The sequence below is a fragment of the Pseudomonas sp. BNK-7 genome (assembly GCF_048072025.1).
Classification (GTDB): domain Bacteria; phylum Pseudomonadota; class Gammaproteobacteria; order Pseudomonadales; family Pseudomonadaceae; genus Aquipseudomonas; species Aquipseudomonas danubii.
The window spans coordinates 3,926,375-4,038,591 of the sequence record NZ_CP182252.1 but is presented as its reverse complement, the minus strand read 5'-3'; the positions used below and the strand labels follow the sequence as shown (position 1 = coordinate 4,038,591).

General features: G+C 63.1%; 102 protein-coding genes and 4 pseudogenes (2 of these 106 running past the window's edge). 47 read left to right on the top strand and 59 right to left on the bottom strand.

The features are described from left to right. Positions 1–297, bottom strand: the 5' end (the start) of a protein-coding gene (locus ACMGF8_RS18830) for a PhzF family phenazine biosynthesis protein (protein WP_207168040.1). 489 nt of this gene lie to the left of the window's left edge; only the first 297 of its 786 coding nucleotides appear in the window; it begins with the start codon at positions 295–297; the stop codon falls past the left edge of the window. 5 nt (positions 298–302) lie between these two features. Further along, on the bottom strand, positions 303–998 hold the full coding sequence (locus ACMGF8_RS18825; protein WP_207167694.1) for a helix-turn-helix transcriptional regulator: 696 nt from the start codon (positions 996–998) through the stop codon (positions 303–305). Positions 999–1,178: 180 nt separating this feature from the next. Between ACMGF8_RS18825 and ACMGF8_RS18820 the strand changes: the two genes are divergently transcribed. From ACMGF8_RS18820 to ACMGF8_RS18800, 5 genes are all read left to right on the top strand, one after another. Next, a complete protein-coding gene (locus tag ACMGF8_RS18820; RefSeq protein ID WP_207167693.1) occupies positions 1,179–1,871 on the top strand; it encodes a response regulator transcription factor in 693 nt (230 codons plus the stop codon). Beyond that, complete coding sequence (locus tag ACMGF8_RS18815; RefSeq protein WP_207167692.1) at positions 1,871–3,208, top strand: sensor histidine kinase; 1,338 nt, start codon at positions 1,871–1,873, stop codon at positions 3,206–3,208. The genes ACMGF8_RS18820 and ACMGF8_RS18815 overlap by 1 nt, the downstream gene beginning before the upstream one ends. A gap of 103 nt (positions 3,209–3,311) precedes the next feature. Then, entirely contained in the window at positions 3,312–5,552 is a 2,241-nt protein-coding gene (locus ACMGF8_RS18810) for a TonB-dependent siderophore receptor (RefSeq protein ID WP_207167691.1), read from the top strand. Positions 5,553–5,584: 32 nt separating this feature from the next. After that, positions 5,585–6,487 carry an alpha/beta hydrolase gene (locus ACMGF8_RS18805; RefSeq protein WP_416756954.1) on the top strand — a complete coding sequence of 301 codons (903 nt, stop codon included), beginning with the start codon at positions 5,585–5,587 and terminating at the stop codon, positions 6,485–6,487. Between the two features lie 117 nt (positions 6,488–6,604). After that, on the top strand, positions 6,605–7,222 hold the full coding sequence (locus tag ACMGF8_RS18800) for a DNA-3-methyladenine glycosylase family protein (protein WP_207167689.1): 618 nt from the start codon (positions 6,605–6,607) through the stop codon (positions 7,220–7,222). Between the two features lie 164 nt (positions 7,223–7,386). On the opposite strand, the pseudogene ACMGF8_RS18795 reads toward ACMGF8_RS18800, so the two are convergent. Continuing rightward, positions 7,387–7,725 (bottom strand): annotated as a pseudogene (locus ACMGF8_RS18795) (TRAP transporter large permease subunit); the annotation flags it as partial. A 111-nt stretch (positions 7,726–7,836) separates the two neighbouring features. On the opposite strand from ACMGF8_RS18795, the gene ACMGF8_RS18790 reads away from it, so the two are divergent. From ACMGF8_RS18790 to ACMGF8_RS18775, 4 genes are all read left to right on the top strand, one after another. Beyond that, positions 7,837–8,868, top strand: a complete 1,032-nt coding sequence (locus ACMGF8_RS18790) for an AraC family transcriptional regulator (RefSeq protein ID WP_180988602.1) — start codon at positions 7,837–7,839, stop codon at positions 8,866–8,868. Between the two features lie 106 nt (positions 8,869–8,974). Then, the gene (locus tag ACMGF8_RS18785) at positions 8,975–10,096 is read left to right on the top strand and encodes a polyamine ABC transporter substrate-binding protein (RefSeq protein ID WP_102864494.1); all 1,122 of its coding nucleotides are present in this window, start codon (positions 8,975–8,977) and stop codon (positions 10,094–10,096) included. A gap of 105 nt (positions 10,097–10,201) precedes the next feature. Beyond that, positions 10,202–11,659: an amidase gene (locus ACMGF8_RS18780; protein ID WP_207167687.1), complete on the top strand. Its 1,458-nt coding sequence runs from the start codon at positions 10,202–10,204 to the stop codon at positions 11,657–11,659. Between the two features lie 53 nt (positions 11,660–11,712). Beyond that, complete coding sequence (locus tag ACMGF8_RS18775) at positions 11,713–12,042, top strand: hypothetical protein (RefSeq protein ID WP_102864492.1); 330 nt, start codon at positions 11,713–11,715, stop codon at positions 12,040–12,042. Positions 12,043–12,075: 33 nt separating this feature from the next. Here ACMGF8_RS18775 and ACMGF8_RS18770 read toward each other — a convergent pair whose 3' ends face one another. Beyond that, a complete protein-coding gene (locus ACMGF8_RS18770; protein WP_102864491.1) occupies positions 12,076–12,507 on the bottom strand; it encodes an HD domain-containing protein in 432 nt (143 codons plus the stop codon). Positions 12,508–12,774: 267 nt separating this feature from the next. On the opposite strand from ACMGF8_RS18770, the gene ACMGF8_RS18765 reads away from it, so the two are divergent. From ACMGF8_RS18765 to ACMGF8_RS18755, 3 genes are all read left to right on the top strand, one after another. Next, on the top strand, positions 12,775–13,341 hold the full coding sequence (locus ACMGF8_RS18765; RefSeq protein ID WP_115582292.1) for a GNAT family N-acetyltransferase: 567 nt from the start codon (positions 12,775–12,777) through the stop codon (positions 13,339–13,341). Positions 13,342–13,479: 138 nt separating this feature from the next. Further along, on the top strand, positions 13,480–15,108 hold the full coding sequence (locus ACMGF8_RS18760; protein ID WP_416756953.1) for a serine hydrolase domain-containing protein: 1,629 nt from the start codon (positions 13,480–13,482) through the stop codon (positions 15,106–15,108). Between the two features lie 383 nt (positions 15,109–15,491). Further along, complete coding sequence (locus ACMGF8_RS18755; RefSeq protein WP_416756952.1) at positions 15,492–16,292, top strand: MipA/OmpV family protein; 801 nt, start codon at positions 15,492–15,494, stop codon at positions 16,290–16,292. A gap of 63 nt (positions 16,293–16,355) precedes the next feature. Here ACMGF8_RS18755 and ACMGF8_RS18750 read toward each other — a convergent pair whose 3' ends face one another. From ACMGF8_RS18750 to ACMGF8_RS18740, 3 genes and pseudogenes are all read right to left on the bottom strand, one after another. Further along, positions 16,356–17,645, bottom strand: a complete 1,290-nt coding sequence (locus tag ACMGF8_RS18750; protein ID WP_102864488.1) for an ATP-binding protein — start codon at positions 17,643–17,645, stop codon at positions 16,356–16,358. Further along, complete coding sequence (locus tag ACMGF8_RS18745) at positions 17,646–18,356, bottom strand: winged helix-turn-helix domain-containing protein (protein ID WP_102864487.1); 711 nt, start codon at positions 18,354–18,356, stop codon at positions 17,646–17,648. A 185-nt stretch (positions 18,357–18,541) separates the two neighbouring features. Then, positions 18,542–19,039, bottom strand: a pseudogene (locus tag ACMGF8_RS18740) (tRNA-(ms[2]io[6]A)-hydroxylase); the annotation flags it as partial. Between the two features lie 197 nt (positions 19,040–19,236). Between ACMGF8_RS18740 and ACMGF8_RS18735 the strand changes: the two are divergent. Both ACMGF8_RS18735 and ACMGF8_RS18730 read left to right on the top strand, forming a co-directional pair. Then, the gene (locus ACMGF8_RS18735; RefSeq protein ID WP_416756951.1) at positions 19,237–20,838 is read left to right on the top strand and encodes a recombinase family protein; all 1,602 of its coding nucleotides are present in this window, start codon (positions 19,237–19,239) and stop codon (positions 20,836–20,838) included. Between the two features lie 354 nt (positions 20,839–21,192). Further along, positions 21,193–21,657, top strand: coding sequence for a hypothetical protein (locus ACMGF8_RS18730; RefSeq protein ID WP_416756950.1), 465 nt, complete (start codon positions 21,193–21,195; stop codon positions 21,655–21,657). A gap of 217 nt (positions 21,658–21,874) precedes the next feature. Here the strand turns inward: ACMGF8_RS18730 and ACMGF8_RS18725 are convergent. Continuing rightward, positions 21,875–22,165 (bottom strand): annotated as a pseudogene (locus ACMGF8_RS18725) (energy transducer TonB); the annotation flags it as partial. A 681-nt stretch (positions 22,166–22,846) separates the two neighbouring features. Continuing rightward, on the bottom strand, positions 22,847–23,062 hold the full coding sequence (locus ACMGF8_RS18720; RefSeq protein ID WP_416756949.1) for a hypothetical protein: 216 nt from the start codon (positions 23,060–23,062) through the stop codon (positions 22,847–22,849). Positions 23,063–23,185: 123 nt separating this feature from the next. On the opposite strand from ACMGF8_RS18720, the gene ACMGF8_RS18715 reads away from it, so the two are divergent. Continuing rightward, positions 23,186–23,434 (top strand): helix-turn-helix domain-containing protein, encoded by a 249-nt coding sequence (locus tag ACMGF8_RS18715; protein WP_416756948.1) that lies wholly within the window; start codon positions 23,186–23,188, stop codon positions 23,432–23,434. Between the two features lie 3 nt (positions 23,435–23,437). On the opposite strand, the gene ACMGF8_RS18710 is transcribed toward ACMGF8_RS18715, so the two are convergent. Then, on the bottom strand, positions 23,438–24,289 hold the full coding sequence (locus tag ACMGF8_RS18710; protein ID WP_416756947.1) for an exonuclease domain-containing protein: 852 nt from the start codon (positions 24,287–24,289) through the stop codon (positions 23,438–23,440). A gap of 135 nt (positions 24,290–24,424) precedes the next feature. On the opposite strand from ACMGF8_RS18710, the gene ACMGF8_RS18705 reads away from it, so the two are divergent. After that, on the top strand, positions 24,425–24,640 hold the full coding sequence (locus ACMGF8_RS18705) for a hypothetical protein (protein WP_416756946.1): 216 nt from the start codon (positions 24,425–24,427) through the stop codon (positions 24,638–24,640). 134 nt (positions 24,641–24,774) lie between these two features. Then, positions 24,775–25,395 (top strand): recombinase family protein, encoded by a 621-nt coding sequence (locus ACMGF8_RS18700; protein ID WP_416756945.1) that lies wholly within the window; start codon positions 24,775–24,777, stop codon positions 25,393–25,395. 291 nt (positions 25,396–25,686) lie between these two features. On the opposite strand, the gene drt3b is transcribed toward ACMGF8_RS18700, so the two are convergent. From drt3b to miaE, 4 genes are all read right to left on the bottom strand, one after another. Continuing rightward, positions 25,687–27,666 (bottom strand): antiviral reverse transcriptase Drt3b, encoded by a 1,980-nt coding sequence (drt3b, locus tag ACMGF8_RS18695; RefSeq protein ID WP_416756944.1) that lies wholly within the window; start codon positions 27,664–27,666, stop codon positions 25,687–25,689. After that, positions 27,663–28,928: an antiviral reverse transcriptase Drt3a gene (gene drt3a, locus ACMGF8_RS18690; RefSeq protein ID WP_416756943.1), complete on the bottom strand. Its 1,266-nt coding sequence runs from the start codon at positions 28,926–28,928 to the stop codon at positions 27,663–27,665. The genes drt3b and drt3a overlap by 4 nt, the downstream gene beginning before the upstream one ends. 327 nt (positions 28,929–29,255) lie before the next feature. Further along, positions 29,256–29,855, bottom strand: a complete 600-nt coding sequence (locus ACMGF8_RS18685; protein ID WP_416756942.1) for a tRNA-(ms[2]io[6]A)-hydroxylase — start codon at positions 29,853–29,855, stop codon at positions 29,256–29,258. Continuing rightward, complete coding sequence (miaE, locus tag ACMGF8_RS18680; protein ID WP_416756941.1) at positions 29,845–30,006, bottom strand: tRNA isopentenyl-2-thiomethyl-A-37 hydroxylase MiaE; 162 nt, start codon at positions 30,004–30,006, stop codon at positions 29,845–29,847. The genes ACMGF8_RS18685 and miaE overlap by 11 nt, the downstream gene beginning before the upstream one ends. Positions 30,007–30,298: 292 nt before the next feature. Here miaE and ACMGF8_RS18675 point away from each other — a divergent pair, with 292 nt between their 5' ends. Further along, the gene (locus ACMGF8_RS18675) at positions 30,299–31,162 is read left to right on the top strand and encodes a universal stress protein (protein ID WP_102864486.1); all 864 of its coding nucleotides are present in this window, start codon (positions 30,299–30,301) and stop codon (positions 31,160–31,162) included. A gap of 113 nt (positions 31,163–31,275) precedes the next feature. Here ACMGF8_RS18675 and ACMGF8_RS18670 read toward each other — a convergent pair whose 3' ends face one another. Continuing rightward, positions 31,276–31,743, bottom strand: coding sequence for a DUF1289 domain-containing protein (locus ACMGF8_RS18670; protein WP_102864485.1), 468 nt, complete (start codon positions 31,741–31,743; stop codon positions 31,276–31,278). A gap of 409 nt (positions 31,744–32,152) precedes the next feature. On the opposite strand from ACMGF8_RS18670, the gene acnB reads away from it, so the two are divergent. Next, on the top strand, positions 32,153–34,753 hold the full coding sequence (gene acnB / locus ACMGF8_RS18665) for a bifunctional aconitate hydratase 2/2-methylisocitrate dehydratase (RefSeq protein ID WP_102864484.1): 2,601 nt from the start codon (positions 32,153–32,155) through the stop codon (positions 34,751–34,753). A 147-nt stretch (positions 34,754–34,900) separates the two neighbouring features. On the opposite strand, the gene ACMGF8_RS18660 is transcribed toward acnB, so the two are convergent. Together ACMGF8_RS18660 and ACMGF8_RS18655 are read right to left on the bottom strand one after the other, a co-directional pair. After that, complete coding sequence (locus tag ACMGF8_RS18660) at positions 34,901–36,580, bottom strand: SulP family inorganic anion transporter (protein WP_416756940.1); 1,680 nt, start codon at positions 36,578–36,580, stop codon at positions 34,901–34,903. Positions 36,581–36,922: 342 nt separating this feature from the next. After that, the gene (locus ACMGF8_RS18655) at positions 36,923–38,203 is read right to left on the bottom strand and encodes a serine/threonine transporter (protein WP_102864482.1); all 1,281 of its coding nucleotides are present in this window, start codon (positions 38,201–38,203) and stop codon (positions 36,923–36,925) included. A 501-nt stretch (positions 38,204–38,704) separates the two neighbouring features. On the opposite strand from ACMGF8_RS18655, the gene ACMGF8_RS18650 reads away from it, so the two are divergent. The 5 genes from ACMGF8_RS18650 to ACMGF8_RS18630 all read left to right on the top strand — a co-directional run bounded on the left by ACMGF8_RS18650 (position 38,705) and on the right by ACMGF8_RS18630 (position 43,944). Then, positions 38,705–39,244: a cysteine hydrolase family protein gene (locus ACMGF8_RS18650; RefSeq protein WP_102879731.1), complete on the top strand. Its 540-nt coding sequence runs from the start codon at positions 38,705–38,707 to the stop codon at positions 39,242–39,244. A 213-nt stretch (positions 39,245–39,457) separates the two neighbouring features. Further along, a complete protein-coding gene (locus ACMGF8_RS18645; protein ID WP_416756939.1) occupies positions 39,458–40,408 on the top strand; it encodes a 2-hydroxyacid dehydrogenase in 951 nt (316 codons plus the stop codon). A gap of 321 nt (positions 40,409–40,729) precedes the next feature. Beyond that, the gene (locus ACMGF8_RS18640; RefSeq protein ID WP_416756938.1) at positions 40,730–41,797 is read left to right on the top strand and encodes a phosphotransferase family protein; all 1,068 of its coding nucleotides are present in this window, start codon (positions 40,730–40,732) and stop codon (positions 41,795–41,797) included. A gap of 39 nt (positions 41,798–41,836) precedes the next feature. Next, positions 41,837–42,604 (top strand): SDR family oxidoreductase, encoded by a 768-nt coding sequence (locus ACMGF8_RS18635; RefSeq protein WP_207167681.1) that lies wholly within the window; start codon positions 41,837–41,839, stop codon positions 42,602–42,604. 230 nt (positions 42,605–42,834) lie between these two features. Next, complete coding sequence (locus tag ACMGF8_RS18630) at positions 42,835–43,944, top strand: Gfo/Idh/MocA family protein (protein ID WP_102864477.1); 1,110 nt, start codon at positions 42,835–42,837, stop codon at positions 43,942–43,944. Positions 43,945–44,605: 661 nt separating this feature from the next. On the opposite strand, the gene ACMGF8_RS18625 is transcribed toward ACMGF8_RS18630, so the two are convergent. From ACMGF8_RS18625 to ACMGF8_RS18575, 11 genes are all read right to left on the bottom strand, one after another. After that, the gene (locus ACMGF8_RS18625; RefSeq protein WP_416756937.1) at positions 44,606–46,042 is read right to left on the bottom strand and encodes an FAD/NAD(P)-binding protein; all 1,437 of its coding nucleotides are present in this window, start codon (positions 46,040–46,042) and stop codon (positions 44,606–44,608) included. 13 nt (positions 46,043–46,055) lie between these two features. After that, positions 46,056–46,823 carry an ABC transporter ATP-binding protein gene (locus ACMGF8_RS18620; RefSeq protein ID WP_115582281.1) on the bottom strand — a complete coding sequence of 256 codons (768 nt, stop codon included), beginning with the start codon at positions 46,821–46,823 and terminating at the stop codon, positions 46,056–46,058. A gap of 3 nt (positions 46,824–46,826) precedes the next feature. Then, positions 46,827–48,161 (bottom strand): ABC transporter substrate-binding protein, encoded by a 1,335-nt coding sequence (locus ACMGF8_RS18615; RefSeq protein ID WP_102864475.1) that lies wholly within the window; start codon positions 48,159–48,161, stop codon positions 46,827–46,829. 28 nt (positions 48,162–48,189) lie between these two features. Next, a complete protein-coding gene (locus tag ACMGF8_RS18610) occupies positions 48,190–49,239 on the bottom strand; it encodes a branched-chain amino acid ABC transporter permease (RefSeq protein ID WP_060841929.1) in 1,050 nt (349 codons plus the stop codon). 4 nt (positions 49,240–49,243) lie between these two features. Beyond that, complete coding sequence (locus ACMGF8_RS18605; protein ID WP_060838924.1) at positions 49,244–50,125, bottom strand: branched-chain amino acid ABC transporter permease; 882 nt, start codon at positions 50,123–50,125, stop codon at positions 49,244–49,246. Beyond that, entirely contained in the window at positions 50,125–50,901 is a 777-nt protein-coding gene (locus ACMGF8_RS18600) for an ABC transporter ATP-binding protein (RefSeq protein WP_250330760.1), read from the bottom strand. Before ACMGF8_RS18600 ends, ACMGF8_RS18605 begins: the two co-directional genes overlap by 1 nt. Next, a complete protein-coding gene (locus tag ACMGF8_RS18595) occupies positions 50,898–51,887 on the bottom strand; it encodes an AMP-binding protein (protein ID WP_250330759.1) in 990 nt (329 codons plus the stop codon). Before ACMGF8_RS18595 ends, ACMGF8_RS18600 begins: the two co-directional genes overlap by 4 nt. Before the next feature lie 227 nt (positions 51,888–52,114). Continuing rightward, on the bottom strand, positions 52,115–53,518 hold the full coding sequence (locus ACMGF8_RS18590; RefSeq protein WP_250330758.1) for an LLM class flavin-dependent oxidoreductase: 1,404 nt from the start codon (positions 53,516–53,518) through the stop codon (positions 52,115–52,117). Then, positions 53,518–53,982: an acyl-CoA dehydrogenase family protein gene (locus ACMGF8_RS18585; protein WP_115582278.1), complete on the bottom strand. Its 465-nt coding sequence runs from the start codon at positions 53,980–53,982 to the stop codon at positions 53,518–53,520. Before ACMGF8_RS18585 ends, ACMGF8_RS18590 begins: the two co-directional genes overlap by 1 nt. A 12-nt stretch (positions 53,983–53,994) precedes the next feature. Further along, positions 53,995–55,197 (bottom strand): SfnB family sulfur acquisition oxidoreductase, encoded by a 1,203-nt coding sequence (locus tag ACMGF8_RS18580; RefSeq protein ID WP_416756936.1) that lies wholly within the window; start codon positions 55,195–55,197, stop codon positions 53,995–53,997. A gap of 201 nt (positions 55,198–55,398) precedes the next feature. Continuing rightward, entirely contained in the window at positions 55,399–55,962 is a 564-nt protein-coding gene (locus ACMGF8_RS18575) for a helix-turn-helix domain-containing protein (protein ID WP_102864469.1), read from the bottom strand. Between ACMGF8_RS18575 and ACMGF8_RS18570 the strand changes: the two are divergent. Then, a pseudogene (locus ACMGF8_RS18570) lies at positions 55,957–56,971 on the top strand (DMT family transporter). The gene ACMGF8_RS18575 and the pseudogene ACMGF8_RS18570 overlap by 6 nt on opposite strands. A gap of 56 nt (positions 56,972–57,027) precedes the next feature. Here the strand turns inward: ACMGF8_RS18570 and ACMGF8_RS18565 are convergent. Further along, positions 57,028–57,387 carry a hypothetical protein gene (locus ACMGF8_RS18565; RefSeq protein ID WP_250330756.1) on the bottom strand — a complete coding sequence of 120 codons (360 nt, stop codon included), beginning with the start codon at positions 57,385–57,387 and terminating at the stop codon, positions 57,028–57,030. Positions 57,388–57,592: 205 nt separating this feature from the next. Between ACMGF8_RS18565 and ACMGF8_RS18560 the strand changes: the two genes are divergently transcribed. The 6 genes from ACMGF8_RS18560 to ACMGF8_RS18535 are packed head-to-tail and all read left to right on the top strand — an operon-like array spanning position 57,593 to position 63,665. Further along, positions 57,593–60,511 carry a monovalent cation/H+ antiporter subunit A gene (locus ACMGF8_RS18560; RefSeq protein ID WP_102864466.1) on the top strand — a complete coding sequence of 973 codons (2,919 nt, stop codon included), beginning with the start codon at positions 57,593–57,595 and terminating at the stop codon, positions 60,509–60,511. Further along, positions 60,511–60,855: a Na+/H+ antiporter subunit C gene (locus ACMGF8_RS18555; protein ID WP_011060906.1), complete on the top strand. Its 345-nt coding sequence runs from the start codon at positions 60,511–60,513 to the stop codon at positions 60,853–60,855. The genes ACMGF8_RS18560 and ACMGF8_RS18555 overlap by 1 nt, the downstream gene beginning before the upstream one ends. Further along, positions 60,852–62,540, top strand: a complete 1,689-nt coding sequence (locus ACMGF8_RS18550; RefSeq protein ID WP_102864465.1) for a monovalent cation/H+ antiporter subunit D — start codon at positions 60,852–60,854, stop codon at positions 62,538–62,540. The genes ACMGF8_RS18555 and ACMGF8_RS18550 overlap by 4 nt, the downstream gene beginning before the upstream one ends. Beyond that, positions 62,537–63,025 carry a Na+/H+ antiporter subunit E gene (locus tag ACMGF8_RS18545; protein WP_102864464.1) on the top strand — a complete coding sequence of 163 codons (489 nt, stop codon included), beginning with the start codon at positions 62,537–62,539 and terminating at the stop codon, positions 63,023–63,025. Before ACMGF8_RS18550 ends, ACMGF8_RS18545 begins: the two co-directional genes overlap by 4 nt. After that, complete coding sequence (locus ACMGF8_RS18540; RefSeq protein WP_016962858.1) at positions 63,022–63,300, top strand: K+/H+ antiporter subunit F; 279 nt, start codon at positions 63,022–63,024, stop codon at positions 63,298–63,300. Before ACMGF8_RS18545 ends, ACMGF8_RS18540 begins: the two co-directional genes overlap by 4 nt. Next, positions 63,297–63,665, top strand: coding sequence for a Na+/H+ antiporter subunit G (locus ACMGF8_RS18535; protein ID WP_102864463.1), 369 nt, complete (start codon positions 63,297–63,299; stop codon positions 63,663–63,665). The genes ACMGF8_RS18540 and ACMGF8_RS18535 overlap by 4 nt, the downstream gene beginning before the upstream one ends. A 128-nt stretch (positions 63,666–63,793) precedes the next feature. Here the strand turns inward: ACMGF8_RS18535 and ACMGF8_RS18530 are convergent, their stop codons facing one another. Then, positions 63,794–64,231, bottom strand: a complete 438-nt coding sequence (locus ACMGF8_RS18530; RefSeq protein WP_102864462.1) for a DUF3995 domain-containing protein — start codon at positions 64,229–64,231, stop codon at positions 63,794–63,796. A gap of 96 nt (positions 64,232–64,327) precedes the next feature. Between ACMGF8_RS18530 and ACMGF8_RS18525 the strand changes: the two genes are divergently transcribed. Together ACMGF8_RS18525 and ACMGF8_RS18520 are read left to right on the top strand one after the other, a co-directional pair. Then, on the top strand, positions 64,328–64,714 hold the full coding sequence (locus tag ACMGF8_RS18525; RefSeq protein WP_180988600.1) for a DUF2946 domain-containing protein: 387 nt from the start codon (positions 64,328–64,330) through the stop codon (positions 64,712–64,714). An 87-nt stretch (positions 64,715–64,801) separates the two neighbouring features. Further along, positions 64,802–66,937, top strand: coding sequence for a TonB-dependent receptor (locus ACMGF8_RS18520; protein ID WP_416756935.1), 2,136 nt, complete (start codon positions 64,802–64,804; stop codon positions 66,935–66,937). A 145-nt stretch (positions 66,938–67,082) separates the two neighbouring features. Here the strand turns inward: ACMGF8_RS18520 and ACMGF8_RS18515 are convergent, their stop codons facing one another. The 3 genes from ACMGF8_RS18515 to ACMGF8_RS18505 form a co-directional block, all read right to left on the bottom strand. After that, on the bottom strand, positions 67,083–68,096 hold the full coding sequence (locus ACMGF8_RS18515; protein WP_115582271.1) for an ABC transporter substrate-binding protein: 1,014 nt from the start codon (positions 68,094–68,096) through the stop codon (positions 67,083–67,085). Positions 68,097–68,229: 133 nt separating this feature from the next. Further along, positions 68,230–68,433, bottom strand: coding sequence for a hypothetical protein (locus tag ACMGF8_RS18510; RefSeq protein WP_102864458.1), 204 nt, complete (start codon positions 68,431–68,433; stop codon positions 68,230–68,232). Next, positions 68,433–68,903, bottom strand: a complete 471-nt coding sequence (locus ACMGF8_RS18505) for a hypothetical protein (RefSeq protein ID WP_102864457.1) — start codon at positions 68,901–68,903, stop codon at positions 68,433–68,435. The genes ACMGF8_RS18510 and ACMGF8_RS18505 overlap by 1 nt, the downstream gene beginning before the upstream one ends. Before the next feature lie 673 nt (positions 68,904–69,576). Here ACMGF8_RS18505 and ACMGF8_RS18500 point away from each other — a divergent pair. Continuing rightward, a complete protein-coding gene (locus ACMGF8_RS18500; protein WP_102864456.1) occupies positions 69,577–69,807 on the top strand; it encodes a hypothetical protein in 231 nt (76 codons plus the stop codon). Between the two features lie 179 nt (positions 69,808–69,986). Here ACMGF8_RS18500 and ACMGF8_RS18495 read toward each other — a convergent pair whose 3' ends face one another. The 13 genes from ACMGF8_RS18495 to ACMGF8_RS18435 all read right to left on the bottom strand — a co-directional run bounded on the left by ACMGF8_RS18495 (position 69,987) and on the right by ACMGF8_RS18435 (position 86,392). Further along, on the bottom strand, positions 69,987–70,205 hold the full coding sequence (locus tag ACMGF8_RS18495) for a hypothetical protein (protein WP_250330754.1): 219 nt from the start codon (positions 70,203–70,205) through the stop codon (positions 69,987–69,989). 115 nt (positions 70,206–70,320) lie between these two features. Continuing rightward, positions 70,321–71,943: a methyl-accepting chemotaxis protein gene (locus tag ACMGF8_RS18490; protein WP_102864454.1), complete on the bottom strand. Its 1,623-nt coding sequence runs from the start codon at positions 71,941–71,943 to the stop codon at positions 70,321–70,323. 162 nt (positions 71,944–72,105) lie between these two features. Further along, the gene (locus ACMGF8_RS18485; RefSeq protein WP_011060892.1) at positions 72,106–72,510 is read right to left on the bottom strand and encodes a TraR/DksA family transcriptional regulator; all 405 of its coding nucleotides are present in this window, start codon (positions 72,508–72,510) and stop codon (positions 72,106–72,108) included. Positions 72,511–72,931: 421 nt separating this feature from the next. Continuing rightward, positions 72,932–73,954, bottom strand: a complete 1,023-nt coding sequence (locus ACMGF8_RS18480; RefSeq protein WP_102864453.1) for an ABC transporter permease — start codon at positions 73,952–73,954, stop codon at positions 72,932–72,934. 69 nt (positions 73,955–74,023) lie between these two features. Further along, entirely contained in the window at positions 74,024–75,589 is a 1,566-nt protein-coding gene (locus ACMGF8_RS18475; protein WP_102864594.1) for a sugar ABC transporter ATP-binding protein, read from the bottom strand. 104 nt (positions 75,590–75,693) lie between these two features. Further along, positions 75,694–76,620, bottom strand: a complete 927-nt coding sequence (locus tag ACMGF8_RS18470) for a sugar ABC transporter substrate-binding protein (protein ID WP_102864452.1) — start codon at positions 76,618–76,620, stop codon at positions 75,694–75,696. A gap of 536 nt (positions 76,621–77,156) precedes the next feature. Further along, a complete protein-coding gene (locus ACMGF8_RS18465) occupies positions 77,157–78,167 on the bottom strand; it encodes a Gfo/Idh/MocA family protein (RefSeq protein WP_250330752.1) in 1,011 nt (336 codons plus the stop codon). A 34-nt stretch (positions 78,168–78,201) separates the two neighbouring features. Next, positions 78,202–80,139 (bottom strand): 3D-(3,5/4)-trihydroxycyclohexane-1,2-dione acylhydrolase (decyclizing), encoded by a 1,938-nt coding sequence (iolD, locus tag ACMGF8_RS18460; protein WP_416756934.1) that lies wholly within the window; start codon positions 80,137–80,139, stop codon positions 78,202–78,204. A gap of 69 nt (positions 80,140–80,208) precedes the next feature. Continuing rightward, complete coding sequence (locus tag ACMGF8_RS18455) at positions 80,209–81,030, bottom strand: TIM barrel protein (RefSeq protein ID WP_102864449.1); 822 nt, start codon at positions 81,028–81,030, stop codon at positions 80,209–80,211. 36 nt (positions 81,031–81,066) lie between these two features. Beyond that, on the bottom strand, positions 81,067–82,566 hold the full coding sequence (locus tag ACMGF8_RS18450; protein WP_102864448.1) for a CoA-acylating methylmalonate-semialdehyde dehydrogenase: 1,500 nt from the start codon (positions 82,564–82,566) through the stop codon (positions 81,067–81,069). Between the two features lie 43 nt (positions 82,567–82,609). Further along, entirely contained in the window at positions 82,610–83,416 is an 807-nt protein-coding gene (gene iolB / locus ACMGF8_RS18445; RefSeq protein WP_102864447.1) for a 5-deoxy-glucuronate isomerase, read from the bottom strand. Next, positions 83,413–84,321 carry a myo-inosose-2 dehydratase gene (gene iolE, locus ACMGF8_RS18440; protein ID WP_102864446.1) on the bottom strand — a complete coding sequence of 303 codons (909 nt, stop codon included), beginning with the start codon at positions 84,319–84,321 and terminating at the stop codon, positions 83,413–83,415. The genes iolB and iolE overlap by 4 nt, the downstream gene beginning before the upstream one ends. A 130-nt stretch (positions 84,322–84,451) precedes the next feature. Then, complete coding sequence (locus ACMGF8_RS18435) at positions 84,452–86,392, bottom strand: bifunctional 5-dehydro-2-deoxygluconokinase/5-dehydro-2-deoxyphosphogluconate aldolase (protein ID WP_416756933.1); 1,941 nt, start codon at positions 86,390–86,392, stop codon at positions 84,452–84,454. A 312-nt stretch (positions 86,393–86,704) separates the two neighbouring features. On the opposite strand from ACMGF8_RS18435, the gene ACMGF8_RS18430 reads away from it, so the two are divergent. Next, positions 86,705–87,625, top strand: coding sequence for a MurR/RpiR family transcriptional regulator (locus ACMGF8_RS18430; RefSeq protein ID WP_207167655.1), 921 nt, complete (start codon positions 86,705–86,707; stop codon positions 87,623–87,625). Here ACMGF8_RS18430 and ACMGF8_RS18425 read toward each other — a convergent pair. Together ACMGF8_RS18425 and ACMGF8_RS18420 are read right to left on the bottom strand one after the other, a co-directional pair. Next, entirely contained in the window at positions 87,622–88,554 is a 933-nt protein-coding gene (locus ACMGF8_RS18425) for a DHH family protein (RefSeq protein WP_416756932.1), read from the bottom strand. The two genes, ACMGF8_RS18430 and ACMGF8_RS18425, sit on opposite strands and share 4 nt — an antisense overlap. 82 nt (positions 88,555–88,636) lie before the next feature. Next, on the bottom strand, positions 88,637–90,118 hold the full coding sequence (locus ACMGF8_RS18420; RefSeq protein WP_416756931.1) for a PLP-dependent aminotransferase family protein: 1,482 nt from the start codon (positions 90,116–90,118) through the stop codon (positions 88,637–88,639). Between the two features lie 92 nt (positions 90,119–90,210). Here ACMGF8_RS18420 and ACMGF8_RS18415 point away from each other — a divergent pair, with 92 nt between their 5' ends. Then, a complete protein-coding gene (locus ACMGF8_RS18415; RefSeq protein WP_416756930.1) occupies positions 90,211–91,434 on the top strand; it encodes a multidrug effflux MFS transporter in 1,224 nt (407 codons plus the stop codon). A 797-nt stretch (positions 91,435–92,231) separates the two neighbouring features. Beyond that, positions 92,232–92,843, top strand: coding sequence for a glutathione S-transferase (locus ACMGF8_RS18410; RefSeq protein WP_416756929.1), 612 nt, complete (start codon positions 92,232–92,234; stop codon positions 92,841–92,843). A gap of 235 nt (positions 92,844–93,078) precedes the next feature. Here ACMGF8_RS18410 and hcnC read toward each other — a convergent pair whose 3' ends face one another. From hcnC to ACMGF8_RS18380, 6 genes are all read right to left on the bottom strand, one after another. Then, positions 93,079–94,332, bottom strand: a complete 1,254-nt coding sequence (hcnC, locus tag ACMGF8_RS18405) for a cyanide-forming glycine dehydrogenase subunit HcnC (protein WP_102864439.1) — start codon at positions 94,330–94,332, stop codon at positions 93,079–93,081. Continuing rightward, positions 94,325–95,734: a cyanide-forming glycine dehydrogenase subunit HcnB gene (gene hcnB / locus ACMGF8_RS18400; RefSeq protein ID WP_102864438.1), complete on the bottom strand. Its 1,410-nt coding sequence runs from the start codon at positions 95,732–95,734 to the stop codon at positions 94,325–94,327. Before hcnB ends, hcnC begins: the two co-directional genes overlap by 8 nt. Further along, positions 95,731–96,048 carry a cyanide-forming glycine dehydrogenase subunit HcnA gene (gene hcnA, locus ACMGF8_RS18395; protein ID WP_102864437.1) on the bottom strand — a complete coding sequence of 106 codons (318 nt, stop codon included), beginning with the start codon at positions 96,046–96,048 and terminating at the stop codon, positions 95,731–95,733. Before hcnA ends, hcnB begins: the two co-directional genes overlap by 4 nt. 380 nt (positions 96,049–96,428) lie before the next feature. Continuing rightward, positions 96,429–97,370 (bottom strand): hypothetical protein, encoded by a 942-nt coding sequence (locus tag ACMGF8_RS18390; protein WP_250330745.1) that lies wholly within the window; start codon positions 97,368–97,370, stop codon positions 96,429–96,431. Positions 97,371–97,555: 185 nt separating this feature from the next. Next, positions 97,556–97,942 carry a hypothetical protein gene (locus tag ACMGF8_RS18385; RefSeq protein WP_102864435.1) on the bottom strand — a complete coding sequence of 129 codons (387 nt, stop codon included), beginning with the start codon at positions 97,940–97,942 and terminating at the stop codon, positions 97,556–97,558. Between the two features lie 38 nt (positions 97,943–97,980). Further along, positions 97,981–98,322 (bottom strand): hypothetical protein, encoded by a 342-nt coding sequence (locus ACMGF8_RS18380; protein WP_115582261.1) that lies wholly within the window; start codon positions 98,320–98,322, stop codon positions 97,981–97,983. A gap of 169 nt (positions 98,323–98,491) precedes the next feature. Between ACMGF8_RS18380 and ACMGF8_RS18375 the strand changes: the two genes are divergently transcribed. Both ACMGF8_RS18375 and ACMGF8_RS18370 read left to right on the top strand, forming a co-directional pair. Then, positions 98,492–99,175 (top strand): response regulator transcription factor, encoded by a 684-nt coding sequence (locus ACMGF8_RS18375; protein WP_060838882.1) that lies wholly within the window; start codon positions 98,492–98,494, stop codon positions 99,173–99,175. Beyond that, the gene (locus tag ACMGF8_RS18370; protein ID WP_102864433.1) at positions 99,153–100,547 is read left to right on the top strand and encodes a sensor histidine kinase; all 1,395 of its coding nucleotides are present in this window, start codon (positions 99,153–99,155) and stop codon (positions 100,545–100,547) included. Before ACMGF8_RS18375 ends, ACMGF8_RS18370 begins: the two co-directional genes overlap by 23 nt. 158 nt (positions 100,548–100,705) lie before the next feature. On the opposite strand, the gene ACMGF8_RS18365 is transcribed toward ACMGF8_RS18370, so the two are convergent. Together ACMGF8_RS18365 and ACMGF8_RS18360 are read right to left on the bottom strand one after the other, a co-directional pair. Next, positions 100,706–100,993, bottom strand: a complete 288-nt coding sequence (locus ACMGF8_RS18365) for a DUF1652 domain-containing protein (RefSeq protein WP_416756928.1) — start codon at positions 100,991–100,993, stop codon at positions 100,706–100,708. Positions 100,994–101,129: 136 nt separating this feature from the next. Then, positions 101,130–102,629 carry a helix-turn-helix transcriptional regulator gene (locus tag ACMGF8_RS18360; protein WP_207167638.1) on the bottom strand — a complete coding sequence of 500 codons (1,500 nt, stop codon included), beginning with the start codon at positions 102,627–102,629 and terminating at the stop codon, positions 101,130–101,132. Between the two features lie 181 nt (positions 102,630–102,810). Between ACMGF8_RS18360 and ACMGF8_RS18355 the strand changes: the two genes are divergently transcribed. After that, positions 102,811–103,353, top strand: coding sequence for a GNAT family N-acetyltransferase (locus ACMGF8_RS18355; RefSeq protein ID WP_416756927.1), 543 nt, complete (start codon positions 102,811–102,813; stop codon positions 103,351–103,353). A gap of 27 nt (positions 103,354–103,380) precedes the next feature. Here the strand turns inward: ACMGF8_RS18355 and ACMGF8_RS18350 are convergent, their stop codons facing one another. After that, on the bottom strand, positions 103,381–104,694 hold the full coding sequence (locus ACMGF8_RS18350) for a sigma-54 interaction domain-containing protein (protein ID WP_110597261.1): 1,314 nt from the start codon (positions 104,692–104,694) through the stop codon (positions 103,381–103,383). 252 nt (positions 104,695–104,946) lie between these two features. Between ACMGF8_RS18350 and ACMGF8_RS18345 the strand changes: the two genes are divergently transcribed. The 6 genes from ACMGF8_RS18345 (at position 104,947) to ACMGF8_RS18320 (ending at position 109,541) form a co-directional block, all read left to right on the top strand. Beyond that, positions 104,947–105,831 carry an MBL fold metallo-hydrolase gene (locus ACMGF8_RS18345; protein ID WP_207815213.1) on the top strand — a complete coding sequence of 295 codons (885 nt, stop codon included), beginning with the start codon at positions 104,947–104,949 and terminating at the stop codon, positions 105,829–105,831. A 29-nt stretch (positions 105,832–105,860) separates the two neighbouring features. Beyond that, positions 105,861–107,138 (top strand): NAD(P)/FAD-dependent oxidoreductase, encoded by a 1,278-nt coding sequence (locus tag ACMGF8_RS18340; RefSeq protein ID WP_102864428.1) that lies wholly within the window; start codon positions 105,861–105,863, stop codon positions 107,136–107,138. Next, positions 107,135–107,962: a sulfite exporter TauE/SafE family protein gene (locus ACMGF8_RS18335; RefSeq protein WP_102864427.1), complete on the top strand. Its 828-nt coding sequence runs from the start codon at positions 107,135–107,137 to the stop codon at positions 107,960–107,962. Before ACMGF8_RS18340 ends, ACMGF8_RS18335 begins: the two co-directional genes overlap by 4 nt. 164 nt (positions 107,963–108,126) lie before the next feature. After that, positions 108,127–108,567, top strand: coding sequence for a YeeE/YedE family protein (locus tag ACMGF8_RS18330; protein ID WP_102864592.1), 441 nt, complete (start codon positions 108,127–108,129; stop codon positions 108,565–108,567). Further along, entirely contained in the window at positions 108,564–108,983 is a 420-nt protein-coding gene (locus tag ACMGF8_RS18325) for a DUF6691 family protein (protein WP_102864426.1), read from the top strand. The genes ACMGF8_RS18330 and ACMGF8_RS18325 overlap by 4 nt, the downstream gene beginning before the upstream one ends. Before the next feature lie 219 nt (positions 108,984–109,202). After that, entirely contained in the window at positions 109,203–109,541 is a 339-nt protein-coding gene (locus tag ACMGF8_RS18320; protein ID WP_102864425.1) for a YkvA family protein, read from the top strand. A 75-nt stretch (positions 109,542–109,616) separates the two neighbouring features. Here the strand turns inward: ACMGF8_RS18320 and ACMGF8_RS18315 are convergent, their stop codons facing one another. Beyond that, a complete protein-coding gene (locus ACMGF8_RS18315) occupies positions 109,617–110,633 on the bottom strand; it encodes a PDDEXK nuclease domain-containing protein (protein ID WP_416756926.1) in 1,017 nt (338 codons plus the stop codon). A gap of 123 nt (positions 110,634–110,756) precedes the next feature. Beyond that, positions 110,757–111,167 (bottom strand): hypothetical protein, encoded by a 411-nt coding sequence (locus ACMGF8_RS18310; RefSeq protein ID WP_416756925.1) that lies wholly within the window; start codon positions 111,165–111,167, stop codon positions 110,757–110,759. 230 nt (positions 111,168–111,397) lie between these two features. Between ACMGF8_RS18310 and ACMGF8_RS18305 the strand changes: the two genes are divergently transcribed. After that, positions 111,398–112,217 carry the 5' portion of an efflux RND transporter permease subunit gene (locus tag ACMGF8_RS18305; RefSeq protein ID WP_102864422.1) on the top strand. It continues 2,402 nt past the right edge of the window, so the window shows 820 of its 3,222 coding nt (coding positions 1–820); its start codon is at positions 111,398–111,400; the stop codon falls past the right edge of the window.

Genomic DNA, 112,217 nt, shown 5'->3' with positions numbered 1-112,217 from the left:
GCTGCGGGTGGCAAAACGCAGCACGTCGCGGCGCTCGCCCAACTGCTCGAATAGCACCCAGGCCGCCGCCAGGGTGGCGTGCCCGCACAGGTCGACTTCCACCGTCGGGGTGAACCAGCGCAGTTCGAACACTTCGCCCCGGGGCACGAAATAGGCGGTTTCCGACAGGTTGTTCTCCAGGGCGATGCGTTGCAGGAGTTCATCCGGCAACCAGGCCTCCAGGGGGCATACCGCCGCCGGGTTGCCACCGAAGACGTGGGAGGTAAAGGCATCCACTTGAAAGATATCGAGTTGCATCGCGGTCATTCCTCGGCGCCTTCGGCGCGGATCTGTTCCAGGTAGTTGTAGATGGTGTAGCGGGTCACCCCCAGGGCCGCGGCGGCCTTCTCGATCCCGCCCTTGACGATGAACACCCCGCGCTCCTGCATCTGGCGCACGGCCTCCAGCTTGTGCGACTTGCTCATGCGCGTCGCGCTTGCCGGGCAGGCACCCTGGATGATCTGGGCCAGCAACTGCTCCATGTCGGGGGCTTCGTCGCGGCGCGGCGCAGGGGCGCTGCCCAGGCCCAGCAACTGGCCCAGGCAGGCGTGGGCGGCGGCGATGCCGCTCAGGTCGCTGTTGCTGCACAGGCTGGCGAAGGGCTGACCGCTGCGGTCGCGAAAGATCACCGTGGAGCTGCGTAGCTCGCGGCCGTCGGGGGCCAGGGTCGGGTAGTTTTCCAGCACCAGCGGGGTGCTCGCCGAGCGGTCTTGCAGGGCACTCAGCACCGCGGCAAAACCCAGGTCCTGGCGCGGCCCGCCCAACACCGGGTCGCCGACCCGGCGCCCGGTGACATGGCCGTTGGCGATGGCGACGATCGAGGATTCCGGGCGGTCCAGGTCATGCAGGACGATTTCCACATGCTGGCCAACCACGCTGGCGAGCATCTGCAAGGTGCTGCGCAGCACCTGCAGGACCAGTTGGCGCTCGGCAAGAAGGGTATCGGAAGGCACGTTCATTGGTGTTTACCAAACTGGGCGGACGGGAAAAATATCAACACACTGTTGAATATTCAACTTTTAGTTGATTGCAATGCCCTGCCCGGTCAGCCGATTGCGGCAATTGCAGCGCTCGGGACATTGCGGCAATATTCGCAAATGTAAAACATTCTCATTAAATACTTTCCTTCAAGTGCCCCCATGACCCCCACCCTGCTCCTCGTGGAAGACGACGCCCGACTGCGCGACGATCTGCACCGGCATTTCCACCAGCGCGGCTTTGCCGTGACCCCTTGCAGCGACGGCCGCCAGGGCCTGGCAGCGGTGCGCGCCGGCCGCTTCGATCTGGTGCTGCTGGACATCATGCTGCCGGGCCTGGACGGCCTGGCCCTGCTGGAAACCCTGCGCCAGGAGCAAGACACGCCGGTGATGCTGATGTCGGCCCTGGGTGCCGAGCAGGACCGGATCACCGGCTTCACCCGGGGCGCCGACGACTACCTGCCCAAGCCCTTCAGCCTGGCCGAACTGGACGCCCGCGCCGACGCCCTGCTGCGGCGCATGGTCCGGGTGCAACAACCGTCGGCCACCCATCTGGATCGGCTGCTGAGCTTCGACGAACACGCCCAGGACGTGCTGCTCCAGGGCCGCGCCGCGGGCCTGACCGGTTCCGAATACCGGCTGCTGGTGACCCTGCGCGAGCACCCCGGGGAAACCCTGAGCAAGCCCTTTCTCTATCAGCACGTACTGCACCGCCTCTATACCCGCCTGGATCGCGGCCTGGATGTGCACGTGTGCAACCTGCGGCGCAAGCTCGCCGAGCTCGGGGTGCAGCACCTGCAGATCCAGGCGGTGCGCGGCGCCGGCTACATCCTGGTGGAGGCGCAACGTCACTGATGCGCCGTCATCCCCTGCTGTGGAAACTGGCCGGGCTGCAGATCGGCTTCTGCCTGCTGCTGACCTGGATCATCTGGACCTGGGGCCTGTCGGCCGAGCGCAGCACCTACTTCCTCGACCCCGCCGATCGCCAGTACCTGGCCCGCTATGCGCAGCAGGCCGAGGCCGCCTGGCAACAGGGTGGCGCAGCGGCGGTGGATGCCTTTGAAAAACGCCTGGCGGCCGAGGAAAACACCTGGGTCGCGGTGCTCGGCGAACGCCTGCAACGCCTGGGCAGCACCCCGCTGAGCGCCGAGGACGCCAGCCACCTGACCTTCATGCGCAAGCTCGACTGGCCCATGAGCCGGCGCCTGCAGGACGAGCTGCCCTACGTCAGCATCGAATTCCCCGAGCACCCGGAACAAGGCCGGCTGGTGCTGCAACTGCCCGAGCGCCTGCTGCCCAGCGGCCTGACGCCCTGGACCCACCTCTTCAGCCATGGCGTGGTGCCGACCCTGCTCGCCGCCCTGCTCGGCCTGTTGCTCTATCGCCATCTGGTGCTGCCCCTGAACCGCCTGCGCGACCGCGCCGATGCCTTGCGCGCCGACGACCTGGAAAGCCAGGGGCTGGGCACGCCCCTGGTGAACCGCCACGACGAACTGGGAGAGCTGGCCCTGGCCTTCGAGCACATGGCCGAGCGCCTGCGCCAGAGCCTGGCCCAGCAGCGCCTGCTGCTGCGCACCTTGTCCCATGAGCTGCGTACGCCCCTGGCGCGACTGCGCATCGCCCATGACAGCCGCTTGCCGCCGGAGCAGTTGCGCCAGCGCCTGGACCGGGAAATCGCCGACATGCAGCGCCTGCTGGAAGACACCCTGGACCTGGCCTGGCTCGACACCGAGCGCCCGCAGCTGCCCACCGAAGCGGTGCAGGTGCTGTCGATCTGGGAGGCGCTGCGCGAGGACGCCTGCTTTGAAAGCGCCTGGGACGCCGAGCGCCTGCCCTGCCTGCTGGACGCCGAGTGCCGGGTCCAGGTGCACCTGGACAGCATCGCCCAGGCCCTGGAAAACCTGCTGCGCAATGCCATCCGCTACTCCCCCGCCGACGGCCGGGTGAGCCTGCGCGGCTGGCGTGAAGGCAGCTATTGGCACCTGTGCCTGGAAGACCAGGGACCGGGCGTGGCCGAGCAGGACCTGCAACGGATCTTCCAGCCCTACCAGCGCCTGGACTCGGCACAGGGCGACGGTTTCGGCCTGGGCCTGGCCATCGCCCGGCGCGCCGTGGAGCTGCACCAGGGGCGGATCTGGGCCAGCAATGGCAACCCCGGGTTGTGCCTGCACCTGCTGCTGCCCGCCGCCTAGGCCCGCGACCTGGAAGTGTTTAGAAAGTTAATGCGCTTTACTCGCAAATAGCAGTCATTATCATTCGTGATCTTCTGTTTCTGCCTCTGTCCGGAGATCACCGATGTCCATGCGCTCGCTGCGTCCTTTCGCCCCCTTCCTGCTGTCCGGCTGCTGCCTGCTCAGCCACGCGGTGCAGGCCGCCAATGCAGGCTCGACCCCGCCGGTCCTGGAGCTGGAACCCCAGAGCGTCATCGCCACCGCCAAGGAAGAAACCAAGCAGGCACCGGGGGTCTCGGTGATCACCGCCGAGGACATCCAGAAGCGCCCGCCGGCCAACGACCTGTCGCAGATCATCCGCACCATGCCTGGGGTCAACCTCACCGGTAACTCCACCAGCGGCCAGCGCGGCAATAACCGGCAGATCGACATCCGCGGCATGGGCCCGGAAAACACCCTGATCCTGGTGGACGGCAAGCCGGTGGGCAGCCGCAACTCGGTGCGCTACGGCTGGCGCGGCGAGCGCGACAGCCGCGGCGACAGCAACTGGGTGCCGGCCGATCAGGTCGAACGCATCGAAGTGATCCGCGGCCCGGCGGCGGCCCGCTACGGCAACGGTGCCGCTGGCGGGGTGATCAACATCATCACCAAGCAGGCCGGCAGCCAGACCCACGGCAACGCCACGCTCTACAGCTCGTTCCCGACCCACAAGGACGAAGGCGCCACCCAGCGCGCAAGCTTCGGCCTCAACGGCCCGCTCACCGACACCTTGAGCTTCCGGGTCTACGGTAACGTGGCCAAGACCGACTCCGACGACGCCGATATCAACGCCGGCCATGAATCCCTGCGCACCGGCAACCAGGTCGGCACCCTGCCCGCCGGCCGCGAAGGCGTACGCAACAAGGACCTCAATGGCCTGTTGAGCTGGCGCATGACTCCGGACCAGACCCTGGATTTCGAGGCCGGTTTCAGCCGTCAGGGCAATATCTACACCGGCGATACCCAGAACACCAACAGCAACAAGAATGTGCAGAACCTGCTGGGCCACGAGACCAACCGCAGCTACCGCGAAACCTACGCCCTGACCCATCGTGGCGATTGGGACTTCGGCAGCTCCATGGCCTACCTGCAATACGAGAAGACCCGCAACACGCGGATCAACGAAGGCCTGGCCGGCGGCACCGAAGGCATCTTCAGCAACAGCGAGTTCTACACTGCGGTGCTGCGCGACCTGACCGCCCATGGCGAAGTCAACCTGCCGCTGCACGCAGGCTTCGAGCAGACCCTGACCCTGGGCAGCGAATGGTCCCAGCAGAAGCTCGACGACCCCAGCGCCAACACCCAGAGCACCAGCGAAGGCGGCGCCGTGGGCGGCCTGAGCAGCAGCAACCGCAGCACCCAGTCCAGCGCGCAGATCTTCTCGCTGTTCGCCGAAGACAACATCGAACTGCGCCCGGGCACCATGCTCACCCCGGGCCTGCGTTTCGACCATCACAGCATCGTCGGCGACAACTGGAGCCCGTCCCTCAACCTGTCCCATGCCCTGAGCGACACCCTGACCCTCAAGGCTGGCATCGCCCGGGCCTACAAGGCACCGAACCTGTACCAGCTCAACGCCGACTACCTGCTCTACAGCCGCGGCCAGGGCTGCTATGGCCAGAGCACCAGCTGCTACCTGCAGGGCAACGACCGGCTCAAGGCGGAAACCAGCGTCAACAAGGAACTGGGCCTGGAATACAAGGCCGACGGCTGGGTCGCCGGCCTGACCTACTTTCGCAACGACTACAAGAACAAGGTCGAATCCGGCCTGGCCCCGGTGAGCCGGGCCAGCGGCGGCAGCGGCGCCTACCGCAACGCAGCGATCTACCAGTGGGAGAACGTGCCCAAGGCCCTGGTGGAAGGCCTGGAAGGCACCCTGACCATTCCCCTGGCCAGCCAACTGACCTGGAACAACAACTTCACCTACATGCTGCAATCGAAGAACAAGCAGACCGGCGACTACCTCTCGGTGACCCCGCGCTACACCCTCAACTCGATGCTCGACTGGCAGGCCACCCAGGACCTGTCGTTGCAGGCCAGCGTGGCCTGGTATGGCCAGCAGACGCCGAAGAAGTACGACTACCACGGCGACCGGGTCACCGGCAGCGCTACCCAGCAACTGGCGCCCTACGCCATTGCCGGGGTCAGCGGCACCTACGCCCTGACCCGCCACCTGAGCGTCACTGCCGGGGTCGACAACCTGTTCGACAAACGCCTGTTCCGTGAAGGCAATGCCCAGGGCGTGAACAACATCGCCGGGGCCGGCGCCGCCACCTACAACGAACCCGGGCGCACCCTGTACACCAGCCTGAGCGCATCGTTCTGATGTCATCACCCAGCCCCCGCCGAGAACGCCTGATGAGACGTTTTGTTCTGCCCCTGGCCCTGGCCTGGGGCCTTGCGGGAACGGCCCTGACCGCCCCCGCCCCGGACCAGCCCATGGACCGCAGCCTGCTACAGCGCCAGGACCTGCCCTACCGCTTCAGCAGCCTGCAACTGGATTCCGTCGACGGCCAGCGCCACTACCAGCTGTGGATCGGCCAGCCGTTGCAGGCGCCGCCGCCCCAGGGCTACCCCGTGCTGTGGATGCTCGATGGCAACGCCGCCCTCGGCGCTCTGGACCCCGAGCAGCTCAAGCGCCTGGACCGGAGTCCGGCGCCGCTGCTGGTGGCGGTGGGTTACCAGACCCCGCTGCGCATCGAGCGCAACGCCCGCACCTACGATTACACCCCCCAGCAGCCGGGCCTGGCGCAGCAGCAAGACCCACTGACCGGGCAGCCCAGCGGCGGCGCCGAGGCCTTCCTGCAGTTGTTGCGCGAGCGCATGCGCCCGGCCGTGGCGGCGCAGGCGCCGATCGACCCGGCGCAGCAGACCCTGTGGGGCCATTCCTATGGCGGCTTGCTGGTGCTGCAAGCGCTGTTCGCCCGGCCCCAGGAGTTTCGCCACTACGCCGCTGCGAGTCCTTCGCTGTGGTGGGGCGACGGCCTGATCCTGACTCAGGCCCAGGGCCTGGCCGGGCGCCTTCACGGCCAGCGTGCACAACTGTTGCTGATGCGTGGCGGCGCCGAGCCGGGCAACCCGCGTCAGCCAGCGGGGCCCGAGGCCGACCAGCGCGCCCGCCAGTTGCAGGCGCAACTGGCCCAGGTGCCAGGATTGGCCCTGGACTACCACAGCTTCGAAAAACTCGGCCATGGCCAAACCCTGGCGGCGTCGCTGCACTACGTGCTGCAGCGGCTCTACCTGCCGGCGGCCAAGGACTGAAAACCCTGCGCCCGGGTGCAAGGCCCGGGCGCCGAGTTCCAGCGCAAGAGACGGGGTGCAAGCCTTGGGGCGGCGGGCTAATCTGCCGCTCGCCCCGCCACATGTTCCGGATCGCCAATGCCCACCTGCCCCGCCACTCGTTTCCTTGCCGCACTGGATGCCGACTGGGCCGCACTGATCGCCGCCGTCGGCCCCTGCCTGCACCAGCCCCGCCCAGAGCGCGAGCCTTATCAGGCGCTGGTGCGCGCGGTGGCCTACCAGCAACTGCATGCCCGCGCCGGCGACGCGATACTCGGCCGCCTGCGCGCCTTGTTTCCCGGGCAAGCCTTCCCCACGCCCCGGCAACTGGCCGATGCCAGCCTGGAGCGCCTGCGCGGCTGCGGCTTCTCCGCACGCAAGGTGGCGACCCTGCACGGCATCGCTCAAGCCACCCTCGACGGCCGCGTCCCCGATGCCGCCAGCGCCCGTGGCCTGGACGATGAACAGCTGATAGAGCGCCTGACCCAACTGCCTGGCATTGGCCGCTGGACCGTGGAGATGCTGTTGATCTACAGCCTTGAGCGCGAGGACATCTTGCCGGTGGACGACTTTGGCGTACGCGAAGGCTACCGCCGTCTCAAGGGCCTGGAGCAACCGCCCAGCCCCCGCCAGCTGCGCCAGATCGGCCAGGCCTGGAGCCCCTGGCGCACCACCGCCGCCTGGTACCTGTGGCGCGTACCGCCCCACCAACCCTAACCCTGTAGCCGCTACCGCAGGCTGCGAAAAGCCCCGAAGGGGCTTCAGGGACCTCAAGAGCGGCGCCTGCTTCGCAGTCGTTCGCAGCCTGCGGCAGCGGCTACAGACAGCCAGCGCAGCCAGTTGGGCAAGGCCAGGGAGATCAGCGGCACCTAGGTCACCAGGATCAGGAACAGCAGCAGGATCGACAGTCGGCCCGACTCCAGCAACGCCTTGGCGCAGTCGCGCAGCGTCATGCCGCGGTACACCAACAGCGCGACGAAGGCCGAGTACACCACCATGACGATCGACGGCGGAATCAGGATGCCCAGGGTCCCGGCGTTGCAGTTGATCCCGGCGCCGAATTCCTTGGGGTAGCCGGAGCGCACCGTACCCGCCACGGCAATCGAGCCCACCGTCGCCACCGTGGCCGGCGACGAACCGGACAACGCGGCGAACAGCATGCAGGCCAGTACCGCGGCAAACGCCAGGCCGCCGCGGATATGGCCGACGCAGGCGTTGGCGTGGGCCAGGCCGACGCCTTCGCCGGCGTGCCAGCGCCTGCAAGTGGGCAATTGAACCGCGCGCGCGTAACCCCTAAAGTCACGCCTCCCGCTATCAATCTGAGATCGCCGATGGCCGCTCTTCGCCTGACCACCCTGCACACCACCCAAGCGGTGCTGGACGCCTTTCGCGACAGCGATGTATCGCCCGAGGTGCTGCTCGAAGGCAGTGGCATCCAGCTGGCCGACCTGGAGCTGCCCAACAGCCTGATCAACATCAGCCAGGAAATGCGCGTGTTCAGCAACGCCGTGGCCTTTCGCCAGGACCTGGGGCTGGTGCTGGGACGCAACCTGCATATCAGCGCCTACGGCATGTTCGGCCTGACCCTGCTGACCAGCGCCACCCTGCGCGAAGGCTGGTCCCTGGCGCTGCGCTACCCCTTGCTGCTGGGCACCTTCTTCCACCTCGACCTGCAGATCCGCGACGGCCTGGCCTGGCTCACCGCCGACCAGTACAGCGAAACCGAACTTGAGGTGTTCAACACCGACTTCTGCATGTCGTCCTACCGGGTCACCTGCCAGGACCTGCTGGGCTGCAAGCTGCCGCTGCGCGAGGTGCACCTCAAGCACCCGCCGCAACCCTATCTGGACAGCTACGAGCAGGCGTTCAATTGCCCGGTGCAGTTCAACGCCGGGCGCAATGCCATCGGCTTTGACCTGGAATGGCTGGACCGGCGCCTGCCCCTGGCGGACCTGGTGACCCAGAACGACATGCTGCAACGCTGCATCCGCCTCAACGAAGAGCTCAGCGCCCGGCCGACCTGGATCGATCAGGTGCGGCGCATCCTCAATGAACAGCTGCACGCGGTGCCGGACTTCGACAGCCTGGCGCGCCAGGTGCATTGCTCCCCGAGCACCCTGCGCCGACGCCTGCGGGCCCAGGACACCAGCTATCAGCAGTTGCTCGATGAGCTGCGCTATGCCCGGGCGCAACAGTTGCTGGGCCAGCACAGCCTGCCCATCTACCGCATCGCCGAAGCCCTGGGCTTCAAGGAAACCGCAAGTTTCCGCCATGCCTTCCAACGCTGGAGCGGCGTTGCTCCCGGGCGCTTCCGGCAGTTGGCCGGCCAGCTCGGCCCGCTCTCGGACTGCGCTGAAGATTGACGCTAAATATCCCCTATTGACCGTTGCCAACATTCTCTCAGGGACCTATCCGGCCAAGAATGATCCACCCGGAAGGTCCCGCTCATTTCAGACATGGAGTTGTCGCATGAAATCGCTGCATACCGCCCTCACCCGCCTGGCCCTGAGCTGCTCCCTGAGCGCCCTGGCCCTGAGCGCCAGCTTCAGCGCCCACGCCGCCCCCGAGCGCACGGTGAACATCTTCAACTGGTCGGAGTACATCGCTCCCAACACCATCAAGGACTTCCAGGCCCAGAGCGGGATCAAGGTCAAGTACGACATCTTCGAAAGCAATGAAGTGCTGGAAGCCAAACTGCTGACCGGCAACAGCGGCTACGACGTGGTGGTGCCTTCCAGCGGTTTCGTCAGCAAGCAGATCAGCGCCGGCGCCTTCCAGCCCCTGGACCGTGGCCAACTGCCGAACTGGAAGAACCTCGACCCGGCGGTGATGAAGCTGCTGGAGCAGAGCGACCCGGGCAACCGCTACGTGATCCCCTACATGTGGGGCACCAACCTGATCGGCTACAACCGCGACAAGGTCCAGGAACTGCTGGGCAGCGATGCCCCGGTCAACAGCTGGGACCTGGTGTTCAAGGAAGAGAACCTGAAGAAGCTCAGCCAGTGCGGCGTAACCTTCCTCGACTCGCCTGCCGAGATGCTGCCCCTGGCCCTGCACTACCTGGGCCTGGACCCCAACAGCCAGAACCCCGAGGACTACCGCAAGGCCGAGGCCCTGCTGCTCAAGCTGCGTCCTTATGTGCGCTACTTCCACAGCGCCAAGTGGATGGGCGATATCGCCAACGGCAACATCTGCGTGGCCGTGGGCTACTCCGGCGGCTTCCTGCAGGCGGCCAACCGCGCCAACGAAGCCAAGAACGGCGTGCACATTGAAATGCGCATTCCCAAGGAAGGCACCCTGGTGTGGATCGACACCGTGGCCGTTCCCGCCGGCGCCAAGCACGTGGACACCGCCCACGCCTTTCTCAATTACCTGATGGAACCGAAAGTCATCGCCTCCATCAGCAACTACGTCGGCTACCCCAATGGCGTGACCGACTCCAAACCGTTCATCCAGCAGACGCTGCTGGACAACCCGGACCTGTTCCCCAGCGCCGAGACCATGACCCGCCTGTACCCCCTGGCACCGCTGCCGGCCAAGGCCGAACGCACCCGGACCCGGACCTGGGTCAAGGTCACCAGTGGCCGCTGAGTTTTTGACCCTCAAGGGTTTGCGGGCCGCCACCAGCGGCGCGTCCGCAGCCCTTGCCCGTTGGCCCGCCACCGGCGCCCCACGGCCTTGATAGAAGAGCTGCCCATGTCGTTATCCCCGTCCAGCACACCGGCCCTGCACCTGCTGTCCATCGAGGCATTGCTGCACGGCTTTGCCGCCCGGCAGTTCACCCCGGTGGATCTGCTGCACGCGGTGCTGGCCCGGATCGAACGCCATGAGCCGCAACTCAACGCCCTTTGCGAGCGCCAGGACGCGGCCGCTCTCGCCGCCGCCCAGGCGGCTACCGCGCGCTGGGCCGCCGGGCAACCGCTGGGCCGGCTGGACGGCATCCCGATCCTGGTCAAGGACAACAGCGACATCCAGGGCTGGCACACCCGCAGCGGCTCCAGGGCGCTGGCCGACCGCCCGCCCATGCCCCGTGACACCAGCCTGGTGGCGCGGCTGCGCGAAGCAGGAGCCATCTTCATTGGCAAGACTACCCTGCCGGAACTGGGCAGCACGCCGCTGACCGATAGCCCGCTGACCGGCATCACCCGCAACCCCTGGAACCTGGCCCTGCATGCCGGTGGCAGCAGTGGCGGCAGCACCGCTGGCGTGGCCGCCGGTTACGCCCCGGCGGCCACCGGCAATGATGCCGCCGGATCGATCCGCACCCCGTCGAGCTTTTGCGGGGTGATCGGTTTCAAGCCCAGCCATGGCCTGGTGTCCGCCTGCCCGAGCATCGACCCGGGGGGCATGGCCGCCGAAGGACCGATTGCCCGGCATGTACGGGATATCGCCCTGCTGATGGAGCTGATGAGCGCCCATGAGCCTGATGAACCTTTCGCCTGGCCCCATGCTCCCGGCCAGTTCCTGTCCGGCATCGAGGACGGCATCAGCGGCCTGCGCATCGCCTTCAGCGCCGACCTGGGCCATGCCGCCCATGTCGATCCGCAGATTGCCGCCCGTTGCCTGGCCGCTGCCCAGTTGCTGCAGCAGGCCGGGGCAACGGTGGTCCAGGCCTCGCCGGACATCGGCCAGCCGGCCGCGAATTACCTGCGGGCCTGGCCGGTGGAAGTGGCCAGCGCCATGGCCGAGGAAATCCCGCTGGAGCGCCAGCACCTGGTCGGCGACTTCCTCCAGCAGGCCCAGGTCCGCGCACGCCAGCTCAATGCCCTGGATTACGCCTGCGCGGTGCAGGAGCGGCATCGGGTCGCGCAACAACTGCATGACTTTCTCGGCGACTACGACCTGCTGCTGACCCCCACTGCGGTGGTCGAGCCCTTCGCCGTGGAGCGCCAGATGCCGCCCGACTGGCCGGAGCAGATCAGCGCCATGTGGCAGCCCACCACCTTCCCGTTCAATTTCAGCCGCCAACCGGCGCTGAGCATGCCCTGCGGCCTGAGCGCCGCCGGCCTGCCCATAGGCCTGCAGATCGTCGCCCGCTTCGGCCGTGACGAATGGGTCCTGCGGGCCGCCCGGGCCCTGGAAAAACTGCTGCCTGCCGGGGTGTTCGCTCACCCCGCCGGCCTGCTGGACGCCCCCGGGCGTGAACTGCACTGAACAACCCGCTGACGCAGCAACAACGCGCCGCTTTACGGACAAGGAGGTGGACCATGGAGTCTTCTAGCAGTTGGTATCAAGACACTCAATTCGACCACGACATCTACGTGATGATCATTCGTGAGCCGAGTTCACCGAGTCTCTATGCACATCAATCCGGTGCCAGCTTCAGCTACGTCGGGCGGCTCACCGGCCATGGCCAGCACCCGTGCTTTTCCGTGCACTTTGCCTGCCCGCCCTACGGCAACGACTACGCCAGCACCGAAGCCGCCCTGCAAGCCGGCCTGGCCCATGGTCGCGCCCTGATCGAACACTGGCGCACCCGGGGCAGCAAGCCACCGGCGCGCAACGCCGAAGTCGCCCTTTCCAGCTACAGCAACTGAACGCCCCGGCGCCGCTGGCCCTGGGTTAGCGGCTCAAGGCCGGTCCAGGCTATCGAGGTACTCGATGGCCTGGCGGTACTTCTCCAGGCGCCGCCGGTCATCGTCACTGGGCTCAGGGATGCGTGACAGGTCACTGTTCTCCGCCAGGTCCGCCCGCTTTACCCGTCGCGCCAAAGGATTCTGTGCCGCGCGGCGGATAAACCCCGGATAGTCCTCGCCCTCGACCTTGGTCAGCGCCGCCAGGGCCTGCAGCACCTCTTCACTGAAACCTTCGCCGCGCAGTTGTTCCAGGGTCACCGGGCTGTCTTCGATGACGTCATGGAGCACCGCGACCAGCTGTTCCCGGGGCTCGGACAGCCGCAGCATGACCCGCAGGGGATGGAGGATATAGGGCGCCCCGCCCTTGTCGACTTGCCCGGCATGGGCCCGGGCGGCAATGGCGATGGCGCGTTCCAGGGTACTCATGGGCGGTGGCTCCGGATCTTGGCAACAATGCCGGGGCCATACTAACCCGACCGGTTCAGGCCAGGGCCAGCAGACGCCGGGCCTGTTGCAGCACTGGCGCGTCGACCATCTGCCCGTCCACCTGATAGGCAGCGGATGGGGCCATGACCGGTGATCGCCAGTCGCGGCGCGACAGCAGCGGACATTGATGCCGATCAAGCGCCCGGATCGCGGGCGGAGTAAAGCTTGTGGCAATCACCTGCCCTTTGCTTCCCCGGAGACTTGATCATGTCCAGCAGCGCCCTCGATGTCCTCGCCCAACCGCCCTTTCCGGCCCAGCAAGGCCAATACTGGATCGACGCCCTGAGCGACGGCAGCCATGTGCTGATCCGCCCGCTGCGCCCTGAAGACCGGGGCCGGGAAAAGGCCTTTATCGAAAACCTCTCCCCCGTCACCCGGCACCAGCGCTTTCTCGGTGAGGTCAAGGAAGTCGGCGATCAGTTGCTGGATCAACTGATGGACGTCGGCACCCCGCAACGGGTGGCCTACGTGGCCCTGGTCCACGACAACGGCGAGCTGCGGGAAGTCGGCATCAGCCGCTATGCCCAGGTCGACGACCAACCCTGGCGCTGCGAGTTTGCCGTGACCATCGCCGATCAATGGCAAGGCAAGGGCCTCGGTGCCCTGCTGATGCAGCATCTGATCGACGAAGCCCGTAGCAATGGCTTCCAGCAGCTGTATTCGGTGGACAGCGCCGCCAACTACAGCATGCGCCGCCTGGCGAAGACCCTCGGTATGCGCAGCGCCATCGACCCCGACGATGCCACCCAGGTGATCCACAGCCTGGAGCTGTAACCCGCCCAAGCCGCGCCTCGGTCCGAGGCGCGGCCGCCTTCGCTTAACACTCTTTGACAGTTTCCAGACAAAGCTGCCAAAGACTCCTCAGGCGCCCTTCCCTAGCATCCGCTCATCGAATTTCCGGTCGGGTGCTGCATGTCCCCCAAACTTCTCGGCCTGCCACTGCTGGGCATCCTGCTGAGCAGCCTCGGCTGCAATGGCCAACCACCTGCGCCGCCGGTCATAGCGCCCGGCGACTACGCCAGCATCATCAGCTACTTGAAGCAGTACATCCCCCGGGAGATGGCCGAGCACCAGGTCCCGGGGCTGTCCATCGCCCTGGTGGACGGCCAGGAGCTGATCTGGGCCCGGGGCTTCGGGTTTGCCGACCAGGCACGGGGCCTGCAGGTGACCGAGAACACCGCGTTTCGTGCCGGCGCCCTGTCGCAGTTGCTGACCGCTACGGCGGTCATGCAACTGGTGGAACAGGGACGCCTGCAGTTGGATGCGCCCCTGCAGGACAGCCTCAAGGAATTCTACGTCCGCTCGCGCTTTCACCAGGACCAGAACGCCGCCGACCAGGCCGTGACCGTGCGCCGTCTGCTCAGCCATCAGGCCGGGATGCCCGCCGAGTACCTGCGCGATTCACGTACGCCCCAGGCCCTCAACGAGCTGCCGAGAAAGGTCAGCGGGGTCTGGCTGAACAATGCCCCGGGCACCCGGACCGCCCCCTCCAACCTGGGCTACGCCCTGCTGGGCGCGGCGGTGGAACGCAGCAGCGGCCTGGATTTCGAGATGCAATTGCAAAAAAGCCTGCTGCGCCCGCTGGGCATGAGCCAGTCGAGTTTCATAGGCGGCAGCGGCGCACAACCCTACCGCACCCAAGGCTATACCGACGGCTCCCGCAGCAATGATGTCCTGGTGCGCGACCTGTCCGCCGCTGGCTTGTGGAGCAATCCACGGGACCTGAGCCACTTCGTGCGCATGCTCTTCGCCCAGGGCAGCTACAAGCACCAGGCGTTGCTCTCGCCGGCCTCGATCAAGGAGATGGTGCGTCCGCAGAACAGCGGCAACCCGCTGGATTTCGATTGTCAGGTGGGCCTGGGCTGGTTCCTCTCGCCCTGTGGCGATGAGTGGGTCAACCCGGGGGTTGGCACTTGGCAGCGCAGTGGCTCCGGCGATGATTTCCACGCCCGGATCAGCGTGCTCCCGGAGCAGCAACTGGCGGTGATCGTGATGAGCAATTCCGGCTCCGGCGCAGCCCTGGCCCAGCCGTTGGTGCCGCAGATTCTGCGCATGCTGCAGCAGGCCCATGGCGCCCCCGGAGGGATGCAAGCCGGCCCTGTTCAGCAGGGCTGCGTTCAGCACGATTCCGGCCAGGATGGCTTCGTCAAGAATGGCTCCGTCAAGAATGGCTCCGTCCCGAATGGCTCCGTACTGGATAGCTCCGTAGTGGATAGCTCCGTAGTGGATAGCCCTCTACTGAGTAGCTCCGTCCAGAGTCGCACTGACCAGAAGGGCTCAGACCAGAACGGCTCCGACCAGCCCCCCCGCGGCGCCGGGTGCCGGAAGCCGCCGACCGCCAGCATCTGGCGGGGTTCTATGCCACGACCTGGGGCGTGCTGCGCATCAAGGACCAGAACCAGCGGCTGTTTGGCGAACTGGCCGGCACGCGCTTCGAGCTGCTGCGCGACGAACACGGCTGGCTGCGGGCGCAGAAGAAAATCCTCGGCCTGTGGCAGCAGGACCTGGGCGACCTGGGGCGGGTGCAACTGGACGTCATGAACGTTCAGGGCAACCGGGTGTTTACCGCCAAGCGCCACGGCCAGCTACTGGCCATGGGGGAACGGATCGACCCGGTGCCCCTGCCCGACAACTGGCTGGCCATGGTCGGCACCTATCACGCCCTCAACGATGACGAAGCCAACGCCCCCGTGAACGGCGTCAGCATCGCCCTGGAAGACGGCTTCCTGATGATCCGCAGCCTGCAACAGGGTCGCACCCTCACCGATTACATCCTGGCTCCGGTGGACAACGCCCATGCGGTGATTGCCGGCCATGGCCCCGGGCTGGGCGACACCGTGCGCCGCCAGGTCAACGGGGTCAACGTCCTCGGCTACTCCTTCAAACGTATCTACACCCCCCACTACCTGAGGTTCTAAAACACTATGAAAAGCCTGAAACGCTGCACCACCGTCGCCCTTTGGGCGGGCCCCCTCGGCCTGGCCACAGGGTCTGCAGCGCTGCATGCCGAGGACTGGAAATATGGCGTGCGCGGCGGTGTGGCCAGCGTGCCGCGCTACAGCGGCAGTGACGAGCGCACCGTGGCGCCGATTTTCGGCGGCGAAATCATCAGCCCCTATGGCCTCTTCCTCAACACCGACCAGGGACTGGGCTGGGGCCATGAATGGGGCGACCTGTCGTTCAGCACCTGGGTCGGCCCCAGCGAAGAACGGCGCGACAAGAACCACCTGGGCCAAGGCTCCAAGCGGCTCAAGGGCATGGGCCAGATCAAGTCACGTGCACAGTTCGGCGCACACCTGGGTTACGACCTGGGCCCGTTCGAACTGGGAGCCACGGTGACCCACGCAGTGAAGAAGAATGACAACAAGGACACCGGTTCGGCTTACAGCCAGCTGCAGCTGAGCATTGGCACCAACCTGTACGAGGGACGTTTGGGCAGCCTCGATGCCAGCCTCAACAGCCTGTTCGGCAATGCCGACTATATGCAGACCTGGTACGGCGTGAGCGGCACCCAGGCCGCCAACAGCCGCTTCAGCGCCTACCGCGCCAAGGGCGGGCTGGTGAGCAATGGCCTGGACCTGGAATGGAGCCTGCCCCTCAACGAGCAGACCAAGCTTTCGACCCTGCTGTCCCTGCAGTACCTGGGCAAGGAAGCCGGCGACAGTCCGATCGTCGATCGGCGCATGCAGACGGTGCTGGGCACCCAGCTTGAGTACAGCTTTTAAGCGGTAGGCTTCGAGCGGCAAGCGGCAAGCAGCGAACTGGCGGCTTGAAGCTTGCCGCTGCCGCTAATCGACATGGGCCCAGGTCAGGCGAAACGAGGCCCCGCCCCACTCCGAATCCACCACCTCGACCTTGCCGCCATGCCACTGGGAAACCCGTCGCACCAGGGCCAGGCCCAGGCCGAAGCCACCGGTACGCCGGTCGCGGCTGGCGTCGAGCCGGGAAAAGGGTTCAAAGATTTTCTCCCGTCCGTCCACCGGCACGCCGGGCCCGTCATCATTGACCCGCACTTCGTAGCCCTGCTCCAGGCGGACCAGGGACACTTCCACCCGCCGGTCGGCGTAGCGAATGGCGTTGCGCAACAGATTGATCACCGCCCGGGCCATGAAGCGTGGCTCGATCCGCACGTACTCGACCTGGCAGGAGCGGATCAGCAACTGCACCCCCGCCGCTTCCGCCTCCAGGGCGACACTGCCGACCACGCTGTCGAGCCAGCTCTGGGCCTGGATATTCTCGCGACTGATGGTGGCCGCGCCGTGCTCCAGGCTGGCGTAGGACAACAGCTCGGAGACCATGTCCTCCAGTTCGCCAAGGTCGGCGTACATGTCGGCGATCAGTTCGCGGTTTTCCTCCGGGTCCGGTTGCTGCTGCAACTGGTCCAGCTCGAAAGACAGCCGCGCGATGGGCGTGCGCAACTCGTGGGACACCGCGTTGGTCAGCTCGCGCTGGTTGGCGATCAGGCCCTCGATGCGCGCCGCCATGCGGTTGAAGTGCTGGGCCAGGTCGCGAATGTTGGAACGCTGGGACAGTTGCAGGCGGGTGCTGAGGTCATTGCCGCCAAAACGCTCGGCGGCCAGGCGCAGGCGCTCCAGGTCGCGCCAGTGCGGGCGCACCCAGAAGTACAGGACGATGGCCAGCAGCGTGCCGAGCAAGGCATAGGCGGCGATGTTGTACAGCAGGGTCAGGGGTGGGTCTTCCGGCAGCTTGATGCTCAGTAACTGGGGACCGTCGTCGATGCTGGAAATGAATTCGTTGAAATCATCCCGGACCACCAGTTGCTTGGCACTCAGCAGCGCCCGCTCCTTCTGGTTGAGGTCCAGCTCGCCGGCCTGCACCAGCTTGAGCCCCAGCCCGTAATGGGGTTTGAGCAACTCCAGTTGATGCTGACGCCCGGCCTCGTCAAAGGGCCGCAGCTGCTCGCTGAGGCTATAGGCCGGCCCGCGCACCGCATCGCGGTTGTAGGCCTCGATCAGGTCCACCGCCAGGTAGTTGAGGAAGATGTGTTGCACCGCGGTCATGGCTCCGGCAAAGCCTAAGGCCAGGAACAGGTAGAGCCCCAGAAACAGCCGCAGCATTCAAATCTCCCAGGCGAATGGATTGAACAGGTAGCCCTTGCCCCACACGGTCTTGATGCACACCGGCTCGCGCGGGTTGTCCTTGAGCTTGCCGCGTAATTTGCTGATGTAGACGTCGACGCTGCGGTTCAGACCGTCGAACTCGATGCCGCGCATGCGGTTCAGGATGTCATCCCGGGACAGGGTCTTGCCTGCCGCATTGGCCAGCAGCCAGAGCAGCTCGAACTCCATGGTGGTCAGTTCGATCGGCTCGCCGGACAGACGCACCTCGCGGCTGCTGCGGTCGATGCTCAGCACGCCGAACTCCAGGGCCCCGCGCAAGGCGCTCGACTCCGGCACCTGGCGCCGCTGCAGGGCCCGCAGCCGCGCCAGCAGCACCGCCGGCTTGATGGGTTTGATCACATAGTCGTCGGCGCCGGACTCCAGGCCGAGAATGTGGTCCAGGTCGTCTTCCTTGGCGGTGAGGATGACAATCGGGGTATCGGCCACGGCGCGGATTTCCCGGCACACGTGCAGGCCACTCTGGCCCGGCAACATCAGGTCGAGCACCACCAGCTTCGGTTTGAATTCGAGAAACGCCGCCAAGGCCACATCGCCCCGGTGCACCGTCAGCACTTCAAAGCCATGCTGGGACAGGAAGCTGGCAATCAGCCCGGCGAGCTTCTCGTCATCTTCCACCAGCAGGACTTTGCCAAGACCCAGGTTTTCCATACCTTCCCGTTCGCAAGCACACAATTTTGAGTGCGCGCATTATAGAAGGACCGAGGTTAAAAAAAGGCTAAGGTCGTGGCAAAACCAGCGACTTATCGCGGTTTTGCGCAAAGTTTCATTCTTTTAAGAGTTTTTAACAATTTGCCCCTGTTTTTACACAAGGGCAGCGACACAAGGGTTGTGCCTTACCAGGCCGGTACGCCGCTGTGGAAGCGGAACTCCGGGTCCGGGGACTCGATCAGCTCCTGCTCGGCGGCCCGCACCTTGTCGATCACCTGGGCGATGTCCTTGGCGTCGCCATATTGGTAGGCCAGCTTCAGGTAGCCCTGATAGTGCCGGGCCTCGCTTTTGAGCAGGCCGAAATAGAACTTGCCCAACTCCTCGTCCAGGTGTGGCACCAGGGCTTCGAAGCGCTCGCAACTGCGGGCTTCGATAAAAGCGCCGACCACCAGGGTGTCCACCAGCTTCACCGGCTCATGGCTGCGCACCACCTTGCGCAGGCCCGAGGCGTAGCGCCCGGCATGCAGTTGGCGCAGCTCGACCTTGCGTCGTTTCATCAGGCGCATGACCTGTTCGTGGTGCACCAGTTCTTCCCGGGCCAGACGCGACATCATGTTGATCAGGTCGACATGGGAATGGTACTTGGCGATCAGGCTCAGGGCGGTGCTGGCGGCCTTGAACTCGCTAATATCTGCATTACCACTACGAACTTCGTTGCCTCGCCAATTGGTTACAGCTCAATATATTTCCGACCAATGTTTAGAAACCGAAAAACGCATGATATAAATCACTCATCTCAACGCAACTGCCCAGTCGTTATGCATTCATCGCACTAACGATTTCAACACGCCCACAATCAAAAAATATCGAAGGTCTAAAAATGCCCTACGCGGTTGGCTATGCCCGTTTTTCGAGCACAAAACAAGGTAAAGGTAGTAGTTTACAAAGGCAACAGGAGCTTATAGCTGAATGGATTAATAATAATCCGGACTACAAGCTATACCCAAAAAAATTCGAGGACCTTGGTCGATCTGCGTCAAAAGGCGACCATTTAAAGCATGGGTTCGGAAAATTACTTGAAGCCATACAACAAGGTGAGATTAAAGATGGCGATGTTATTTTAGTCGAAGCCATCGACCGAATTGGTCGACTGCCGGAAACACAAATGATTTCATTGATTCACGAAATCATTTCAGCAAAAGTTAAAATCATCACATTGCAAGATGGCTGCACGTACGGTCCAGTAATCACATCGGAACAAATATGGTCTCTTTTAGGCAAAGTTCAGCAAGCCTACGCGTACACTGCATCACTTTCAGCCCGTATTAAGAAAAGCTATATAAACCGGGAGGAGCTCGCCAAACAGGGAGGTATCCCGAAACGTAGAACCCCAATTTGGCTAAATTCAAATGGAACACTGAAAGACGAAATTGCTACTGCAATGAAAGGTGCTTTCGAGGACGCTTTATCCGGTATAGGAGAACGTAGAATTCTGAGGCGCTTAATTCGCGCCAATTCGGCATTTGACACTATCAACCCTAGTACAATTAGAAGATGGCTGACAAACAGGATTGCAATCGGCTACTGGAAAGAATACAAAATCTACCCACCAATTGTTTCCGAAGAGCTGTTTTATCAGGTCCAAAAACGCTTCGACGATGAATATAAACCTGCTACAGCAGCGCGCACGCATTTTTTATCAGGATTAATCAAGTGTGGAGAATGCGGTTCAAATATGCAGGTAAAAATCAACAAGCACAGCCCGTTTTCTATGCGCTGCTCGACTCGATGCGTGTATGGTGATTTACGCTGCCAAAACAGCAAGTCTTTTCCCGTCCCTGTTCTTTTGCAGATTTGCAACGACACTGCAACTCTGGCGGTAGAAGCGGCGATGCAAAATTTAGAACTATCCGTCTCTAAGAAAAGAAACATCGTCATCGAAGGTCAACTACAAGATATCGGCAAAAAAATCAACAACATCGCTCTATCGCTAGAAAAATACGGACCACTTCCCGAGTTAGATGCAAAAATTACAATCCTGATTGAAGAACGAAAAAAATTAGAACGCGAAAGACTTTTCATTGCCGACGAAAACACCGTAAACGACTCAAAATACGATGAGGCTTGGGATTACCAGTACGAACTGATTGCAGACGATCCGATGCGTTTGAATGCACTGCTTCAGACCGCTGGCTATCATATAAACTGCTATACAGATGGTCGCGCTCAATCAAACACCAGTGGAAATGAGTTTAGCAAATGCGTATATGACGGATACTGTAGAAAAAAACAAGCATACAAGGTATCGACAACTGAAAAAACTCATTTCATTGCAAATAGAGAAGGTTCGCTTACAAAAGAACGCCTGCAACACTTCAAAAACATGCTAGCTATTCAGCATTCAGATAATAAAACAACATTGAAACCCGTTGCCACCTCCCCTATTGAACAAGAGATATATGATTTTTATAAAAATATATAAATTGTGAAAATCACGAGCTGATCCTCGATTCCAAGCAGTGACTTACAAACACCAAATATCGCTAAACCCCATAGTAGGCAAGGGTTCGCCCGCATTTTGGGGCTGGATATTTAATTCTCTATTAAACCCTTCAGAAAGGATGGCTATGCCAAAGGCATTAAGATAGAAAATATGACGACTAGATTGAAGCAACGATACATCCAACACCGTTACATGGATGCTTCCATAAAATGCAATGCTGAATACCCCACACTAGAAAACATCCTACAGGCATTATACATCTTGGTATATGGAGTGGCGCACACCCTAAAACACCCAAGAGGTTACCATGTTAGAACTAGATTCTCAGATAAAATGACGAGTTCCGAATACAGCGCACACATCAATAACTACTACAAAAAGAAATCAGATTACACTCCATTAAGAGTGACTGTTGTCGAAAATGATGACACAGGTGTACACCACCATCATGCGTTCATACTGAATGACAAGAAAGATAAAAAATCTAGCCTTCAACACATTCACGCAAAGCTCAAAAAAGAAGGCAAGCTTGTTGATTACTCAGTTATCGCGCCCGATCACGACCCATACGGCCATGATTTGAAATGCGCAGAGGACCTGGACAGTTACTTCAAATGGATGACGTACTTAGCCAAATCGGCATCAAAACCAAGCAGGCACCAACTTTGGAGCGGAAGCCGCCAAATTACAACGTCGTTGAAAGAGTGGCGTAAACAAGGAAAACCAAACTTACGTACCCTCCAACAAAGAAACCTCACAGGCAACCCACAAGGCGATTTGAGCGCTTTTATTTCTTGACAGCTGGAGGCGCACCACCTACATCCGCGAACAGCCTCACGCGAGCCTAGAGAGCGCTTTAAATCAACTTGAACTAACCGACTGACGTATAGACAATTAGAAACAGCTTCACACAGTCATATAAGTTTCTATTTTCCACTGACTCGAACAGCGCAGCAAAAATATCTACTACGTTTTCATAGACAGAATGGACCCAGTGCCATTCGAGCGACCATCATCACAAAGCTAAGTCGTCAGGTGTGAGTGTCATGCTGAATGAACGGTGTGCGTTAACGTCGCTTGGCTTCATATCCTGAACTTCATTCAATTGACCAATATTCTTTATAGCCGCGACTACCGACCGGTCATATGGAGCGTCACCACTTGATTTGGTGATTTCAGTCGACGTGATGGTTCCATCGGCAGCCATGCCAATTTGAACTGTGGTAGCCATGTTGCGACGTGCGCTCGGAGGACGAGCCCAGCCTTCTGATGCCCTGGCCTTGATCAAATCATCAAATCCTACGGCGGCGTCCGCACCATAAATGACTTCCGGCCGGGCTTTACCCAATGCAATACTCGGCGGAAGCGCGATGCAGTTGACAAGGTATACCCCAATCCCAAATTCAGCCCTCATGCATTGAAAGAACATTTCACGACCTGCATCGATGTTGGCAGCGAACTCCCGATTAGACTGCAACTCTCCGGCCTTCAATTGTTTTCCAACCACTGACCAGGATGCGGCTTGAACGGGTGCCAAAGTGACGGTCACAGCCGTTTTCTTTCCAAAATCTAAAATGAAGTTTGCATTTCCGTTGTCCGCGACGATTTTATCGATACGACCGTGATAGAGCCCAGGTTTAGAATATTTAATTTCTGCACGCGGTTGATTTGCCCGCCAGTCGTTGAAGATTTGGATGGGGTCAACGGCCATTGAAAAATTCCAACCCGTTGTTTCAACCACATTCAACAAGCGTGTATTGAAGTAGCTCAATGCCCCATTATCATAATCAGCTTGGACCACGCATGAGGCCGACAGCAACGCAACAATCAACGGATATTTCATCTTTATTCCTGTTTCTATGATCTGGTTAGAAGTTGTCCATGGAAGGACCCATTTCGGACCATGCCCGACGTGGGTCGTACCCGACGGCTAATGAATGAGATGCGGGAGGCTATCTACTCACTTCGGCAATTGGTCTCAGAGACATTAAGGACGATAGGAACGCAGACGCTGCAAGGTCGAAGGAACGCCGGCCAAGAAGATGATTAACGCCATCAGCAGCATCACAGAGCCCACCAGTACACCAACGCCAAGCGCCTGCCTGATATTCCAGACATAACCAAGCTCCATGGCAAAAATGCCGGCCATGCTTCCCAAAGGCATGCTGAGTGACGCCATGAACATTGCGACGTAAAGCTTCATATCGTTTCCTTGATCAGATGCACCAACCCAGCGTTGGTCATTTGCATCACACAAAATATCTGAAAATCAGATATCTGAAAACCAGATATAGCTTGTAAGGCTGCTCATTTACTGGACAGCTACATGCCGAAGGCTATCTACAGACCGGAATACGACGTTTTTTTGACTTTGCTGAAAGCACGACGAATCGATGCCGGGCTGACACAGGTGCAGTGTTCAGTTGCTTTAGGACGGCCACAATCGTTTATGTCTGATGTCGAGCGAGGGGTTCGTCGCTTGGACATCATCCAAATTTACGACCTGTGCGCGGTGCTTGGATGTGACGTTATCGAATTGATCAAAGATTTCAAAAGCGGCATCCAAGCGTTGTAGCAGTCATGTTGGCAGCAGTAATGCCTGGAAGTCGCTTTCACCCAGAATGCGAATTTTTTGACCTTTTGAAATTAACTCTTCAGCTTTGATGTGCTTCGAGCTCTTGTTCTTTCCGGCCAATCGAGTGATGTCCTGATCACCAACCACCAATAAAGTGGTTTGTTTGGTCACACCAGAGCCAACCTCGCAGCCGCCCGCTGCTGCCATAGCAGACGCGTCTTGGCGTGGAATGGACAATGCACCGGTAAACACCACTACGTTACCTGCCAAGACACCGTCCTGATTGGTCGCGACTGGCTCTGTTGGATTCAATGCTGATAGTGGCTGGTCAACGAGCGAACACCATTCCGCAGCCGTCGACCCCGTATGAGCAATTGCGCGAAGCAGTATTTCTCCGGCTGCCCGCGCATCTTCCAAGGCATTGTGGTGCTCAAATGTGATCTCAAAGGTGGCCGCAAGATTTTTCAATCCATAACCCGACCGCGAGAATTCGCCCCATGCTCTGCGGGCCACCTTCGCTGTATCTAGCCAAGAACAATTGAAATGCGCTAAGCCCGCATTCTGACAAGCTCGCAGGGTTGCAGTGCGATCAAACGGCATGTGGCTAGCCACAATTTGACCCGTCACGAAAGGCAAAATTTGGCTGTAAACCTCGGGCCAAGATGGTGCTGACGAGATCATGGCTTCGTCAATTCCATGTACGGATACGTTCATAGGGTGAAAGTAGTCGTTGGGGTTGACTAGGGAGCTCCACGTATCGTGAAGTTTACCGTCTCGAAATACAGCGATTCCAACCTGACAGATGCTCGCAAGACTCGGGTTGGCTGTCTCTACGTCAATGACAGTGAAATCCATTTCTTTCTCCAAAAAGCAGTCGATTAAAAAGGCGTGAACCAGACGGGAACGTATCAACAGTGGAAGATGCGTGCAAACTGATCTTCCTGATATTCCGGTAGCCAAATTTTCATCAACCACCCAAGGATGACCAATATGCCAGACAACACAGAGGCCAACATCGCAACCGCTGATGTACTGACGTTACTGCTTTACAACCAGCACGCGATAGCCGCAGCAGTGGAAGAAGTTGCACTGTGGGCAAGCTCAACGGGTTCGCTTGAAACGCATAGCAACGTCATCGCGGCGCTGAATGCGCTCGATACAAACGCCTCGGCAATCACCGCCGGCATTCTCAAATTGAGGTCGTAGCTGCTATCAAAGAAGTCTACTTATCTGGTAGTCCGATTAACGCACGCCGCGCACTACCAGATATCTATTGCAGATAGACATATGATCAAATTATCATAGACCTATATGAACATACACTAAAGGATAACAAGCAATTGAAAACACATCTCTACCTACGAGCCAGCACAAAAGATCAAGACGCTCTACGTGCTAAAGCAAGCCTGGAATCATTCGCAAGCGAGAAAGGACTCATCGTTGCCGGTATCTATTCCGAACACATCAGCGGCACCAAACTTAACCGACCTGAACTGTTGCGTCTTCTAGCGACGGCACAAAAAGGAGAAGTGCTGTTGGTTGAGTCCGTAGATCGGTTAAGTCGCCTGTCTCAAACTGACTGGGAAACACTCAAGGCGACTATTAAAGAGAAAGGCTTACGCCTAGTCATCACTGACCTGCCCACGAGCCATATTATGATTGAAGACAAGGGCATCACTGGACAGATTATGGAAGTGATCAACGGTATGCTGATTGACTTGATGGCAACGATGGCCCGTCTGGATCAACAGAAGCGCGTCGAACGTATCAATGAAGGTTTGAGGAACAAACGACTTACCGACCCTGGATGGAAACCAAAGGGCAAGAGCAAAAACACCGAAAAATGGACGAAAGTACAGCTTTTAATTACAAAGCACCCGACGATGTCTGCTGAAGACATTGCAAAGCTCGCTGAAGTCGGTGTAGCTACGGTTTACCGGATCAAAAGTCATATTGCATAACCCCCCGAGCATACCGGGGAAGAACCGACGGTTCCATAAAATCACCGGTAGCTACTAGTAGGTACATGTACCGGATTGACTTATTCAACTAACGAAGAGAGGTGCAAGATGCCCCGCTGGTATAGTGTGTGCGGATAAACCGCCATCCCGATAAATGCGGACGATACCTCAACTCGATCTTTTGAAGAACCATCCTAGGCTCCTCGAGCAATTTTGCGGGGGCGCTCTGACAGAACTGTAACCACTGCCATCAAGCCAACGGGTACATCTTGCATCTAAAACACTAGCTTATTAATAACTTTTAAGCAACTCTTTTTTCTCTAACAGCGCCATCAACTCTGCACCATTCCAAGATACAAACCACGAAAACCTCCCAAGACTTATCTTAGCCTCATCAACCTCGAGTTTCGTAGGCTGACGCTGCCTAATTTGCTTCAACAATTTCTCCACTAAAGTGTCCTTCAAATTATCCGCAACAAAAGGACATGTAAGTACATCCATCAACAAATGGATTTTTTCAGAATTCTGCCTAATATCGACAAGCTCGGCTAATTTTTTCTTTATACTCTTCACCACCTTATCCTTAATCTGAGAATACATGGTCGAAGAACCAATATAATATAAAAGAGTTATAATCTCAAAATATGTCAAGTCACGACCATCTGAAACATCCACAACAGCCTTTAGCGTTTCTCGCGGCAAAGAAAAATCATCACCAAGCCCTTTCAATGACACCAAGAGATTTAACGCCTCAAGCAAGGCATAATCTTTGTTCGGTTTCATTTTGATAAAGTCGCTACTTTTAAAAAATTCATTCCCAAGAACATATATCAAACTTCTAATCGAGTTAGACTCCATCGAAATATGCGCATCAAAAAACGAACAAGCCAAATTTGATGCCATGCATATCTTAACCGAGCCCTTATGACTTGGGCTAACTGTATAAAAATGAAACATCAACTCAATTACAATATGAAAGAAGTCGGCATATTTCGTTTTACTTTCAGAGTCATCAAAAGTACGACCTATATTTTCATCCGTAACTCGAGTCAAAAGATTGCACAATGCAGATATCAAATAACCACAAGCAAGATCATATGCATCAGGATCGTTAATACACGAAGACTTTACATCATTTAAAAAACTTACCTTCAATCTATTTCGATTAAAAACTCTCTTAGGAATAAATCCACTAGCACCCTGCTCAACCTTTGGAGATACCAAGCTTTCACTCAGCTTTGCCAAGGATGCTTTAACCGCCCGCAAAGATTTAGTTTTCTGAGTAACAAACGGCCTAGTCGCCTTAATAGACTTTGCAGTATTCAGATTAAGCTTATACTCTTTAAAATTAGCAGCAACAACTTTAGCGATCTTAGAAGAATCAATATCATTAGTTGAGAATATGAAAATGTCATCGACATATCTTTTGACTACATATGAATCCCCATAAATCAGACCCATAGCCGCCAACTGTCTCTCAATCGACTGATCAACCTCCTGAAATATTACCTCGGCAAAAATTCTACTTGTTTCAGGACCAATTACTATCCCGGCAGTTTCGTTATAATTACAAGCCTGCATAATTCGATCAAATATACTACCGAACGAATTTTTTACGTTGGAATTATTCTTTGAATAAATTTTCGTCTTCAACGCCCACGTAATGGAATGGGTATATATACTATCAAAACATTTAGAAATATCGAGAGACCAGAATGACGAGAAGCGTTGCTCTAGCCTAACAAATTCCTGCGAATCAAAAAACTTGTATAGCCTGGTATATCCCCTATACGAAAAATAAGAAGAAAGAAATCTGTGCCTTGATTCATCACCAACACCAACAACATTCTCCGAACGGTATTTGTTGATATTTTGATTCGGGTTTCGCAAATAATACTTACTGGAAACTTTAACAGGCGCCCTAATACTGAATAAACTTTTCTTACACTCCAACAACACCTGCTGATCGAACTCCTGATAAAAATCAACAAGCCTTATTTGGGCAATAGGATGCAGCAACGACAATGTTCGAAAAGAGTCTTCATCCTTACGTATCTTGTACGTAAGCGGAACTGAATATTCCGAATGATCATAACCAGAAAATAGATATTCTATTATCTCGCCAATAGAACTCTTTCCATCCTTATATTTCCTTATATGCCAATAAAAACCAAGATTACTGAACAGAACAGGAACTTCATAAGGACAGGTTTCTGTTAAAAGAACGCGTGCAAAATCTTCTTTCTTTACTCTCCGCACATTCCCTTTCACTTTCGCCATCCTTTCTTAATCGCATTCAACATTCTATAGCTGAACGAGTGAAAGCGAGCATCGACAAATCCGGACACAAAGCTATACCCCGCCAACTGCCTTCGCTGCTGAAGTGTCAAACTGGAGATAACTCTCCGAGATAATGAGTGCGCATTAGAAAACAACAAGCCATGAAGCAGGCCATCCAACTTACTTAACGCACAATTATGAGTAAAGTTTTTGTGAACGTAATTATAATAGATTCCCGTTTTGATGTTTATCCCAGAAATAGGATCGGTAATGTAATAATTACCCGCCAAAGCCATAATGCGGTTCTTGAGTAAAAGATAGTCAGCCGGGGCTTTTGGACTAGCCATGTAAACACAAAAAGAATTGATCAATCTTGACTTAATTTTCTCGACCTTAGATGTAGACAAGTCAACCATCAATCGACGCCTCTTGAATCTACATTTCAAACCTGACTCATTACGATTGAATATTTTGAATTCATAACCCAAAAAATCGAAAGATTGGTATTCGTCACGACTTGGCTCATCCTTTGATCTAGGAACTGCCAAATGATTTCTTTTACCGCCACCATGAAACTCCAGACCTTGAAACAAGCATTCTGACAACTCTTTTTCAAAGTCAGCTCGCGCAATGGCGGCAGAAGTGATTATTAGAACATCATCTACAAACCGACCATAATAAAACACCTCTGGCATGTGCCTTATTTTTTCATCAAACTCATTCAAGGCCAACTCGGATAGCGCTGAGCTAATACCTAAACCACGGGGCAAACCTTCAATATCCCAGACGTGAAACTGCTCGAACAACTCATTAATCAAACGTAATGTTTGCCATGAGCATTTCGCCTCACCAATAAGCTTTTGCCACAATAATTTTCTATCTACATTCTCGTAAAAATTTTTTATGTCGAACCGATATACGTCATAAGCACCGCCTTCCTTTAGCAACGACACAGCATTAGCAATAACTGTTTGCCGATCAGATTGCTTTATCTTGTAGTTGGTCTTTATATTTTTTGCTACCAACCGTGATATCAGCTCAGCTTGGAAGTTGGTGAACACATACCCTTTCTTACCGGCTATTAGCAATGGGCGTAGAGAATTATGAAACGCAGTCTTATTGCTTATCTTTTCCAAGGACACGTTTACAGCCGCAGAACGCATCGTCACATCCAGCAATGTCTTATCCGCCAGTACGTCTTTGTAACCAACACAACGTAAAAGGTTCTTTTGAGTATAGGGAATTTCTATCATTCGCCGTCCTTGGATAAGGCCAAGTTGCGGAGCGTTTCGAACGCCCCGCTGTCAATATCAAAACAATATCACACCTACGCCAGACGACACCTAAGCGGCTCGCGAGACAGCGGACAGAATAGGTAAGGAGATAGATCAAGCCTTCGCTGTATAAGATGCTTTCGCGTAGGCTGCTCTTACCGAAGATTTGTAAACAACCAGCCGATCAAAATCTTATTTTTCATAAATTTCAATTAGATACACTCAGCCATTAAAAACCCCACGGCTGGATGACCGCAGGGTTCGACTGGCTGAAAGCAGAAATGGACGTCATAACCCGCTTGTTGCCTATACAGGGACTCCACTGTGGAATCTGAATTCGCTATCAGGGCTATCAATCAGCTCCGCCTCCACCACCCTCACCTTGTCGATTACCCGATCCACGTCCGTTGCATTGCCATACTGATAGGCCAGCTTTAGATAGCCTTGGAAGTGCCGCGCTTCGCTTTTCAATAGCCCGTAGTAGAACCGGCCCAACTCCTCATCCAAATGCGGCACAAGCGCTTCAAAACGCTCACAGCTACGCGCCTCGATAATAGCCCCCACCACCAACGTATCAACAAGCTTCACTGGTTCGTGACTTCTTACAACAGCACGAAGCCCAGAGGCATATCGACTGGCTGAAAGTGGACGCCATTCAACCTTACGTTTTTTCATCAACCGCAAAACCTGCTCGTGATGCACAAGCTCTTCACGGGCCAGCCGGGACATCATGATCACCAGATCAGAATATGCACCGTACTTGGCTATCATGCTCAGCGCTGTGCTAGCGGCCTTGAACTCACAGTTCTTGTGATCAATCAGCATCACGTCTTGCTGACGCAGGGCCGCTTCAACCCAGGCATCAGGGGTCCGGCACCCTAGGAATTCATGGACTTCAGGCAGCATGGATATTTCTCACATTTCGTAGTTGTATTGCCGCCTTTTTCTCACAGTTCTTGTGGTCGATCAGCAGGGTTTCCTGGTCGGCCAGGGCCGCCTGGACCCAGGCGTCGGGAGTCCGACAGCCGAGGAAGTCATGAATTTCCGGAAAGTTCATCGGCGCATTTCCGAGCAATCCGCCACAGCAAGGCGAGCAATGGCGGCACTATCAGTGATCGATAACATGAGGCTCACGAGACAAATAAGGCTTCACAGCGAAAGGCTGGCGATTATACCGGCCACGTCGCAGACCACCAGCGGCCGCGCTTGATATGCATCAACATGCGGCGCGGGCGCCAGCAACTATAGTTGTGCACGCCAGGGTCTGTTGCCGTTTGGTGACGAGCCGCGTTGCTGGGCCAAACGGGAACAGACCCTAACCGTTCATCCCTTTCCTGGAGATCCCGATCATGCAAAGTATCCGCAGCATCCTGGTGGTCATCGATCCCACGCCTGGCGAAAGTCTGGCCCTCAAGCGCGCCAAGCTGATTGCCGGGGTCACCCAGGCCCACCTGCATCTGCTGGTCTGCGACAAGAAACACGAACACTCGGCGCTGCTCAGCGTGCTCAAGAGCAGCCTGACCGGCGAAGGCTACAGCGTCACCACCGAGCAGGCCTGGAACGAGAGCCTGCATGAAACCATCATCGACGTGCAGCAGGCCGAGGGTTGCGGCCTGGTGATCAAGCAGCATTCCCATGACAATCCGCTGAAGAAAGTCCTGCTGACCCCGGCGGACTGGAAGCTGCTGCGCTACTGCCCAACCCCGGTGCTGCTGGTCAAGACCGCCACCCCCTGGGCCGGTGGCGTGGTCATGGCGGCCATCGATGTCGGCAACATGGACGGCGAACACCGCACCCTGCATGCCAGCATCGTTGACTATGGTTTCGACATCGCCAGCCTGGCCAGGGCTCAACTGCACGTGATCAGCGCCCATCCATCACCGATGCTTTCGGCATCCGACCCGGTGTTCCAGCTCAAGGAAACCATCGAGAAGCGATACCGCGAGGAATGCAGGGCGTTCCAGGCCGAGTTCGATATCGACGATGCGCACCTGCATATCGAGGAAGGTCCGGCGGACGTGCTGATTCCCCATATGGCCCACAAGCTGGGGGCCGTGCTGACCATCATCGGCACCGTGGCCCGTACCGGGCTGTCGGGGGCCTTGATCGGCAACACCGCCGAAGTGGTGCTCGACTCCCTGGACAGTGACGTGCTGGTGCTCAAACCGGCGGACATCATGGACCATCTGGAAGAACTCGCCGCCAAAGTCTGAGACCCTTCCCCGCAACGCCAGCGCCTAACCTGCGTCGCCCATGACGACGCTGTCGCTGGCAAGCCCACGCCTGCAGCACCCTTTGCGCAGGAAGTGGCTGGCCGACGAACCTCTCAGCCCAGGGCGTCCTTGAGAAACCCCGGGGCGATGTAGCGCTGGTAGTGGGCTTCCGACAGCAGGAAGAATTCCCGATCGATGGCGTCACGCAATTCCGGCAGGCCCCAGTCACGGAACTCCGGCAACAGCGCCATGCCGTAGGCGTCGAGCTGGTTGATCACCCGCGCGCCCCGGGCAATCAGCTGGTAGGCCCAGCAATACTCGGACTGGTGCGGCACGAAACGGATCTTGCGCTGCTCCAGTTGCCCGCGCAGACGCGCCGGGTCAAAGACTTCCAGCTTGGCCGTCATCACCTGCACCAGCAGTTGTTCAAGACGCAACCAGACCGCGCGTTTCTCCTCCTCGTTGTAACCGTTCCAGTTGATCACTTCGTGATGGAAACGCTTGCAGCCGCGGCACACCAGGTCGCCGTAGACGGTGGAGCAGAGGCCGACGCAAGGGGTCTTGATGGTCTGATTGGGCATAGAAAAACAACACACGCAAAGGCAAAACAGTCGGCAATGTTAGCCCTTTGTCTAAGATTGATCACCCCTCAAACTTCAATACAGCAACTTACGTTTAGATTTTTTTTGCCGTAGAATCAGCCAGCCTTTTTAGGCGCCAATGTCCGTTTGAAGCTGTTTTCAAAGCGTCACGAGCACAGTCGTTCCTTCAGAGCGGTGTTGGCGAGGGGTTTTTCCAGCGGGGAAAAATCCAGCGCCAACCCTCATCAGCTCCCCGTTCTGCAGGCGTAAAACTTTGAAAGCAGCTTCTGTAAGGAATTGTCGGTAATTCTGGCTAAGTGGCCCACAACGCCACGCAGCGCATGAGTACGGCAATTTCGGGATGAGCGTCCCGGACACCCATTTGGGACCACTGATGAGGGTAATAACTGTGCTTGAAGCCTACCGCAAACATATCGAAGAGCGCGCAGCACTGGGTATCGTTCCCCAGCCGCTTAACGCCGAACAAACTGCAGGCCTGGTCGAGCTGCTGAAGAATCCCCCGGCTGGCGAAGAAGCTTTCCTCGTTGACCTGATCACCAACCGCGTTCCACCAGGAGTCGACGAAGCCGCCTACGTCAAGGCCGGTTTCCTCTCCGCGCTGGCCAAAGGCGAAGCCTCCTCCCCTCTGATCGACAAGAAGCGCGCCGTAGAACTGCTGGGCACCATGCAGGGCGGCTACAACATCGTGACCCTGGTCGACCTGCTGGACGACGCCGAGCTGGCGCCGGTGGCTGCCGCTCAACTCAAGCACACCCTGTTGATGTTCGACGCTTTCCACGACGTCGCGGAAAAAGCCAAGAACGGCAACGCTCATGCCCAGGCCGTACTGCAATCCTGGGCCGACGGCGAGTGGTTCAAGAACCGCCCGGTACTGGCCGACAAGATCAGCCTGCGGGTGTTCAAGGTCACCGGCGAAACCAACACCGACGACCTCTCCCCTGCACCTGACGCCTGGTCCCGTCCGGACATCCCGCTGCACGCCCTGGCCATGCTGAAAATGGCCCGTGACGGCATCGTGCCTGACGTGCAAGGTTCCATCGGCCCGATGAAACAGATCGAGCAGATGCGCAACGACGGCTTCCCGATCGCCTACGTCGGCGACGTGGTCGGCACCGGCTCGTCCCGTAAGTCGGCCACCAACTCGGTGCTGTGGTTCTTCGGCGACGACGTTCCTTATGTGCCGAACAAGCGTGCCGGCGGCTTCTGCTTCGGCAGCAAGATCGCTCCAATCTTCTACAACACCATGGAAGACGCCGGCGCCCTGCCGATCGAATTCGACGTGTCGAAGATGAACATGGGCGACGTGATCGACCTGTACCCGCACGCAGGCAAAGTCACCAAGCACAACAGCGACGAAGTCCTGGCCACCTTCGAAATGAAGACCCCGGTGCTGCTCGACGAAGTCCGTGCTGGCGGCCGTATCCCGCTGATCATCGGCCGTGGCCTGACCGAGAAGGCTCGCGCCGAGCTGGGTCTGCCGCCATCCGACCTGTTCAAGAAGCCTGAAGCCCCGGCTGAAAGCACCAAGGGTTTCACCCTGGCGCAGAAAATGGTCGGCAAGGCTTGCGGCGTGACTGGCGTACGTCCAGGCACCTACTGCGAACCGAAGATGACCACCGTCGGCTCCCAGGACACCACCGGTCCAATGACCCGTGACGAACTCAAGGACCTGGCTTGCCTGGGCTTCTCCACCGACCTGGTGATGCAGTCGTTCTGCCACACCGCGGCCTATCCGAAGCCGATCGACGTCACCACTCACCACACCCTGCCCGACTTCATCATGACCCGTGGCGGCGTGTCCCTGCGTCCGGGCGACGGCATCATCCACAGCTGGCTGAACCGCATGCTGCTGCCGGACACCGTCGGCACCGGTGGTGACTCCCACACCCGTTTCCCGATCGGCATCTCGTTCCCGGCCGGTTCCGGCCTGGTGGCCTTCGCCGCCGCCACTGGCGTCATGCCACTGGACATGCCGGAGTCGATCCTGGTTCGCTTCAAGGGCAAGCTGCAGCCTGGCGTCACCCTGCGTGACCTGGTCCACGCCATCCCTTACTACGCGATCCAGAAAGGCCTGCTGACCGTCGAGAAGAAAGGCAAGAAGAACGCCTTCTCCGGCCGCATCCTGGAGATCGAAGGTCTGGAAACCCTGACCGTCGAGCAAGCCTTCGAACTGTCCGACGCCTCGGCCGAACGTTCGGCTGCCGGTTGCACCATCAAGCTGTCCAAAGAGTCGATCGCCGAGTACCTGAAGTCCAACATCACCCTGCTGCGCTGGATGATCGGCGAAGGCTACGGCGATGCCCGTACCCTGGAGCGTCGCGCTCAAGCGATGGAAGCCTGGCTGGCCAACCCTGAGCTGCTGGAAGCCGACAAGGACGCCGAGTACGCCGAAGTCATCGAGATCGACCTGGCCGACGTCAAGGAGCCTGTGCTCTGCGCGCCGAACGACCCGGACGACGCTCGCCTGCTGTCCAGCGTCGCTGGCCAGAAGATCGACGAAGTGTTCATCGGTTCCTGCATGACCAACATCGGTCACTTCCGCGCCGCCGGTAAGCTGCTGGATCAGGTCAAGGGCCAGCTGCCAACCCGTCTGTGGCTGTCGCCGCCGACCAAGATGGACGCTCACCAACTGACCGAAGAAGGCTACTACGGCATCTACGGCAAGGCTGGCGCGCGCATGGAAATGCCGGGCTGCTCGCTGTGCATGGGTAACCAGGCCCGCGTTGAGCCGAACTCGACCGTGGTGTCGACTTCGACCCGTAACTTCCCGAACCGTCTGGGCGATGGCGCCAACGTCTACCTGGCTTCGGCCGAGCTGGCGTCGGTGGCTTCGATCCTGGGTCGCCTGCCGACCGTCGAGGAGTACATGGAATACGCCGGCAAGATCGACAGCATGGCAGCGGACGTGTACCGCTACCTGAGCTTCGACCAGATCGCCGAGTTCCGTGAAGCGGCGGCCAACGCCAAGATCCCGGTGGTGCAAGCCTAAGGCTCTAGCGTTGTAAAAAAGAACGCCGCGTATTCCACGATACGCGGCGTTTTTTTATGCCTGTAACTTTTGCTGACTGCCCTGCCCGCTCGTTCGCCCTGAGCTGCGCTGCAACAGGCCAGGCGCGATACACCCAAGCGCCAAGACTCAATGCCAGAGTCCCGCCTGAGCCTGACCGCTCCAGATCTGCAGGCTTTCCTGCAGCGTATCGTCGACGCTGGTGCCACTGAGCAACACCTGATGCTCGGCAGTCGACGGCAGGCCCGCCAGGGCTTCCTTGGCCCTGTGCTTGAGCCGGGCCAGGGCCAGGCGCTTGTGCTCCAGGCGGACCTGACGGAAGAAGTCGTCCAGGGCCTCGATGCTGGTGCCGTCCAGATTCGGCGACTCTTCCAGGCTGAGAATGACCGTGTGAATCGGCGTCTGTACGTGCCGGATCAGGTGCAAGGCACCGCCCAGGATGCGCTCGGCATTGGCGAAGAACAGCGCCTCCCCCGGACGCAGAATCAGCACCCCCGGCACCTGCCGCGCCTGAGGGTGGCGGCTGAGGTCGACAAAATCATGTCCGCTGCCCAATTGACCGAGGATCTGGATATCCGCCGCCGACAACTGGCGCAGCATCAACAGAATGCTCACCCCGACCGAAAGCAGCAAACCATCCAGCACCCCCAGCACCAGCACCGCGGTGACTGCACAGATCACCAGCAACCGATCTCGGCGCCAGATGAAATAGCGCCCCAGCGGTTGCAGGCTCAGGCCATGGCCCAGGGCGTAGATGACGATCGCCGCCAGCACCGGCTCCGGGGTCAGGGCGATATAGGGCAGCACCGTCAGAACGATGATCAGCATCACCGCAGCAGCGGTCAGCCCGGCCAGCCGCGAGCGGGCCCCGGCCGCTTCGTTGGCGGAAGTGGCCGAATAACCGGCGCCGACCGGCATGCCATGGAACAGACCGGAGAGCAGATTGCCAGCGCCCAGGGCCAGCAGGTCGCGGTTGGACGAGACCCGGTCGCCATGCTTGAGCGCCAGGGAGCTGATGGAGCCATAGGACTCGGCATACAGGATCATCACCAGGGCAAACGCCAGTTCCCCCAGGCGCAGCCAGTCGGCAAAGGGCAGGTCCGGCAGGCTCGGCACCTGCAACTTGAGTTCGATCACCCCGATCAGGGCCACCCCATGAGCCGGCAGATCGAGCCATTGCCCGGCGCCAATGCCGATCACCACCGCCACCAGCCCACCGGGCACGTAGGGAATCCGCGAACAGATCGCCAGCACCAGCAGGGCCAATGCCGCCACCGCCGCGCCAGCCCAGTTCCACTGCGGCCACTGCTCCAGCAACTGGGGCAGAAAACGCACCAGATTGCCGGTGCTCAGGTGCACCCCCACGATGGTGGCGAACTGCTTGAGGATGATGGTCACGGCCAGGCCGAAGGCGAAGCCGCGCAGCACCGGCTTGGCAATGAACGCGGTCACGCCGCCGAGGCGAAACAGTCCCGCCAGAAGGAAGAAGCCTCCAGTCAGCAGCACCAGGGCGAACGCCAGGTTCAGGCGCAGCTGCACGTCGCCCTCTGCCAGGGACAAGCTGGCAGCAGCCAGCACCGCCGCCGATGAGGACGTGGCCGAGACAATGGCGAAGCGGCTGCTGCCCAGCAGGCCGTAGCACAGCAGCCCGGCGAACAGGGCGATGACCCCGGCCTGGGGCGGCAAGGCGGCAATACCGGAATAGGCCACAGCCTCCGGCAGCAACAGGCCGGCGATGGACAAGCCGGCCAGCAGGTCACGGCTGCGCTTGGGGGCAACAGTTGGCTGGGTGAGGGGTTCAGTGGCCAATCGGGTTCGTCCGTGACAAGGCAAAATTCGAATTCAGAGGGTGTCGCCCAACGGCATCAACGCGTTTGGGCCAGATTGCAGCCCGTGTGACGGGAGTGGCCATTGGCGGGTTTCGGGCAGCAATAAGAGCACCAGCTTAGCCCTTTATTCAAGGCCGCAAACGATCCTGATCAATGCCTTGAACGACAACGCCGCCGGTGCTGTGAGCACCGGCGGCGTTGGTTGTGTTGCCAGCAATCGCGTCAGGCTTGAGGGCCTGTCCGCCGGCAAGCCGGCTCCAGGCGGTGAGCGTCGCGCAGGTGTGGAATGCCAGCTAAGGCACCCGCCAACGCGTCGCGCAACTCACGAAGCCAGGGAGTACACCAGGGCGGTAATGGCCACCAGGCCCACCAGGGTCACGAAGACGTTGGAGGCCTGGCCGCGATAGCGGGCCATGGCCGGCACTTTGCGAATGGCGTACATCGGCATCAGGAACAGGATCGCCGCGATCACCGGGCCGCCCATGGTCTCGATCATCGTCAGGATGCTCGGGTTGAGGGTCGCCACGGCCCAGCAGATCACCAGCATGAAGGCAGCGGTGACCCGGTCCAGGGTTTTCGCCCCAGGACGCCGGCCGCTCTTGCCGATCAGGCCCTTGAGGCCTTCACTGGCACCGATGTAGTGACCCAGGAAGGACTTGGCGATGGCCACGAAGGCAATCAACGGCGCGGCGAAGGCGATGGTCGGGTTCTGGAAGTGGTTGGCCAGGTAGGACAGGATCGACAGGTTCTGCGCCTTGGCTTCGGCCAGTTGCGCCGGGTTCAGGGTCAGCACGCAGCTGAAGACGAAGAACAGCACCATGCCCACCATCAGCAGGTGGGCACGCGAGAGGATCTGCGAGCTGCGCTCTTGGGCATGCACGCCATAGCGGCGTTTCTGGTCCACGGCAAAGGCCGAGATGATCGGCGAGTGGTTGAACGAGAAGACCATCACCGGAATCGCCAGCCACAGGGTATGCAGGAAGGCCGAAGGCGCCGGGACATCGCTGACGGTGGCAAGGATGCCGCCATTCCAGTGCGGGATCAGGAACACCGCGAGGAACAGCAGGGCCACGATGAACGGATAGACCATCAGGCTCATGGCCTTGACGATCACCTGCTCGCCGCAACGCACCACCACCAGCAGGCCGAAGATCAGCACCAGGGCCAGGATCGCCCGCGGTGGCGGCGCGATGTGCAGTTGGTTGGTCATGAAGCTGTCGACGGTGTTGGTCAGGGCCACGCTGTAGATCAGCAGGATCGGAAAGATCGCCAAAAAGTACAGCAAGGTGATCAGGGCACCGGCGGTGAGGCCGAAATGCTCCTCCACCACGTCAGTGATGTCCGCACCGTCACGCCCGGAGAGCACGAAGCGGGTCAGGCCGCGGTGTGCATAGAAGGTCATGGGGAAGGCCAGCAGCGCCAGGATCAACAGCGGCCAGAAACCGCCGATACCGGCATTGATGGGCAGAAACAGGGTACCGGCACCGATGGCGGTGCCAAACAGGCCCAGCATCCAGGTGGTGTCTTGGCGGTTCCAGCTACTCAGGGTCGCTGGAGTCGCCGTTTCAAAGCGTTGATCAACGCTGTTGGCCTGATCATTCATCCGGTGGGATCTCCACATTCCGGTCGTTTGCCATTCGATCAGGGCGCGTCGGAGTACCCGACAGACAGAACCCCGACCGAAACAGAGGGGGCGCGATTGTCCGGGATTCCGCGAGCGCTGCATAGACTTAGCTGAGGAACGGTTTGTACGGTGCAGATGTATTTTTTTGCCGTGGCGAAGCGTCTGGCCCGGCCCTCTCACGCCTCCCCCAGGCAGCGGCTTGCCGGCGCAAGCGTCCGCGAAGGCGATGCACATCCCAGGTACCTGTTCCTCGGCAAGCCGACGCGCGCTGGGCTGCGTTGACAAGATTCACGGCCAGGCGGCATGATCGGGCCCCATGAATATCTACGCGCTCAACCCTACCTCTACCACCACGACTGCCTACGGCGGGTCGTGTGGTAGCTGTGCGGGATGATGCAAGCACAGTAAAACCAAGGCCCCGCCAGCAATGGACGGGGCCTTTTGTTTCTCCGTCCAGCTGGCACTACAAGGAGAGACAAGATGCCTTTATCCAACGCCAAGCGTGCCCTGCTGGTCATCGACATGCAGGTTGGCCTGTTCAACGGACCGGACAAGCCCTACAAGCGTGAACAGACCCTGGAAAACATCAACCAGCTGATCCGCCGCGCCCGCCAGGCCGGGGCGCCGATCTTCGCCGTGCGCCATACCGGCCCCGCCGAATCGCCGATTGCCGCCGGCAGCCCGCTCTGGCAACTGCTGCCGACCCTGGAAGTGGATGAAGAACTGGACTGCGTACTGGACAAGACCCGCCCCAGTTGCTTTGTCGGCACCGGGCTGGCCGAGCGCCTGCAGGAAGCCCAGGTCAATGAGCTGGTGATCGTCGGCATGAAGACCCAGTACTGCGTCGATGCCACCTGCCGCGCCGCCGGCGACCTGGGCTTTGCCGCCGTGCTGGTAGAGGACGCCCATACCTGCATGGACACGCCCGTGCTGGGGGCGAAGAAAATCATCGCCCACCATAACGCCACCCTCAACGGCCCCTTCGTGCGCCTGGCCACGACCGCCGATGTGACCTTCTGACCCCATCGTCCCCACACCGCCCCGGGCACGCCGAACACGGCGTGACTCCCCCGGGAACGGTGCCGGCGAGCATTGCCAAAATCCCTCGCAACCCGCACCCTTGAGCCCTCGCGCCGGTCTGCTGCGCGCCACTGGCGCAGGCTGACGGCGCGTCGCCCGAAGCCGTGCACCGCCTCCCCTGCGCCATTTCAGCTATTCACAAGGAATCCCTTGATGCGTGCCACCGTCCTGGTCCTGGTTGAAAACGTCAACGCCTACCTGCCGCTGCTCGAACAGCAGGGCTTTCACCTGATCCTGGCGCCCACCCCCGCCGAACGGGCCCGGGCCATCCAGGACCATGCCGGGCGGATCGACGCCGTGCTGACCCGCGGCCCACTGGGACTGACTGCGGCGGAAATCGACGCCCTGCCCCGGCTGCAGATCATCTGCGTGATCGGCGCCGGCTACGAACACGTCGATTTGCAAGCGGCCAGCAACCGCGGGATTGCCGTGACCAACGGCGCCGGGGTCAACGCCTCGTCGGTGGCCGATCATGCCCTCGCCCTGCTGCTGTCTCTGGTGCGGGGCATTCCCCAGTCCGATGCCGCCGTGCGCCAGGGGCAATGGCCAAAGGTCCTGCGCCCTTCCGTGGCCGGCATGCACCTGGGCATCCTCGGGCTGGGCGCCGTGGGCCAGGCCATCGCCCGGCGTTGCGCCCTGGGTTTCGACATGACCGTGAGTTATCACAGCCGTCAGCCCCGGACGGACCAGCCCTACCGCTTTTGCCCGACCCTGCTGGAGCTGGCCCGGGACTCGGATGCCCTGGTGATTGCCACCCCCGGCGGCGCCGACACCCGGCATCTGGTGGACCAGCCAGTGCTGCAAGCCCTTGGCGCCGAAGGTTTCCTGGTGAACATCGCCCGGGCCAGCGTGGTGGACACCAACGCCCTGCTGCAGGCCCTGAATCAGCGGCGGATTGCCGGCGCGGCCCTGGACGTGTTCGATGACGAACCGCAAGTGCCGGACGGTTTCAAGGGCCTGGACAATGTGGTGCTGACGCCCCACGTCGCCGGCCTTTCGCCCCAGGCCAGCCGCGACACCGTGGACATGGTCGGCCAGAACCTGCTGGCCCACTTCGAGGGCCGGCCCCTGCTGACCCCTCTTCCCCTGCCGACACCCAACTGACCCATCCCCTGGGCAACGCCTATGCTCGTGGGGCGGCTTGCCTCTGGGCCTGCATGGCTTGGGAAAGTGCGGGCTAGCCAGGGAAGCCGTCTCAAACGCGGCTGCGTCATGACGCTCCCTTCGCTGGCAAGCCGGCTCCTGTGGGGGCTTGGTGCTACCAGATCGTGGAAGTACGGGGGTAAATTCAAACGCTTGTATCAAAAGCAATGATTGTCCGGCAACACGCGCACCTATAAAGGCCCGCCGCGATTGTGAGGGGCCGGTAGGCGCATTAGATTAGTCAATAATCTCTGGCCTCCAGAATAAGCAGAAGGGATAAGCATGGCGCTTACAGACCAATCCACCCGTACTCGCCCCGGCGAGGAGCTCGATGCCAACCTGATCGATCCGTACCTCAAGGCGCATATTCCCGGCCTCAGCGGCACACCGCAAATCAGCCAGTTCCCGGGCGGTGCCTCGAATCTCACCTACTTGCTGGAGTACCCGGATCAGGAGTTCGTCCTGCGCCGCCCGCCGTTTGGCCACAAGGCCAAGTCCGCCCATGACATGGGCCGCGAGTTCCGCATTCTCAACCAGCTCAGGGACGGTTTCCCCTACTGCCCCAAGGCCTATGTGCACTGCACCGACGAGTCGGTGATCGGCGCCGAGTTCTATGTCATGGAACGGGTCAAGGGCATCATCCTGCGCTCCGACCTGCCGGCGGAACTGGGCCTGGATGCCAGCAAGACCCAAGCCCTGTGCAAGAGTTTCATCGACCGTTTCGTCGAACTGCATCGGGTCGACTACAACGCCTGCGGCCTGGGCGACCTGGGCAAGCCTGAAGGCTATGTGCAGCGTCAGATCAAGGGCTGGAGCGAGCGCTACGAGAAAGCCCTGACCCCCGATGCGCCGCACTGGGAAACCGTGAAGGCCTGGCTCAACGACAAGATGCCCTCCGACCACCCAACCTCGAGCATCGTGCATAACGACTACCGCTTCGACAACGTCATCCTCGACCCCCACAACCCGATGCAGATCATCGGCGTGCTGGACTGGGAACTGACCACCCTGGGCGATCCGCTGATGGACCTGGGCAACACCCTGGCCTACTGGATCGAGGCCGCCGACCCGGCGCCGGTGCAACTGATGCGGCGCCAGCCGAGCAACGCGCCGGGCATGCTGACCCGCCAGGAATTCGTCGATTACTACGCCGAACGCTCGGGAATCGAAATCGGCAATTTCGACTTCTACTACACCTATGGCCTGTTCCGCCTGGCCGGCATCGTGCAGCAGATCTACTACCGCTTCTACCACGGCCAGACCCAGGACAAACGCTTCGCGCAGTTCATTCACATGAACAAACTGCTGGAGCAGATGAGCCTGCAGGTCATCGAAAAATCCAGCCTCTGACCGCGCCCTCGGCGCCCGACAACCCAGCAAGGAAAAACCATGTCCAAGACTCAGTTGTTCGACCTCGACGGCAAAATCGCATTCGTCTCCGGTGCCAGCCGCGGTATCGGTGAAGCCATTGCCAAGCTCCTGGCCCAGCAAGGGGCCCACGTGATCGTGTCGAGCCGCAAGCTCGAAGGCTGCCAGCACGTGGCCGACGCCATCATCGCCGCTGGCGGCAAGGCCACGGCGATTGCCTGCCACATCGGTGAAATGGAGCAGATCAGCCAGGTCTTCGCCGGGATTCGCGAGCAGTTCGGCCGCCTCGACATCCTGATCAACAACGCCGCCACCAACCCGCAGTTCTGCAACGTCCTGGACACGGACCTCGGGGCCTTCCAGAAGACCGTCGACGTCAATATCCGCGGCTATTTCTTCATGTCGGTGGAAGCCGGCAAGCTGATGCGCGACAACGGCGGCGGCAGCATCATCAACGTCGCCTCGATCAACGGCATCTCGCCAGGGATCTTCCAGGGCATCTACTCGGTGACCAAGGCGGCGGTGATCAACATGACCAAGGTCTTCGCCAAGGAATGCGCACAGTTCGGCATCCGCTGTAACGCCTTGCTGCCGGGCCTGACCGACACCAAGTTTGCCTCGGCCCTGGTGAAGAACGACGCCATCCTCAAGACCGCCCTGGCGCAGATCCCCCTCAAGCGCGTGGCCGACCCGAGCGAAATGGCCGGCGCGGTGCTCTACCTGGCCAGCGATGCCTCCAGCTACACCACCGGTGTTGCGCTGAACGTGGACGGCGGCTTCCTCTCCTGAGGCCCGCTTGCACCACCGAAAAGGCAGCCTCCGGGCTGCCTTTTTCATTTGCCTTGGGAGCGGGCTTGCCAGCGAACAGGACCTTGAACCCAGCGCAAGCCACAGGGGCCCTGTCGCCAGCAAGCCGGCTCCTACAGCACCCGTCAAAATTTTAATTCCAGCAATTGCAATTAACGAATATTTATTCCATAACTAGCCCTTCCTAAAACAATAATTCTGCAGGTGCGGCTATGGATGAACTTGGCATTGGCTTGATCGGGACCGGCTTCATGGGCCGGGCCCACGCCCTGGCGTTTCGCAGCGTCGGCGCAGTGTTCGAACTGCCGGTGCGCCTGCACCTGGCCGCCCTGGCCGATGCCGATGCGCAGCGCGCCGAGCACTGCGCCGGGGCCTGGGGCTTTGCCCGGGCCCATAGCGACTGGCAAGGCTTGATCGCCGATCCCCGGGTCAATCTGGTGGCCATCACCACCCCCAACCATCTGCATTTCCCCATGGCCATGGCGGCCGTGGCGGCAGGCAAGGCGGTGTACTGCGAAAAGCCCTTGGCCATCAGCGTCGATGAGGCCCGGCAGATGCACCACGCCGCCCAGGCCGCTGGGGTGGTGACCCGGGTCGGTTACAACTATCAGCACAACCCGATGATCGCCCTGGCCCGGCAGTTGATCGGCCAGGGCGAGCTGGGGCAATTGGTGAGCTTCCAGGGCGAGTTCAGCGAAGACTTCATGGCCGACCCGGATTCGCCCTGGTCCTGGCGCTGCGACCCGCAGCACGCCGGCGGCGCCCTGGCCGACCTGGGCAGCCACCTGCTGGCCATGGCGCGCTTTCTCATGGGGCCGGTGCAGGCGGTGTGCGCCGATGTGCAGACAGTGCACCAGCAACGACCGACCCATGCCGGCAGCCAGGAACGGCGCCATATTGCCGTGGACGATCAGGCCCACGCCTTGTTGCGTTTCGCCAACGGTGCGCGGGGCACGTTGAGCAGCAGCTGGATCAAGCATGGCTACAAAAACCACCTGAGCTTCGAGATCAGCGGCACCCTGGGCACCCTGGCCTTCGACCAGGAACGGCTCAACGAACTGCGCCTGTACCGGGTCGGACAGAAAGGCTTCCAGCGCCTGCTGGCCGGGCCCGACCTGCCCGGCTACGCCGCCTTCAGCCCGGCCCCCGGGCATCAACTGGGCTACAACGAACTCAAGACCCTGGAAGTGCATGAACTGATCATGGCCCTGTGCGGCCAGGGTCGGGACGGCACGGATTTCGCCGAGGCCTGGGAAATAGAGCGCCTGGCCGCGGCAATCCGCACCGCCGCCCAAGAACAGCGCTGGGTCCCCCTCCTGTAGCCGCTGCTGAGCCCGCGAAGCTGCACAAAGGTCCGCAGGACCTTGCTTGACGATCGCCCGCCGAACCCGCAGCAACCTCAAGAACGCCGCGGCCCTGCGGGCCGTTCGCAGCCTGCGGCAGCGGCTACACAAATCTCGAATCGGCACTGGCCCTGTAGCCGCTGCTGAGCCACGGCGAAGCTGCGAAAAGGCCCAAAGGGCCTTGCTTGACGATCGCCCGCCGAACCCGCAACAACCTCAAGAACGCCGCGGCCCTGCGGGCCGTTCGCAGCCTGCGGCAGCGGCTACACAACCCCAATCGGCACTGGCCCTGTAGCCGCTGCTGAGCCACGGCGAAGCTGCGCAAAGGTCCGCAGGACCTTGCTTGGCGGTCGCCCGCCGATCTTGGGCGGCCTCAAGATCCCCGCGTCTCCTGCGTCGGAATGCCGCCCAAGCCGTTCGCAGCCTGCGGCAGCGGCTACACAAATCTCGAATCGGCATTGGCCCTGTAGCCGCTGCTGAGCCACGGCGAAGCTGCGAAAAGGTCCGCAGGACCTTGCTTGGCGATCGCCCGCCGATCTTGGGCGGCCTCAAGATCCCCGCGTCTCCTGCGTCGGTAGGACCCGCAGCGGCCTTTAGTGCGCCGCGGCCCTAGCGGGCCGTTCGCAGCCTGCGGCAGCGGCTACAAGGGCAATGCGGCCAGGTGCGCGGCGAGGGCTTTGGCTTGCAGGGCGACGTCGGTGACCGCGGTGCTTTCCCACCACAGGCCGCGCAACGGTGGGCCCAGGGCGAACAGGCGCGCGGATGCCTGGCCCCGGGCATCGTGCACGGCGCCGTCCGCCGTGGCGCTGATGCCCAGGGCCAGCGGACCGGGGGTGACCAGGCCGCGAGCCAGCAGTTGCTGCGGCAAGGGCCGCGCCACCCGGCGCCAGTCGTATTCGATGCCGCTGGAGTTGATCAGGGCATCGCCCGGTACGCGCACGCTGTCCGGGCTGCCGCGATAGCGCAGACGGATCGCCAGGCGGCCGTCGGCGCCCGCCTCCAGCCCCTGGTAGCACGCGGCATGCACCCGCAACCGGCCTTGCTCCTGCAGGCGCGCCACCAGCGCCGCGCTCAAGGGCGGCGAGCGATGGTGATGGCTTTCCCACCAGGGCCGCACATGACGCACGAACTGGTGTTTCTGCGCCTCGCTGGCCTGGCTCCACAAGCGCCCGATATGCACCCGCACCGTGTCCAGCGGTGCTTGCCAGTCGATGCCTTGAGCCTGCGCCGCCTGGCACTGGCGCCGCAGCGCCCGGAACAACTGCCGGGGGCTGCGCAGGCTCGGGTCGGCGGCGAGAAAATCCTCCCAGGCCGGCGGCTGGCGACGCACGTGCGGCAACAGCCCATGGCGGGAAAACACCTCGATCGGCCCGCGATGCCCGGCCTGCTCCAGGGACACCACGGCGTCGACCATGGTCAGCCCGGAGCCGATGATCAGCACTGTCGCCTGCGGGTCGAGGCGGGCCATGGCGGCCACGTCCCAGGGGTCCAGCGCGGCGGCGTTGAGGCCGCTGGACCGGGTCTGTGGCGTGCGCGCCGCGGGGAACATGCCGGTGGCCAGCACCGCCCGCGCACCCCGCAGTTGCCGGCCATCGGCCAGGGTCAGGAGCACGCCGTCAGGTTCGATTTCCAGGTCCACCGCTTCGCCCTGCACATGGCTCACCGAGGAGCCCTGCCCCCGGCCCTGTGCTTGCGCCTCGGCCAGCCGCTGCTGGACATAGACGCCAAACAGCCCGCGGGGCGGAAACAGTTCGCTGACCGGCACATGCTGGCGATCCGACTCGGGCCAGCCGCCCTCGGCAATGTGCCGGGTCAGCCACTGGGTCAGGTCATCGGCGTTGTCCGGGTCGACGCTCATCCGTGCCGCGTTGCCGTTCAGGGTGTGCCCCAGCTCCACGGCGCTGTAGGCCTCGCCACGCCCCAGTTCGCGGCGCGGCTCGATCACCAGGATCCGCCGCCTGCCCGGCCGGCGCAGCAATTGCGCGGCCAGCAAGGCGCCACTCAGGCCACCGCCGACAATCAGAATGTCCGCATCAGGGTCGGCCGGGATGGTCGGTGGGGTGTGGTTCTGGCTCATGGCATGCTCGCGGTCAGTGTTTGCCCAGGTAGAAATCCTGCAGATCGTCCCGGGCCAGCAACTGCTCGGCGGTGCCGGACAGGGCCACCCGCCCGTTGTCCAGCAGGCAGGCGTGGGACGCGTACTTGAGCGCCAGATTAATGCTTTGCTCGGCGATCAGAAAACTCACCCCCGCCTCGCGATTGAGCTGGGCGACGATCTGAAAAATCTCCTGGACGATGATAGGCGCCAAGCCCATGGAAGGTTCGTCCAGCAGTACCAAAGTAGGATGGGTCATCAACGCCCGGCCGATGGCCAGCATCTGCTGCTCGCCGCCCGAGGTCAGGCCGGCACGCACCCGGCGCTTGGTCAGCAGCCGCGGAAACCAGTGGTAGATGCGCTCCAGATCCTCGGCCAGCTGCCGACGGCCAAGGCCGCGGACAAAGCCGCCGCTGCGCAGGTTGTCCTCCACGGTCAGCTGACCGAACACGTGTCGCCCCTCCAGCACATGGACCATGCCCTGGCGCACTCGACGACTGGGGTCGACCCCGGCCAGGTCCTGCCCGGCGAAGCGGATGCTGCCCCGCCCCAGCTGGGCCCGCTCGGCCCGGCCCAGGCCGGAGATGGCCTTGAGGGTGGTGCTCTTGCCGGCGCCATTGGCCCCCAGCAAGGCGACGATCGCCCCCCGGGGCACGTCCAGGGACACCCCGGCCACCCCGAGGATGGCGCCGTCGTAGATCACCTCGATGTCCTGCACCTGCAACAGGTGCTCGGCCGCGGTGGCCGTGGCGCTGTGGCTCATGCTTCAGTCATCCCCGTTGCAGGTGCGTGGCGTCAGTTGCTTTTCCTTGGCGAAGGCCGCGGCCTTCTCGTCGATCAGCGGCCGCAGCAGCGCGCGGTCGGCGGCGATCCAGTCGCTGATCAGGGTCCAGTTGGCCCCGTCCCATTGCTGCACCCGGGCCGCGCCGCCGCCTTCGTGATCGCGGCACGACAGCTTGAGGTTCTGCATCAGCCCCAGGTAACCCATGTCCTTGAGCCGGGCGTCGTCGATGTTCAGGTGCTCCAGGCCCCAGCGCCCTTCTTCGCCGTTGAGCGGGCGCTTGCCGAACTTGCCCTGGGCGGTGCGGATCGCCTCCACCGCCACTGCGGCGTTCACCAGCCCGGAGTTGTAGTACACGCTGCCGAAGTTCTTCAGGTCCTTGAGGTCGCTCTTGCCGGTATCGAGGATGTACTGCTTCAGGCGCTTGTGGATCTCGAAGTCGCTGCCCGCCGGGTAGGGTGTCAGCGCCAGGTAGCCCTTGGCGGCGACCCCGGCCGGCAGCACGTCCTCGCTGGAACTGGCCCAGATGTCGCCGATGATGTGATCCACCGGGAAGCCGAAACGCGCCGCGGTCTTGACCGCTACCGGGGTCGACACGCCCCAGGTGCGCAGGAACACCCAGTCCGGGTTCTGCTGGCGGATCTGCCGCCATTGCGCCGATTGCTCGTTGCCCGGGTCGGCCACCGGAATCTGGATGTTCTCGAAGCCGTATTTTTCCGCCAGCAGCTTGAGCGGCCCGAGGGTTTCCCGACCATAGGCGGAGTCGTGATAGACCGTGGCGATCTTCTTGCCCTTGAGCTTGTCGAACCCGCCCTCGCGCTGGGCGATGTAGTTCACCAGGGTCGAGGCCTCGCTGTAGAAGGTCAGCATCACCGGGAAGTTGTAGGGGAACACCGTGCCATCGGTGGCTTCGGTACGCCCGTAGCCCAGGGTAATAAGCGGGATCTTGTCCACCTCGGCTCGCTCGCTCAGGGCATAGGCTGCCGGCGCTCCGTTGGGCTGATAGACCGCCACCGGCGCGCCGTCCAGGCCCTTCTTGAAGCGCTCGTAGCACTCGATGCCCTTCTCCGCGGTCCATTCGGTCTCGCATTCCTGCCACACCAGCTTGACTCCGTTGATCCCGCCTTCCACCTGATTGATGTAGTTCAGGTAGTCGATCATCCCGGCCCACACCTGCACCCCGCTGGAGGCATAGGCGCCGACCCGGTAGGTGGCCAGGGGGAAGAACTGCTGGTCCGGCGCGGCCTGGGCCTGCGGGGTCAGCGCCGCGGACAGCAGCAGGGCCGCACTGGCCAGGGAAGCTTTCAAGGATGCACGCATGTTGTCTCTCTAGGTCTTGAGTGGAATTTCAGAAACGCAGCGGCCAGTGCCGCAGGCGCTCGCGCAGGTTGCTCAGCAGACGGATCAGGCCCTCGGGCTCCTTGATCAGGAACAGGATGATCAGCACGCCAAAGATGATTTTCTGCAGGTTCTGCAATTGCCCGGCGTCCACCGCCCCGCCCAGCAGCCACTGCCCGGCGTGGCTGAGGAAGATCGGCAGCAGGCTGATGAAGGCCGCGCCGACGAAGTTGCCGGCCACGCTGCCCATGCCGCCGATAATGATGATGAAGAGGATCTGGAACGAACGATTGATATCGAAGCTGCTGGCGCTGGCGGTGCCCAGGTAGGCGAAGGCCCACAGCGCCCCGGCGATGCCCAGGTAGAACGAGCTGACGGCAAAGGCCTGGCGCTTGTAGCGGGCCACCGGGATGCCGATCACCGCGGCCGCGGTGTCCATGTCGCGGATCGCCATCCAGTTGCGCCCGACCTGGCTTTGCACCAGGTTCTGCGCCACCCGGGTCAGCAGCAGGACCACCACCAGGGTCAACAGGTAGCGCCCGGTCGGGGTATTGAGGTCATGCCCCCACAGGCTCAACTGCGGCGCCGAGATGGTGCCCGAGGAGCCGTAGTTGTAGAACCAGGGAAACTTGACGAACAGCCACTCCAGGAAAAACTGCGCCGCCAGGGTGGTGACCATCAGGTAGAAGCCCTTGATCCGTGAGCTGGGCAGGCCGAACAGCCAGCCCACCAGGGCACTGATCAGGCCCCCGCCGAGCAGCGCCACGGGCAACCCCAGCTCTGGCAGGCGCAGCACGAAGCCGTAGGTGGCAAAGGCTCCGACCGCCATGAAGCCGGCGGCGCCCACCGAGGTCTGGCCGGTGTAGCCGGTCAGCAGGTTGAGCCCGAGCCCGGCCAGGGACAGCACCAGGAAGGGAATCAGGATCGCGTTGAGCCAATAGTCGTTGGCAACCAGGGGCACCACGCCGCAGGTCAACAGCAACAGGCCGCTCAGGCCCAGGGGCAGACGGCGCTGGACCAGCAGCAGCGGCGCGGTTTGCCGAGTCAGGGGGATGGACATCAATTCACACTCGCTCGATGGCCCGCTCGCCGAACAGGCCGGCGGGACGGATGTAGAGGAAGGCCAGGGCCAGGACATAGGCGAACCAGGGGGTGATGCCGCCGCCGATCAGCGGGCCGATATAGACCTCCGCCAGGTTCTCGGCGGCACCGACGATCAGGCCCCCGGCAATCGCCCCGCCGATGGAGGTGAAGCCGCCGATGATCAGCACCGGCAGCGCCTTGAGCACCACCAGCGACAGCGAGAACTGCACCCCCTGGCGCGCGCCCCAGAGCAGCCCGGCCACCAGCCCCACGACCCCGGCCACGGCCCAGACGATCTGCCAGATGCGGTTGAGGTTGATGCCGATGGACAGCGCCGCCGTGGTGTCGTCAGCCACCGCCCGCAGGGAGATGCCGATGCGGGTCTTGTTGAACAGCAGTGCCAGCACCGTCACCAGCACCAGGGCGGCCGCGGCGGCGATCAGGTCGAACTGGCTGACCATCAGCGGCCCGAGGAACAGCGGCACGTCGTCGATGCCCAGGTCCAGGGCGCGCACCTGGGAGCCCATCAGTCCCTGGGCCAGGCCCTCGATGATGAACGACAGGCCCAGGGTGGCCATGAACAGGGTGATCTGCGAGCGATTGACCAGGGGCCGCAGCACCAGGCGCTCGATCAGCCAGGCACCGATGATCATCACCAGCACCGTCAGCAGCAGCGCCAGGGCGAAGGGCACACCCTGGTCGTGCAGGCTGACGAAGGTCAGGGCGGCGAACAGCAGCATCGCGCCCTGGGCGAAATTGAACACGCCGCTGGCCTTATAGATCAGCACGAAGCCGATGGCCACCAGGGAGTACAGGGTCCCGGCCAGCAGGCCGCCGAGCAGGGTTTCGAGGAAGAAGTTCATCAGTGCACCACCCCCAGGTAGGCGGCGATCACGTCGGGATTGGCCTGGACCTCGGCCGGCGTGCCATCGCCCACCTTGCGCCCGTAGTCCAGGACCACCACGTGGTGGCACAGCTCCATGACCACCCCCATGTCGTGCTCGATCAACACCACGGTGGTGCCCAGGTCACGATTGATGTCGGCGATGAAGCCGGCCATTTCCTGCTTTTCCTCGGCGTTCATGCCCGCCAGGGGTTCGTCCAGCAACAGCAGGCTGGGCCCGGCGATCAGCGCCCGCCCCAGCTCCACACGCTTTTGCAGGCCGTAGGACAGGTTGCCCACCGGGACATCCCGCAGTGCCTGCAAATCGAGAAACTGCAGGATGCCCTGGGCCAGTTGGCGGAAGGTCGCGGCCTCGCGCCGGGCCCGGGGCAAGCCCAGGGCCTGCTCGATCAGGTAGGTGCGCGAATGCCGCGACAGGCCGGTGAGCAGGTTGTCGATCACGCTCATCTTCTTGAACAGCGCATTGTTCTGGAACGTCCGGCCAATGCCACGGCGAGCGGCGCTCAGCGGGTCGATGCGCGAATAGCTCTGGCGGTCGAAGACAATCGCCCCGCTGTCGAAGCGATAGACCCCGTTGAGCAGGTTGAGCAACGAGCTCTTGCCGGCGCCGTTGGGTCCGATCAGGCCGCAGATTTCGCCACGGCGCACGTCGAACGACAGCTGGTTGATGGCCTTGACCCCCTTGAACGACAGGGACACGGCGCGCACTTGCAGGATGGGTTCGCTGAGGCTCATGCAATGTTCCGTTTGAATTCGGCGATCCAGGCCGGGGTTGAGGGGTGAGCATGCGACGGCGCCGGCTGCCAGATGAACTGCAGGCGGGCAAAGCCCAGCAACCGGCGCACCCGTTGCTTGAGCAGCCGGGGCAGTGGCCGGCGGGGATGGGCGATGACCCACTCGCACAGGCGCCGGCGCCAGCTGCCGGGAGGCGCCAGGCGGCTTTCGATTTCGTCCGCCAGCTGCTGCAGGCGCGGCGGCGACAGCAGCAGGCCGCTGGGCGCCACGTCGCGGCGGTCGCGACTGGCGGATGCCGCGGTTTCGGGGAAGGCCAGGCTGTGGCCGCTGTTCAGCCAGTGCTCCAGCAACACCTGCAGACCCGCCGCCCATTGCGTGCCCTCTTCGCTCCACAGCTGCTCGGCAGTGGCCGGATGGCGCCAATAGAGCTGGCGCTGGGGCGCTTCGCTGGGGCCGAGCAAGTCGGCAAAGCACAGCAGCGGCTGGCGCACCCCGGCGGGCAGGCGCGGCAAGGCTTGCCCGGCGATCAAAAGCCCCGGGGCCGGGCCCTGTTCCCCGGCGGCCACCCAGGCCAGGACCTGGCGCCGCGAGTGGACGAAGGCGTGGCTCGGCTGCAGGCGCCAAAGCGCCTGGCGCAGGGCCTCGGGCGCCAGCTCCGGATCGAGGCTGAGCACCTCGGCACCCAGGCTCCGGGCAGCCAGGGCCAGCAGCAACAGGTCCGGCTCGAACGGCCCGCTCAGGACCAGCCGGGACTGCGAGTCGAGGCCTTGTTGGCGCAGGCCGTCGGCCAGACGCTCGACATCGCGCAGGGCATCGATCCAGCGCCAGGCGTACCAATGGCCGTGGCGTTTGTGGCGCAGGGCATTGTCCAACGGCCGGGCCTGGGCCCAGTGCCGCAACTGCTCCAGGGCACCGCTCAACTGCAAGCGGTCCTCGGGGGCTGACGCATCCGTGGTGGGCGGACGCTTGAGTTCATGCACGCTCATGAATTGACCTCGACAACTTGGCAAACGCGTGCGGTGGTCCGCTGGCTGGAAATAAACGGGGCTGGCCCTGGGACGCAGGTCGTGCGGGCCTCTTCGCTGGCAAGCCAGCTCCTACCGGAATTGGGCGGCTCCCTGGTAGGAGCCGGCTTGCCGGCGAAGGCGTTGCTGAATCCGACGCCTGTCTTGCGGGCCCTTTCGCTGGCGAGCCAGCTCCTACAGGGGTTGGGTCAGGCGCGGGCGCGTTGCGCGAGTGTTTGGCGTTGCTCGCCCAGGTTGCGCCAGGCGTTGCCCGGGTGGCTTTCGGGCAGGCGCGGGCCGGCGCCGAAGAGTTTTTCCCGCAGGGTGCCGGGGGCGTATTCGGTCTTGTACACCCCGCGTTTCTGCAGTTCCGGGACCAGCAGCTCAACCGCGTCGATAAAGGTTTCGTGGGTCAGGGCGTAGGCCAGGTTGAAGCCGTCAACATCGGTCTCTTCCACCCACTCCTGGAGCAGGTCGGCCACGGTTTCCGGGCTGCCGACGAACAACGGGCCAAAGCCGCCGATGCCGACCCAGTCGGCCAGTTCGTGGGGGGTCCAGACCTTGTTCGGGTCCGCCGTGGAGAAGGCTTCCACCGCCGACTGGATGGCATTGGTGTGCACGTGCTTGAGGGGCTCGTCGGGCTTGAAGCGGCTGAAGTCGATGCCGGTCCAGCCGGAAATCAGCGCCATGGCGCCCTCATAGCTGACCCAGGACTTGTATTCCTCGAACTTGGCCTTGGCCAGGGCATCGGTCTCGCCGAGGATCACCGTCTGCAGGTTGAAGATCAGGATCTTCGACGGGTCGCGCCCGGCTTCGGCCGCGCGGCGGCGGATGTCGGCCACGGTCTTTTTCAGCAGCACCTTGGACGGCGCGGCAACGAACACGCATTCGGCGTGCTCGGCGGCGAACTGCTTGCCGCGGCTGGACGCCCCGGCCTGGTACAGCACCGGAGTGCGTTGCGGTGACGGCTCGCACAGGTGAATCCCCGGCACCTGGAAGTGTTTGCCCGCATGGCGGATCTCGTGGATCTTGCTCGGGTCGCTGAAGATCCGCCGCTCGCGGTCACGCAGCACCGCCCCCTCCTCCCAACTGCCTTCCCAGAGCTTGTAGCAGACCTCCAGGTATTCCTCGGCGTAGTCGTAGCGCGCATCGTGTTCGGTCTGGGCCTGCTGACCGATGTTCTTCGCCCCGCTCTCCAGGTAGGAGGTGACGATGTTCCAGCCGGCACGGCCCTTCGTCAGGTGATCGAGGGTCGACAGGCGCCGGGCGAAGGGATACGGGTGCTCGAACGACAGCGACGCGGTGAGGCCGAAGCCCAGGTGTTCGGTGACCAGGGCCATGGGCGGAATCAATTGCAGCGGATCGTTCACCGGCACCTGGGCCGCCTGGCGGATCGCCGCCTCGCCATTGCCGTTGTAGACGTCGTAGATGCCCAGCACATCGGCGATGAACAGCCCGTCGAACTTGCCCTTCTCAAGGATGCGCGCCAGGTCGGTCCAGTACTCCAGGTCCTTGTACTGCCAGGAACGGTCCCGAGGATGGGCCCAGAGTCCCGGTGACTGGTGGCCGACACAGTTCATGTCGAAGGCATTGAGGCGAATTTCACGGGACATCACACAGCACTCCTGAAACCTTGGGGCAGCACGCCATTGAGGCGGTAGTTGCCGATCAGTTGATACTTCCAGCGCAGCGGGTCATCCAGGCTCTGCGGCTGCGGGCTGCGCTGGCCGGTGAGTTCGAATTCGGCGTTGCCGGCCGCCGCCAGGGCTTCGGCGGCGGCAATCGCCGCCTCGGCCAGGGCGATGGCGATCTCGGCCGGGTCCTTGCCCTCTTGCAGCCGGTACTGGGCCCGCTCCTGCAGGGCGGCGGCCACTTCGATGCGGATCTGCAGATCGCCAAAGCGGCTGATCACATACGGGTCGTCGCTGGCCTTGCTCAGGCCGCTGCCGGACCAGGGCCGGGCCTGCTGGCGAACGAATTCCAGGGTCCGCTGCAACAGGTCGCGGGCCCGTTGCAGCTGCTCGCCGCTGGCGGCCAGGGCAGCCTGGGGGCTGTCGGGTTGGGTCAATGCGTTCATGGCGGTGTCCTTTCAGTTCCAGGCGTGACGAGGTGGCTTGACGCCGTTGAGCAGGAAGTTGCCGATCAGGTGGTACTTCCAGCGGGCCGGGTCGTGCAGGGTGTGGGTGCGGGCGTTGCGCCAGTGGCGGTCGAGGTTGTACTTGGCCGACACCGAGCGGGTGCCGGCCAGTTCGAACAGCTTGCTGGCGGCGAGCAAGGCGCTTTCTGCCGACAGCACCTTGGCCTGGGCCACCACCAGGGAGGCCTGGGCGACGCTGTCTTCGCTGGGGCTGGCGAGGGCCTGGTCGACCGCCTCGGCGGCCTTGACCAGGATCGCCTCGGTGCCGTGCACCCGCCATTCCAGGTCACCGATGGCGGCCTGGGTAAAAGGGTCCTGCCAGCCGTGATCCAGGCCACTGTCGATCCACGGCCGGGACTGCCGGGCGTAATGCTTGGCGTCTTCCAGGGCGGCGACGGCGATACCGGTGTCCACCGCGGCCTGGATGATCTGCGAGATCGGGCCGTCGGCGGTGGGTTGGTCAAAGGCCCGGTGGGCCGGGATCACCGCGCTGCGTGGCACCTGCACCGCCTTGAGGCTGACCCCGCCGCTGGCGGTGGTGCGCTGGCCGAAGCCGTCCCAGCTGTCGATCACCGTGAGGCCGGGGTTGTCGCGCTCGATAAAGGCGATGTGGGCCTGGCTGTGCTCATCCACCGCCACCGTCGGCACGATGTGGGCAAACAAGGCGCCGGTGCAGTAGAACTTCTCGCCGTCGATCTGCGCCTGCTCGCCGGTAAAGCGGATCTGGGTTTCAAAGGCGCCGACATGCTTGCTGCCGGCTTCGGAAAAGGCATTGCCAAAGCGGTAGCCCTGCAACACCTTGGCGAAGTAGTGCTGTTTCTGCTCTTCGCTGGCGGTCTGCAACAGGATGTCCACCACTCCGAGGTGGTTCTGCGGCAACTGGCCCAGGGACGGATCGGCGGCGGAGATGAGCTTGATCACCTCGGCCAGGGTCACGTAGGACACCCCGGCGCCGCCGTAGGCCTGGGGAATGGTGATGCCCCACAGGCCGCTGGCAGAGAACTCGTCGAGTTCCGCCACCGGCAGGCGCCGTTCGCGGTCGCGTACCGCGGCCTCCACGGCAAAGCGCTGGGCCAGGGCCTGGGCCACGCTGATGGCCTCAGCATCGCTGCGGATCAGGTGGGCACTGGGTGAGGGTTGGGCTGGGGCTGTCATGGGCCGACTCCACGTCCTGAAGATCAAGATAAACACCGCTCGGGTGCTCGCTATCAGGACAATTGCAGGAGTCGTGCCTAAATATAAAATCCTTTTATTTCAACAGCTTGAAGATTACTCCGGAGAAAAGGCATCAACTGAAAACAGGCAGAATGTTCAACCGCTGTTGACTGGCCAACAGTGGCCGGCACGCCTGGGCAATCAGTACACCACGTTGCGCACGAAGCGCGTGGCCTGGGCGCCGTCATTGCGATAGCCGTGAGGCACATGACTGGCGAACATGAAGAAATCACCGCTTTCCAGGCGCCGCTCGGCGTCGCCGAAGAACAGCGTCAGGCAGCCCTCGACGACATAGATCTGCTCGCTCCAGCCGACGGTGTCGCACTCCGAGTGATAGACCTCGCCAGGCTCGAGCTGCCACTCCCAGAGTTCCACTTCACGGCTGGCCTCGGCCTTGGCCAGGAGCAGCGCCTTGCTCCCGGGGATGACGCCGGCCCAGGCCAGCTCGTTGATACGGCTCGGGTCTCGGGCATCCGGGGCCTGGATCAGGTCGCTGAACGCCACGTTCAAGGCCTCGGCCACTCGGTCCAGGGTGCCGAGGCTGACGTTCTTCTCCCCGGCCTCGATGGCCACCAGCATCCGCCGGCTGACGGCGGATTTTTCTGCCAGGGCGCTCTGGCTCAAGCCTGCGGCATGGCGCAGGCGTCGCACGTTAAGGCTGACATGTTGCAGGACCGAAGCCCGTTGGACGTTATCTTTGTGCACTATATTGCTCGCTCTGCGGGCCTGCGCAGTATACTGCCCAGCTTCCGGCGCATTGTGCGTCCCCCCTCAGGTAGCACGCAAGGCCATGACTTCAACGCCCTCCCGCGCAATGCGCTTCCCACTCAGCAGGGCCGAAGCGGTGCTGGTGCTGATCACCATGATCTGGGGCGGCACCTTCCTGCTGGTGCAGAAGGCCATGAGCGTCAGCGGACCGATGTTTTTCGTCGGCCTGCGCTTTGCCGCGGCGGCGTGCATCGTCGCCCTGTTTTCACTGCGCCACCTGCGCGGGCTGACCCTGCTCGAACTGCGTGCCGGAACCTTTATCGGCAGCGCCATCATGCTCGGCTACGGCTTGCAGACGGTGGGCCTGCAAAGCATTCCCAGCAGCCAGTCGGCGTTTATCACCGCCCTCTATGTACCCTTCGTTCCCCTGCTGCAATGGCTGTTCATGGGCAAGCGTCCGGGGCTGCTGCCAAGCATCGGCATCATGCTGGCGTTTACCGGGTTGATGCTGCTGTCCGGCCCCAATGGCGCGTCGCTGGATTTCAGCCCTGGGGAGATCGCCACCCTGATCAGCACCGTGGCGATTGCCGCGGAAATCATTCTGATCAGCAGCTTCGCCGGGCAGGTGGATGTGCGCCGGGTCACGGTGGTGCAACTGGCGGTCACCTCACTGCTGGCCTTTGCCATGGTGCTGCCGACCGGCGAGGCGCTGCCGGAGTTTTCCTGGCTGCTGCTGGCCAGCGCCCTGGGGCTGGGGGCGGCCAGCGCGGCGATCCAGGTGGCGATGAACTGGGCGCAGAAAAGCGTCTCGCCGACCCGCGCCACCCTGATCTATGCCGGTGAGCCGGTGTGGGCCGGGATTGTCGGGCGGATCGCCGGGGAACGTTTGCCGGGGCTGGCGCTGCTGGGGGGCGCCTTGATCGTGCTGGCGGTGATCATCAGCGAATGGAAGCCCAAGGGCCGGGCCACGCCGGCATTGACCGACCAGACAGCGGACGGTGTGTAGGAGCCGGCTTGCCGGCGAAAGCGATCCGGCAGGTTCCCTCGCTGGCAAGCCAGCGCCTAGAGCGCGGGGTCGCCGGGGGCGTAGAGCCAGGTCGGGGCGGTCAGCGAACCGCGGTGCTTGGGCTCAAGCCGTACCGGGTCATGCTCGGGCGTACCGTGGAAGTAGAAATAGGCGTGGTAGAGCGCATGACCCTCGGCCAGCGCGCGGTCGAAGTAAAGCACCGTGCCCGGCGGCAGCCGGTAGCTGGACTCATCACCCAACGGCCCTTCGATGATCAGCGCCTGGCGGGTCTGGAGCATGTCGGGACGCTCGAGATAATGCTCCAGGCCAATGCCCAGCGCCGCGCCGAAGGCGGTGAACAGTAAAGCGAAACATCCGCGTCGAATCATCCGGCCCATGGCCGATCCTTTAATCATGTGCACCCTTGTCGATCCTTGTGGTGTTTTGACCTGGGCAGGACCTTGGCCCTACAGCGCCCGGTGAACGGGCGCATCAGGCATTTGTCTCCTACCTTTGAAAGCGTATGTAACATTTCTTTGGGGGGCCGGGCCGCGCATGGCGGTTGGTGATCCAGGGCCTGGCACGTATTATGCGTCATACTTTTCCGCAGATTAGAAGCCTATGTCCCTGATAGTTCTACTGCTTCTGCCATTCATAGGCAGCTGTCTGGCGGCCGTGCTGCCGCACAACGCACGTAACACCGAATCCCTGCTGGCCGGCTTGGTGGCACTCATTGGCACCGTCCAGGTGGCTTTGCTGTACCCGCAGATCGCCGATGGCGGAATTATCCGCGAGGAATATACCTGGCTGCCGAGCCTGGGCCTGAACTTCGTGCTGCGCCTGGACGGCTTCGCCTGGCTGTTCTCATTGCTGGTGCTGGGTATCGGCAGTCTGGTGGCGCTCTACGCGCGTTACTACATGTCGCCGCAAGACCCGGTGCCGCGCTTCTTCGCCTTCTTCCTGGCGTTCATGGGGGCCATGCTGGGCCTGGTGATTTCCGGCAACCTGATCCAGATGGTGTTCTTCTGGGAGCTCACCAGCCTCTTCTCCTTCTTGCTGATCGGCTATTGGCATCACCGCTCCGACGCCCGCCGTGGCGCCTACATGGCGCTGATGGTCACCGGCGCCGGGGGCTTGTGCCTGCTGGCGGGGGTCATGCTGCTCGGCCATGTGGTCGGCAGCTACGACCTGGATCAGGTGCTAGCTGCCGGAGACAAGATCCGCGCCCATGCGCTCTACCCGATCCTGTTGCCATTGATCCTGCTGGGCGCCCTGAGCAAGAGCGCGCAGTTCCCCTTCCACTTCTGGCTCCCCCACGCCATGGCCGCGCCGACGCCGGTCTCGGCCTACCTGCACTCGGCGACCATGGTCAAGGCCGGGGTGTTTCTCCTGGCCCGCCTGTGGCCGTCGCTGTCCGGTACGCAAGAATGGTTCTACATCGTCAGCGGCGCCGGGGCCTGCACCCTGGTGCTGGGCGCTTACTGCGCGATGTTCCAGAACGACCTCAAGGGCCTGCTGGCCTACTCCACCATCAGCCACCTGGGGCTGATCACCCTGCTGCTGGGCCTGAACAGCCCGCTGGCGGCGGTGGCGGCGGTGTTCCACATTCTCAACCACGCCACCTTCAAGGCGTCGCTGTTCATGGCCGCCGGGATCATCGACCACGAGAGCGGCAGCCGCGATATCCGCAAGCTCAACGGCCTGATCAAGCTGATGCCCTACACCGCGACCCTGGCCATGGTCGCCAGTGCCTCGATGGCCGGGGTGCCGCTGCTCAACGGCTTCCTGTCCAAGGAGATGTTCTTCGCCGAGACGGTGTTCATCAATTCCAGCGCCTGGGTGGAAATCGCCCTGCCGGTGATCGCCACCATCGCCGGGACCTTCAGCGTCGCCTACGCCCTGCGCTTTACCGTGGATGTGTTCCTCGGCGAACCGGCCACCGACCTGCCGCACACGCCCCACGAGCCGCCACGCTGGATGCGTGCGCCGGTTGAACTGCTGGTGTTCACCTGCCTGCTGGTGGGGATCTTCCCGGCGCAGATCATTGGTCCATTGCTGGCCGCCGCCGCACGGCCGGTGGTGGGCGGCACCCTGCCCGAGTACAGCCTGGCCATCTGGCACGGCCTCAATGCGCCGATGATCATGAGCCTGATCGCCATGTCCTGCGGCATCGTGCTTTACCTGCTGCTGCACAAACCGCTGGTGGCCGGGCGTTTTGCCTACCCGCCGGGAGTGGGCCGACTCAACGGCAAGCTGCTGTTCGAGCGCAGCCTGGTGGGCATGACCCGCCTGGCCCGGCGTCTGGAGCGGCGGCTGAGCACCAAGCGCCTGCAGACCCAGCTGTTTCTGCTGATTCTGGCGGCGGTGATCACCGGCCTGATTCCCATGCTCTACAGCCAGCTGACCTGGGGCGACCGGCCGAAGATCCCCGGTTCCATCGTCTTCGTGACCTTCTGGCTGCTGGCCATTGCCTGCGCCCTGGGCGCCGCCTGGCAGGCCAAGTATCACCGGCTGGCGGCCCTGACCATGGTCAGCGTCTGCGGGCTGATGACCTGCGTGACCTTCGTCTGGTTCTCCGCGCCGGACCTGGCCCTGACCCAGCTGGTGGTGGAGGTGGTGACCACGGTGCTGATCCTCCTCGGCCTGCGCTGGCTGCCACGGCGGATCGAGGATGTCTCGCCGCTGCCCAGCAGCGTGCCCAAGGCGCGCATCCGCCGCCTGCGCGACCTGAGCCTGTCGATCGCCGTCGGCCTGGGCATGGCGGTGCTGTCCTACGCCATGCTGACCCGCCCCACACCCAACGATATTTCCTCGTTCTACCTCAGCCGTGCCTTGCCTGAAGGCGGCGGCACCAACGTGGTCAACGTGACTCTGGTGGACTTCCGCAGCTTCGACACCCTGGGCGAAATCACCGTGCTGGCAGCCGTGGCCCTGACCGTGTTCGCCCTGCTGCGTCGCTTCCGCCCGCCCAAGGAGAGCATGCAGTTGCCGGCGCAACAGCGCCTGCTGGCCCCGGACGTGGTCACCGATCTGGTCAACCCGCGCCAGGCCAGCGACACCGCCCTGGGCTTCATGATGGTGCCGGCGGTGCTGGTGCGCCTGCTGCTGCCGATTGCCCTGGTGGTGTCCTTCTACCTGTTCATGCGCGGGCACAACCTGCCAGGCGGCGGTTTCGTCGCCGGGCTGGTGATGTCGGTGGCCTTCATCCTCCAGTACATGGTGGCCGGCACCCAGTGGGTCGAGGCCCAGATGAGCCTGCGACCGCTGCGCTGGATGGGCACCGGATTGCTGTTCGCCCTGGCCACCGGCCTCGGCGCCCTGGCCTGGGGCTACCCGTTCCTCACCACCCACACGGTGCATGTGGACCTGCCGCTGTTCGGTGATATCCATATCGCCAGCGCCTTGTTCTTCGACATCGGCGTGTACGCGGTGGTGCTGGGCGCGACCCTGCTGATCCTCACCGCCCTGGCGCACCAGTCGGTGCGGGCCCACAAGCCGGCCAGCCAGTCCAAATCCCTGATCAAGAGCGGAGCCGCCTGATGGAAGAAGTCATCGCAATCGCCATTGGGGTCCTCGCCGCTTCCGGAGTCTGGCTGGTCCTGCGCCCGCGGACCTTCCAGGTGGTGATGGGCCTGTGCCTGCTGTCCTACGCGGTCAACCTGTTCATCTTCAGCATGGGCAGCCTGTTCATCGGCAAGGAACCCATCGTCAAGGACGGCGTGCCCCAGGACCTGCTGCACTACACCGACCCGTTGCCCCAGGCCCTGGTGCTCACCGCCATCGTCATCAGCTTCGCCATGACCGCGCTGTTTCTGGTGGTGCTCCTGGCGTCCCGGGGCCTGACCGGCACTGACCACGTCGACGGCCGGGAGCCCAAGGAATGAGTTCGTTGTCCCACCTGATCGTCGCCCCCATCCTCCTGCCGCTGCTGACGGCGGCCATCATGTTGCTGCTGGGGGAGAAACACCGCCCGCTCAAGGCGCGGATCAACCTGTTCTCCAGCCTGCTGGGGCTGGCCCTGGCGGCGTACCTGCTGTACTGGACCCAGGTCCAGGGCGCCACCGGTTCCTTCGGCGTGTACCTGCCGAGCAACTGGCAGGTGCCCTTCGGCATCGTGCTGGTGGTGGATCGCCTGTCGGCACTGATGATGGTGCTCACCGGAATCATCGGGGTCAGCGCACTGCTGTTCGCCATGGCCCGCTGGGACGGCGCCGGGGCCAGCTTCCATGCGCTGTTCCAGATCCAGCTGATGGGCCTGTACGGCGCCTTCCTCACCGCCGACCTATTTAACCTGTTCGTGTTCTTCGAGGTGCTGCTGGCAGCCTCCTACGGCCTGATGCTGCACGGTTCGGGACGGGCGCGGGTGTCGTCGGGACTGCACTACATCACCATCAACCTGCTGGCTTCGTCGCTGTTCCTGATCGGCACGGCAATGATCTACGGGGTCACCGGGACCCTGAACATGGCCGACCTGGCGATGAAGATCCCCCTGGTGCCGGAAGCCGACCGCGGCCTGCTGCACGCCGGCACGGCGATCCTGGCCATCGCCTTCCTGGCCAAGGCCGGGATGTGGCCGCTGAACTTCTGGCTGGTGCCGGCCTATTCCTCGGCCAGCGCACCGGTGGCGGCGCTGTTCGCCATCATGACCAAGGTCGGGATCTACACCGTGCTGCGCCTGTGGACCCTGCTGTTCTCCGGGCAGGCCGGGGCCTCGGCCTACTTCGGCAACCAGTGGCTGATCTACGGCGGCCTGGCGACGATCTTCTGCGCCGCCCTGGCGATTCTTCCGGCCCAGCGCCTGGAGCGCATGGCCAGCCTGAGCATCCTGGTGTCGGCGGGAATCCTGATCGCGGTGATCGGCTTCGCCCAGCCGGCGCTCACCGGCGCGGCGCTGTTCTACCTGTTCAGCTCGACCCTGGCGCTGTGCGCGCTGTTCCTCCTGGCGGAGTTGATCGAGCGCTCGCGCTCGGCGGTGGAAGTGCCTCTGGAAGACGAAGGCGAAATCCTCCCGAGGCCCATGGAAACCCTTCCCCCGCCCCGGGGCAGCAACCTCGACGACGAACAGCAAGTGGTGGTCGGCCAGGTGATTCCCTGGACCATGGCCTTCCTCGGCCTGAGCTTCATTGCCTGCGCCCTGCTGATCATCGGCATGCCGCCGCTGTCGGGCTTTATCGGCAAGCTCAACCTGATCGCCGCCCTGCTCAACCCGACGGGCCTGGGAACCAGCAGCGACACGCCGATCCCGCTGGCGGGCTGGATTTTCCTGGTGCTGCTGATCCTCTCCGGCCTGGCCTCGCTGATCGCCTTTGCGCGCCTGGGCATCCAGCGTTTCTGGAGCCCGGAGGAGCGACCTTCACCGGTGTTGCGGCGTCTGGAATGCGTGCCGATCGTGGCGTTGCTGGGGCTCTGCGTGCTGCTCAGCTTCAAGGCCGAGCCGCTGCTGCGCTTCACCCAGGCCACCGCCGACAGCCTCAATCATCCGGAGCACTATGTGATGGCGGTACTGGGCACCCGCACCGTGCTCAGCCCTGAGTCCAAGGCCACCCAGGCGGCGGAGGTGCAACCATGAAGCGTCTGTTCCCCGCTCCCTTCCTGTCCCTGGCGCTGTGGCTGCTGTGGCTGGTGCTGAACCTGTCCATCAGCCCCGGCAATCTGCTGCTGGGGGCCATCCTGGGCTTTCTCGCACCGCTGCTGATGCGCCCGCTGCGGCCGTTGCCGATCCGCATCCGCCGCCCCGGCACCATCCTGCGGCTGTTGTTGCGGGTGGGCTGCGATGTGCTGGTCTCCAACCTGATCGTGGCCTGGGGCGTGCTCAACAACGGGCGCCGGCCGGTGCGCTCGGCCTTCGTCAAGATCCCCCTGGACCTGCGCGACGCCAACGGCCTGGCGGCGCTGTCCACCATCACCACGGTGGTGCCGGGCACGGTCTGGTCCGAGCTGTCCCTGGACCGCAGCATCCTCTTGCTGCACGTCTTCGATCTGCAGGACGAAGGGCAATTCATCCAGCACTTCAAGGCGACCTACGAGCGCCCGCTGATGGAGATTTTCGAATGAGCGTGCTGTTGACCAACGCGATCCTGCTGAGCCTGTTCCTGTTTTCCCTGGCCATGGTCCTGACCCTGGTGCGCCTGTTCAAGGGCCCCTCGGCCCAGGACCGGGTCCTGGCCCTGGACTACCTGTACATCCTGGCGATGCTGATGATGCTGGTGCTGGGCATCCGCTATGCCAGCGATACCTACTTCGAGGCGGCGCTGCTGATTGCCCTGTTCGGCTTTGTCGGCTCCTTCGCCCTGGCCAAATTCCTTCTGCGCGGCGAGGTGATCGAATGAACAGCCTGGAACAACTGCCCCTCTGGGTGGAGGTCCTGGTGGCCGTGCTGCTGGTGATCAGCAGCGTCTTCGCCCTGATCGGTGCCCTGGGCATCCTGCGCATGAAGAGCTACTTCCAGCGCATGCACCCGCCGGCCCTGGCCTCAACCATGGGTTCCTGGACCGTGGCCCTGGCCTCGATCCTGTATTTTTCAGCGCTCAAGTCCGGGCCGGTGCTGCATGCCTGGCTGATTCCGATCCTGCTGTCGATCACGGTGCCGGTGACCACCCTGCTGCTGGCCCGCGCGGCGTTGTTCCGCAAGCGCATGGCCGGTGACGATGTGCCGGCAGAGGTCAGCAGCAAACGCAACGAAAGCGGCAACTGAGCGCCCCCCCCCATGCAGGAGCCGGCTTGCCGGCGAAGAGGCCCGTGAGGCAGGTGCCAGGCGGGATCGCCTTCGCTGGCAAGCCAGTCTCTGCACACGCCAGCGCCGGCAGCGAGCGGGCTTGCCCTTCAGGCCCAGGCCAGCACCAGCAATCCGGCACCCAGTACCACGCACAGCGGGGAATAGAACAGGGTGTCGAGACGGGCGAACTTCGAGTCGCGCACTTGCTTGAAGAAGCCAACCAGCTCGGAGTCGCCAATGGCCCGGGCGAACATCAGCAAGGCAATGGCGCTGATCACCCATTGCAGGGACGGATGGGTCACGGTCGGAAGGTAGAGCCCAACCCGCAGGCAGACCAGCATCGCCACCAGTAACAGCCCCACCGCCACCAGCAAGGTGGCCAGGGCCGGAGGGTGAAAGGCAGGTTGGCTCTGCCCGGGAACCGGCCCCGGCACTTGGGGGATCACCGCATCGCTTCCACGCTTGCCTCCGGCGGCCCAGTACAGATGGATCAGGCTGATGAACAGAAAAGTGCCGGACATCCCCTGAGCGAGCAGAAGATTCATGTTCAGACGTCCTTGTAAAAAAGTCGTAAAGAGAATGGACTCGATTGCCGGTTTTTGTAAGTACGTTCGTCGCCTTCGATGATAAAGTGCCGCCCCATGAAATTGACCCGTTCCGATCGCTCGCTCGTTGCCTGGATGCTTTATTGCTGCGTCCTGTTCAACGTATTTGCCTGCAGCATCGGCCACGGGCAGATGCTCGGCATGCAGCTCAACGGCATCGGCGGGCAGTTCTGCAGCATCGATCCCAACACCCAAGCCCCCCTGCAACAGCCGACTGACCAGGACTCCCTGCCCACCCTGTCCAAGGCCTTCGGTTGCCCGCTGTGCTCCACCGGCGGCATGGGTCCGGCACTGAACTCCAGCGTCAGCCTGGCGCTGTTGCCCCAACCCCAGGCGCCGCCGCTGGCGCGTCAGCTTCAGACCCACCTCCCGGCCCGTTTCACCTGGCCCGCCGCCCATCCTCGGGCACCGCCCTACGCCTGACTCTTGCTCGTGCTCGACCCGCCCACTGCGCTGCTGCGCGGCGCGCTTTCGTGGGCCTTTTCCTAGTCAAGAATTCAGGATGCATGCATGAAACACCTTCCTTTACTGGCGAGCCTGCTGGCCTGCCTGTCCGTCAACGCCTGGGGCAAATCCGGCCTGGAGCTGGTCCCTACCACCGTTAACGCCGAAGAGGCAGACGTTGAACCCGGCCTGTCCCTGGAGCAGTCCAGCGGCATGGCCTCGCGTTTGGGCCTGAGCCTGCGGGAAACCCCGGCCTCGGTGGCGATAGCCAGCCGCCAGGACATCGAGCGCCGTGGCGCCCAGACCTTCCAGGACGCCGCCAACGCCCTGCCCGGGGTCAATGCCAGTGCACCACCGGGGTTCGGCGGCTTCATCTCCTACCGCGGCTTCACCAGCGGCCAGATCACCCAGATGTTCAACGGCATCAATGTCGCCACCGGCCTGGCACGGCCGGTGGACGCCTGGATCTATGAGCGGGTGGAACTGGTGGGCGGCCCCTCGTCGCTGATCAATGGCGCCGGCTCCGTGGGCGGCTCGCTGAACTACGTGACCAAGCTGGCGGACCGCCGCGAACAGGCGGCCGAGGGCCTGCTCAGCTACGGCAGCTACGACACCACGCAAACCGCTTTCGGGGTCAATCACGCCCTGAGCCCGGCGGGTGCCGAGGTGCAGCATTACGCACGCCTGGATGTCAGCCACAACACCAGCAACGGCTACATCGACCGCCAGGAGCGCGATGCCTGGAGCCTGGCCTTCTCCCTGCTCAGCGACTTGACCCCTGACCTGTCCCACACCCTGGCGGTGGAATACCAGGACGAGCACGAAGACAGCCCCTACTGGGGCACCCCGGTGCGCAACCCCAAGGCCGGCGAGCTGAAGATCGACAAGCACCAGCGCTTCAACAACTACAACGTCGCCGACGGCCTGTATGAACAGCGCACCGTGTGGCTGCGCTCGATCATCGATTACCGGATCAACCCCAGCACCAGCCTGCGCAACACCCTCTATCACCTGGACAGCCAGCGCGACTACCGCAACCTGGAGACCTACCAGTACAGCCCCGACAACAGCCGGGTGAACCGCTCCACCGCCTATCTGGTGCGGCACCAGGGCCAGCAGGACGGCAACCAGTTCGAACTGCGCCACGATGATCAACTGTTCGGCCTCGACACCACCTGGTCCGGGGGTTTTGAGTACAAGGTCAACAGCACCACCAACTCACCGTGGAACGTGCCGGCCAACAACAGCGTGGACCCCGGCAACTTCCAGCCGGGGTACTTCTACGACCTGAAGGGCACCCGCCAGGGCTGGGTCAAGGACAAGACCAACCAGGTCACCACCCGTGCCCTGTTCGTCGAGAACCGCCTGGCCCTGACCGACGAGCTTTCCCTGCTCAGCGGCCTGCGCTATGACGCCATCGACCTGGACGTGACCAACCACCGCGCGATCAGCGCCAGCAACCCTCGACATCTCAAGCGAAGCTGGGAACCGGTCACCGGACGCCTGGGGCTGACCTGGCAGTTCCTGCCCAGCGCCAACGTCTACGTGCAATACAGCACGGCCGCCGAACAGCCCAGCGGCACCCAGAACTTCGAGGTGTCCACCGGCAAGCAATGGGAAGTGGGCAGCAAGTTCGACTACCTGGACGGACGCGGCTCGGCGACCCTGGCGGCCTACCGCATCGAACGCAAGGACTTTGCCGTCACCGATCCCCTGGACCCGGCCAACAGCATTCCCGTGGGCCAGCAGACCTCCAGGGGCATCGAGCTGGCCAGTTCCCTGCGGGTCACCCCCAAGCTGCTGGCGGAAGCCAACTTCGCCTGGGTCGACGCCGAATATGACGCGTTCAACGAGAAGGTGGCCAGCGGCGCGGTGGTCTCGCGCAAGGGCAACACCCCGACCAACGTCCCCGAGCGGGTGGCCAACCTGTGGCTGACCTATGACCTGGCCCCGAGCTGGCAGACCGGCGTCGATGCGCGCTATGTGGCTTCGGTGTACGCCGACAACGCCAACACCCTGACGCTGCCGGCCTACACCCTGTACGGCAGCTTCCTGCGCTACCAGGTCGACAGCTACACCACCGTCACCGGCCGGGTACGCAACCTGACCAACGAGGTCTACGGCAAGTTCGCCCATGTCTCCCCGGCTTACTACCTGGGCACCCCGCGCACCTTCGAACTGGCGGTGCAGACCCGCTTCTGACCCGCCTTGGGGGCCTCTTCGCCGGCAAGCGGCGCATACGGGAAAATTGCGCGGTGTCAGGGCGAGCGTAGGAGCTGGCTTGCCAGCGAAGGCGTCGCCATGGACGGTGCAAGACCTGCGGGCCCTTTCGCCGGCAAGGCGGCTCCTACAACAGGGCGGCGGCGACTTTGGCGGCGACGTCCTGGGGCACCCAGTTGCGCCATAGATCAGGATGCTGCTTGAGGAAAGCCCGGGCCGCGTCACGGGGCGTGCTGTGGTTTTCGCTCATCTGCGCCAGGGCCTGGTTGAGGGGCTCGATGGGCAACTCGACCTGGCTGAAGAAGCTCACCAACTGCGGGTATTGCTTGTGGAATGGCGCAGACACGCCGATGGACAGTTTCGAGGCCAGGGAACGGCTCGGACGCGGGTTGGGGTTGCTGGCGTCGGTCAGGGTCTTCCAGGCCTCGGCATCAAAGGGCGGCTCTTGCAGCTGGACCAGTTTGAAGCGCCCCAGCAGCGGCGTCGGTGACCAGTAGTAGAACAGGATCGGTTTGCCCCGACGGATCGACGAGCTGATCTCCGCATCCAGCGCTGCGCCGGAGCCACTGCGGAAGTTCACGTAGCTGTCCTCCAGGCCATAGGCTTTGAGCTTCTGCTGGTTGACGATCTCCGAGGTCCAGCCAATCGGGCTGTTGAGGAAACGCCCCTTGGTCGGACTCTCCGGGTCCTTGAACACATCCTTGTAGCGCGCCAGGTCGGTGACGCTACGCAACTCCGGCGCCAGGGCCGCGATGCCCTTGGCGGGATCACCCTTGATCACGTACTCCGGCACCCACCAGCCTTCGGTAGCGCCCTTGACGGTGTCCCCCAGGGCCAGCACCTTGCCTTCGGCCTCGGCCTTGACCCACACCGGGCTGCGCCCCGCCCACTCTTCGCCAATCACCTGGATATCGTTGTTGGCCAGGGCGGTTTCCAGGGTGATGGTGGTGCCAGGCAGTGTATCGGTGGGCAGGCCATAACCCTTCTCGACCACGATCCGCAGGATCTCGGTGATCAGGCTGCCGCTCTCCCAGTTCAGGTCGGCGAAGTGAATCGGCGCGGAAGCCGCCGCCACCGGGGGCGCGTTCAAGGCGGCAAGGGCCAACAGGCTGCTGGCCAGCAGCGCTCGAATTCCTTTCATGGGTGCACCTCTCGGATCAGGACCAGGACCAAAGGGACACGCCACGCAAAGCTGCCAGGCCCCTGAAGCATTCAGTCAACTGACTGTAGTAGAGGTTCCATATTTTCAACCAGGGCGCGGCCCGGATCGACCATCAAGGGTCCGCCGGCTCCTGCAGCCGCTGCAACTCGCGGCGCACCATGCTGGCGTATGCCGCCGGGCGCAGGTGGTACAGCTGGCCGGCCACCCAGTTCAGCCAGGCGCCCTGCAAGCGCGCCTTCTCGGCGAACAGGCGTTGAGCTTCGTCACACGCGGCCTGCTGGTGTTGCTGGTGAAACTCGGCGCGGCTCTGGCTCATCACTCGCTGGCCTTGAAACTCACCAGTTCGCCCTTGCGGAATTTGGCCGCCTTGGCGCTGACCGCCTTGAGGGTCTTGCTCAAGCCTTCCTGCAATTGCTCGTTGGCGGCGAAGACCATCACCACCGAGTGACCTTCCTTGAACACAATCCCCTGCCCCAGGGGACTGCTGACAAAGGCATAGTCGCCCAGGCCGTATACCGTCAGCTTGATCTCGCGAAAGCGGATCTCCAGCTTGCCGCCTTCCCGGCTGGGCAGTACAGCAGCGCGAAAATGATCGCCCACCTTGAGCTCCAGCCGAGGCTTGTCGTCCACCACCAACGCGCTCTCGGTATCGATCTCGGCGATGTAGATGCCTTCGGCGGACTGTTCGGTGATGTAGACAAAACGAGATTGGAACTGCTTGACCAGCTTTGCGCGCAAATCACCCAAAACGAACAGCGCATGCATTTCAAGATTACTTACTGCCAAGGAACACTCCCCGATACTCAAAAGGGTGCCGTCCGAGGAAAAACGGACAGCACAAAAAACCGCCATGACGGCGTGATCACCCCAATCAGTTACCCCAAAAAAACACTCAAATGCAGCGGGTACTCCAGGCCACGGCGTTAACGCCGGCGCTGAGCTGCGGGCATTTCGCCGAAGCATCAGGCACAGGTCAAAGGCTGTAGGAGTAGGCTCTGACACCCCGAAAAGTGTGGCGGCGAGCTATCTGGGGCGGGTACTGAAACAGGCCGGAAAGCCGGATATACCCTGAGATTGAATCCCCGGATCGGCAGCCACTTCGGGTTGCAGAAGCAATTCTAGAGCAACTTTGTGCATTTCGACCATTTAAAGCGAGCGATTCATGACTGCACGGCCATTGATTAGTACAAAGACTAATGTTGCTCATCAGCGGGTAATCTTGCCCGCAGTCGTCACACAAGGCCCGGCATTCTAACCAGTAATACTCTGGTGCAGTGATCTGGATGGGCGGATTAAAGCGTAAGAAAGTTCACTTTAGTACCTCAGAACAATCTCTACCTAAAACCGCAATGACATAACTCAGCCCGTCGCAACGCAACAACTGCCATACTCCCTCGCTGGTTGAGCGCTCGCGGTACGGGCGCTCAAGCACTCACTCATCTCCAAGGGAAGGCTAGAAGTGACCGAACTAGATATTGGCGAGTTTTTCATTCGTGGCGAGTGCAGAGAAGTCGAAGGCGAATTCCAGGCCGTGATTGCCATGCGCGCCAAACCTCCACTGACCCAGATCACCTTCCACCAGGTGGAACGCGACCGCTGGTTCAAGACCTCCGAAGAAGCTGCAGCGGCGGCCAGGGAATCCGCCAAGGCCCTCAAGCTGGCCATTGACCAAGGCGCCCTGAACGCCTGACACCTGCCATAGCGCGCCGCCCGGGAACCCAGCGGCGCCCCCGTGACCCAGGCGAGATCCGTTTAAGAGCATCATGATGATTAACTTAAAACTAGCGACTCGCCTTCGGGCCCTGCCTGCAACAGCCTGAATCCAGACATCCGCCCCAACCGATCAAGCCTCTATCTACCGCCCGAGCATCAAGCCGAATGCTGGAATGCATGGCGCCCATGCCGGCACTGCGCCAGTTTCGCCTGCCAGGCCTGCCGGCACTCCTCGGCCTCGACGCGGCTGGCAAAGGCAGTGCCACGTTGTTCGCCATTGACCAGCACCACCCAGCACGCCTTGCGTCCCAGGTCCCGCAGCATGGGGGGAACACCACTGCCGATCATCACGGCTACATCAACTTTGCTGTGCATGGAGAACCTCAAGGAATTAGTTAGCTCCCTAACGATGTGAGCATACTAGTCAGTTCCCGGCGTCTGAAACAGTCACATCCTGCACAGCAGTCTTACGCCCCTGGTAACAATGTTCTCAGCCCTTGCGCTGGGACGGCGCCTGCTCAGGCTTGTAACCCAGGCGCAACCCTCCCCAATGCCGCCCCTGGACCCAGATCGGCACCGACAAGTCGTGCATCAGTTCGCCGGTATCGCGGGTATAGGTTTGCAGCAACAGCGGTTGCTGGTGACTGCCACAACGAATGCCGGTGCGATCGGCGAACTTGCGCTTGCTGCGGTTATGCAGGTTGTCCGCCACGGGATCGCCGGTCAACGGCTGGGAGAAGGCCAGGTTGTGGGTCGGTACATAACCCTCTTGGGTACAGGCGATGGCGAACACCAGGCCGTCGTGGCGCGGCAGCAGGGATTCCTGGATCGGCGGCAGTACCTGATCGGTGTAGCGGTCGAAACGGGTCTGGTACCTGGCCGGATCGGTGTTGGCGATCAACTGGTAATGGCGGTCGAACAGGTCGTCGAGGCTGATGCGGTTCTGCGCCAGGTCGGTCTCGAACTGCTCGGCAATACGCCGGGCGCCTTCACGGGCCAGGTCATAAATGCGCTGGTGGTAATCATCCAGCCCCACAGCCGCCAGACGCTCACTGATGGTTTCGGCCTGCCCTTCCATCTGCACCGCCGCCTGAGCCAGGCTGCGGGTCTGCTGATCGCTGACCGCCAGGTCGCTGCGCATCTGCTCCACGGCATGGAACAGGCTGTCCAACTGTTCGCGGTTGGTCTCGGCGCCCCGGGCGATCTCGCTGACCTGGCCTTCCACCCCTGCTGCCAGACGGGCGATGTTGTCCAAGTGCCGACCGGTGTGTTCCACCTGCTCCACCCCCAGGTTCAGGTCGTCGGACAGCTGACGGATCTGCTCCACCACATCGCTGGTGCGTTGCTGGATATCGGCCACCATCACCCCGACCTCATCGGTGGCCGTGGCGGTGCGCCCGGCCAGCCCGCGCACCTCGTCGGCGACCACGGCAAAACCCCGTCCGTGCTCCCCGGCCCGGGCGGCCTCGATAGCGGCATTCAGGGCCAGCAGGTTGGTCTGGCTGGCGATGGACTGGATCACCAGGGTCACCCGCTGGATCTCTTCGCTGCGCTGGCTCAAGGCCTCGATCAGCTCGCGGCTGCCACTGGCCCGCTCGCTCAGGGAGTGCATGCGACTGATGGACTCCCCCAGCACCGTGCGCCCTTCGGCGCTGCTGGCGTGGGCTTCACTGGCCGCCTCCAGGGCTTGCCGGCTGAGTTGCGAGGTGGCCTGTTCGGTCTTGATCATCACTTCGGCGTTGCCGACGATGCGCGCCGCGGCATCCAGCTGGGATTGCAGCTTGCCCGCCAGTTGCGTCACCGAATAGGCCACGCCAGCGGCAGACAGGGCGTTATGGGTGGTGCTGTAGGACAGGTCGCGGGTCAGCGAGGACAGCTCGCTGTCGGCCGTTGCCGTCGGCGCCTCGGGCACCTTGCGGCTTCTCAGCCGAGGCAGCCAGACCACCAGCACCGCCAGGGGCAGGCACAGGTACAGCGGCCAGTCACCCAGTGCCTGGCCACCCAGCAAGCCCATCAAGGCCGCGCTCTGCAAGGTCGGCGCCCACCAACGGACGGCGGGTGTTGCTGCCAGCGGTTGCGCGATCGGCACCGCTAGAGATCCTTCTCTTGACATGTTTAGCACCCCACATCGTTCTAATTATTTTCGGCATTAGACGCCACTAGAAGGCCATTATCCATGGTCCCTTAGTCGGGGGTTTGCAGTAGATCAAGGGAATGAACGGGTATGGAGTCGTACCCGAAAAAACAAAGCCCCCGCTGTGGCGGGGGCTGGCGATCAGGCTTGACGCTGATGCTTGTCGATCTGCTCGTGGCGCTCTTGGGCTTCGATGCAGTACTTGGTGGTTGGGCTGATCAGCAGGCGCTTGAGGCCGATCGGCTCGCCGCTGTCATCGCACCAGCCGAAGCTGTCGTCACTGATCCGGCCCAGGGCCTGCTCCAATTGCGGCAGCATGCGCTGGTCACGATCAATGGCGTTGACCAACCAGGTGCGCTCTTCTTCGACGGAAGCGGCGTCGGCCGGGTCAGCCGGGGTGTCCAGGCTTTCAATGGCGATCCGGTTCTGTTCGATGCGCTCGTGGGTTTCCACCTTCATGGCTTGCAACAGGTCGCTGAAAAAAGCGTGCTGCTCGGCATTCATGTAGTCATCCGCCGGCATGGCCAGCAACTTTTCCTTGGTCATTGATTTCTCTATAAAAAATACGTGCATTAAGGCGAATTCAAACTGTTTCCGGTTGACCCGTCAGGTCATCAGAAAGGCGCCATACCTTCCAAGCGCCACCCGGCACTCAATTTACGAGGGGCGGCAGTCTAAGGCCGGTTTGAGGGCGCAGCAACTGAAATGACAGCGAATCTGTCTGACAAACCGCACAAAGCCCGCAATTGCGGGCTTTGGTGGCATTTGTCAGAGTGCTTTTATAACAAAAAATTCCATACAAGCAGGTCTTTTAGAAGACAAACGGCAGTACCGGGCGGCGGATTCGGAGCCTTTTCCCCCGTTTCTCCGCCGCAGAAGCCAACTTGCTGGCGAACAGCCCCGTCCGTTGCACCTCATCTTGTGGGCGCCTTCGCTGGCCAGCCGGCGCCGACAACAGGCTGGTGGATCAGCGCTTGAGCTTGCGCTTGTTACGGTACTGGTCAATGACCACCGCCACCACGATGATCAGGCCCTTGATGATGTCCTGGATGTAGGCATCCACGCCGACAAAGGTGAAGCCGCTGGCCATGACGCCAAGAATCAGCGCGCCGATCACCGTGCCGGTGATGCGCCCCACGCCACCGGCCAGGCTGGTGCCGCCGATCACGGCCGCGGCAATCGCATCCAGTTCATAGGACATGCCCATCCCCGCCTGCCCGGTGGCGGCCCGCGCCGAGGCCACCACCCCGGCCAGCCCCGCCAGCAACCCGGCGATGCTGTAGACGATCACCAGATGGCGCTTGACGTTGATCCCCGAGGTGCGCGCCGCCTGCATGTTGCCGCCGATGGCGTAGGTGTATTTGCCGTACTTGGTGTAGCGCAAGGCGATGTGGAAGATCACCGCCACCACCAGGAAGATGATCACCGGCATCGCCCCGTGACCGATGGCGGTGTAGGAATCGGACAGCATGCTCACCGGCTGGCCTTCGGTGTAATAGCGGGCCAGGCCGCGGGCCGAGACCATCATGCCCAGGGTGGCGATAAAGGGCGGAATGCCAGTGATGGCGATGATGCTGCCGTTGATCGCCCCCGCCAGCAGGCCCACCCCCAGCCCGGCCACCACCGGTATCCACACCGGCAAGTCGGTCAGGGACGGAAACACTGCCCGGGCAAAGTCCGAAGTCTGCGCCAGGCTGGCGGCGATCATCGCCGACAGCGCCAGCACCGAGCCCGAGGACAGGTCGATGCCCGTGGTGATGATCACCTGGGTCACGCCGATGGCCAGCAGACCGATGATCGACACCTGGAGGATCATCAGCACCAGGCGCTGAGAGTTCATCAGGAAGCTCTGGTCACGCACGATCCAGCCGAACAGCTCGAAGACCAGGCCGATGCCGATCAGGACCAGAAAAATACTCAGTTCGGTGGGAAGGCGCCGGCGCGTTCTAGCGGGCGCCGCGGCCGGTTTGTTTTCAGACATCACGTTCATAACCACTCACCTTTGTTAGTGCCTGGCCGCGGCGAATCACAGCGCCGCCGGCCGCCATCGATTGAAGAATCAGTGCACCACCGACATTCCTGACGCCAATTGCATCACCCGTTCCTGGGTTGCCTCGCTGCGGTCGAGGGTGCCCATGAGTTCACCTTCGTGCATGACCATGACCCGGTCGCTCATGCCCAGCACTTCGGGCAGCTCCGAGGAAATCATGATCACCGCCATGCCTTCGCTGGCGAGGAAGGAGATCAAGCGGTAGATCTCGGCCTTGGCCCCGACGTCGATACCCCGGGTCGGCTCATCAAGGATCAGGATGCGCGGATTGGTCATCAGCCAGCGCGCCAACAGGGCCTTCTGCTGATTGCCCCCGGACAAGGTATCGATGCATTGCTCCAGGGACGGGGTCTTGACCCGCAGCTTCTTGCACATGTCCTCGCACAGGGCACGCAAGGCCTTCTGCTGGACAAAGCCGCCGCCGGCGTAATGCGGCAGCACCGCCACTTCCATGTTTTCCAGGACCGACAGGCACGGGAACAGCCCGCTGAGCTTGCGATCCTCGGTCAGCAGGGCAAAGCCCTTCTCGATCGCCTGGTGCGGGTCGCTGATGCGCAGGGCCTGGCCGTCGAGAACCATCTCGCCGCCGTCGCAGGGGGTGATGCCGAACAGGGTCTCGGCAACATTGGTCCGGCCCGAGCCCATCAGCCCGGCGATGCCGAGGATCTCCCCGGCGTGCAGGTCGAAGGACACCCTGTCGAACACCCCGTCCAGGCGCAGGTCGCGGACCTGGAGCAGCAGGTCGCCGACGGGGTTCTCGCGCTGGGGAAACAGCTGGCTCAGCTCGCGCCCCACCATCATCGAGATCAGGCTGTCGCCGTCCAGGCTGTCGGCCCGTTGCAGGCCGATATAGGCACCGTCACGGAACACCGCCACTTCATCGGCGATGGCGAACACTTCGTTCATTTTGTGGGTGATATAGATGATGCCTTTACCCTGGGCCTTGAGGTCGGCAATGATCGAGAACAGGTGCGCCACTTCCTTGTCGGTAATGGCCGAGGTCGGTTCGTCCATGATCAGCACGTCGGAGTCGTAGGACACCGCCTTGGCGATCTCCACCATCTGCCGCTCGGCAATGCTCAGGTTGCCCACCTGCTCCTCGGGGTCGAGGTTGATGCGCAGGCGTTCCAGCAACTGCGCGGTGCAGCGGTGCATGGCGCGGTGATCGATCATGCGCAGGCCGTTGAGCTGCTCACGGCCGATCCAGATGTTCTCGGCAATGCTCATGTGCGGCATCAGGTTGAGCTCCTGATGGATCATGGCGATGCCCGATTGCAAGGCCTGCAGGGGCGTTTCGAAGACCACCGGCCGGCCCTTGAGGCGCAGCTCGCCGGCGTCCGGCTGATAGATGCCGGCGATGATTTTCATCAGGGTCGACTTGCCGGCGCCGTTCTCGCCCATCAGCGCCAGCACCGTTCCCGGGCGTACCCGCAGTTGCACATCGGACAGGGCCACCACACCGGGAAAGCCCTTGCTGACGTTGATGACCTCCAGCAGAAAGGGTTCTTCAATCGATGTGGCGGCAGGCGAGATTCCCGCCTGCGGGGTGCTCGAGGCAGTCGCGCTAGAGAACATGATCAGGTACTCCATCGGCAAGGCCACCCAAGGCCGCCTTGCCACTTATTACTTATTGTTGTTAGAGCCTGTTCTTCTGGAACAGCTCTGGAAGGTGAGCGGCGTTACTTGAACTGGTCGACGTTGTCCGGGGTGATCAGCCGATACGGAACCCACACCGCCGGCTCTACCGGCTCATGCTTGATCATCTTCACCGCGGTATCGATGGAACCGTCCGCCTGGCCCTTGGCGTCCTGGAACACCGAGAGCGCCAATTCGCCCTTTTTCACCGCGCGCAGGCCATCCGGGGTGCCATCGACACCCGCGATCAGCACACTGCCCTTCTCGACCCCGGCCTGCTTCAGCGCCATGGCGGCACCAATGGCCATTTCATCGTTGTTGGACACCACCGCGTCGAACTTGCGGCCCTGGGTCAGCCAGTCGTTGACCAGGGTCATGCCCTTGTCCCGCAGCCAGACCCCGGTCTGTTCCTGGTCGACCTTGATCCCCGGGTACTGGGCCAGCACCTCCTTGACCCCCTTGGTGCGGTTGGTGGTGGAGTTGTTCGCCAGGTCGCCCAGCAGAATCACGATGTCGCCCTTGCCGCCCATCTTGTCGGCCAGGTACTGCATCTGCATTTTCCCGGCTTCCAGGTCATTGGAAGCCACGGTCACCACGCCCTTGGGCAGGTTCAGGTCATCCGGGCGGCGGTTGACGTACACCAGGGGGATGCCGGCCTTCACCGCGGCCTCGGTGATTTTCTTAGTGGCGGCGGTATCCACCGGGTTGACCACGATCGCGTCGACTTTCTGGCTGATGAAGTTCTCGACCTGGCTCAATTGCTTGACCACATCGCTGCGGGCGTCTTCGAACTGCAGCTTGACGCCATCGGGCAGGGACTTGGCTTTCTGATCCATCGACTCGCGCAGATAGGTCAGCCAGGTGTCATCGAACTGCGACATGCTCACGCCGATCTTGATGTCGGCGAAGGCGGCCCCACTGGCCAGCAGCATCGACAGTGCAAGCGAGGCAAAACGGATCTTGGTGTTCATCACAGGTCTTTCTCCACATTCTTGTAGGTTTTATGGATAAAGCGCAGAAACCACTCAGAGCGACAGATGCACGATGGGGGCACCGGGTACGCAGCACAGCAGTGAACCGTTGCGTTCTACACACAGAAAGCCGAGGCAGGTCAGGAGGACGGCAGAGCGGCTGGGCCGAGGCGAAGCGGAGGTTGGCGCGGGCGAGCTGCGAAACCGCGAACCGAGAGCGAGGATGGTGCTAGTGAAGGTTTTCATCGACGGTACCTGTTGTTTTTGTGGGTCGGTTCGCACGCCTCTCATGGTTTGCTTGAGGGCATGCGACCTAGCGAGTCGGCAACCTGAAAATGACTTTATTGGAAAATAATTTCTATATCAACTCATTTTAGAATTTTATTCCAAATCAGTTAAAGCCTTGAAAATCCTGGCCTGTGGCCAATGTGCGCCCAAGCCCGGTGGGGTCGCGCCCGGGGAAAACCCGGGCGGCGGTTCAGCGGCGCCCAACCGCAGGCGCCCCCGCAAATCCCCCAGGCGGGCCCGGTACAAGGTCAGTCGTAGAAGCCCGGGCGCACAGGCAGCTCAACCTTGACGATCTGGCCGCTGCCCTGCGCTTCGATGCAGGCATCGGCCGCCACGGCGGCGGCAAAGCCGTCCCAGGCCGAGGGCCCGCCCACCTGGCCGGCGCGCACACCGTCGATAAAGGCCTGCAACTCCACGTCATAGGCGGCGATAAAACGCTCCTTCCAATCCATCAGGATGGCGTTGGACAGCTTGGCTTGGCTGCGCAATTGCACCTGGGACGGCTCCGGCAGCCTGGCGATACCGCTCTCCCCCACCACTTCACACTGGATGTCGTAGCCGTACTGGCAGTTGACGAACACTTCGACGTCGATGCGCGTGCCACGGGCGGTTTCCAGCAGCACGATCTGCGGATCGCGCAAGTGGGCCAGGGCCTTGCTGGTCTTGCGCGGGAACACCACCTGCACCGACACATAGTCGTCGGCCAGCAGCCAGCGCAGCACGTCCAGCTCATGGATCAGGGTGTCGGTGATGGCCATGTCGGTCTTGTAGTTCTCCCCCACCCGCGGGTTGCGGTGGGCACAGTGCAGCATCAGCGGCTCGCCGATCTGCCCGCTGTCGATCACCGCCTTCAAGGCCTGGTAGCCGGCATCGTAGGGGCGCATGAAGCCCACCTGCACCAGGCGCTTGCCGTGGGCGATTTCGGCCTCGACGATGCGCCGGCAGCCGGCGGCGGTCACCGCCAGGGGCTTTTCACAGAACACCGGCTTGCCCGCGGCAATCGCCGCCAGCACGAATTCCTCGTGGCTCGGGCCCCAGGAGGTCACCAGCACTGCCTCGACGTCCGCCGCCTTGATCAGCGCGTGGCCGTCCGGGTAGACCTCGGCGCTGAGCTTGAGGTCGCTGACCACCTTGGCCGCCGACGCCAGGTTGATGTCGGTGACCGCCACCACCTGGCTGCCCAGCAGGGTCTGGCTGCAACGACGGATGTGATCCTGGCCGATGGCCCCGGTCCCGATAACGCCAAGTTTCAAAGACATGCAGATACTCCTGTTGTTGTTCGTTGCAGAGCAATCAGTACTGCCGGGCCTGGGCCAGGCGTTCATTAAGGGTCTTGGCCGCCGCATCGGTGCGCTCGCTGGTGGACACCTGGGCCACGCCCACCCGCCACCAGGACAAGTAGCTGTGGATCATGGTCTTGGGCAGGACCTTGATGTCGATCAGGGTCGATACCGTCTGGGTCCGGGCATCGGCCAGGGCCGCCAGCAGTTGCTCCTCAGTGCTGACCTTGTAGGTCTTGCAGCCGTAGGCGGCGGCGCTCATGGCGAAGTCCACCGGCACAAAGCCGCCGTCGAGCTTGCCGCTCTGCGGGTTGCGGTAGCGGAACTCGGTACCGAAGCTGTCCATGCCGTGGCCCATCTGCAGGTTGTTGATGCAGCCGAAGGTCATGTTGTCCAGCAGCACCACGTTGATCTTGCGCCGCTCCTGGATCGAGGTGACCAGCTCCGAGTGCAGCATCAGGTAGGAGCCGTCGCCCACCAGGGCGTACACCTCGCGATCCGGCTCGGCGAGCTTGACCCCCAGCGCCGCGTTGACCTCGTAGCCCATGCACGAATAGCCGTATTCCACGTGATAGGTATTGACCCCCTTGCTGCGCCAGCTGCGCTGCAGGTCGCCGGGCAGGCTGCCGGCGGCGGCAACGATGATGCCGTCCTCGGGCAAGGCCTGGTTGAGCAGCCCGAGCACCCGGCTCTGGGTCAGGCAGGAGCCGGTCAGTTCGATGAATTCGCGCAGCACCGCCGGGTCCAGGTGGTCGTTGATTTCCGGGACAAAACCGTCGTCCTGGTATTGCACCTGATACACCCGGTCCACCTCGGCCTCCAACTGCGCCTTGGCCTCGCCGATCTGCCCGTCCCAGGCCGCCCGATAGCCGCTGCGGCCCAGGGTTTCGCTCAGGGCCTGCAAGCCGGCGCGGGCATCGGCCAGTAGCTGCACGCCCTCCATCTTGAGGCTGTCGCCAGGGCAGACATTGAGGTTGAGGAACGCCACCTCCGGGTGCTGGAACAGCCATTTCGACGAGGTGGTGAAATCGCTGTAGCGGGTGCCGATGCCGATGATCAGGTCGGCTTCCCTGGCCAGCAGGTTAGCCGCCAGGCAGCCGGTCTCGCCGATCCCGCCGACGTTCAGCGGGTGCTCGGAAACCACCGCGCTCTTGCCCGCCTGGGTTTCGGCAAAAGGAATGCCGAAGCGTTCGGCAAAGGCCTGCAACGCTCGATTGGCCCCGGAATACTTGACCCCGCCGCCGCAGATGATCAGCGGCTTGCGCTTGCCCTCGAACAGCGCCAGGGCATCGCCGAGCATGGACTCGGTGGCCGGGCGGCGGTCGATGCGATGCACGCGTTTGGCGAGGAAGGAGTCCGGGTAATCGTAGGCTTCGCCCTGCACATCCTGGGGCAATGCCAGGGTCACGGCGCCGGTCTGCGCCGGGTCGGTGAGCACGCGCATGGCGTGGAGCGCCGCGCTCATCAGTTGCTCGGGGCGGTTGATGCGATCCCAGTATTGGCTCACGGCCTTGAAGGCATCGTTGGTGCTGATGCTCAGGTCATGGAACTGTTCGATCTGTTGCAGCACCGGGTCCGGCTGGCGGCTGGCGTAGACGTCCCCCGGCAGCAGCAGCAAGGGAATCCGGTTGGCGCTGGCGGTGGCCGCCGCGGTCAGCATGTTGGCCGCGCCGGGGCCCACCGAGGAGCTGCAGGCGTAGATCTTGCGCCGCAGGTGCTGCTTGGCGAAACCGATGGCGGCGTGGGCCATGCCCTGCTCGTTGCGGCCCTGGTGCACCACCAGGTCGCCACTGTCCTGCTCCAGGGCCTGGCCCAGGCCGAGCACGTTGCCGTGGCCGAAAATGGTGAAGACCCCGGCGATGAACTTGCTCTGGACCCCATCCACCTCGACGTATTGGTTATCGAGGAATTTCACCAGGGCCTGGGCCATGGTCAAGCGTGTCGTACTCATGGTTTGCACCTTCATCTTGTTATGTCGCCCTGGGGGAGCCGGCTTGCCAGCGCCCACAAGGAAATGACCTCAGGCCAGGGCTTGCCGCAAGTGGGCAATGCTCGCCGCCAGCGCCTGCTGGATATCCGCCCGCCCGTGCACGCTCTCGGCAAACGGCTCGAACGACAGGTAGCCGCTGTAGCCACGGCTGCGCAAGGTGTCGATCTGCGCCGCATTGCCGAGGATGTCCGCCTCGCCGACCAGTACCCGATGGCCGTCGCGAATGCTGCCAAGCGGCGCCTGGCGGTCCTCGACCCCGGAGATGTGCACCAGCCCGGTCAGCTCGGGAAACAACTCATGCTCGCCGGCCAAGTGGTGGTGGAAGGTGTCGTGCACCAGGCGCAACACATCCAGGCCGCCAGTGGCACGGATCGCCTCCACTGCCGTGCGCTTGTGGCGCAGCGCGCATTCCTCAAAGCCCAGGGGCTCGATCAACCCCAGCAGGCCGTGCTCCCGCAGGATCGGCGCCAGTTCGCTCAGGGCCGTGCGCAACGCGCTGCTGCGCTGGGCCTCAGTGCGCGGATCGGCAGGGTCATTGAGCGGGCACAGCACCAGCCCCTCGGCGCCGCAGGCACGGGCATAGGCGGCCAGTTTCAGGGCCTGCTGGCGACGCTCGTCGTTCCACACATCGAAGGGGTACAGGGCGTTGATCGACAACACCTTGATGCCCTGGGCCGCGCACAATTCGCGGACCCGCTGCGGCGGCGTGCCGTCCTCGATTTCCACGCCCGCAAGGTCATTGCGCAGCTCAATGGCATCGACCTTCAGCGTCAGCGCCAGGTCGATGAACTCCAACAGTGACAAACCCGGTGCAACCATACGATTCAGGGCGAAACGCAGGGGCTGGCTCATTCTTCTTGTGCTCCCAAATCCATCCCGTCGAGACAGCTACTTGGCCGTCGGCATGCTGAATTCCGGGCCCTTGGCGATGCTGTCGGGCCAGCGCTGCATCACGCTCTTGTAGCGGCTGTAGAAGCGCACGCCTTCCTCGCCGTAGGCATGGTGGTCGCCGAACAGCGAACGCTTCCAGCCGCCGAAGGAATGCCAGGCCATGGGCACCGGAATTGGCACGTTGATGCCCACCATGCCCACCTTGATACTGCGGGCAAAGGCCCGGGCCACGCCGCCGTCGCGGGTGAAGCAGGACACGCCATTGCCGAATTCATGGGCGTTGATCAGCGCCACCGCGCTGGCAAAGTCGGGCACCCGCACAATGCCCAGCACCGGCCCGAAGATTTCCTGCTGGTAGATGCTCATCTGGGTAGTGACGTGATCGAACAGGGTGGCGCCGACAAAGAAGCCCTGCTCCGCCCCCGGCACCTTGAAGCCGCGTCCGTCCACCAGCAGCTGTGCGCCCTGGGCCACGCCCTGGTCGATGAAACCTTCAACCCGGGCCTTGTGCTCGGCGGTCACCAGCGGCCCCATGTCGCTGTCGCCCTGCAAGCCGTTGCCGACCTTGAGCTGGTCGATGCGCGGCAGCAGCTTGGCGATCAATTCGTCGGCCACCTCGCCCACCGCCACGGCGATGGAGATGGCCATGCAGCGCTCGCCGGCCGAGCCGTAGGCCGCACCGATCAGTGCATCGGCGGCCTGGTCCAGGTCGGCGTCGGGCATCACGATCATGTGGTTCTTGGCCCCACCCAGAGCCTGCACGCGTTTGCCTCGGGCGCTGGCCTGCTGGTGGATATACTCGGCAATCGGCGTCGAACCGACAAAGGAAATCGCCTCGATGTCCGGGTGCTGGAGCAAGCCGTCCACCGCGCTCTTGTCGCCCTGGACCACGTTGAACACCCCTTCGGGCAACCCGGCTTCGGTCAACAGGCGCGCCAGCAGCAGGCTAGCGGACGGGTCGCGCTCGGACGGCTTGAGGATGAAGCAGTTCCCGGTGATCAGGGCGATGGGGATCATCCACAGCGGCACCATCACCGGGAAGTTGAACGGCGTGACCCCGGCGCACACGCCCAGGGGCTGGCGTAGGTTCCAGTTGTCGATGCCGCCACCGATGTTGTCGCTGAAATCGGTTTTCAACAGGTTCGGCGCGCCACAGGCGTATTCGACGATCTCGATGCCACGGGTCACCTCGCCCATGGCGTCGGACAGCACCTTGCCGTGCTCGCGGGTGATGATCTGCGCCAGTTCCTGGTGGTGCCGGTCCAGCAGTTCCTTGAACTTGAACATCACCCGCGCACGGCGCAGGGAAGACTGTTCGGACCAGGCAGGAAAAGCCCGCAGCGCCGCGGCCACGGCCTCGTCCACGGTCTTCTGGCTGGCCAGGGCGACGCGGGCCTGGACCGCACCCGTGGCCGGGTTGAACACCTGGCTGAAACGCTCGCCGGCGTCCTGCACCTGGCCGCCGATGTAATGACCTATTACCGGGGTGTCGCTCATTGTTCTTGTTCTCCGTAAAGGGTTGCCGTCTGAGTTCGGCGCTTCAGAGATCCAGCAGCCAACTGTGCTGTGGGTCGTTATGGAACTGCCAGACGCGCTTGGGCCCGGCCATGACGTTCAGGTAATAGGACTCGTAGCCGTAAGGCACGCTGACCGGGTGATAGCCCTTGGGCACCACCACCAGGTCGCTGTTTTCCACGGCCATGGCCTGGTCGATGCTGCGGTCGTCGGTGTAGACCCGCTGGAAGACGAAGCCCTGGGGCGGGTTGACCTGGTGGTAATAGGTCTCTTCCAGAAAGCTCTGGTGCGGCAGGTCGTCGGTGTCGTGCTTGTGCGGCGGGTAGCTGGAGGAATGCCCGGACGGCGTGCGCACCTCCACCACCAGCAGGGAATGGGCCGGCTCGCTGTCGGGCAGGATGTCGCAGACATAACGAGTATTGGCGCCCTTGCCGCGCACGCTGCGCTTGCACTGCTCCGGGCGGATCAGCCGCGGGCCGAGGCCAGCGGCGGCATCACCCGGGGCGGCGCACACAGCGATCTGCACCTCGCTCAGGGCGGTGACCTGGGCCTGGCTGCCCGGCGGCAGGTAGGCGGCAAAGGGCGATTTGTCTTCGAACACCGATTGCCGGTCGCCCAGGTTGTCCCACTGGAAGGCGCCCTGGGGCGCTTGGCCCTGCACATCGATGCGGCCGCTGAGCAGCACCAGGCACAGTTCCTGGTCGCCGGCGCTGAGCGGCAGGCTTTCCCCCAGGCTCAGGCGGTAGGCACTGAAGCCCACGTATTCCAGGGCGCCCTCTGGCAACTGGACCAGGGTCCGGCCCTTGGCCGCGCTTTTCACCAGCAGGTTCATTGGGCAGTACTCCTGCGTTGCACAGCGGCGTCCAGCAGGGCCCGCAAGGTGTCGTAACCTTTTTTCGCATAGACGTAGCTCGGTGCCACGGCCGGGTCCTGCTCGGCTTCCACCACCAGCCAGCCCTGGTAGCCCGCGTCCAGCAGCACATCGAGCAAGGCGGCAAAGTCGAGGTCGCCATCACCGGGCACGGTGAAGGTGCCGTTGACGATGCAGTCCGGGAAGCTCCACAGGTTGTTGCGCGCCAGCTGCACCACCGGCTTGCGTACATCCTTGAAATGCACGTGGCAGACGCGGCGGATGTGCTTGCGCAGCACCTCCAGGGGTTCGCCGCCGCCCATGTAGCAGTGGCCCGAATCGAACAGCAGGCCGACTTCCTCGCCGGTCAGGCTCATCAGTTTGTCGATGTCTGCCGGGGACTCGACGTAGGCGCCCATGTGATGGTGATAGGCCAGGCGCACACCCTGGGACAGGGTGAAGCGCGCCAGCTCCGTGAGCTTGTCGGCGTAATCCTGCCAGGCCTGTTCACTGTGGAAGCGCGGACGCTCGATCAGGCGCACCGGTGAACCCTGGATCGAGTCGGCCACCTCGCCGTAGACCAGCACCGAGGCGCCGTTGCGTTTCAGCAGTTCGACGTGGCTGGCAATGGCGTCGATTTCCTGCGCCACCGAACGCCGGGCCAGGCGGCTGGAGTACCAGCCCGAGACCAGCGCCAGGTCATAAGGGCGCAACACATCGCCCACACCCTTGGCGTCCTTGGGGAATTTGCCGTTGAGTTCAAAGCCTTGGTAACCGATGTCGCGGCCTTCGCTCAGGGCGGTGCTCAGGGGCGTTTCACCGCCCAGGGCCGGCAGGTCGTCGTTGCTCCAGGAGATCGGGTTGATGCCAATTCGGATAGCGGGCATGGCTGCACCTTTTGTTGTTATTCATGAAAGCGTGGAGAACGGCCTCGCACTCGTAGGAGCTGGCGTGCCAGCGAAGGCTCCGGCGAGCCTGGCACCAGGCTCAAGACCCTCTTCGCCGGCAAGCCGGCTGCTAACGTGAGCGGGCGCTGCGCCAGGCGTTGATCAGTTGTTCGAAGGTGCCCTGCACTTGCCGGATCAGGGTTTCGTCGTCGATCTCCCCCGCCAGCCACCCACGGCTCGGCTCCTGGAAAATCGTCCGGCCCACGGCAAAACCACGGCAGGTCTGGCTGTTGGCGGCTTGCCGGAAGCCCTCGGCCAGGCACTCGGCCGAGGCATTCAGGCCCAGCAGCACCACGCCACGGCAGTACGGGTCACGCTCCTGGATCAGCTCGTCGAGCTTTTGCCACTCCTCGGCCGACTGCGCCTCGATCTTCCACCACGCCGGGTAGATACCCAGGTTGTACAGGCGCTTGAGGCTGCGGTAGAGCACTTCGGGATGGGCGCCGGGCAGGTCCTTGGGCGGGATGATTTCCAGCAGCAGCTCGTGGCCGCTGACCTGGGACGCCTGATACAGGCCGCGGATCTGTGCTTCCTGCTCCAGGCGCAGCAGGGGTTCATCGTCCGGGTGATATTGCACCAGGCACTTGATGATCTGCTCCTGGGGCCAGGCGATCAGGTTGCTGCCCACCGAGCGCCCATGCTCGAAGGCCAGCGGCCGCGAGCCCTGCACCTCCACCGGACGCGCCACCCACCAGCCGCGCCCGGTGGCGGCATTCAACGCATCCTGGCCGAAGCGCTGGTCGGCCAGCAGACCGACATCGGCCGCCACGCCCTGCTCGCGCAGCAGCTGCTCGACCCGCTCGACCGCCTGGATAAACAGCTGCTTGAGGACGCTGATGCGCGTCGGGTCCTGGCCGCCCTGTTGCGCCAGTTCCACCAGTTGCCCACGGTGATCGAAGGCAAAGACGAACAATTGCTTCCAGGCCTTGCGCGGCACGCTGACCTGATGCAGGCGCTGCAGGATTGGGTCCTGGTCGGGACGGGTAATGGGCACCGAGCTGCTGAACAGGTAGTCCAGTTCGGCGCGGGTCGGCATCGCCGGGGCACAGGCATGGCGCGACACCACCAGGCCGCCGCAGGCGTTGGCCAACTGGCAGCAGCGCTCATCGCTGGCGTCTTCCAGCCAGCCACTGAGGAAGCCGGACATGAAGGCATCGCCGGCGCCCAGCACGTTGAGCACCTCCACCCGCACACCGGGATAGATCGCCCCGTCCTCCAGGCGCGGCGGAATCTCGCCGTGGATCACCGAGCACCCTTGCGGGCCGAGCTTGACCACCAGGGTCGCGGCGCTCAAAGAGCGCACCGTGCGCAAGGCCGTCAGCAAGTCGTCGCTACCGCCGGCAATGAGGAATTCTTCTTCGGTGCCGACGATCAGGTCGAAGCGCCCCAGGATGCTCTGCACATGCTGGCTGACCTGGTGATCGGCGACAAACCGGGTCTCGCCGTCAGCCTTGCCCGCCAGGCCCCAGAGTACTGGCCGGTAGTCGATGTCCAAGACCCGCTTGACCCCGTGCTTTTGCGCGTAGTCCAGGGCCTGGAGGCTGGCCCGGTAGACGCCGTCGGTGGAGAAATGGGTGCCGGTGATCAGCAGGGCCTTGCTGGAGGCAATAAAGGCTTCGTCGATGTCTTCGGCGCGCAGCGCCATGTCCGCGCAGTTCTCGCGGTAGAACACCAGGGGGAAGGTTTCGCGGTCCTTGAGACCCAGCAGGACCATGGCGGTGAGGCGTTGCGGGTCGACCTGGATGGCACTGACGTCACAGCCTTCGCGTGCCAGGGACTCCACCAGGAAGCGCCCCATGTGATCGTCGCCGACCCGGCTCAACATCGCCGACTTGAGGCCCAGGCGCGCGGTGCCGAAGGCAATGTTCGCCGACGAGCCGCCGAGGTACTTGGCAAAACTGCTGACATCCTCCAGCCGCGCACCGACCTGCTGTGCATAGAGATCGACGCCCAGGCGTCCGAGGCAAATCAGATCCAATTGACGCCCACTGGCAAAACGAGTCTGGCCCATGCTGGCTCCTGTTATTTTTATCAGCCTGTGCTCGCCACCCTTGGCAGGCGCCGAACACTCTTGGTGGATGCAGACTAAAACGTCTCTCGGCGCCAATCAATATTTTTTCTATAAGTTTTTTACGTGGAATATTTTTTCCATTAAACTTGTTCTAGCCTGAGCCAGAGGTCATGCATCGTTTCAGCAAGGTGCCGGCCGGCATCAGCCCGAAGATTTTATGGGCCCCTACCCTGTAGACTGCCGGCTGCCCACCTATTGTCAGGGGACGGGGCCACAGGCCGTTCCCATAAGCACAAGCCAGAAGGATTTTCTATGTCCCGCACCGATCAGCCGGCCTTGTCCGAGAGCACGCCCGAGAGCGACCTCGTCAGCCCTCCGATCAATGCCGAACGCCTGCTGCAACTGATCACCGAGGAATACGAGAGCCTGCCGCGCCAGCTCAAGCGCATTGCCAGCTACATGAGCCAGCAGAGCGACCGGATCATGGTCGACCGCATCAGCGACATCGCGCGGGAATGCGAAGTGCATCCCTCGGCCATCGTGCGCTTCTCCCAGCGTTTCGGCTTCAGCGGCTTCAGTGAAATGCAGGCGCTGTTTCGCCAGGCCTACACCCACAAGGCCACGCCGGTACAGAACTACCAGCAGCGCATCCGCAGCATGATTGCCAACAAGTCGCAGAAGGCCAGCGGCGGTGACCTGGCTCGGGAATGCGTCAACGCCACCCTCTCGGGGATCGAGCGCCTGGGCCTGGAACTGGACGACACGGCCTTCGACAAGGCCGTGGACCTGGTGGTCAACGCCGACAACATCTACGTGGTCGGGGTGCGCCGCTCCTTCGCCGTGGCCGACTACCTGGTGTACAACCTGCAGCACACCAACAAGCGCATTCACCTGGTGTCGGGCCTGGGGGGCAGCTACCGCGAGCAGATGCGCAGCATCCGCCCCAACGACCTGGTGATCGCCATCAGCTTCACCCCCTATGGCAAAGAGACCCAGCACTGCCTGCGCATTGCCCAGCACAACCAGGCCCAGACCCTGATCATCACCGACAGCACCCTGTCGCCCCTGGCCAAGCGCGCCAACAGCGTGCTGCTGGTCAATGAAGGCAGCTCCTTCGCCTTCCGCTCACTGAGCGCCACCCTGTGCCTGTGCCAGGCACTGTTCATCGCCGTGGCCTACCGCCTGGAACTGAAGATGGACGAGATTCACGAACAGGGCGGCTTCGACGACTAGCCCGTCCGACAGGACGGGGCCTGCAGCGCCAGGCCCTTGCGCAGCAGTTCCTTGCGCAGGATCGGCCGGGCCAGGCAATGCACGCCGTCCTGGGCGCGGCACTCTAGCAGCCGCTCAAGCTTGCGGGCACTGCCCGGGCTGCCGGTCAGCAGGTAGCTTTTGCCTTCGCTGAGGCTGATCAGGTTCAGCAGCCAGTCATCGCCCCACTGCCCCAGCACCTGCTCGATCAGGCTGCGCTGGCGCGCCAGCAGGTCCTCGCCATTCCACAGGGTCAGCTGGGCAAAGCGCCGCGGCAGGTTGCTGGACGCTTCGAGGACTTTCAGGTCCTTGAGCAGGGCCTGCGCCAGTTGCGCTTCGATCTGCCGCTGGCATTGCTGGAAATACTCGTCGGGCCACTGCGGCCCCAGGCCGGCATGGGCGGCCAGGACAGCGTAGGCCTCGCGGTCCGCTGCGGTGCATCCCTGGTCGGTGAAGTTCAGGGTGTTGTCGAGGATTCCCGCCGCCAGCAGTTGCGCGCTGTCGCGGCTGATCCTGGGCAGCAGCCCGGAATCGCGCCAGCGCTCATAAACCTGGGTGCAGGCGGCGCCGATCGGGCGGATATCCGCGTATTTGCCCAGGCGCTCGTCCCAGAACGCCTCGAACCCGGGGTGATGGTCGATGACCTCGATCACCCGGGCGAGGTCCACCAACGGGTCCAGGTGCAGGTGGTTGGAAATGTCCACCAGCACGAACTGATCGGCGCCCTCGGGGACGTGGCGGTCCAGGCCCTTGAGTTGCTGGCGGAAATGGGCCGGGATGCTCTCATTCAGCGGCGCGCTGCTCAGGGCCCGGGCCGGGCGGCCGCTGAGGTTGAGCAATTCGGCGTAGGCGATGCAACCGGCGTAGGCGTCGATATCCAGATAGGCCGCGCCGGCGGTGACAATGATCATGACGTCCGTGTAATCCACAAAGGCCCGAGGCCGGGGCGCCGAGGGTGCCCGAGCCACATGACAGGCAGATGACAGCCCAGGCTCAGCGCGCTTGCACTTGTTCTTGCTCTTGCCGCGCCGCGGCCACCAGCAGCGCCGCCAGCCGCGATCCGCTGAAACGGATCTGCGCCAGGCTCAGGGCCGCATAGCCGATGATCACCGCCGGCGCCCGGCGCACCTGCTGGCAATGTTCAATCACCCCTTGCAGCAGCAGACCCTGCTCTGCCGCGCGCCGGCGAAAGCCCGCCTCGTCGCTACCCGGCGGCAACTCCAGGAGCAGATGCAGCCCGGCCTGCTGGCCACTGATGCGGTAACAGCCGGGCGCCTCCCGCGCGAGAATCGCCAGCAGAAGGTCGCGGCGCTCCTGATAAGCCTGACGCGCCGCCCGCAGGTTACGCAGAAAGGCGCCACTGGCGATGTAGTCGGCCAGGGCCAGCTGTTCGATCACCCCCACCGAGCGCCCGGTGTTCTGCAAGGTGGCCAGCAGCCTTGCACGCAGCGCCTCGGGCACCAGCATGAAGCCCACCCGCAAGCCGGCGAACAGGGTCTTGTTGAAGCTGCCGCAGTAGATCACCCGGTCGTCCGGGTCCAGAGACTTGAGAGCCGCCAGGGGCGCGCTCTGGTAGTTGAATTCGCTGTCGTAGTCGTCTTCCACCACCCAGGTGTCGCTGTGCCGGGCCCATTCCAGCAGCGCCAGACGCCGGGACACCGGCATGGTCATGCCCAGGGGCGCCTGATGGGCCGGGGTCACGTAGACCATGCGTGCATCGCGGTGGCCTTGCAGTTGCGCCACATCGATGCCCTCCTCCTGCACCGGAATCGGCACCAGCCGCGCACCGGCCAGGGCAAACAGGCCCTGGGCCGAAAGGTAGCCGGGGTCTTCGATACAAACCTTGTCCCCTGCATTGAGCAGGCTGCGGGCCAGCAGGTCGAGGCCATGGCGGATGCCGGTGGTGATCATCACTTGCCCGGCATGGCAGGCGATGCCCCGGTGCTGCCCCAGGTACTCGGCGATCTGCTGGCGCAGCGCCGGCAGGCCGGCGGGGTCGGCATCGCACAGCGATTGCGCCGTGGCACTGCCCAGGGCTCGGGTCAGGGAACGGGTCCAGCGCTGCAGGGGAAACAGCGCCGGGTCGGCGAGTCGTGCCACAAAGGGCTGGCCGGCACGTACGCTCAGCGGCGGACACGAGGTCTCGTTGTCACGGCTGGCGGACGGTGCAACGCGTGCCGGCGCGCTCAGATACAGGTCCGGTACCACCGCGCAGACCCGGCTCCCGGAACCGCTGGCGCGACTCACATAGCCTTCGCTGCGCAGGCGGTCGAAGACCACTTCCAGGGTGCCCCGGGACAGGCCCCAGCGCTGGGCCAGGGTGCGGGTCGAAGGCAAGCGGCAGCCGGCAGGCAGGCGTTTTTCCAGGATCGCCTGGCGCAAGGCAGCGTAGGCGCTGTCCTGCTTGCCCAGGGTTTCATCCATGCGCTCCGGCAGGGGCAGGTCGAGGGGCACGGGGTGTTTTCCACGGCTCATAGTGGTCCAGTCGAATGGGCTCTAAACGGTGCTCGGCATTAAACCATAAAGACCTTAATTTCAGCGCCGTACCCACTTGCCCCGAGCCCGCCATGCCCCCGCTTGCCGACGCCCCGCCCCGCTCCATTGCTGTTGCACGCCCCCTTGCTCCCTGGCTCTGGACCCTGTTGCTGCTGGTGGTGGTCTGCCTGCCACGGATCAGCATCGACCTGTACCTGCCGGCGCTGCCGGCCATGGCCGACGACCTGGTGGCCAGCGACGCCCAGCTGCAACTGACCCTGAGCCTGTACATGCTCGGCTACGCCCTGTCGATGCTGCTGGGCGGGCCGCTGTGCGACCGTTATGGCCGACGCCCGGTACTGCTGGCGGGCACCGCGCTGTTCCTACTGGCCAGCCTGGCCTGCATGCTCGCCGCCAGCGTCGAGGTGCTGATGGTCGCCCGCCTGCTGCAAGCGTTGGGCGGTTGCTGCGGCACCCTGATCGGCCGGGTCATGGTCCGCGACCGCTGCGCCCCCGAAGAGCAGCCGCGCCTGCTCGGGCTGCTGTCCATGGGCATTGCCCTGTCGCCGATGCTGGCGCCGCCGCTGGGCAGCCTGATCGACCGCCTGCTGGGCTGGCGCGGGCTGTTCCTGTGCCTGAGCCTGGTGGCCGCGGCGGCCTGGCTGTTGATGTACAAACGGCTTGCCGAAACCCGCCCGCCGCAGCTCTGCCCCGTGGCCGCCAGAAGCCTGCCTAGCCTGTACCTGCGCCTGCTGAGCGAGCGCTATTTCATGCGCTATTCCCTGGCCATCGGCTGCCTGTACTGCAGCTGTTTCCCTTTCATCCTGCAATCGTCGGCGCTGTTGCAGCGCCAGCTGGGGCTGTCACCCACGGCCTACGCTCTGGTATTCGCCGCCACCGTGGCCGGCTACCTGCTGGGTTCGCGGCTGTTCCAGCGCCTGGGCGCGCGCCACAGCGCCGACCGCCTGATAGCCCGGGCCTGCCTGTTGAACCTGGCGGGCGCCGGCCTGTTGCTGCTCGCTCGCAGCCTGTGGCCCGACAGCCTGTGGGCGATCGTCCTGCCGATGCTGCCGCTGATGTTCTCGGTGGGCCTGGCGATACCCGCCTGCCAGCTGGCGATCCTGCAACCCTATGCGGCGGTGGCGGGCACCGCTTCGGGGCTGTTCTTCTTTATCCAGATGGCCCTGACCGCCGGCTGCGGCTTGCTTGCCAGCCTGCTGGCGAACCACCCGGCCGGCTCGCTGCAGGCCCTGACCGGCCTGTCCAGCCTCGCCCTGGGCCTGGTCTGGTGGTGCCTGCGACCACGGCAGCCCTAGCACCTGTGGTAACGCGACGCGCAACCTACCGGTCGCCGATTACCTGCCTGGCTGTAGCCGCAGCTGAGCCCGCGAAGCTGCGCAAAGGTCCGCAGGACCTTGCCTGACGATCGCCCGCCAAACCCGTAGCGGCCTCAAGAGCGCCGCGGCCCTTCGTGCCGTTCGCAGCCTGCGGCAGCGGCTACACCAACCTCGGATCGACACCGGCCCTGTAGCCGCTGCTGAGCCACGGCGAAGCTGCGCAAAGGCCCGCAGGGCCTTGCTTGACGATCACCCGCCAAACCCGCAGCGGCCTAAAGCACGCTGCGGCCCTTCGTGCCGTTCGCAGCCTGCGGCAGCGGCTACACCAACCTAGGATCGGCACTGGCCCTGTAGCCGCTGCTGAGCCACGGCGAAGCTGCGCAAAGGTCCGCAGGACCTTGCTTGACGATCACCCGCCAAACCCGCAGCGGCCTCAAGAACGCTGCGGCCCTTCGTGCCGTTCGCAGCCTGCGGCAGCGGCTACACCAACCTCGGATCGGCACCGGCCCTGTAGCCGCTGCTGAGCCACGGCGAAGCTGCGCAAAGGCCCGCAGGGCCTTGCTTGACGATCACCCGCCAAACCCGCAGCGGCCTCAAGCACGCTGCGGCCCTTCGTGCCGTTCGCAGCCTGCGGCAGCGGCTACACAACCTCGGATCGGCATTGGCCTGTAGCCGCTGCTGAGCCATGACAAGGAGCTGTGCAAGGCCGATTCAATGCCGCTACATTAACCGCGCCTTCCCCATCCGTTGCGCCGTTCAAGACAAGGAAATACGCGATGAAACTCATTGGAATGCTCGATTCACCCTATGTGCGCCGCGTCGCCATCAGCCTCAAATGCATGGACCTGCCCTTCGAGCATCATTCGCTCTCGGTGTTCAGCACCTTCGAGCAGTTCAAGGCCATCAACCCGGTGGTCAAGGCACCAACCCTGGTCTGCGACGGGGGTGAGGTGCTGATGGATTCGAGCCTGATCCTCGATTACCTGGAAAGCCTGGCCGGCCCGCAAAGGAGCCTGATGCCCCTGGCCCTGCCAGCGCGTTTGCATGAGTTGCGGTTGATCGGCCTGGCCCTGGCGGCCTGTGAGAAGTCGGTGCAGATTGTCTACGAACGAAAGCTGCGTCCGGCGGAGAAACAGCACGGCCCCTGGCTGGAGCGGATCGGCGGCCAATTGCAGGCCGCCTATACCGAGTTGGAACAGGAACTGCAGAAACAGCCCTTGCCCCAGGACGGCGCCCTGAGCCAGGCCGGGATCAGCCTGGCGGTGGCCTGGAGTTTCAGCCAGATGATGCTGGCGGACCTGTTCGGTCCCGAGCAATTCCCGGCGGTGCACGGTTTTGCCGAATACGCCGAACAGCTGCCGGTGTTCCTCGACACCCCCGCTACCTGACCCACACAGCGCCATCACCGTAGCCGGCTTGCTGGCGAAGAGACCCCTGAGCCGCGCAGCGCTCTTGGAAACGCTTTCGCTGGCAAACCAGCTCCTACGACAGTCCAACAGACCCTGCCGACCGTAGGAGCCGGCTTGCCGGCGAAGAGGCCCGCGAGCCGTGCGGCGCTCTTGGAAACGCTTTCGCTGGCAAGCCAGCTCCTACGCAAGTCCAACAGATCCTCGTGGGGATCTGTCAGGCCGGTTCGGGCTGTTTCTTCACCGGGGCGGTGGCGAAACGCCGGGCCAGGAACGGGGTGATGTCCAGCGGCAGGGCTTCGTCGTTCACCAGTTTGTCCAGCAGTACGCCGGTGATGGCCGAGGTCAGGATGCCGGTGCGGAAGTGCCCGCAGGCATTGAGGTAACCCTCGACCCCATCCATCGGCCCAAGAATCGGCAACTCGTCCGGCGAGCCCGGACGCAGGCCCGCCCAGCAGCGCTTGAGGTTGACCTGGGCCAGCTCGGGAATGCAGCGCACTGCACCCTGCACCAGGCCGTTGATTTCCGGGTAGGTGGTGCTGACGTCGAAGCCCTTGTCCTCGGTGGTGCTGCCAATCAGGATCTCGCCGTTATCCTTCTGCGCCATGTAGCAGTCGCTGGTGGTCAGACAACCATTGAGCAGCTTGGGCATGCGCTCGGTGAGGAGGATCTGGCCCTTCACCGGCTTGACCGGAATCTCCACCCCAGTGGCCTGCAGGCTCAGCTCGGCGGCCCAGGCACCGGCGGCATTGATCAGGGTCGAGCAATGGAACAGCCCGGCCTCGGCGGTCTGTACTCCACTGACCCGGTTGCCCTGGTGCAGGACCCCGGTGACGTTGGTGTTGAAGTACACATCCACGCCGTTCTGCCGTGCGCCTTCGGTGTAGGCATCAGTCAGGCGGAAGGGGTTGACCTGGTGGTCGCAGAGGAACTCCAGGGCGCCCTGGGCTTCGTGGCTGACCTTCGGCTCGGCGGCGCGCAGGGCCGCCTGGTCGAGCCAGCGCACTTGATCGGACAGGTGCGGGATGCAACCGACAATGTGTTCGGCGTACAGGCGGTCCTCGTCGTCATAGATGACGAACTTGAGCCCGGTCTGTTCGAACTTGAAGTCCATGCCGTGCAGGCCGATCAGTTCGCGGTGCAGGCGCGGGTACAGCTCGTTGGACTGCAGGGCGAAGTCGAAGAACGACTGCGGCAGGATGTGCGGGGTGCTGGAGTCCACCACCACCGCCGAACCCTGGGCCTCGCGCTTGCGGTTGGCCGACATCATGCGAAAGAAGATCACTCCGCAGCCCAGGCCCACCGACTCACCGATGGCCCACAGGCCGCCGGCCGAAGCCCGGCTGGCGTTGCCCGGACGCTTGGCGTCGATCAGCGCCACTCTGAGGTCTTTGCGCTTGGACAACTGATAGGCGCAGGAAGCCCCGATCACACCGCCACCGGCAATCACCACGTCGTAATACTTACTCATGTCCGGGGACCTCCTGGTCTGGGGCTGCAAAGGCGGAAAACGGAATCGGGTCCAACGGGAAGCGCGGGCGAATCCAGCCCACATCCTTGCGTCCGGTGGCCTGGCGCAGGCGGTCGCTGCAATAGCCGACGCACATCCGCCCCTGGCAGTCGCCCATGCTCACGCGGGTGCGCATTTTCAGGCTGGCCATGTCCTGCACGCCCTGGCTCAGGGCGCGCTCGATATCGTTGCGGGTGGTGTGTTCACAACGGCAAATCACCGTGTCGCCCTTGGGCAGGTCTATCTGCCCGGTGCCACGTGCGGTATAGCGGTCCACCGCGCCGCGAAAGCGCAGGATCGAGGCCAGTTTGCGCTCGTAGCCCTGGCGCCGTTGCAAGGCCGCCTCGTTGCTCAGCACATCGCGCTGCATGAGGATCGACAGCGCCGCGATGCGGCCGGTGAGCATCGCCGCTTCACCACCGCGAATCCCCCCCATGTCGCCGGCCAGGTGGATGTGCGGCTCGCTGCTCTGCTGCCAGGCGTTGGCGTTGGCCCGCAGATAGCCGTCATCGCTGAAGCCGTGATCCAGGCCCATCTGCTGGCTCAGTTGGGTGCGGGGAATGAAGCCGTAACCTACCGCCAGGGTCTGGGCGGCGATGCGCTCGGCCTTGGCCATGTCCGGCTGCCAGTCGGCGGAATACGGGGCAACCGTGACCACGCTCAAGGCGTCCTGGCCCTGGGCCTCGACCACGCCCCAGCCATAGCGCAGGGGGATGCTGTGCAGCTTGAGGTAGGCCAGCATGCTCAGGCCGTCGAGAAACAGCTGGGGCTTGTTCAGCAGGGCCAGGCTCTGCTTGGCGATCTTGCTCAAGGCACTGGCCTCGTAGACCCCGGCCACCCGCACGCCCGAGGCGTGCAACTGGCACGCCACCAGTGGCAGCAAGGGCCCGGTGCCGGCGATCACCACAGGACCTTGCGGCTTGACCACGCCGCTCTTGATCTGCAGTTGCAGACCACCGAGCAACTTGACCCCCGGCAGCGTCCAGCCGGGAAACGGTACGCTGCGTTCATGGCAGCCGGCCGCCAGCAACAATTGCCCATAGGCCACCCGCTGCACCTGCTCGTCGGCATCCAGCAGCATCAGGCTGTCAAGGCCCTCGGCACCGATCACCCGGTGGTTGAGGCGCACCTCGATCATCTGCTCGTGATCGGAAAATTCGCCGTGCAGCTTGGCCAGCGTCTCGCAGTAGCGCGGCCCCAGGTAATCCAGTTGCACGCCATCGCGCAGCGGGCCGCGAAAGACCACGCCCCCCAGGCGCGAGGCTTCTTCGATCAGGGTGCTGCGCACGCCGTGCTTGGCCAGTTCGATAGCCGCCGCCATGCCCGCCGGCCCTCCGCCGACAATCACCGGGTTCAGGCTCATACCGTGGGCTCCGTCTCGCTGATGCGGTTGCTCAGGGTCTGCACCTGCATGCCCGGCTTGACCAGGGTCTGGCAGGCGCGGCGCTTGTGGCGGCCGTCGATCTGCACCAGGCAGCAATGGCACACACCCATGCCGCAGTAGGCACCGACCAACTGTCCGTGGTCATTGCGCGCCACCTGGCGCAGGCCGGTGGCCTGGATCACGCTGAGGACTGTTTCACCCAGGGCGGCAGTGACCGGCTGGCCGTTGAGACTGATGGTCATGTCCGCATGCTGCAGCGGCTGAATATCAAAATTGCGGTCTATCTGACGCATTGCGGTTCATCCGTGAGAAGTGAGTGGGGTTACCGGCGTCCTGCCACCCGCAGTCCTGGGGCAAGGACGTGGTAACACCGCGGTTCCGAAAACTCTGTCAGAACCGAGCGCGGGCCAATCTAGTGCTTTTGTCCGACAGAAATATTGATCTGGGCCAAGCAAAAGGCCGGAGTGCACCCAAGCAGTGCATCCCCCCTTCTCAAACTTGCGACACGGGCCACAAAAAAGCCGCTGCTGGCAGAAGCCGGCAGCGGCGCATGGACAACGGGTAACCCGTTTCGGGAGGGTGCTTAGTGCATGAAAATGGCGATCAGGATAATCACCGGGATCGGCACACCGAGGAACCACAACAGTAATGAGCGCATGGGAATTCTCTTGGGTCAGTGAACGGGAGTCGGGGCCACGGTGCGCGGCTGGACGTCGGTTTCAAACCAGACCACGGCATCCCGGCGACGGCCACCGAAGGTCGCCGCCAGGCTGGCGAAGAAAGCCCCGCACAGCAGCGCGATGAACATCCACAAAGACGACCAGGCGGCCACCTTGGCGGCGCTGTCGGCGGCTTCCCTGGCAGCTTGCCTGGCTTCATGCAGCGCTTGCTGGGTCTTGGCGAACACCTCGTCCACCCGGCGCTCGGCTTCGGCCTGGCTGAGGTTGGTGCGCTGGGCCACCAGTTGCGCCAGGTAGCGGCGATCCTCAGACGAGAGCTGACCGTCGTTGCTCAAGGTACGCACGAAGATCCGCGACACCGTGCCCCGCGCCGCGTCGTCGCTGACCGCTACCGGACGATCATCGCGGAACAGGCTGTCGACGAAATAGCCGTAATCGTCTTGGGAGCCCTGGGCCGCCGCATGACCGGCCACTTGGGTTGCGGCGCTGGCGGCACCGGAAACGACCTGGGCACCAGCCTGCACACCGCCGCTGATGACGCTCGTCACCGAGCCCACCACCAGGGTCGCGGTCACCAGGGTCGCCACGGCCCAGGCCAGGAAGCCGTGGGCCGTGTCCCGGAAGTACACTTCATCGCCGTGCAGATTGGCCCACTTCACCCGCAGGCGCCCGGCCAGGTAACCCCCCAGCCCGGCAGCGAGAATCTGTGTCAGGGCCAGCCAGACAATGCTGGAGATACCCAGGCCCTTGGCACTGATGCCGCTGCCGGCCCAGGGCGAAACCGCGGAAAAGCCCAGGCCGAAGCCCAGCAGTAAAAGGATCAGGGACAAGGCGGCGGCCGCCGCGGCGCCGGCGAAGATCGCCGCCCAGGACACCCCCGAGTAATGACTCGAGGCGTCCGCAGTGGCGAGCTGGTGTTCAGAGGGTCTGTTCATTGTTGTTCTGCTCCAGGCATGAAAAAGGCTGTTGCACGTCTCCAGGGGACAAGTGCAGTCAGCGTGCCAGTTGCACGAACTTTATAACTCAATGCATTTCAATGACTTGCGATCAGCTCCCGCGCCAGGGTCGTGCAATTTACCGGCCTGGGAGTTTTGTGGCGGGCGTTCTGCACGGCCCCCCCTCAGGCACGCCTGCTCAGGTAAAGCTCCCGGCCCCGGGTGTAGCACCAGTGCACCAGCAGCCCAAGGACCCACAGCGCCAGCAGCAGGTTGCCCACCAGGGTCAATTGCGCGATGCCCTGCCCCCACAGCATAAAGAGCGGCAATGCCAGCCAGGCTGAACGGCGAAAGTCCAGCAGGCGCATGATGCCCGGCACGATCACCGCCATCAGGGCAATGACCAGCACGTCCAGGCCGCGATACCCCAGCATCCAGCGCGCATAGTGGGGATCGGCGGCATAAGCCTCCAGGTAGCCTGGCAGGCGCAACGCCAGATCCACGGCCAGACTCAACAGCAGAGCAGCCACCACCAGCCACAGCAGCCCCTTGAAACGTGATGCGTATTTCATTGCATGACACCTTGATACAGAGAAGCTCAGTCGGGGCTTCAACGCCGCTTGTAGCTTTTATTGCCACTGGGGGTCAGGCAGTAGACCCCGCCCCGCGGGCCAGTGCAGAAACTGCCGCTGCCGCAGGTACAACCCTGAGCGTCGCGCAGCAGTGGCTCGGCACGAGAGGTGGAGGAACGCTGACCGAACATCAGCGCGCAGTTCTTCTTCGAGGCGCTGATGGAGCCGTCGTTGCACAGGAAGAGTTCGCCGTCACAACGGGCGATGCCGCCTTTCTTTCCAGAACAGGGCTGATTGGCCGCCTGGGCCGCCGCGCTGCACAGCAGCATCAGGCACACCGCGAAAAAGGGCTTCCAGCCGACCCGGGTCAGGGCACTCATGGTGACGCCTCCTGGCAAAAAACTGGCCGGATGATATCAAGCTTCAACGCCCCTGACTTGGGCTGTCCGGACCAGACCACAAGCCAGATGAAAGTTTATTTAGAATCCCGGCCCTGGTTTCTTGGCAAAATGCCCGCCTGTGTCACGAACCGCCAAGCAGGTAACGCCTATGACCCGCATTCTGACCATCGAAGACGACGCCGTGACGGCCCGGGAGATCGTCGCCGAACTGAGCAGCCACGGCCTCGACGTGGACTGGGTGGACAATGGCCGTGAAGGCCTGGTACGCGCCGTGAGCGGCGACTACGACCTGATCACCCTGGACCGCATGCTGCCGGAGCTGGACGGCCTGGCCATCGTCACCACCCTGCGCACCATTGGTGTGTCGACGCCGATCCTGATGATCAGCGCCCTCTCCGATGTCGACGAACGGGTGCGCGGCCTGCGGGCCGGCGGCGACGACTACCTGACCAAGCCCTTCGCCTCCGACGAGATGGCGGCCCGGGTCGAGGTGCTGCTGCGGCGCAAGAACACGGTCAAGGATTTCGCCACCAGCCTGCGGGTGGCCGACCTGGAGCTGAACCTGATCAGCCGCGAGGCGACCCGCGCCGACCAGTTGCTGAGCCTGCTGCCCACCGAATACAAGCTGCTGGAATTCCTCATGCGCAACACCGGGCAGATCCTCTCGCGGATGATGATCTTCGAAGAGGTCTGGGGTTATCACTTCGACCCGGGAACCAACCTGATCGACGTGCACATCGGCCGCCTGCGCAAGAAGATCGACCCGCCCGGCATGACCCCGTTGATCCGCACCGTGCGAGGCTCGGGCTATGTCATTGCTGAACCCCTCTAAAGGCTGGCGCTCCTCCAGCAGTCGCCTGCTGGCGCTGTACAGCACGCTGTTCGTGGCCTGGAGCTGCATCCTCATGGGGGTGCTGTACTACGAAGTCTCCACCTACCTGGACAGCCTGGCCAAGCACTCGCTGATGCAGCGCCAGCACCTGTTCGCCCGCTTCGAAGGCGAGCAGTTGGTGGAGGCCCTGGCCACCAGCATGACCTTCGACATGCGCGCCATCGACGCCTACGGCCTGTTCGACGAGCAGCGTCGGCCCTTGAGCGGGCCGATCCGGCAGATCCCCGAGGACCTGCCCCTGGACGGCCAGATCCACGAGCTGAAGAGCTGCATCGACTCCGACGACACGAGCCTGCCCCGGGACAGCTGCGACGCCGTGGCCACCCACACCCGGGACGGCCGCTGGCTGGTGCTGGTGCGCGACAATGGCTCGCTGTTCGCGGTGACCCGGATCATTCTCCACGCGCTGCTGTGGGGGATTTCCCTGACCATCATTCCCGGGGTCGCCGGCTGGCATCTGCTGCGCCGCCGGCCGCTGCGGCGCATCCGTCAGATCCAGGCCAGCGCCGAAGCCATCGTCGCCGGCGACCTGACCCGGCGCCTGCCGCTGTCGGACCGGCGTGACGAGCTGGACATGCTGGCGGCCATCGTCAACGCCATGCTCGAACGCATCGAGCGGCTGATGCACGAGGTCAAGGGCGTGTGCGACAACATCGCCCACGACCTGCGCACCCCGCTGACCCGCCTGCGGGCCCAGCTCTATCGTCTGCAGCAACAGGCCGAGGAAGGCTCGCCCCAGGCCCTGCAGATGGACCAGCTGCTGGCCGAGGCCGACACCTTGATGGCGCGCTTTCGCGGGTTGCTGCGCATCTCCGAACTGGAGGACCAGCAACGGCGCTCGGGCTTCCTCGAACTCGATCCGCTGCCGCTGCTTCAGGAGCTGTACGACTTCTACCTGCCCCTGGCCGAAGAAGGCCGCCTGACCCTGCAGCTCGACGTGCCGGCCAGCCTGCCCCGGCTGATCGGCGACCGCGCCCTGCTGTTCGAGGCCCTGGCCAACCTGCTGAGCAACTCGATCAAGTTCACCCCGCCGGGCGGCGAAGTGATACTGCGCGGCCTCGACGACGGCGGCAGCCCGCGCCTGGAAGTGCTGGACTCAGGCCCCGGCATTCCCCCGGCGGAACGGGCGGCGGTGTTCCGGCGCTTCTACCGGGTCGACGAAAGCAACGCCCAGGGCGGCTTTGGCCTGGGCCTGTCGATCGTTGCGGCCATCGTCAGCCTGCACGGCTTCAAGCTCGAAGTGGGCAGCAGCGAACGCGGCGGCGCGCGCCTGAGCCTGGATTGCCGGCCAAGCCTGATCGCCGACCACTGACCCGCCCCATCCCTGTAGCCGCTGCTGAGCCCGCGAAGCTGCGAAAAGGTCCGCAGGACCTTGCCTGGCGATTTCCCGACGAACCTCCAGCGGGCTTCAACTCCCCGCGTCTCCTGCGACGCAGTGCTACCCAAAGCGTTCGCAGCCCTCGGCAGCGGCTACAGGTGGCCCAGGGAGTTGCTGTCCAGCTCGTAGAGCAACTCGTCGATGAGCCGCAATACTTCGGCCTCGCTCTGCAGGGACTTGATGCGCAATCCGCTGACCACCAGATCGACCCGACCGCTGTCGGGCTCGAACACCCGCAGGGTCAGGGTGCCGTCGCCGGCATGGCTGAAACTGCAGGCCAGGGGCGCCAGGCGCTGTTCGATACAGGCGCGCCATTGGGCCTGGGTGAGCACCGCCGGTGCCTGATCGGTCACGCTGCCCTTGCTCTGTTCATCACCCATGCGGGCTGTCCTTGTGCTGTAGTTGTGCTCTGCCACAGCCCCATTGACCGGACCTGTGGCGGCTCCAAGGGTAGAAAACACCCACCACGCAAAGAAGGCGCATTTGCACGGGTTGCCCTGGTGCATATGCACCAGTTCAGCGTCCCCGACTGCCGACCGTGCCGACGAACAGCCCGCGCTCCCGGGCCCAGACGATGGCTTCGCCCCGGCTGTGCACCCCGAGCTTGGAATACAGGGTGGCGACATGGTTGCGCACGGTGTTGGGCGCCAGCTTCAACTGGGCGGCAATCTCTTTGTCTGCCAATCCCTGATAGATCAACCCCAGCACTTCCCGCTCGCGGGCCGTCAGGTCGGCAGAGGACACCCCAGGCGTGTCCCGGGCCTTGGGGCTTCTCACGTTGGCCAGCTTTTCGATCAGGGTTCGGCTGAACCAGGAGGCGTCGCGCATCACTTCCTCGATGGCGCCCACCAGCTCCAGTTCGGAGCGCTTGCGCTCGGTGATGTCCATCAGCACCAGCAGGTAACAGGGGCTGTCCTGGATAAGCACAGTGTCGGCGTAGGCCACGCAATCGATCAGCCCGGCGTTCTTCTGGCGCACCTTGAGGTCCAGGCCATCGACGTTGCCGACCTTCTCCAGTTGACTGAACAGTTGGCTGGCCGCCGCGGCCTCGGCGATGAAGCCGATGGCCTCGACGTTCTTGCCCAGCAGTTCTTCGCTGCTGTAGCCGCAGGTGTTGAGAAAGGCCTCGTTGACGTCGACGATCTGCTGCTCGGCGCTGCACACCAGGGTCGGCACCGGGGTCAGGCGAAACGACTTGGCAAAACGCTCCTCGCTCTGGCGCAGGGCAATCTCGATCCTGCGCCGTGGCTCCAGGTCCATGAAGGAAAACAGCATGCAGTCTTCATCGTTGATGTCCAGGGGCTGGCCGGCGACGATCACCAGCTTGCTGCCGCCGTCCGGCAGGCGCAGCTCGGCCTGCATCTGCGGGATGGTCGCGCCCTGGCCCAGGCGCTCAATGGCCAGGTCCTTGTGCTCGGCGTCCTCCAGCACATCCAGCTCGTACACCGAACGGCCGATCACCTGGTCCCGGGCATAGCCGGTCATTTCCAGGAAGCCCTGGTTGACCTTGATGTAGCGCAAGTCGCTGAGGCGGCAGATCACCGCTGGCGCCGGGTTGGCGTTGAAGGTCTTCTCGAAGCGCTGCTCGGCGCCGGCCCAATCGCTGGCATCGCTGAGAATCAGCACCAGGGATTCCGGCGCGCCGCTGCGATCGGTGAGGATCATGCTGCGCACCCGGTGCACCCAGTGCCGGGGTTCGCCGTCGATCTCGGCCTGTACCTCGACCACCACGTCGCTGAAGGTTTCCCCAGCGGCCACCCGATTGATGGGATAGGCCTCCAGGGCCAGGGGGTGATTGTTGCGATAGCGCAAGGCATAGCGCCGGGCGTACTCACGGACATTGGCCCCCAGCTCGCCGACCTCGCTCACTCCATGCATGGCCAGCGCCGCTTCATTGGCCCAGAGCAGGCTGCGGGCCTTGTCGGTCTCGATCAGGATCACCCCGTCGGACAGACCGGCGATGATCTGCTGCAACTGGCGGCGATTGGTTTCGGTAGCAAGTACGGCCTGGCTCATGGCATCTCCAGTCAGAACCGGCGCCACAGCGGACAGGCTGCGCGCCGCAAAAAAGGGGCTGAACACTACGACCACGGCCGCTCGCCATCGTGCCCTGCACCTCCGCCGCTGCGCACTGGAGCCACCTCGCGCCAAGGGTTAAGCTGCTGCGCCTGGTCCGACCGCCCTCAAGGAGTGAAGCATGATCACCATCCGTGAAGCCGACAGCCGCGATATCGATGCCCTGCAGGCCATAGGCTGCGCCACCTACCGCGAACACTTCGCGGCGATCTGGACGACTGACGGCATGCAGCAGTTTCTCGACCAGGACTTCTCCCCCGCCAACCTCGAAGCGTCCGTAGCGGCCCGGGACCGGCACCTGTGGTTACTGGCCCTGGACCCGCAGCACCAACCCATCGGCTTTGCCAAGCTCAACTGGGCCCGCCCGACGCCGGGCAGCGGCCGGCTCGGGGCCGAACTGCAGAAGATCTACCTGCTCAAGTCCCAGGCCGGCCAGGGCCATGGCCGGCGCCTGCTCGAACACGTGTTGCAACGGACCAGCACCGCCGGGGAATCCTGCCTGTGGCTGGACGTGCTCAAGAGCAACAGCGGCGCCCGGCGCTTTTATGAAAGCGCCGGGCTGCGGCAGATCGGTGAAGTGCCCTTCAGCACCGACCTGGAACAGATCGGCATGTGGGTGATGGCCTGCGACCTGCCGCTGGCCCGGCCACCGGCCGAGGCTTGAACCCGGCTGCGGCCGTCCGCCCGGCGGCTACAGGCCCAGGGCCTTGAGGCGCCGGTACAGGGTTCGTTCGCTCAGGCCCAGGGTCTTGGCCAGTTCGCTGCGCGAGCCGTCGAAGACTTCCAGGGCATGGGCCAGCTGTTCCAGGTCCTTGCCGGCGCGACGGCGGGTCACCGGGACCGGTGCCTGTGGGCTGCGCAGTTCTGCCGGCAGGTCCTGCGGGCGGATCACCCCGTCATCACTGAACAACCGCGCCCGTTCGAGGATGTTGCGCAGCTCGCGGATATTGCCCGGGTAGGTGTACAGCCGCAGTTGTTCCAGGGCCTGGGGATCGACCCGCGGCACCACACCGGGATCGAGGCGGCGCAGCAGGCTGTCGATCAGCAGCGGCAGGTCGTCGCTGCGTTCGCGCAGGGCCGGCAGGCGGATCGGGAAGGCGCTGATGCGGTAGTACAGGTCCTGGCGAAAGGTGCCAGCGGCGACCATTTCCTTGAGCGGCTTGTGGGTCGCCGCCACCAGGCGAAAATCCGAGTGCACGGTGCGCAGGCTGCCCACCGGACGGAAGCTGCCGGACTCGATCAGGCGCAGCAGCTTGACCTGCATGGCCAGGGGCACCTCGCCGATTTCGTCGAGAAACAGGGTGCCGCCGTGGGCCGCTTCCGCCAGGCCGATCTTGCGTTGCAGGGCGCCGGTAAAGGCGCCCTTTTCATAGCCGAACAGTTCGCTTTCCAGCAGGGTTTCGGTGAGCCCGGTGCAGTCCACCACCACCAGCGGCCCACTGGCCCGGGGGCTGCCATCGTGCAGGGCACGGGCAAAGAGTTCCTTGCCGGTGCCGGACTCACCCTGCAGCAGCACCGGAATCGGCGCCGGAGCTGCCCGCTGCAGGGCGCTCAGCGCTTCGTTGAAGGCTGGCGAGCGCCCCACCAGGCCCTTCTGCTGGGGCTGCACCGACGCCACCGCCACTGAGCTCAGGCGTTCGACATAGGCCACCACGGTGCCGGCCTCGCCAATGATCGGCCGCAGCTCCACATCCACATGCTCGGGGCCGCGAGGTGTGTGATGAATGTGCAGCATGCGCTCCGGCACCCGGCTGTCATGGGCCTTGCGCATCGGGCAATGCTCCCCGGCCTGGTCGCAGGGCACGGCGAACTGGTGAGACACGCGATAGCACTTGGCGCCCACATGGGGCTTGCCGGCCACGCCGAACTGGCGCTGGTAGGCGGTGTTGGCGGCGATGATGTTGTAGTCGGTGTCGAGCACGATGGTCGGTTGCGGGTCGTGTTCGAGGTAGGACACCAGGGCAGACATGGACGGCTGGGCACGGTCGGTGGCGATCAGGGACATGGGGCAACTCCGAGGCAGTGGCGGCAGCTTAAAGCACGCCGCGGCCTTCTGCCATTTTCTGCCACAAACTGCCATGTCACTGCCAAATGACGCTGGCAGTCGCCTCGAAAAACGCCTGATGGCAGCCCCTGCGGCCTTCTACTTCAATGAACAGGTGGCCAATCCGGGTGTTTGAGGTTGGCACGTTTATTGACAGTCCAAGGGACGAGCGACAGCGCAGACTGCCCTCACCTTCATTGCCTGGAGTGCCCCATGATCATCAGCGACACGCTGCGTGTAGAAGCCTTTTTCGACCCTCACACCTGGACCATCAGCTACCTGGTGATGGACCAGGCCAGCCGCCGCTGCGCGCTGATCGACAGCGTGCTGGACTATGACCCGAAATCCGGCCGCACCCGCACCGAGTCCGCCGACCGCCTGATCGCCCGGGTGCGCGAGCTGGAGGCCCGGGTCGACTGGATTCTGGAAACCCACGTGCACGCCGACCACCTGTCCGCTGCCGCCTACCTCAAGGACCAGCTGGGGGCCCAAGTGGCCATCGGCAATCAGATCACCCGGGTGCAGAAAGTCTTCGGTGCGCTGTTCAACGAAGCCCCGGCCTTTGCCCGGGATGGCAGCCAGTTCGACGTGCTGCTCGAAGACGGCGCCGAGTTCGCCATCGGCGGCCTCAGCGCCCGGGCCCTGCATACCCCGGGGCATACCCCGGCCTGCATGACCTACCTGGTGCAAGTGGGCGATGAGTGCGTGGCCTTTGTCGGCGACACCCTGTTCATGCCCGACTACGGCACCGCCCGCTGCGACTTCCCCGGGGCCGATGCGCGGACCCTGTACCGCTCCATCGGCAAGATCCTCGCCCTGCCCCCGCAAACCCGGCTGTTCATGTGCCACGACTACCTGCCCAACGGCCGCGAACTGCAGTACATGACCACCGTTGCCGAGCAACGCGCCAACAACATTCACATCCATCAGGGCGTCGACGAAGACAGCTTCGTGAAGATGCGTGAAGCCCGCGACGCAACCCTGGACATGCCGGTGCTGATCCTGCCTTCGGTGCAGGTCAACATGCGCAGCGGACACTTCCCCGAGCCCGAAGACAACGGCGTGAGCTACCTGAAGATTCCCCTGAACACCCTATAACGATACCGACTCCACACGGAGAACTTGCCATGCGTCCCTTCAACCCGGCCCTGCGCGCCGTCGACGGCAGCCATCAGGTGCTGATCGTCGGTGGCGGTGCCGCAGGCATTGCCGTCGCCGCCAGCCTCATGTCCCGCGATCCACATCTGGATGTGGCGATCATCGACCCGGCCAGCAGCCACTACTACCAACCCGGTTGGACCCTGGTGGGCGCCGGGGTGTTCAGCGCCCAGTCCACCGAACGCAACATGGCCGCGCTGATGCCCAAGGGCGTCAAGTGGCTGCAGCACGCCGTCAGCCTGTTCGAACCCGACAACAATGCCCTGGTGCTGGACGACGGCCGCGTGCTGGGCTACGACCAACTGGTGGTGTGCCCCGGGCTCAAGCTCGACTGGGCGGCCATCGACGGCCTGCCCCAGGCCCTGGGCAACCACGGCGTGACCTCCAACTACCGCTACGACCTGGCGCCCTACACCTGGCAACAGGTGCAGCAGCTGCAACAGGGCGAGGCGCTGTTCAGCCAGCCGCCAATGCCGATCAAGTGCGCCGGGGCGCCGCAGAAAGCCCTGTACCTGTCCTGCGACCACTGGCGGCGCAACGGCCGCCTGGGGTCGATCAAACCGCGCTTCCTGAATGCCGGCGGCGTGCTGTTCGGCGTGGCGGACTATGTGCCGGCGCTGATGGAATACGTGAAGAAGTACGGCATCGAACTGGATTTCGGCCACAACCTGGTGGCGGTGAACGGCCCGGCCCAGCGCGCAACCTTCGTGCGCACCCTGGCCGACGGCCGCCAGGAGACCCTGGAGCGCGCCTTCGACCTGCTGCACGTGGTGCCGCCACAATGCGCCCCGGACTTTATCCGCCAAAGCCCCCTGGCCGACGCCGCTGGCTGGGTCGATGTCGATCCCCATAGCCTGCGCCACAAGCGCTTCATCAATGTCCACGGCCTGGGCGATGCCACCAACACCAGCAATGCCAAGACCGCCGCGGCGGCACGCAAGCAGGCGCCGGTGGTGGCCAACAACGTACTGGTGGCCCTCAAGCGCCTGACCCGGCTGGCCGAGTACGACGGCTACGGCTCCTGCCCACTGACCGTGGAACGGGGCAAGATCGTCCTCGCCGAATTCACTTACGGCGGCAAGCTGGCGCCGAGCTTCCCGCGCTGGCTGCTGGACGGCCGCCAACCGACCCGTCGCGCCTGGTGGCTGAAGGAACGAATCCTGCCGCCGCTGTACTGGCGCGGCATGCTCAAGGGCCATGAATGGCTGGCACAACCGACCCTGGCCACGGACACCCCGAAGACATGAGTGAACACAGTCTTTTGGGCGCTGGGCTGGGGGCGGTCATTGGCGCGATCCTGGCGCTGACCGGAGCCGGCGGCGGCATCCTCGCGGTGCCACTGCTGGTGTTCGGCCTGGGTTTGAGCATGGTCGAGGCCGCCCCTATCGGCCTGCTGGCGGTGGGCTTGGCCGCCAGCGTTGGCGCGGTGCTGGGCCTGCGCCAGGGCATCGTGCGCTACCGTGCGGCGGGGTTTGTCGCCAGCATCGGTATTCTCATGGCGCCGCTGGGGCTGTGGCTGGCCCACCGCCTGCCCAACCTGCCCCTGGCCCTGCTGTTTTCCCTGGTGCTGCTGTACGCCTGCGGACGCATCCTGCGCAAGGCCAGCCTGGAATTGAAACAGGGCCGGGCGGCGGCGCGTCCGGCGTTCCTGCCCTGCGTGCTCAACCCGGCCCAGGGCCGTTTGCGCTGGACCCTGCCCTGCGCCCGGGCACTGACCTTCACCGGCATGCTCTCGGGCCTGCTGTCGGGGTTGCTCGGTGTCGGCGGCGGCTTCGTGATCATCCCGGCCCTGAGCCGCTACACCAACCTGGACAGCAAGAGCATCGTCGCCACCTCTTTGGCGGTGATTGCCCTGGTGTCCCTGGGCAGCGTGGTGACCGCCAGCCTCAGCGGCGTGATGCACTGGGCCGTGGGTGCGCCCTTTGCCCTGGGCGCGGTGGTGGGGCTGGTACTGGGACGACAAGTGGCCAGCCACCTGGCCGGCCCGCGCCTGCAACAACTGTTTGCCATCACCGGCATGCTGGCAGCGCTGCTGCTGGCGGGCGGGGCCCTGGGTTGGCTGTCCCATTGAGGCCCTTTCGCCGGCAAGCCGGCTCCTGCAACAGTGGGTACAGATCCCCCATGGGCACTGGCTTGCCAGCGCAGGCGTGCGCACCGACGCTGCGGTTGCGCGGCGGAAATGCCTGAGCCATGACCGGCCCCTGCACCAGCAAGGGCCATGCAGAGGAAATCGATATGCTCTTTGACGCCGCACATTTCACCCCAGGCTCGGCCCTGGCCGGGGGCGCGTTGATCGGCCTGGCGGCCGGGCTGTTGATCGTCGCCAACGGGCGCATCGCCGGAATCAGCGGCCTGCTCGGCAGCCTGCTGCAACCGGGCAGCGACGGCTGGGGCGAGAAAGCCCTGTTCATCCTCGGGCTGCTGCTGGCGCCGCTGCTCTGGGGCCTGTTTCACACCCTGCCCGTCGCCGAGTTCCAGGGCGGGCTACTCGGCCTGATCAGCGCCGGCCTGCTGGTGGGCATCGGTACCCGCTATGGCGCCGGTTGCACCAGCGGCCACGGGGTCTGCGGCATTTCCCGGCTGTCGCCACGCTCGATCATCGCCACCCTGTGCTTCATGGGCACCGGCTTCGCCACGGTCTGGGTGCTGCGCCACGGACTGGGGCTGCTGCCATGAGAAAACTCAGCGCTTTTGTCGCCGGCCTGCTGTTCGGCATCGGCCTGTTGCTGGCGGGTATGGCCAACCCGGCCAAGGTCCTGGGCTTTCTCGATCTGGCCGGCACCTGGGACCCGTCCCTGGCGCTGGTGATGCTCGGCGCCATCGCGGCGGCCTGGTGGCCCTTCCATTGGGCCATGGGCCACTCGCGCTCGCTGCTCGGGGCCCCCATGCAGATTCCCGCCAAGCGCAGTGTCGATCGACGCCTGATCGGCGGCAGCCTGCTGTTCGGCGTCGGCTGGGGCATCGTCGGGATCTGCCCGGGGCCGGCCCTGGTGCTGTTGCCGGGCGGGCACTGGCAAGCCTGGGTGTTCGTCCTGGCGATGCTCCTGGGCATGTTGCTGTTCCAGCGCCTGGAGGCCCGCCAACGCGGCTGAAGCGCACACCCACGCATCCCCCCCTGCACAGGAACGGCCTTGCCAGCGCAGGCTCTCGCTGGCACCGCTGACCTGACAGAGGATTGATGACGCCGTCACCGGCCTCTTCGTCGGCGAGCCTGCTCCTGCCTGGGAAACGGCCAGGGAAATATTGGCCTCTGCCGGTCAGGGGCGCGGGCGGCGACGATGGCCTGGACCTGTATCTCCCAGGAGTACGCCATGTCCACCACCCAATCCCTTGAACTCTGTCTCTGGCGCAAGATCGGCCGCTACGCCTCGCGCATCGGCCGGACCTTGATCCAAAAAGCCCTGTGGCTCTACTACGCCGCGCAACGACCACAAACCCCGATCTGGGCCAAGACCACCATCTACGCCGCGCTGGGTTACTTCATACTGCCGCTGGACATGGTCCCCGACCTGCTCCCCGGGGCCGGATACACCGATGACCTCGGGCTGCTGGCCGGTTCAGTGGTGGCTGTGGCTGCGCATATCAACGCCGAGGTCCGGGAACAAGCCAGCGCACGCCTGGCCGACTGGTTCGGCAGTGAGCCGGAATGAACCGGAGGTCGGCGCCAGGGTACGCATAAGACTCAGCAAGGCGGTGCAGAACCCCGGACACAATGGCCGTTCGACTCACCGCGCCTGCGTGTCCAGGGCATAAAACTCCTGCAGCTTGGCCTGCAGCAGCTTCTTGTCCGGCAGTTGGGTCCGGTACTCGGCGATCAACGCCGGCGACAGTGAACGGTTGAGGGCATATTCCACCACCTCGTCATGCTTGCTGGCACAGAGCAACACGCCCAGCGCCGGGTTCTCATGGGGTTTGCGCACCTGGCGGTCCAGGGCCTCCAGGTAGAAGTCCAGCTTGCCCAGGTACTCCGGTTCGAAGCGCCCGACCTTGAGTTCAACGGCCACCAGGCAATTCAACCCACGATGGAACAGCAGCAGATCCAGGGCAAAATCGCGCCCGCCGACCTGCAGGGGATAGCCAGAAGCGACAAAGCAGAAGTCGCGCCCCATCTCGATCAGAAAATCCTTGAGCTGGCGCACCAGCCCCTGGTGCAGATCGGCTTCATCATGCCCCTGGGCCAGGCCGAGAAACTCCACCATGTAGGCATCCTTGAAGACCTTCAGGGCCTCGGGACGGGCCTGTTTCAAGGTGGCCGTGGCGCTTGCCGGGCGGGTCAGCGTGCGTTCGAACAGCGCGGACTTGATCTGCCGTTCCAACTCGCGGGTCGACCACTGCTCCTGAATGGCCATGCGCAGGTAAAACTCGCGCTCTTGCGCGCATTTACCTTGCGCAAGAATGATCAGGTTCTGGGTCCAGGGTAATTGTGTCAGCACTGCTGACACTTTCTCCTCCCCTCGATAGACCTCATAGAACTGACGCATGCGGAACAGGTTACGCCGGGTAAACCCCCGCAGCCCCGGCTGCTGCCGCGCCAGGTAATCGGCCAATTGCTGGACCACGCCATCGCCCCATTCCGCCGCCTCGAGCTTGCGGCTGATATAGGCCCCGACCTGCCAGTACAGTTCCACCAGTTCAGTGTTCACCGCCCGCACCGCCCGCTGCCGTGCGGCGGTGATCATTCGTGCCACTTCATTGAATGCCACCTCGGTGGAGGTGACGGCCGCTTGCACCTCTTGCTTCATGACGAACGCCCGGTTGCCTGGATAAAGGCCTCCATCATCACCCGGCTCTCCGTGCCGCTATAGTCGGCCCCGTCTCTTTAGCTTGAGCGAAACGTCCTTGTTTCAGTGACGCAAACAGCCCCGTCAGCCTGGCATGCAGGCAAAGCCATGGGTGCTGGCCACCTGCTTGCCCTTGGCGTCATACAAGCGAACCGACACCTCGGTCCCCAGGCTCGACTCCACCAGTTTGTAATGCTCACCGGCCTTGAAGCCGCTGTAGCTGATATGGCCATTGCAGTCTTGCTGATTGGAGTCGCCAACGCTCTCTTCAAACAGGGTCACGTCCAGGCGATGGGCGCCGGGCTTGACCTCAAAATAACGCCCGTCGTCGACCTTCTGCCCATCCACCCGTTCGGCCATCAGGTCGTTGGGCGCCTCTTCCTGCAGGCCAATCCAGGCCTGGCTGGGGTCGGGCTGGGGCATCGGCCCGGCGCAGGCGCTGAGCAAGCAGGCAAGCCCCAGGGCGGGAATCAGCAACAGCGGTTTGAGTTTCATGAAAACGTACCTCGCCAATGACAGAAATGAGTGCGACGCCAGTCCAGGACAATCGGCTGCGTCGATGCCCATCAAGGGTGTCGAGGTGTCGGTGCGAGTACAAATGAATCCCAGTGAAAGGAATTTCAGGCCTTACCTAAAACTTCCTTCACCTGGCTGAAAGCCGCGTGTTAGGTGGGTCGCTGCAGGCTGCCGAGGTTTGCAATCCCACTCCCTCGGAGGTTTTCGGCATGCTCGGGCTGGTCAAGACCGCACTGCTCAAGCCCTACACGTTCATCGTGCTGGCGATATTCATCTGCATCATCGGGCCCCTGGCGGCCCTGCGTACCCCCACCGACGTGTTTCCGGATATCGGCATCCCGGTGGTGGCGGTGGTCTGGCAGTACAACGGCCTGTCGCCGGACGCCATGGCCGGCCGGGTGATCTACACCTACGAGCGCTCCCTGAGCACCACGGTCAACGACATCGAGCACATCGAATCGCAGTCGCTGCCGGGCATGGGCATCGTCAAGATCTTCTTCCAGCCCGGGGTCGATATCCGCACCGCCAACGCCCAGGTGACAGCGGTGTCACAAACCGTGCTCAAGCAGATGCCGCCGGGCATCACCCCGCCGCTGATCCTCAACTACAGCGCCTCGACGGTGCCGATCCTGCAGCTGGCGTTTTCCAGCCCGACCCTGTCGGAGGCGAAGATCCGCGACCTGGTGCAGAACAACATCCGCCTGCCCCTGAGCTCGCTGCCGGGGCTGGCCATGCCCACGCCCATGGGCGGCAAGCAGCGCCAGATCACCCTCGACCTGGACCCGCAAGCCCTGGCCGCCAAGGGCCTGTCGGCCCAGGACGTAGGCAATGCCCTGGCGGCGCAGAACCAGATCATCCCGGTGGGCACCGCCAAGCTCGGCGGCGATGAATACACGGTGCTGCTGAACAACAGCCCGACCGCCATCGACGAGCTCAACGACCTGCCGATCAAGACCGTGGACGGTGCGCTGATCACCATCGGACAGGTGGCCCACGTGCGCGACGGCTCGCCGCCGCAGACCAATATCG

Bases quoted from the DNA above. Each gene is read 5' to 3' on its own strand.
- ACMGF8_RS18340 (WP_102864428.1), top strand. From the start codon at position 105,861: ATGCGTCCCTTCAACCCGGCCCTGCGCGCCGTCGACGGCAGCCATCAG.
- ACMGF8_RS18635 (WP_207167681.1), top strand. From the start codon at position 41,837: ATGTCCAAGACTCAGTTGTTCGACCTCGACGGCAAAATCGCATTCGTC.
- ACMGF8_RS18485 (WP_011060892.1), bottom strand. From the start codon at position 72,510: ATGACCAAGGAAAAGTTGCTGGCCATGCCGGCGGATGACTACATGAAT.
- ACMGF8_RS18310 (WP_416756925.1), bottom strand. From the start codon at position 111,167: ATGAAACTCAAACCGCTGTTGCTGATTCCCGCCCTGGGGCTTGCCTGC.
- ACMGF8_RS18515 (WP_115582271.1), bottom strand. From the start codon at position 68,096: ATGAAAGGAATTCGAGCGCTGCTGGCCAGCAGCCTGTTGGCCCTTGCC.
- ACMGF8_RS18775 (WP_102864492.1), top strand. From the start codon at position 11,713: ATGGAGTCTTCTAGCAGTTGGTATCAAGACACTCAATTCGACCACGAC.
- ACMGF8_RS18580 (WP_416756936.1), bottom strand. From the start codon at position 55,197: ATGACAGCCCCAGCCCAACCCTCACCCAGTGCCCACCTGATCCGCAGC.
- ACMGF8_RS18595 (WP_250330759.1), bottom strand. From the start codon at position 51,887: ATGAGCGTGCATGAACTCAAGCGTCCGCCCACCACGGATGCGTCAGCC.
- ACMGF8_RS18825 (WP_207167694.1), bottom strand. From the start codon at position 998: ATGAACGTGCCTTCCGATACCCTTCTTGCCGAGCGCCAACTGGTCCTG.
- ACMGF8_RS18335 (WP_102864427.1), top strand. From the start codon at position 107,135: ATGAGTGAACACAGTCTTTTGGGCGCTGGGCTGGGGGCGGTCATTGGC.
- ACMGF8_RS18520 (WP_416756935.1), top strand. From the start codon at position 64,802: ATGAAACACCTTCCTTTACTGGCGAGCCTGCTGGCCTGCCTGTCCGTC.
- ACMGF8_RS18765 (WP_115582292.1), top strand. From the start codon at position 12,775: ATGTCCAGCAGCGCCCTCGATGTCCTCGCCCAACCGCCCTTTCCGGCC.
- ACMGF8_RS18610 (WP_060841929.1), bottom strand. From the start codon at position 49,239: ATGTCCATCCCCCTGACTCGGCAAACCGCGCCGCTGCTGCTGGTCCAG.
- ACMGF8_RS18590 (WP_250330758.1), bottom strand. From the start codon at position 53,518: ATGTCCCGTGAAATTCGCCTCAATGCCTTCGACATGAACTGTGTCGGC.
- ACMGF8_RS18375 (WP_060838882.1), top strand. From the start codon at position 98,492: ATGACCCGCATTCTGACCATCGAAGACGACGCCGTGACGGCCCGGGAG.
- drt3a (WP_416756943.1), bottom strand. From the start codon at position 28,928: ATGATAGAAATTCCCTATACTCAAAAGAACCTTTTACGTTGTGTTGGT.
- hcnC (WP_102864439.1), bottom strand. From the start codon at position 94,332: ATGAGTAAGTATTACGACGTGGTGATTGCCGGTGGCGGTGTGATCGGG.
- ACMGF8_RS18620 (WP_115582281.1), bottom strand. From the start codon at position 46,823: ATGAGCCACAGCGCCACGGCCACCGCGGCCGAGCACCTGTTGCAGGTG.
- ACMGF8_RS18585 (WP_115582278.1), bottom strand. From the start codon at position 53,982: ATGAACGCATTGACCCAACCCGACAGCCCCCAGGCTGCCCTGGCCGCC.
- ACMGF8_RS18600 (WP_250330760.1), bottom strand. From the start codon at position 50,901: ATGAGCCTCAGCGAACCCATCCTGCAAGTGCGCGCCGTGTCCCTGTCG.
- ACMGF8_RS18540 (WP_016962858.1), top strand. From the start codon at position 63,022: ATGAGCGTGCTGTTGACCAACGCGATCCTGCTGAGCCTGTTCCTGTTT.
- ACMGF8_RS18720 (WP_416756949.1), bottom strand. From the start codon at position 23,062: ATGAAGCTTTACGTCGCAATGTTCATGGCGTCACTCAGCATGCCTTTG.
- ACMGF8_RS18645 (WP_416756939.1), top strand. From the start codon at position 39,458: ATGCGTGCCACCGTCCTGGTCCTGGTTGAAAACGTCAACGCCTACCTG.
- ACMGF8_RS18410 (WP_416756929.1), top strand. From the start codon at position 92,232: ATGAAACTCATTGGAATGCTCGATTCACCCTATGTGCGCCGCGTCGCC.
- iolB (WP_102864447.1), bottom strand. From the start codon at position 83,416: ATGAACCTGCTGGTGAAAAGCGCGGCCAAGGGCCGGACCCTGGTCCAG.
- ACMGF8_RS18810 (WP_207167691.1), top strand. From the start codon at position 3,312: ATGTCCATGCGCTCGCTGCGTCCTTTCGCCCCCTTCCTGCTGTCCGGC.
- ACMGF8_RS18380 (WP_115582261.1), bottom strand. From the start codon at position 98,322: ATGAGTGCCCTGACCCGGGTCGGCTGGAAGCCCTTTTTCGCGGTGTGC.
- ACMGF8_RS18480 (WP_102864453.1), bottom strand. From the start codon at position 73,954: ATGAACGTGATGTCTGAAAACAAACCGGCCGCGGCGCCCGCTAGAACG.
- ACMGF8_RS18385 (WP_102864435.1), bottom strand. From the start codon at position 97,942: ATGAAATACGCATCACGTTTCAAGGGGCTGCTGTGGCTGGTGGTGGCT.
- ACMGF8_RS18475 (WP_102864594.1), bottom strand. From the start codon at position 75,589: ATGTTCTCTAGCGCGACTGCCTCGAGCACCCCGCAGGCGGGAATCTCG.
- ACMGF8_RS18730 (WP_416756950.1), top strand. From the start codon at position 21,193: ATGACGAGTTCCGAATACAGCGCACACATCAATAACTACTACAAAAAG.
- ACMGF8_RS18555 (WP_011060906.1), top strand. From the start codon at position 60,511: ATGGAAGAAGTCATCGCAATCGCCATTGGGGTCCTCGCCGCTTCCGGA.
- ACMGF8_RS18710 (WP_416756947.1), bottom strand. From the start codon at position 24,289: ATGGATTTCACTGTCATTGACGTAGAGACAGCCAACCCGAGTCTTGCG.
- ACMGF8_RS18560 (WP_102864466.1), top strand. From the start codon at position 57,593: ATGTCCCTGATAGTTCTACTGCTTCTGCCATTCATAGGCAGCTGTCTG.
- ACMGF8_RS18360 (WP_207167638.1), bottom strand. From the start codon at position 102,629: ATGAGCCAGGCCGTACTTGCTACCGAAACCAATCGCCGCCAGTTGCAG.
- ACMGF8_RS18525 (WP_180988600.1), top strand. From the start codon at position 64,328: ATGAAATTGACCCGTTCCGATCGCTCGCTCGTTGCCTGGATGCTTTAT.
- ACMGF8_RS18455 (WP_102864449.1), bottom strand. From the start codon at position 81,030: ATGAGCCAGCCCCTGCGTTTCGCCCTGAATCGTATGGTTGCACCGGGT.
- ACMGF8_RS18325 (WP_102864426.1), top strand. From the start codon at position 108,564: ATGAGAAAACTCAGCGCTTTTGTCGCCGGCCTGCTGTTCGGCATCGGC.
- ACMGF8_RS18510 (WP_102864458.1), bottom strand. From the start codon at position 68,433: ATGAGCCAGAGCCGCGCCGAGTTTCACCAGCAACACCAGCAGGCCGCG.
- hcnB (WP_102864438.1), bottom strand. From the start codon at position 95,734: ATGAGCCTGAACCCGGTGATTGTCGGCGGAGGGCCGGCGGGCATGGCG.
- ACMGF8_RS18755 (WP_416756952.1), top strand. From the start codon at position 15,492: ATGAAAAGCCTGAAACGCTGCACCACCGTCGCCCTTTGGGCGGGCCCC.
- hcnA (WP_102864437.1), bottom strand. From the start codon at position 96,048: ATGCGTCAGATAGACCGCAATTTTGATATTCAGCCGCTGCAGCATGCG.
- ACMGF8_RS18760 (WP_416756953.1), top strand. From the start codon at position 13,480: ATGTCCCCCAAACTTCTCGGCCTGCCACTGCTGGGCATCCTGCTGAGC.
- ACMGF8_RS18605 (WP_060838924.1), bottom strand. From the start codon at position 50,125: ATGAACTTCTTCCTCGAAACCCTGCTCGGCGGCCTGCTGGCCGGGACC.
- ACMGF8_RS18470 (WP_102864452.1), bottom strand. From the start codon at position 76,620: ATGAACACCAAGATCCGTTTTGCCTCGCTTGCACTGTCGATGCTGCTG.
- ACMGF8_RS18320 (WP_102864425.1), top strand. From the start codon at position 109,203: ATGTCCACCACCCAATCCCTTGAACTCTGTCTCTGGCGCAAGATCGGC.
- ACMGF8_RS18345 (WP_207815213.1), top strand. From the start codon at position 104,947: ATGATCATCAGCGACACGCTGCGTGTAGAAGCCTTTTTCGACCCTCAC.
- iolD (WP_416756934.1), bottom strand. From the start codon at position 80,139: ATGAGTACGACACGCTTGACCATGGCCCAGGCCCTGGTGAAATTCCTC.
- ACMGF8_RS18670 (WP_102864485.1), bottom strand. From the start codon at position 31,743: ATGCCCAATCAGACCATCAAGACCCCTTGCGTCGGCCTCTGCTCCACC.
- ACMGF8_RS18355 (WP_416756927.1), top strand. From the start codon at position 102,811: ATGATCACCATCCGTGAAGCCGACAGCCGCGATATCGATGCCCTGCAG.
- ACMGF8_RS18675 (WP_102864486.1), top strand. From the start codon at position 30,299: ATGCAAAGTATCCGCAGCATCCTGGTGGTCATCGATCCCACGCCTGGC.
- ACMGF8_RS18785 (WP_102864494.1), top strand. From the start codon at position 8,975: ATGAAATCGCTGCATACCGCCCTCACCCGCCTGGCCCTGAGCTGCTCC.
- ACMGF8_RS18495 (WP_250330754.1), bottom strand. From the start codon at position 70,205: ATGCACAGCAAAGTTGATGTAGCCGTGATGATCGGCAGTGGTGTTCCC.
- ACMGF8_RS18420 (WP_416756931.1), bottom strand. From the start codon at position 90,118: ATGAGCCGTGGAAAACACCCCGTGCCCCTCGACCTGCCCCTGCCGGAG.
- ACMGF8_RS18545 (WP_102864464.1), top strand. From the start codon at position 62,537: ATGAAGCGTCTGTTCCCCGCTCCCTTCCTGTCCCTGGCGCTGTGGCTG.
- ACMGF8_RS18530 (WP_102864462.1), bottom strand. From the start codon at position 64,231: ATGAATCTTCTGCTCGCTCAGGGGATGTCCGGCACTTTTCTGTTCATC.
- ACMGF8_RS18390 (WP_250330745.1), bottom strand. From the start codon at position 97,370: ATGAACAGACCCTCTGAACACCAGCTCGCCACTGCGGACGCCTCGAGT.
- ACMGF8_RS18820 (WP_207167693.1), top strand. From the start codon at position 1,179: ATGACCCCCACCCTGCTCCTCGTGGAAGACGACGCCCGACTGCGCGAC.
- ACMGF8_RS18430 (WP_207167655.1), top strand. From the start codon at position 86,705: ATGTCCCGCACCGATCAGCCGGCCTTGTCCGAGAGCACGCCCGAGAGC.
- ACMGF8_RS18535 (WP_102864463.1), top strand. From the start codon at position 63,297: ATGAACAGCCTGGAACAACTGCCCCTCTGGGTGGAGGTCCTGGTGGCC.
- ACMGF8_RS18330 (WP_102864592.1), top strand. From the start codon at position 108,127: ATGCTCTTTGACGCCGCACATTTCACCCCAGGCTCGGCCCTGGCCGGG.
- ACMGF8_RS18315 (WP_416756926.1), bottom strand. From the start codon at position 110,633: ATGAAGCAAGAGGTGCAAGCGGCCGTCACCTCCACCGAGGTGGCATTC.
- ACMGF8_RS18415 (WP_416756930.1), top strand. From the start codon at position 90,211: ATGCCCCCGCTTGCCGACGCCCCGCCCCGCTCCATTGCTGTTGCACGC.
- ACMGF8_RS18800 (WP_207167689.1), top strand. From the start codon at position 6,605: ATGCCCACCTGCCCCGCCACTCGTTTCCTTGCCGCACTGGATGCCGAC.
- iolE (WP_102864446.1), bottom strand. From the start codon at position 84,321: ATGCCCGCTATCCGAATTGGCATCAACCCGATCTCCTGGAGCAACGAC.
- ACMGF8_RS18365 (WP_416756928.1), bottom strand. From the start codon at position 100,993: ATGGGTGATGAACAGAGCAAGGGCAGCGTGACCGATCAGGCACCGGCG.
- miaE (WP_416756941.1), bottom strand. From the start codon at position 30,006: ATGAACTTTCCGGAAATTCATGACTTCCTCGGCTGTCGGACTCCCGAC.
- ACMGF8_RS18465 (WP_250330752.1), bottom strand. From the start codon at position 78,167: ATGTCTTTGAAACTTGGCGTTATCGGGACCGGGGCCATCGGCCAGGAT.
- ACMGF8_RS18550 (WP_102864465.1), top strand. From the start codon at position 60,852: ATGAGTTCGTTGTCCCACCTGATCGTCGCCCCCATCCTCCTGCCGCTG.
- ACMGF8_RS18565 (WP_250330756.1), bottom strand. From the start codon at position 57,387: ATGATTAAAGGATCGGCCATGGGCCGGATGATTCGACGCGGATGTTTC.
- ACMGF8_RS18615 (WP_102864475.1), bottom strand. From the start codon at position 48,161: ATGCGTGCATCCTTGAAAGCTTCCCTGGCCAGTGCGGCCCTGCTGCTG.
- ACMGF8_RS18715 (WP_416756948.1), top strand. From the start codon at position 23,186: ATGCCGAAGGCTATCTACAGACCGGAATACGACGTTTTTTTGACTTTG.
- ACMGF8_RS18650 (WP_102879731.1), top strand. From the start codon at position 38,705: ATGCCTTTATCCAACGCCAAGCGTGCCCTGCTGGTCATCGACATGCAG.
- ACMGF8_RS18370 (WP_102864433.1), top strand. From the start codon at position 99,153: ATGTCATTGCTGAACCCCTCTAAAGGCTGGCGCTCCTCCAGCAGTCGC.
- ACMGF8_RS18450 (WP_102864448.1), bottom strand. From the start codon at position 82,566: ATGAGCGACACCCCGGTAATAGGTCATTACATCGGCGGCCAGGTGCAG.
- ACMGF8_RS18805 (WP_416756954.1), top strand. From the start codon at position 5,585: ATGAGACGTTTTGTTCTGCCCCTGGCCCTGGCCTGGGGCCTTGCGGGA.
- ACMGF8_RS18815 (WP_207167692.1), top strand. From the start codon at position 1,871: ATGCGCCGTCATCCCCTGCTGTGGAAACTGGCCGGGCTGCAGATCGGC.
- ACMGF8_RS18655 (WP_102864482.1), bottom strand. From the start codon at position 38,203: ATGAATGATCAGGCCAACAGCGTTGATCAACGCTTTGAAACGGCGACT.
- ACMGF8_RS18790 (WP_180988602.1), top strand. From the start codon at position 7,837: ATGGCCGCTCTTCGCCTGACCACCCTGCACACCACCCAAGCGGTGCTG.
- ACMGF8_RS18630 (WP_102864477.1), top strand. From the start codon at position 42,835: ATGGATGAACTTGGCATTGGCTTGATCGGGACCGGCTTCATGGGCCGG.
- ACMGF8_RS18425 (WP_416756932.1), bottom strand. From the start codon at position 88,554: ATGATCATTGTCACCGCCGGCGCGGCCTATCTGGATATCGACGCCTAC.
- ACMGF8_RS18705 (WP_416756946.1), top strand. From the start codon at position 24,425: ATGCCAGACAACACAGAGGCCAACATCGCAACCGCTGATGTACTGACG.
- ACMGF8_RS18750 (WP_102864488.1), bottom strand. From the start codon at position 17,645: ATGCTGCGGCTGTTTCTGGGGCTCTACCTGTTCCTGGCCTTAGGCTTT.
- ACMGF8_RS18770 (WP_102864491.1), bottom strand. From the start codon at position 12,507: ATGAGTACCCTGGAACGCGCCATCGCCATTGCCGCCCGGGCCCATGCC.
- ACMGF8_RS18735 (WP_416756951.1), top strand. From the start codon at position 19,237: ATGCCCTACGCGGTTGGCTATGCCCGTTTTTCGAGCACAAAACAAGGT.
- ACMGF8_RS18625 (WP_416756937.1), bottom strand. From the start codon at position 46,042: ATGAGCCAGAACCACACCCCACCGACCATCCCGGCCGACCCTGATGCG.
- ACMGF8_RS18780 (WP_207167687.1), top strand. From the start codon at position 10,202: ATGTCGTTATCCCCGTCCAGCACACCGGCCCTGCACCTGCTGTCCATC.
- ACMGF8_RS18350 (WP_110597261.1), bottom strand. From the start codon at position 104,694: ATGTCCCTGATCGCCACCGACCGTGCCCAGCCGTCCATGTCTGCCCTG.
- ACMGF8_RS18745 (WP_102864487.1), bottom strand. From the start codon at position 18,356: ATGGAAAACCTGGGTCTTGGCAAAGTCCTGCTGGTGGAAGATGACGAG.
- ACMGF8_RS18640 (WP_416756938.1), top strand. From the start codon at position 40,730: ATGGCGCTTACAGACCAATCCACCCGTACTCGCCCCGGCGAGGAGCTC.
- ACMGF8_RS18685 (WP_416756942.1), bottom strand. From the start codon at position 29,855: ATGCTGCCTGAAGTCCATGAATTCCTAGGGTGCCGGACCCCTGATGCC.
- ACMGF8_RS18435 (WP_416756933.1), bottom strand. From the start codon at position 86,392: ATGGGCCAGACTCGTTTTGCCAGTGGGCGTCAATTGGATCTGATTTGC.
- ACMGF8_RS18490 (WP_102864454.1), bottom strand. From the start codon at position 71,943: ATGTCAAGAGAAGGATCTCTAGCGGTGCCGATCGCGCAACCGCTGGCA.